Source organism: Streptomyces sp. NPDC039430 (genome assembly GCF_055639435.1).
Genome location: NZ_JBVKAK010000004.1, coordinates 1 through 111019, shown reverse-complemented (window position 1 = coordinate 111019; position 111019 = coordinate 1). Strand labels below are relative to the sequence as shown.

Below are 111019 nucleotides of genomic sequence, written 5' to 3'. Positions count from 1 at the left end.
CGGCCGGGTCCTGCTGGCGGGCGACGCCGCGCACCGGATGTGGCCCTCGGGCGGGCACGGAATGAACACCGGCCTCGGTGATGTGGCCAACCTCGGCTGGAAACTGGAGGCCGTCCTGCGGGGCTGGGCCCCCGACACCCTGCTCGACACCTACACCGCGGAACGCCGCCCGCACGCCGAGCGCCTGGTCCGCCGAGCCTGGCACAACTACCGTGCGGACAACGCGATCCTGCCCGACCCGGCACTGGACGACCCGGCGAACAAAGAAGCCCGGGTCGCGGCCGGCGAACGGATCACCGCCGCCCGCCGCACCGAGTGGCACTCCCTCGGCATCCAACTCGGCGTGCGCTACCCCCGCTCACCCCTGATCGTCCCGGACGGGACGCCCGAACCACCCGAGGACCCGGAGGAGTACGTACCCACGGCGCGCCCAGGACACCGTGCCCCGCACATCGCGCTGGCCGACGGGCGCTCCGTACTCGACCTCTTCCGCGGGCGATTCACCCTGCTGAACCTCGCGCCCGCCACCGACAGCGGACCCCTGGCCCAGGCATTCCGGAACCGCCGGATCCCCCTCGACGAGGCGTGGGCCGGTGCCCGCGGCGCCCGCGAGCTGTACGGCCGCGCCATCGCGCTGGTACGCCCCGACGGCATCGTCGCGTGGCGCGGTGACCACTGCCCCGCCGACCCCGACGCACTCGTGGCCCGCGTGACGGGCAACACGAGCGGTACCGGCGGAGCGGACAGTGCGAGCGCAGCGGACGGTACCGGCGGCGCGGGCAGTACAGGCGTGGCGGGCAGTGCGGGCGTCGCGCGAGAGAACTGACAGACGGCGACCGGGGACACGAAGCCCCCGCCGGAACGGAGAACATCATGCTGCTCGCACAGACCGACGAAGGTATCGCGCGGATCGGCCCCGACGGGCCGCGGCTTCTCGACCACTCCGGCCGACAGCTGGAGGACTTCATCGTCGAAGGGCGCCTGGCCGAGCTGGCCGGCCTGAGGACCCGCGCGGAGACCGGCTGGGAGCAGACCACGTTCGCACCGCCGGTCAGGCGGCCGGGCAAGATCGTCGTCATCGGCCTCAACTACCGTGACCACGCGGCCGAGACGGGCAGCCCGCTGCCCGCCCTCCCACGCTTCCAGCTGATCCCCGGCTCCGCCGTCACCGCTCCCGGCTCGCTCGTCCACCTGCCCGCGTCCGCACCCGACCGCGTCGACTACGAGGGCGAACTCGGCATCGTGATCGGCCGCACCGGCCGCGACATTCCCGAGGCTGCGGCGTGGGACTACGTCGCGGGCGGGACCGTCGCCAACGACCTCTCCGCGCGCGACGTCCAGGCAGGCGAGAACCCGGCGCTGCCAATGGCCAGCCCGGCGGTCGGCAAGGGATTCGACGGCTTCAAGCCGCTCGGCCCCGCCCTGCTCACCACCGACGAACTACGCCTGTACGACGCGCTGGACATCACCACCGAGGTCAACGGTGTCGTCCGCCAGCGCTCCTCGACCGCCGAACTCGTCTTCCCGGTTCCCCGGCTCATCGCCTACGTCAGTTCGTTCCTGACCCTGGAAGCCGGCGACATCATCCTCACCGGCACCCCAGGAGGAACCGGCGTCGCGGAAGGACGGTTCCTCGTCGCGGGTGATGTCGTCTCGGTGACGCTCGACAAGATCGGCACGCTCACCAACACGCTCGCCGCCCCGCACACCGGAGCACGGTGGACGGGGGCGGCATGACGAACGACGAGTGCCTTCTCTGCCTGCGGGCGGCGGCCCTCGACGCCGCCGATCCCGGCTGGCTGACGCGCACCGGGCACTGGGGAGTGTCGTCGCACCCGGCCATGGCGGCGCCCGGCTGGATCGCGGCCCAGACGCTGCGCCACACCGAAGGACTCGGCGCTCTGAACGACGCCGAGACCGCCGAACTCGGGCCGCTCCTGGCCCGGTTGAGCGCGGCGGTGACCCGGGTGACCGGCTCGGGACGCGTGTACACGTACTCCCTCGGCGAGGGCTGTCCCCACACCCACATCCTGCTGGGCCCGCCCCGGCGGGACGTGCGCGGCGCCGCCTTCGTCACCGGACTGCTGCGCCGCGACGAGTCCCTCGCCGACGTGGAGGGCGCACTTCGGATCGCCGGCGAACTGGCGGACGAACTGACCCGCTGACACGACCGTGACCCTTCGGCGACACCGTGAGGTGCGCCGGCCCATCAGAAAGTGGTGATAACCATGACGCAGTCGACCGAAGTGCCCATCCCGGAGTCCTTCGCGTACTTCCGTACGATCGACACCCCCACGGGGCGGTCGCTCAAGTGGAAGCTGGAGAAGTACGCCAAGACCCACCTCGACATCTCCGAGGACCTGGCGACGGCATTCGGCCGCGCCATGAACACCGGGGACCGGCTCGGTGACGCCTACATCGACGCCGCCTTCGCCTCGCCCAAGGGCAGGTCGCGCGCCAGAAAGGATGTCGAGCAGGCACTCCACGGCGGCATCGGGAGTGTCAAGGACCCCTCCCCGGAACTGGTGGCGCTGTTCGAACAGATCGACACCGACCCGGAGTGGGTGGACTGGGCGAAGGTCGAACACGGCGCGGAGGTCTTCCGGCGGTACGGCAAGGAGCTGTATCCGTACTTCGGGATGTCCACGTTCAACGCGTACGCGCTGGAAACCGTCGCCAAGCCGCTCGCGCTGACCGGCGCCTACACGGGCGGGTCGGCGTTCGGCCGGTTCCTGGAGACCTCCCGTCTCTGGACGGACACCACCGAGCCCGGAGCCCTGCGCCCCGGCGGTGTCGGACGACGCTCCGCGGTGTTCGTGCGCACCCTGCACTCGATGATCCGCCACACCCTGCTGCCGCATCCCGAGTGGGACCGGGCCAGGCTGGGCATGCCCATCAGCCAGTTCGCACAGACGGGGACGCTCCTGCTCAGTTCGTTCACCCCCGGGATGCAGCTCAAGCTTCTCGGATACCGGCCCACCGACGGTGACATCGAGGCGATGATGCACCACTGGCGCTACGTCGGACACCTCATGGGCGTCGAGTCGCCCTGGTACCCGGAGACCGTGACGGACGCGTTCAAGGTCCAGTTGTTGATGGGGCTTGCGGAGGAACCGAAGATCGACAGGGATTCCCAGGAACTGTGCCGGTCGTTCATGGACACCTACCTCCCGCCGGAGGACGCACGGGGACTGCGTCAGGTCTACGGCAGACTCCGCTACAAGGCGCAGCTCGGCCACGCGCGGTTCTATCTGGGCGAGGAAAGCTACAACGGCACGGGGCTGCCCGATCCCGGACTGTGGCGCCTGGCTCCGCTGGCCAGGGTGATCCCGAACGTGACGCGCGAGACTCTGCGCCGGAACGTCCCCGGCGTGGCCGGGTGGATCGACCAGACCCACCGGCGCGCGCGCCATGAGTTCCTCGACAAGAACCTGGAGGGCGGCGAAGCGAAGTTCAAGCCTGTCGACAAACTCACCAGGTAACGGAGTGGTGGGCGCCTGAACCGGCCCGCTCCGATCGAGGCATCAGCCATCCGTCCCCTCGATCGGAGCATGCCGGGCTGACCTGTCGTGCGGTGCTCACCTCCGTCACGGGTGGCCGTTTGCCGGAGCGATGGTTTGGCTGTCCTCCCGCCCGGTTAAGGCTGGGAGCGCAAGGGCACCCGTCGTTGAGCCACTCGGGGGAATGAGGGATGGACCGCCTCACCGCCCGATGGTCGTACGCGCGATGGGCCCCGCACCTCATCATGGTCCTCGCGGTCGTCGTCGATGTCAGCACCCCGGTCGACTACACGGGCGTACCGCTGATCTCAGCCGCGTGTGTACTGGCAGGCGCGATGATGAGTTTCAGCGGTGCCGCGTGGGCCGGGGTGTTCGCACTCGGCATCACGGTGCTGCTGGAGTGGCGCTCCGGGGTACTGCTGAGCGCCAAGGGCTGGTCGGCGATCACCAACGTCGTGCTCGCCGCACTCATCGGCCTCGACATGAACCGCATGTTCTATCGCCACAACAAGCGTCTGGCCAGCGTTCGCTCCATGGCCGAGACCATGCAGCGCGCGCTGCTGCCGAACCCGCCCACCCACATCGGGCACCTACAGGTGGCCGCCCACTACGAGGCCGCCGATGCCGAAGCGAGGATCGGAGGTGACGCCTACGCGATCCAGGACACCCCCTACGGCGTGCGCATCCTGATCGGGGACGTACGCGGCAAGGGAACCGGAGCCGTGTCCACCACCTCCACCCTCATCGGCGCCTTCCGCGAGGCGGCCCACTACGTGCCCGACATCGGTGAACTCGCCATCCGGCTGGAACAGTCCCTCGAACGAGAGAGCGCGGAGCACCAGGACGAGGAACGCCATGAGGAATTCGCCACGGCACTGATCGCCCAGATCGACCAACAGGAACGGAAGCTGCTGGTGATCAACCGAGGACACCCCGAGCCCTACCTCATCCGCGCCGGCAGCATCACAGCCCTCACCGCCACCACACCTGACGTCCCCCTCGGAATGGGAACCCTCACCGGAGAGCGCTCCGGCCCCGACCTCTTCCCGCTCGCACCTCGCGATGTCCTGCTGTTCGTCACCGACGGCGTCACGGAAGCCCGAGCCCCGGACGGCACCTTCTACGCGCCGGACACGGAGCTCCGCCTTTCTCGTACCCGCCCGACCACCCCGGCCGCCCTGCTCGATGAACTCGCCGACGCCATCCACCACTGGACCGGCGGCCCTCGCGACGACGACATGGCCACACTCGCCATCAAGCTCCCCTGATGTGAGCTTTCCGCCCCCCGAAGTGCGCGTCGCCGCCGCCTACTGCACATCCTGGCGGAGCCGGAGCCGGAGCCGGAGCGGAGTGGATGGTCCAGCCGGAGTCGCGCGCCCGGCGATGTGCCGCCGCCCTCATGACCTGGACCGAAGCTGTCCTGGTGCCGGTCACGCACTGGCGTGACTACCTCGACCCGCTGGCCGTCTTCGACGCGATCGGCGCGGCGGTGCCGGTGCGCCGCGCCGAAACCGGCTCCTGGCCCCCGCCGCGCACCAGCCTGACAGGTTCAGGCCGATTGACCAGCCGTGGCTGCGGTGGCCGGCGTCGACCGCCGGTTGAGCTTCTCCAGGACGCGGTCACGGAGAAGCTCGTACTCCTCGCGGAGTCTGCGCAACTCGGTCACCGGCGGGCGGGGAATGACGATGCCGCCGGTGACGATCTCCTCCGGCCCGAACTGTTCACGGGTGAGGTCGATCTCGATGCCCATGCCCAGGCGGTTCCACCAGTGGTAGTCCACGCGCTCCGCGTTGACGTGGACCTCGCCCCGGATCAGCTCGCCTCCCAGCAGGTCATGGAGCACCAGGGCGGTCACCCCGCACTGATCCCGGGCCGGGTTGTCGTTCTTCCAGCGCGACCGGAACTCGGGCGTGCATGTCTCGGCACTCCAACTGCTGCGGACGGCTTGTTCGATGTCGGTGAGAAGCAACGGTGTCATGCCGGTGATCCTGCCAGGAGGCACTGACAACGGCCGATGGTGCGCCCGCGGCACCCTGCGGGTACCCGGACAGCGCTCCGTACCCGGGCAGCGCTCCGTACCCGGACAACGCCCTGGGCCCCGGTGAGGACGCCCAGGGCGTGTTCCTCGTTATCCGAACTGGCCGGGCTGGTAGTCGCCGGCGGGCTGCTGGACGATGACGTTCATCCGGTTGAAGGTGTTGATGACCGCGATCGCCAGCACCAGGGCGGCGAGCTGGTCCTCGTCGTAGTGCTTGGCGGCGTTCGCCCAGGCCTCGTCCGTGACGCCCCCGGCCGCGTCGGCGATGCGGGTGCCCTGCTCCGTCAGCTCCAGGGCGGCGCGTTCGGCATCGGTGAACACCGTGGCCTCACGCCAGGCCGCGACCAGGTTGAGGCGCACCGAGGTCTCCCCGGCGTGCGCGGCGTCCTTGGTGTGCATGTCGGTGCAGAAGCCGCAGCCGTTGATCTGGCTGGCGCGGAGCTTCACCAGCTCCTGCGTCGTGGCCGGCAGCGTCGACTCCGAGAGCACCTTGCCCGCCGCGACGAAGTGTTTGAGGGCCTTGGCCGCGAGCGGGTTGCCGAAGAGGTTCAAGCGAGCATCCATGGTGGACTCCTTGCCGCGTTTGGTGATGACACCTCACTGACGGAAGCGCCCGGGAAGATGTGACGGGACCGGGTGTGACGCGCGTCTCCCTTACCGCACCGGGGCACGTCTCGCGCGCGGGAAGCCGACGAGGGGCGGGTTCGGTTCATCCGTCTTACCTTGGATTTGTCCGCATTACCGCCGCAGAGGAGCCGCCGTGAACGACAGTGCGATGGACAAAGCCAAAGGCAAAGCCAAGGAGATGACCGGGAAGGTCACCGGTGACCGCCGCAAGGAAGCCGAGGGCAGGACCGACCAGGCCAAAGGCAAGGCGAAGGGCGCCATGGAGGATGCCCGCGACCGTGCCAAGGGCGTGAAGGACTCGATGAGCGACGACGACTGAGGCCGCCCCTTCTTTGTGGGCCCCGCCGAGCCCGGCGGGGCCCACGTCCGTCGCCCCGGGCGGGAGACAGGGCCGCCGGCGGCGGACACGCCGGCAGCGCCGAGAGCGTGAGGCGCCGCTCCGGCGTCTCGCCCCCCTCGTACCGCGTACGCCCCGGAACGCGATCCGCGCTCCGGGGCGTACGGTCACTCCCGCCAGGGGTTCCGTGCCGGGTGTCAGTCCACGATCATGACGTTGAGCGGCACCGCTCCGGCCGTCCGGGAGAACGCACCGCCGAAGTTGCCCTCGACCTCCGCCTTCTCAGCCGCGTTCGGGTAGGCGTTCGTGCAGGTGGTGCCCGCGGTGGAGCCGGACATCAGGCTCGAACAGGGGCCGGGCTTGCGGTCCGGCAGGCCCAGGATGTGGCCCAGTTCGTGGGACGAGATGCGGATCGTGTTGTGGCCCTCGTTCACCGCCTGCCGTCCGATGTAGACGGTCCCGTTGCCGAGCGAGGTGGTGATGGCGCGGGGCCAGCCGTTGTCCGCCAGGACCCGTATGTTGGCGCGTTGCCCGGCCGCGGCCGGCCGTAGTTCGACGGCGTCGACACTCTCGTTCCAGATCGCCGCTCCCCGGTCGACCGCGGACCTGAATTCCGCGGAACCGCTGGCGTCGTAGGTGACGACGCGCGCGGCCAGGGCGCTGTCGGCGTCCGCGGTGGGAGCGGCCACGGCCTGGCCGCCCACCAGGGAAAAGGTCAGGGCGAGGGCGGCAGCGAACCCGGTGGTCAACTTACGGACGTGCATGGTCGGCCTCCTTGGAGGAGAGAGATGGTCGTGCACATGACATGACTTCCTGCTCACTGCCCACAGAGGACTGGCACCAATCCGTCAATCCGGCTGCCGTCTCGAAGACCACGGGCCTCGGACTCAACCAGCGGTCGCCGGGCGGGAGTTCGTGGCCTCGGCTACGCGGCCGACGACCGTACCCGACGACGCCATCCCTAGTCAGGTGGCCTCCGGTTCGGCATTCTTCAGCCAGACCGGCCCACCGCTGACGGGCGCCGGCCGACACGAGGCCCGGAGCCCCGGCGCAGCCACACCGGCGGCGATGCTCTGCTTCTCGTAGCACCGCGGCAGTGCCCGGCCCGTTGCCCCGGACGGCGCCCAGGGCAGTGGGGGGTTCGGCTGTATGTGGGCAGACTGCAGCGGCAGTTACTGGCTCGACCGAGAGGCGTTGCTCCGATGGCGATCTACACCTACGGCGGCACCCCGTCCGATGTCCTCACCACCACGACCGGAGACGTGCTGCCCGACTACCCCGTCAACGTCCGTGTCGCCGGCACCGGAGAGCTGATCACGGCCCTGTACGAGGCCGATGGCAGCACCCCGATCGGCGCTCTGCGCTCCAACCCGGCGAGCCACCCCGCCCCGGGGGCGGTCCGCACCTTCAAGGTCGACGGCATCACGGCGATCGAGTACGAGTACCTCGACGCGGCGGGGCGGCCGGTGCGCCGGCACCAGGCCGCGCGTGAGGCCGCGACAAGGGCCCTCGAACACATCCAAGGCACGTTCGACACGACGACCACCCCCGGCACGCTCGCCGCGGCCCGGTCCGATTCCTCCGGGCAGGGCGTGTTCGATGTGACGGCGTTCGGGGCGAAGGGCGACGGCATCGCCGACGACACCACACCCATCCAGGCCGCGCTGGACGCCGCGTACAACGCCGGCGGCGGCAGCGTGTTCTTCCCGGGCGGCCGTACGTACAACGTCAACACGTTCATGGTGGTCCGGGCGAACACCACGATCTGGGCGTACGGCGCGTCCATCCGCTCCACACACGCGACCACCGGCGTCCTGCGCAACTTCTACGGCACCGACGTCTTCAACGGGTACGGCGGGCACTCCCACATCAAGATCCTGGGCGGCACCTGGGACTGCAACGCCTACTCCGCGGCCTTGGGCACAGGCGTCGTCACCGCCACGACGAACACCATGTGCTTCATCCACTGCGCGGACATCACCGTGCGGGACTGCCGTCTCCTGGACTCGTCGAGCGCTCACGCGCTGGAATTCAACGCGGTCAAGGGCGCTGTGGTGGAGGCATGCCGCTTCGAGGGTTTCACCGACAACAGCGGCGACGGCTCACGCAGGTCGTCCGAGGCCGTCCAGATCGACATCGCCAAGGCGGGCAGCAGCAGCATCGGCGCGTTCGACGGAACACCGGCGGTCGACATCCGTGTCTCCGGCTGCTGGTTCGGCCCGAGCGCCCGCCTCGGCACCTTCGGCCGGGCGATCGGCTCGCACGCCCAGGTCGCCGGCAGGTACTTCGACGACATCGTCATCGAGAACTGCGTGATCGAGGGAGCGCTGGAGAGCGGAATCCGCGGCTGGAACTGGCGCCGCGCGAAGATCCGCGGCAACACCATCCGCGACACCGCGGCGTCCGGCGTCTACGTATCGGTTCCTGACCCGGCAGCGGGCACCGTCTACACCTCGTACGGCATCACCATCACCGACAACATCATCGAGGGCACGGTGACCGGGTCCGGGATCCGGGTCCTCGGGTACGACACGGCACCGGTCACCGACGTGGTGATCAACAACAACACGGTCAGGGGCGCGGCCGCCACCACCGCGAACGGCGTCCAGCCGCAGTGCACGCCGGGCGCGGTCGTGTCCGGCAACCTCGTGGACGGTGTGCGGTCGACGGGCATCTTCCCGCAGTACTCGGACGGCGTGAACCTCACCGGCAACACACTCAGGAACACCTTCTCGAACGCCGTCAACGTCGCCGGGTGCACGGCCGCCTCCGTCACGGACAACGTCGTCGACACCACCGGCTCCAACCACGGCATCGTCATCGGAGGAGGCACCGACGGCCGCGCCGGGGCCGGGGCCCTCGTCGCCGGAAACCGGATCCGCGCGGCCGCCGTCGCCGGAATCCGGTTATCGCAGCCCGGCTGTCACATCACCGGCAACAAGGTCATGAAGGGCTCGGGCACGACCGTCAACGGGATCTCGCTCACCCCGGCCGCGACCGGCTGTGTGATCACCGGCAACGACCTCGCCGGCAACGGCTGGACCGTCGCCGCGGCGCTCCTCACCTCGACGGCGGTCCCGGTGGTGACCGCCCAGGGCGGAACCGTCCTGCCGGGATCGAATGTCGTCCACGTTCTCGCTTCCCACGGGACGCTCGCCACCGTCGCCGACACTGCCACCGAGACCCCCATCGCCACGGTCACCATCCCCGGCGGCGACCCCCAGCCGGGCTCCGCCTACCGGATCAGGGTGTACGGCACGGCGAGCACCACGGCGACGCCGACGCTCGGCTTCGGCCTGAGGATCGGCGGCACGGTGGTCGCCGCACCGGCGACCGTGACGGCCCGGTCCGGGGTGTCGGGGAAGGGCTGGATGGCCGAGGCGGTCCTGCACTGCGTCGGCGACGGCGTCTCCGGCACCTGGGCCGGCGGACTGACACTCATGCAGCAGTACGGCACCGCCTCCGTCGTCACGTCCATGTCCGACGGCGCCGTCACGCACGACACCACAACGAACATGGCCGTCGCCGTCACCGCGAAATGGTCCGTGGCGAGCGCGAGCAACACGGCGACGGCGACAGCGGCGGTCGTCGAGCGGATCGGCTGACCCCACCGGGCGCCGACGACGCCGACGCTCCACCGCCGCCGCGACGCGACAGGCGGCCGGACCGGTCAGGAATCGAGAAGCGCGCGTCACGAGCCGCGCCTAGCATGATCGTCATGGACATCACCATTCACACCAGCTTCCTCCCGCATGTCGACCCGGACGCGTCCATGGCCTTCTACCGCGACGTCCTCGGCTTCGAGGTGCGCAGCGACGTCGGACAGGGCACGATGCGCTGGATCACGGTCGGCCCCGTCGACCAGCCCAGCACCTGCATTCTCCTGGCGCCGCCGACCGCCGACCCCGGGGTCACCGAGGACGAGCGACGCGTCATCGCCGAGATGATGGCCAAGGGCACGTACGGCTGGATCCTGCTGGCGACCCGAGACCTCGACGCCACTTTCGAGCAGGTGCAGGCGGCCGACGCCGAGGTCGTCCAGGAGCCGACCGAGCAGCCGTACGGCATCCGCGACTGCGCCTTCCGTGATCCCGCCGGCAACATGGTCCGCATCCAGGAGCTTCGCTGAGCCGTGCGGCGCGATCGCGTCGTGGCGACCTCGGCGTCACCGAGGTCCGTCATCGGGTCGGCTACGCCGGCCTGGTGATGAGCTCGTCGGCGACCCACCGTGCGACATCGGCGGGGTAGGGCGCCGGCAGTCCGAGGACGATGTGCCGGAAGCCGGCGACGATCGCCTCGTCGATCGCGTTCCGCGTGGCGCCCGGCCGGTCGTAGGAGACGGGCAGGTGGATCGAGCGGGTGACCGAGGCGGGGTCGCGGCCGATCTCGGCGCAGTAGCGGTCCAGCAGCGCACCGCGGCGGACGACGTCGTCGATGTCGCCGCCCGGGATGTTCCACAGGTCGGCGTGCTCGGCGACCACGCGCAGCGTCGGGGACGAGCGTCCGCCGATGAGGATCGGCGGGTGGGGACGCTGGACGGGTCTGGGGTTGCCGAACGCTTCCGTGAGGTGGTGGTACGTGCCGTGGAAGTCGAACGGTTTCTCCTCGGTCCACAACCGCCGGATCACCACGCAGGCTTCGGCGAGACTCCCCACCGCGTGCGCGGAGTCGTGGTACGGCAGACCGTGTGCGTCGTATTCACGCCGGGCCAGGGGATGCCCGGGGCGTGATCCGGCGCCGATGCCGAAGTCGAGCCGGCCGCCGGAGACGATGTCGACGGTCGTGGCGATCTTGGCCAGCATCGCGGGTGGCCGGAACCGGTTGCTGGTCACCAGCACACCGATCCGCAGTCGTCGGGTGTGGGCGGCGAGTGCCGAGAGCAGTGTCCAGCCTTCGTAGGCCGGTCCGTCCGGGTCACCGCCGATCGGCATGAGGTGATCGAACAACCACGCGTGCTCGATCTCCGGGATCGTGTCCGCCTCGCGCCAGACCCGCAGGACGTCGTGATAGTCGACCTGCGAGGGCGCGGTCATGATCCCGAAACGAGGCCGGGGTATGTGGGACATGGAGCTGTTGGTCCTTTCGGCACCGGCGGCGCCGCCCGGGGCGCGCTGCCGAGGTTCAGGCGGAAGACTCTTCCGGTACGGCGCGGTACGCGGTCCGCCCGGTCAGCGGCGCCGCAGTGACGGGTCGAGCAGCGCCGGCGGAGTGTCGTGCTTCTCGTGCGCGGCCAGGTCGACACCGGGGGCCACGATCGCGTCGATCGCGTCGAGTACGTCGGCGGAGAGCACCGTGTCCGCGGCGGCGAGTTGCGCGTGCAGATGGTCCAGCGTGCGGGGGCCGATGATCGCGCCGGTCACGGCCGGGTGCGCGGTCACGAATCCCAGCGCGAGCTGGATCATGGTCAGGCCCGCCTCGTCCGCGACGTCGGCCAGCTGCTCGACGGCATCGAGCCTGGCCCGGTTGGAGGGGATGGTGGTGTCGAAGCGCTGCGGCATCAACGTCGAGCGGCTGGTGGTGATGGCCCGGCCCGCGCGGATCGCGCCCGACAGCCAGCCCGAGGCCAGCGGGCTCCACGCCAGCACGCCGAGCCCGTATTCCTCGGTCACGGGCAGTACGTGGGTCTCGATCCCGCGCTGCAGGACCGAGTAGCTGGGCTGTTCGGTGACATACCGGCCGAGGTGGTGGTCCCGGGCGGCCCACTGGGCTTGCACGAGGCGGTACGCGGGGAACGTCGAGGAGCCGAAGTACCGGATCTTTCCGGCGCGCTGCAGGTCGGTCAGCGCCGACAGCGTCTCCTCGTCGCCGGTGCGCGGGTCCCATCGGTGGATCTGGTAGAGATCGACGTGGTCGACGCCGAGACGGCGCAGGCTGTTGTCCAGCTCGGTGACCAGCCAGCGGCGCGAACCGCCCTGATGGTTGCGCTCGCCGCCCATCGGCATGCCCGCCTTCGTGGCCAGCACGATGTCGTCACGGCGGCCGGCGATGGCCTTGCCGACGATCTCTTCCGACTCACCGTCGCTGTACATGTCGGCGGTGTCGATGAGGTTGATCCCGCCCTCAAGAGCGGCATCGACGATGGCGGTGGCCTCGTCCTGGGTGGTGCGCCCGATCTTGCCGAAGTTCATCGCGCCGAGTGCGAGTGAGCTGACCTGCACGCCGGTGCGGCCCAAGGTGCGGTACTGCATGACCGTGTTCCTCCATTGCGGATGAAGCGTGGTGGCATCACGTGGTGACAGGGCGTGGCGACAACGGTGTGATGTGGTCGCCGGACCCGTGCTCCGGCATGATGAGTAAACGGAACATCGTTCCGTTACGAACAATACGGAACACTGTTCCGTTTTGCAAGCGCGGTGGCGGAGGGGTGACGCGGCGCGGTGGAGGGGGCGGTGGCGACGTCATGTGCCGGCCGGCAGCAGCGCGGTGATCGCCGCGACGGCGGCTCGCGGTTCGTCGGCGTGACAGCGGATCGTATGAACCTCGGTGCGCCGTCCCCACAGGCCCACGGCGGTGACCGGGCGGGCCAGCTCGACAGTGATCGAGGTCTGCGATGCGACGGCCACGACCAGCACCGCGTCCTCGGACTTGTTCGCGTCGGGGAACCGGAGGTCATGGCGGGCGGACACGATCAGGTGGAGCGGAATCCGAAGGTCGAGCCGTGCTCCGCGGCGTATCCGCAGCCCGCCAGGGCCCACGGTGTGCGGGCGGGTGACGGCGGCGGCGTGCAGCCCCAGCGCGAGAAACACCGTGTAGAGGTCGACCAGCAGCATGATCAAGTGGGCGACCGGAAAGGGGGCGAGGAGGAACCACATCCCGATCGCCTCGATCACCAGCACGAACACCAGCCCGTACATCGTGGGTGCTTGAGCACGCGCGTACCCGACAGAGCTGTCGGCGCCCCCGACCCCGTGCGTGCGCCGGACCGCCCACAGTCCGAGGCTCACCATCCAACGCGCCTCGTGTGCTGCCAGCCGTCGAGTCCGTGCGACGAGTTCCCCGGTCCTCGTGCGCCTCAGTGAATCAGAGGAAGATCGCCGAATTCCTCCGAATCCTTCGATAAACCGAAGAGGAGAGCCTGATGGTGCGCATTGACATTCTGATCGATCGCGCAGAGACTCCCTCCCATGTATGAGGTCCCGCTGCTCACCCGCGAGCTGTGCGTCGACCTCCTTCGTGTGTCCAGCGCACGCTGTTGACCCTCCAGCCCGCCCCCGTATGGCGTCCGCGACGATGGACGGGAAGCCGCTCGTCCTGAGGCCGGGCGGGCGTGCGCGCGGCCGCCCGGTGACGTCCTGACCGGTGCCGGACCCGGCGATATGCGTCGCCCCCGACCGCGTGCGGGTGCGATACAACCCGGTTCGCCGCCATCGCCGCCATCGCCGCCGCGCCGGCCGAGCAGAGATCGGAATCATGATGAGTCTGGAATTCCTCTGGTACATCCCCAACACCATCGAACCGGGCCACCGCGGCGACGACACGACGACCGGCTGGGGCTCCATCGAGTACTCCACCGAGCTCGCCCGCACGGCGGAGGCGCACGGCTGGGGCGGCGCGCTCCTGGGTACCGGCTGGGGGCGCCCGGACACCTTCACCCTCGCCACCGCGCTGGCCGCCCGGACCAGCACCTTCAAGCCCTTGATCGCGATCCGCCCCGGCTACTGGCAGCCGGCCCACTTCGCCGCCGCGGCGGCGACACTCGACCAGCTCAGCCGCGGCCGGGTCCTGGTCAACATCGTCAGCGGACTCGACAATCCGGCCGCCTACGGCGACCTGCGCAGCGACCCCGCGCAGCGGTACGCCCGCACCCAGGAGTTCCTGCACCTCGTACGGCGTCTGTGGACCGAGGAGGGCGTGACGTTCGACGGCGAGTACTTCCAGGTCAGCGGATCCACGGTCGCACCAGGCCCGTACGTCACCGATACGAGGGCGCATCCGACGCTCTACTTCGGCGGCGCCTCCGAGGCCGCGGAACGGGTGTCGGCGGCGGAGGCGGACGTCCAGCTCTTCTGGGGCGAACCACTCGACGGCCTCGCCGAACGCATCGACCGGCTCAAGGCGTTGAGCGAGCAGGTGGGACGCCGGCACCAGCCCCTCCAGTTCGGACTGCGGATCACCACGCTGGTGCGCGACACCACGGAGGAGGCATGGCGGGCGGCCGAGGAGAAGGTCGCGAAGATGACGGAGGACTCGGGGGAGTCCACCTGGACGGGGAACCGCTGGACCGCCACCGGACAGCAGCGGCTCTTCGACCTCGCCGCGCGCGGCGAGGTCCTCGACACCTGCCTGTACACCACTCCCGGCAAGGTCGGCGGCGGGGGAGCGGCGACCACCTGGCTGGTCGGCTCGGCCGCCGACGTGGCCACGGCACTGGGCAACTACCGCGCGCTGGGCATCACCCACTTCGTCCTCTCCGACACCCCGTACAAGCAGGAGACCGTCCGTATCGGGGACCAGCTGCTGCCCAGGCTGCGCTGACCTCCGCGACCGGCGGCGCGACGCCGGTCACCCTCGCCGTCGTGCCCGGGGCTCAGGCCGCGTCGGGTACCGCCTCGATCCCGCTCCGGAAGGCCGGGTGGTCGCCGAGGCGGCTCACGTAGGCCCGGAGCCGGGGGTACGAGCGGAGGGTGCCGGCCGGGCCGAGATGGACGAGCGCCACCCACAGGTCCACGTCCGCGGCCGTCAGATCCTCGCCCAACGCGTGTGGCTGTGCGGCGAGTTGACGGTCCAGCCGGCTCAGTGCCGCCGAGCGTCCCGGGGACTGGGCGGCCGGGGTGATCTCCCGGTCCAGCAGGTCGCGGAGGGCGTCGATGTCCGGGGCGAGTGCCGGCGGGTTGAGGGGGGAGGGGCGCGCTTCGTCATGGCCGGAGAACAGGCTCGCGAGGTCGCGGAGGATCCCGTCGGTATCGTTGCTGACGATGCGTCCGCTCCAGCGGTCGCGCAGCGCGGGCGCGGTGAACGGCCCGTCGTAGTGGTGCACCGTCGCCTCGTACGCGCCGCGCAGCGAGGCGAAGGCGTCGGGCGTTCCGGCGGGGTGTGTCAGGAGCGTGGTGCCGACCGAGTCCTTCAGGCCGAGCAGGTCGAGGGTGACCGAGATGCGCAGTGAGCGGGGACAACACGCCGACAGGTAAAGGTCGTAACGGTGCGGTGCCGGGTAGAAGCCGCCGGCGAGGCCGACGCCGATCCGGCTGTGGAAGTGGTGCGGGCGGGGCGGCGCGGTGGCTCCCCTGGGACGAAGCCTCGAAGCGGACGGATTCTCATGACAGCCACCGGAGGTGGCCGTGCTGGAACTGCGCGAAGCTGTCTCGGGCATGACTCTCCCTTGGGGAACGAGGAAGCCACTGCCGCCTTGTGGGCACCAGCGGCCGGATGCGGAGCGACTGCGCTTTTCGCACGGGTCCGGATCGCGCGGACCGTCGGCGGATCAGTAAGCGCTGGAGACACGCAGGAGATCGATGTGCAGGCGCCTCGTCAAGCCGTTCCTGGGCATTGCCACCCGTTCCAACCTCCGGGGCTCGCGAGACGCGAGACCGCGCTTGCCCCGCCGCGCCGGCGGGACCCGGTCGTCACCCGGAGCACCCCGTCGCGGTGGAAGGGTTGCCTGTCGGCGGGCCGGGGCCGATGACCACATGCGCGGGCGAACCCACGCCGTGGCGCTGACAATCGTGACCGTCCACATCAGTCTCGGTGCGCTCCGTGACGCCGTCAAGGAAGCCGGGCGCTCGGTCTCACCTGATGGTCACTCGCGTACACGCGCGGTGGGTCCGGCGAAAGAAATCCCGACCGCCGGAAGAAAGGGAATAGCCGGGCTGTTGTCGCTGCTGACGTTTGTGTGGTGTGCCCTTGGGGGAGCCACGAGCGCGAGGCCGACAAGGCCCCGGGGCCCAGGAGGCCGCCGGGCCGGAAGGGCGGAGGTGAGGTACATGCGTCCCGTGTCCCGCAGCCGTGCCGTGGCACCCGCCCCGCCCCGCCCTCTGCACCTGTACTCCCGGACGCACATCGACCTGCTGCGCGTGGCCGGCGCGCTCTGTCGCGCGTGACCGCTTGCCCTCACGCGTGACCTGCTGTCCTCCAGCCGCACCCCGAGTGCGGGTGTCGGCTCCCCTCGTACGGCTGATCAGGAAGGCGTCACTCCCTTGTCCTCGTCACCCTCCCCGCTGCACCTCGCCGTCGCCCTCGACGGTGCCGGCTGGCACCCGGCCGCCTGGCGCGAGCCCGTCGCGCGCCCCGGTGAACTGCTCACCGCCGCCTACTGGACCGACCTCGTGACCGAGGCCGAGCGCGGTCTGCTCGACTTCGTGACCATCGAGGACGCGCTCGGTCTCCAGTCCTCGTCGTTCACCGGACCCGACGGCCGCACCGACCAGGTCCGCGGCCGTCTGGACGCCGTTCTCATCGCCGCGCGGGTCGCCCCGCTGACCCACCACATCGGCGTGGTGCCGACGGTCGTGGCCACCCACACGGAGCCGTTCCACCTCTCCAAGGCGATCGCCACCCTCGACTATGTGAGCACCGGCCGCGCCGGCCTGCGCGTACAGATCACGGCACGCCAGAACGAGGCCGCGCACTTCGGACGCCGTACGTTCCCGCCGTTCCGCCGGGAGGACTACGACACGCCCGCTGTACGGGAGATCGTGGCCGATGCCTTCGACGAGGCCGCGGACTACGTCGAGGTCGTGCGCCGGCTCTGGGACAGCTGGGAGGACGACGCGGAGATCCGGGACGTCGCCACCGGCCGTTTCATCGACCGCGACAAGCTCCACTACATCGACTTCGAGGGCAGGCACTTCAGCGTCAAGGGCCCCTCCATCACGCCCCGCCCACCCCAGGGCCAGCCACTCGTCAGCGCCCTCGCCCACTCCACCAGCGGCTACCGGCTGGTGGCACGGGCCGCCGACATCGGTTACGTCACCCCGTCCGGCGCGGGCCAGGCCCGCGCCGTCGTCGAGGAGATCCGCGCCGAGCAGACCGCGGCAGGCCGCGCCCACGAGACCCTGCACGTCTTCGGCGACCTGGTGGTCTTCCTCGACGACGATCCCGCCGAGGCGGCGGCCCGCCGGGAGCGCCTGGACGGCCTCGCGGGATCCCCGTACACCAGCGACGCCCGGATCTTCACCGGCACCCCGGCCCAACTCGCCGATCTGCTGCAGGAACTGGCGTCGGCGGGGCTGTCCGGCTTCCGGCTGCGCCCCGCCGTCGCCGGTCACGACCTTCTGGCGATCACCCAGCGCCTGGTCCCCGAACTCCAGCGCCGGGGCGCCTTCCGCCGCGTGTACGAGGCCGGCACCCTGCGCGGGCTGCTCGGGCTCGCCCGCCCGGCCAACCGCTACGCCGCCGCCCCGACCGCCTGAGCCCGAAGGAGCCTCCTCCCATGAGCAAGCCGCTCAAGCAGATCCACCTCGCGGCCCATTTCCCCGGCGTCAACAACACCACCGTGTGGAGCGACCCCGAGGCCGGCAGCCATATCGAGTTCAGTTCCTTCGCGCACCTCGCGAAAACCGCCGAACGCGCCAAGTTCGACTTCCTGTTCCTCGCCGAGGGACTGCGACTGCGTGAACAGGGCGGCAAAATATATGACTTGGACGTCGTCGGCCGTCCCGACACCTTCACCGTCCTCGCCGCGCTGGCCGCCGTCACCGAACACCTCGGCCTCACCGGCACCATCAACTCCACCTTCAACGAGCCCTACGAGGTGGCCCGCCAGTTCGCCAGCCTCGACCACCTCTCGGGCGGACGGGCCGCCTGGAACGTGGTCACCTCCTGGGACGCCTTCACCGGCGAGAACTTCCGGCGCGGCGGCTTCCTCCCGCAGGAGGAGCGCTACTCGCGTGCCAAGGAGTTCCTCTCCACCGCGAACGAACTCTTCGACTCCTGGCGCGGGGACGAGATCGTCGCCGACCGGGAGACCGGTACCTTCCTGCGGGACGCGCAGGCCGGAGCCTTCGTCCACCAGGGCCCGCACTTCGACATCCGGGGGCAGTTCAACGTCCCGCGCAGCCCGCAGGGCCGTCCGGTGATCTTCCAGGCCGGGGACTCCGACGAGGGACGCGAGTTCGCCGCGTCGAGCGCCGACGCCATCTTCAGCCGGTACGCCACCCTCAAGGAGGGCCAGGCGTTCTACACCGACGTCAAGGGCCGTCTGGCCCGGTACGGCCGCGGCCACGACCAGCTGCTGATCCTGCCCGCCGCGAGCTTCGTGCTCGGCGACACCGACACCGAGGCGGAGGAACTGGCCCGTGTGGTGCGCCGCCAGCAGGTGAGCGGGGCCACGGCCATCAAGCACCTGGAGTTCGTCTGGAACCGGGACCTGTCCGCGTACGACCCGGACGGCCCGCTGCCCGAGATCGACCCCGACCTCGGCGAGCACACCATCGCCCGGGGGCGCGCCCAGGTACGGATGTACCGCGACCCGCTGGCCACGGCCCGCGAGTGGCGCGAGCTGGCCGCCGCCAACAAGTGGTCGATCCGTGACCTCGTCATCGAGACCGGCAGCCGGCAGAGCTTCGTCGGTTCCCCGGCCACCGTCGCCGAGTCCGTCAACGACCTGGTCCAGGCCGACGCCGGCGACGGTTTCATCCTCGTCCCGCACATCACCCCGGGCGGCCTCGACTCCTTCGCCGACCAGGTCGTCCCGCTGCTCCAGGAGCGCGGTGTGTACCGCACGGAGTACGAGGGCACCACTCTGCGCGAGCACCTCGGTCTGGCCCATCCGGACGACGCGCGCGACGAGCGGGCGGCGTCATGAGATTCCTCGCCATCACCCTGATCGTGCACGCCCCGCACCCGGTGACGGGCGTACAGAAGTCCACCCAGGAGCGCTTCCGCGAGGTCCTCGACAACGCGCTCCTCGCCGAGGAGCTGGGATTCGACGGCTTCGGCGTGGGGGAGCGGCACGAGCGGCCGTTCATCTCCTCCTCGCCGCCCGTCGTCCTCAGTCACATCGCCGCCCTCACCTCCCGGATCCGGCTGTTCACCGCGGTCACCACGCTCAGCCTGCTGGACCCGGTGCGGGCGTACGAGGACTACGCGACGCTGGACCACCTCTCCGGCGGACGCCTTGAGCTGATCATCGGCAAGGGCAACGGGGCCGCCCAGCGGGACCTGTTCCAGGTCACCCCCGAGGACCAGTGGGACCGCAACGCCGAGAGCTATGAGGTGTTCCGCACGATCTGGCGCCAGGACAAGGTGACCGCCGCGACCCGCTTCCGCCCGGGACTCACCGACGCGGAGGTGTGGCCCCGGCCGCTCCAGCGGCCGGTCCGGGTCTGGCACGGCAGCGCCACCAGCGAGGAGTCGGTCGATCTGGCCGCCCGCTACGGCGACCCGCTCTTCTCCGCCAACGTCACCAACCCCATAGAGCCCTATGCCGAGTTGATCCGCCACTACCGCGAGCGCTGGGAGCACTACGGCCACGATCCGGCCGCCCTCACGGTCGGTGCGGGGACGGCCGGCTTCTACGCGGCCCGTACCTCCCAGGAGGCGATCGCCGCCTACCGGCCCGTGTTCGAGGGAAACCTGGCGTTCCAGAAGCGGCTGGGTCTGGAGCCGGTGTTCCCGACCCTGGAGGACTTCGTGGAGCGCAGCTCGGCGCTGATCGGCAGCCCCCAGCAGATCATCGAGAAGGTGCGGCGCTACCACGAACGGTTCGGGCACACCGTGCTGCATCTGCACGCGGACGCGGGAGGGCTGACGGATCGCCAGCACCGTGACTCCCTCGCACTGTTCCAGTCGGACATCGCTCCGGTACTGCGCCGTGAGATCCCCGATCCCCCGTTCTCCTGGGGACCGGTCCTCGCGGAGCCCGCCCCGGTGTCCGCGCCCGCCGACCACTGAGGAGCCTCCGCACATGTCCGACATACCCCTCGGCGTCCTCGACCTGGTCCCGGTCTCGTCCGGTTCCACCGCCACCGAGGCGCTGCGCAACTCCATCGACCTGGCCCGGCGGACCGAGAGCTTCGGCTACACCCGCTACTGGTACGCCGAGCACCATCTCAACCCGGGCGTGGCCGGCACCTCGCCCGCGGTCGTCCTCGCCCTGACCGCCTCCGCGACCTCGACCATCCGGCTCGGCTCCGGCGCCGTGCAACTCGGCCACCGCACCGCCCTGTCCACGGTCGAGGAGTTCGGCCTGATCGACGCGCTGCACCCCGGGCGCCTCGACCTGGGCCTCGGCCGCTCCGGCGGCCGGCCGCCCGGCGGGCCCGTCGCTCCGCCGCCGACGGCGACCCCCGTGGTCGACGGCCGCACCCCGGGCGGCCTGCGCATCCCCGCCCGCTTCTCCTTCGAGCACCTGCTCGGCTCGCCGCGTATCGCGCTCCAGCGGAAACTGCTCCTCCTGCCGAACGCCGAGTCGCAGGCATACGGCGAGCAGATCGACGACATCCTGGCGCTGCTGGCGGGCACGTACCGCTCCGCTGACGGCATCGAGGCCCATGTCGTGCCGGGAGAGGGCGCCGACATCGAGATCTGGATCCTGGGCAGCAGCGGCGGCGAGAGCGCCGAGGTCGCGGGCCGGGGCGGTCTGCGGTTCGCGGCGAACTACCACGTCAGTCCGGCCACGGTGCTGGAGGCGGTGGAGGGCTACCGCGCCGCGTTCCAGCCTTCCGAGGTCCTCGACAAGCCGTACGTCAGTGTGTCCGCGGACGTCGTGGTCGCCGAGGACGACGAGACCGCCCGCGAACTCGCCACCGGCTACGGCCTCTGGGTCCGCAGCATCCGTACGGCCGAGGGCGCGATCCCGTTCCCCACGCCCGACGAGGCACGCGCCCACGCATGGTCCGACGCGGACCGGGCGCTGGTCCAGGACCGTCTGGACACCCAGTTCGTCGGCTCCCCCGGCCGGGTCGCCGATCAGCTGGCCCAGCTCCAGGAGGCCACCGGGGCCGATGAGTTGCTGATCACCACGATCACCCACGGCCACGCGGACCGGGTGCGGTCCTACGAGCTGCTGGCCGAGGAGTGGCGCACGAGGTAGCCGGACACCGGCGAAGTGTGACGGGCACCGCGTCACCGCGCGGTGCCCGTCAGCCGTTCACGGCCACACCAGCGGCCCATCATGTGGGACAGCCGGTCACCCGCCGCGCACACGCCGCTGCGCAGGGGTGTGGATTCGCGAGAGCGTACGGTCTCTCACGAATCTGCACACCGGTCACGCGGGCGGCACATCATCTTCCGGCGGGCTTCGCAGGCGGGTCCTGTAGTCCGCGTGTTGGCATGGAATGTCTCGTTCCGTCGCCGAGGGGGAGCCCAGTTCGCGGCACATCACGCCCGTGAAGACGTGGGGATACTGCCACCACTTCATGAACACGCCTGCACACCATGCCGTTTCGGCGCCGCGATACGTCGCGACCGGGAACGCTGTGATTGGCAACGCGGCGCGACCCCGTGCTTTCATCCTTCGCACCGCGGCAATCGCACAGACGGAAGGCCCCATTCCGGGGCCCTGCGGAGCGCGTGACCGCTGCGGGAATTCCGAGATATCAGCGCGAAGGGAAGCAACCAACATGTCCTTCACCCCGCAGGTCGAGACCCAGGAAATCTCCGACAGCGACCTGGACAACGTGTCCGGTGGCCTCGTCGACGGTCTGGTCGGCACCGTCGTCTCCACCGCTGACTCCGTCGCCCCCGTCTCGGAGATCGTCGGAACCGCCACCGGTGTGGTCGGCGGCCTCACGGCCGGCCTCCCGGTCGGCGTCGGCGTCAACCTCTGAGTCGGGTCAGGTGCCGCTGAGCGGCACGACCCCGCGTGGTGATCACTAGCCACGCGCGGTGACCACGGCGCGTCGGCGGCTTCCCCGGCCGACGGACCGCGCCATGTGCCCCGGTGCCGCTCCAGGTTCCGGGGCATACGGCCGCCCGAGGCCGGAGCAGGACCCGACGGCCGGAAAGAACGGCCCCGGAAAGAACGGCCCCGGAAGAACGGCCCGGAAGGGAGGAGTGTGTCGTGCAGTTCCGCCAGCAGGCGCTCGCCAAGCTGCGCTCGCCGGAGGAAATCGATCTGCCGGTGCGCTTCGCCCGGCCCCAGGGCTGTCTCGTCCTCGCCGTCACGGTCGTGGTCATGGCCGCCGCCACCGTCTGGGCGGTGACGGGCTCCTTGTCGTCCACCGTCGGCGCCGCCGGAATCCTCACCCACGGGCAGGGCGGTTATGTCCTGCAGAGCCCGGTCGCCGGCCAGGTCACCGAGGTGCTCGTCGAGGAGGGCAGGCGCGTTCCCGCGAACACACCGCTCCTGAAGGTCCGTACGGCGGGCGGGACAGCCGTCGTCCGTACGCTCGCCGCGGGCCGGCTGACAACACTCGTCGCGACGATCGGCTCCGTGGTCACCCCCGGCACGGACGTCGCGGCCGTGGAGCGGATCGACGGCCCGGACGATCCGCTCATGGCGATGCTGTACCTGCCGGCCGGCAACGGCTCCGAGATCCCGGTGGGAGCCTCGGTCGATCTCACCGTCCAGTCCGTGCCGGCCAAACGGTACGGGGTTCTGCGCGGTGAGGTGACGTCAGTGGGACGGACCGGGCTGACGGCCCAGCGGATCGCCGGCGCCCTCGGCAGCGACCAGCTGGGCGAACACTTCTCGAAGGGCGGACAGCCCGTTCCCGTCCTCGTACGACTGGACCGCTCCTCGTCCACCACATCCGGATTCACCTGGTCGACCTCGGACGGTCCGCCATACGCGGTCGACTCCATGACGCTCGCCGACGGCACCATCCACCTGGCCGAACAGCGTCCGATCGATTGGCTGCTGCCGTGACCGTACCGAACGCCTCGGCGACGCCGGACGAACGACCCGGATCGCGGGAACGGCCCGTGCCGGCCGGGCACGGCCGGCACCGCCCGGGGCCCGCCCGGCCCCCGCGGCCCGGACGGGCCGCCAAGTCCGGCAGGTCCGCCAAGCCCCCGAAGCGTTCCCGGGCCGCCGCGTCCGCCTCGGCCAAGCAGCCGAAGGCCGTACGGACGCCCACCATCCTCCAGATGGAGGCCGTGGAGTGCGGCGCCGCCTCGCTCGCCATGGTGCTCGCCCACTACGGGCGCCACGTCCCACTCGAAGAACTGCGCGTCGCGTGCGGCGTGTCCCGCGACGGCTCCCGCGCCGGCAACCTGCTGAAGGCGGCGCGGAGTTACGGTCTCCAGGCCAAGGGCATGCAGATGGAACCGGCGGCGCTCGCCGGGGTGCGGCCACCGGCCATCCTCTTCTGGGAGTTCAACCATTACGTCGTCTACGACGGCATGGGACGCAGACCGGGCCGTCGGGGCGTGTACGTCAACGATCCGGGCAAGGGCCGCCGCTTCGTCTCCCCCGAGGACTTCGACACGAGTTTCACCGGGGTCGCGCTCGTCTTCGAGCCGTCGGCCGACTTCCGCGAGGGCGGCCGCAAGGAGGGCGTGCTGGGCGCGGTACCGGCGCGGCTGCGCGGCACGACCGGCACGCTCCTGGCCGCCCTGCTCGCCAGCCTGCTCCTGGTCGGAGTCGGCGCGGTGGTGCCGGCGCTGAGCCGTACGTACATCGACATGTTCCTGATCGGCAAGCAGACCTCGCTGCTCGGGCCGCTGTTCGCCGCGATGGCGACGATGGTGGTGCTCACTGCCCTACTGACCGGCCTGCAGCAGGCCAATCTGCTGCGCGGCCGCATCATCTCGTCGACGCTGAGCAGCGCCCGGTTCCTGCGCCACCTGCTCCGGCTGCCGGTCACCTTCTTCGCCCAGCGCGGCCCCGCCGATCTGGTCCAGCGCCTCCAGTCGAACGACACGGTAGCCGAAACACTGGCACGGGATCTCGCGGCGGCCGGCGTGGACGGGGTGGTGGTGATCCTCTATGCCGTCCTGCTGTGGACGTACGATCCCCAGCTCACCGTCGTCGGAGTGCTGATCGCGCTGCTCAACGTGGTCGCGATGCGGATCGTCATCCGGCTGCGTGCCACCCACACCCGGAAACTGCGTGCGGACAGCGCCCGGCTCACCAACACCTCGTACAACGGCCTGCAGTTGATCGAGACCCTGAAGGCCACCGGCGGCGAGAACGGCTACTTCCGCCGCTGGGCGGGCCAGCACGCCACCACGCTGGAGGTGCAGCAGCGCCTCGGCGTACCGACCGCCGCGCTCGCCGTCGTCGCACCGGCCCTCGCGACACTCAACAGCGCGCTGATCCTCTGGATCGGCGGACTGCGCGCGGTCGAGGGCCATATCTCCATCGGCCTGCTCGTCGCGTTCCAGGCCCTCGTCACGCGCTTCACCGCGCCGATCACCCGGCTGAACGGCGTGGCGGGCCGGGTCCAGGACTTCGCCGCCGACGTGGCCAGGCTGAAGGACGTCGAGAGCTTCCCGGCCGACGAGCTGTACACGCGCCCGACGCGGGACGACGCGAACACCCGCAGGCTGACGGGCCATGTGCGGCTGGAGAACATCACCTTCGGCTACAGCCCGCTGGACGCGCCGCTGCTCAAGGACTTCTCCCTCACCGTCGGACCCGGACGGCAGGTGGCGCTCGTCGGCGGCTCCGGCAGTGGCAAATCCACTGTGTCCAGGCTGATTTCGGGACTCTACCGGCCCTGGGAGGGCACGGTCCGTATCGACGGACAGCGTCTGGAGGACATCTCACGCGGCGCGCTGGCCGCCTCGGTCTCCTTCGTCGACCAGGACGTCTTCCTCTTCGAAGGGACCGTCCGCGACAACATCGCCCTGTGGGATCCGTCCATACCGGACGACGCCGTCGTCGAGGCGCTCAAGGACGCCGCGCTGTACGACGTGGTCGCCCGGCGCCCCGGAGGCATCCACAGCCGGGTCGAGCAGGACGGACGCAACTTCTCCGGCGGGCAGCGGCAGCGCCTGGAGATCGCCAGGGCACTCGTCAGGCGACCGAGCATCCTCGTTCTCGACGAGGTCACCAGCGCCCTGGACGCGCTGACCGAGCGGCTCGTCATCGACAACCTGCGACGGCGCGGCTGCGCGTGCGTGGTGATCGCGCACCGGCTGAGCACGGTGCGGGACAGCGACGAGATCGTGGTGCTCGACCACGGGGCGATCGTCGAGCGGGGGCGGCACGAAGACCTGGTCGCGGCCGGCGGCCCGTACGCCGAACTCGTCAAGGAGCACTGAGATGTCGTCCGTATCCCCGCCCGCGGACGGGACCGGAGCGGTGATCCACGCACTCGGCGCACTCGGCGCGCCGTTCGACCACACCGGTCTCGGCAGCGTGCCACTGGAAGGGCCGCACGTCCTGTGGCTCGTCGTGGACGGGACACTGGACCTTTTCGCGGTCGACGCCGCCCAGCAGGGCCACTGGCACCATCTCGGCCGCCTCGAAGCGGGCGCGCTGCTGCTCGGACCGGTCGACGGCGCGCAGCACACCCTGGCGGGCAAGCCCTCGCAGGAGTGCCTGCTGCGCCGGATTCCGCTGCGGGAGCTGTACCGCGCGGAGTACGAGCAGCGGTACGACCCGTACGGGCAGTACGACCCCCGGTACGAGCGGCAGTACGACCGCTACGGACAGCAGGACCCGCATCAGGATCAGTCACAGCCCGGGCCGTACGCGCCGCCGGGCGCGGACGGGACCTGGCCAACGGCGCCGACTCCGCTGGAGCACGCGTTCGCGCTCGGTGTCGGGCGCGGTCTGGGCGTCCTGCTGGAAGCGCCGTTGGACGGCCGCGCCGGGGGAGACGACGCCCTGACCGACGATGACGACCTCCTGTGGATGCGGGTCCCCCCGGGCAGTGTGGCGTACGGCGCCGCGTACAGTGCCGAGGCGGCCGGTGACCTGCTGGTGGACGGCGAGCTGTGGCAGGGGATGGTCAACCAGCAGTACCGGCTGCTGTCCGCGGTCGACCGCTGGATCGAGCGGCTGGAGAACGCCCACGCCGACCGGACCGCGGCCGGTATCAAGGCCGGTGAGGCGGTACGCGCACAGGCGGACCAGGCACTGATCGCCTCCATCGACGGCCCCGCCAGAACCGGACGGAGCGCGGCGGGAAAGCACGGGACGGGTGGCGACGAGGCCGCCTTCGCCATCTGCCAGGTGGTCGCCGAAGCCGCCGGCATCACCCTCCCGGGACCGCCGGGAAGCGGTCCGGTCAACGATCGCGTCGGCCCCGTCGAACGTATCGCCGTCGCCGCCCGCATCCGTACCCGTGCGGTCCGGCTCGACAGGAAGTGGTGGCGTACGGACGCCGGCCCGCTGGTGGGCCACTGGGCCAAGTCGGGCGCGCCGGTCGCGCTGCTGTGGCGGCGCGGCCGGTACGAGGCGGTCAACCCGGCCTCGGGGCTGCGGATGCGGCTCGGCCCGCACAACGCCGGGGAACTGGAGCCGCGTGCCGTCATGTTCTACCGGCCGCTGCCCGACCGGCCCATGACGCCGGTGCGGCTGATGCGCTTCGGGCTGCGCGGCAGCGGCACCGACGCCCGGAATCTCGCCCTGAGCGGGCTGGTCACGGTCGGCCTCGGCGCGCTGGTACCGATCGCGACCGGGCAGGTGCTGGGGGTCTTCGTACCGAACGCCGAGACGAGCCTCATCGCCCAGGTCTCACTGGCCGTCATGATCACCAGCGTGGTCACCGCCGCGTTCGCGCTGCTGCAGAACCTGACCGTGCTGCGTCTGGAGGGCCGGATCGAGAGCGTGCTGCAGCCCGCCGTCTGGGACCGGCTGCTGCGGCTGCCGACGCGGTTCTTCACCGGCCGCTCCACGGGCGAACTGGCCAGTGCGGCCATGGGGATCAGCGGCATCCGCCGGGTGCTCTCCGGTGTCGGCCCGGTGGCCGTGCAGGCGGGCACGGTCGGCGCGATGAACCTCGTACTGCTGCTCTGGTTCAGTGTGCCGCTGGCGCTGGCGGCGATCGCCATGCTGACCGTCATCGCGGCCGTGTTCCTCGGGATGGGATTGTGGCAGGTGCGCTGGCAGCGACGGCTGGTCGAGCTGAGCAACAAGCTCAACAACCAGGCGTTCCAGACCCTGCGCGGGCTGCCCAAGCTGAGGGTCGCGGCGGCGGAGAGCTTCGCGTACGCGGCGTGGGCCGACGAGTTCGCCCGCTCCCGCGAGCTGCAGCAGCGCACGGGCCGGATACGCAACCTGACCACGGTCCTCGACGCCGTCTATCTGCCGCTCTGCTCCCTCACCATGTTCATGCTCCTGGCTGGCCCGGCGCGCGACAGCATGTCGGCGGCCGGATTCCTCACCTTCAACACCTCCGTGACGATGCTGCTGACCTCCGTCACCCAGCTGACCGGCGCGTTCGTCTCGACGGCAGCGGCACTGCCGATGTTCGAACAGCTCAAGCCGGTGCTGGACGAGCCGCCCGAGGTCCGCTCCGCCGGCACCCAGCCCGGCGTCCTGTCCGGCGCGATCGAGGCTCGGAAGCTCTCATTCCGCTATTCCGCCGGCGGTCCGCTGATCCTGGACGACGTGTCCTTGGAGATCCGGCCGGGCGAGTTCGTGGCGATCGTCGGCCCGAGCGGCTGCGGAAAGTCCACCCTGCTCCGGCTCCTCATCGGCTTCGACCAGCCGCTCTCGGGCAGTGTGCTGTACGACGGCCAGGATCTGGCCGCTCTCGACCAGGCGGCCGTGCGCCGGCAGTGCGGCGTCGTCCTGCAGAACGCGCAGCCGTTCACCGGGTCGATCCTGGACTGTGTCAGCGGCGCCGAGACGTTCTCCCAGGAGGAGGTGTGGGAAGCCGCCGAGATGGCCGGGCTCGCTGACGACATCAGACGCATGCCCATGGGCCTGCACACTCTGATCTCCGGTGGCGGCGCGATCTCGGGCGGGCAGCGCCAGCGCCTGATGATCGCCCAGGCTCTCATCCGCCGTCCCCGCATCCTGTTCTTCGACGAGGCCACCAGCGCCCTGGACAACGCGACGCAGCGCGTCGTGACCGAGAGCACCCGCGGACTCCGTGCCAGCCGCCTCGTGATCGCCCACCGGCTGTCCACCGTCATGGACGCCGACCGCGTCATCGTCATGGCGGACGGCCGCGTCGTGGAACAGGGGCCGCCGGCCGTCCTGCTCGCCGACGCGAACGGCCGGCTTCATGAGCTGGTACGGCGCCAGCTCACCCAGTGACCGCCACGTCGTGACCGCCATGCCGTGACCACGACGTCCTGACCGGGCCGTGCGGCGGCTTCGCCACGCCACGCGGCTTCCCGGGGCGTGGTCAGTCCCGCGCCTCGGCGTCGTGATTCACCGGCCGGAGGTGGCGAAGGAAGCCGTCGACCCGGTCGCCGAGGCGGACACCGTCGCGCGCTGTCCAGTGGCGGCGCAGTACGCGGACACCCACGCACGTATTGACCGTCGTCACCTCGGGTACGGCCCCGAGATCCGTGGTGATGAAGCGGGCCAGGTCCTCCTCGTCGCGGAAGACGCCGTAATGGATCACCGATGAGGAGCCGGCCACCATCGACACGTAGCGGGCGGAGGGATGGCCGCCCAGAGTGTCGAGCAGGCCCGGGATGGCCTGGGGGAGGACCGTCAACGACATCAGCGCGTTGAGCGGGAAGCCCAGCAGGGTGGGTTCGATCTCCACCCGGGGCCAGAGGGCTCCGCACTCCAGGAGTGACTGCGAGGTGCGGTACGCCGTCGAGCGGCTGACATCCAACGCGCGGGCGATGTCGGCGGCCGGGATCCGCCCGTTGTCCACCATCAGCTCCGCCGTGCGCCGCTCCAGCTCCGACAGCTGCTCCGGCGAGGTCCGCCGGTCCTGCGTGACCTGGACGGCGTGCTCGTGCAGCCGCTCGGTCTGCTCGCCCGTGAGCCGGTGGAGCCGCCAGGTCTGGCCCATGGTGTGGGCGCGCAGGACCAGCTGGGATTCCGTGGAGACGATGCCCGGTATACCGGGCAGACGGTTGGTCAGCAGATCGAAGATATCGGTCCCGAGCAGCGGGTAGACGCTGCAGTAGATGTCGGCGTTGCCGGTCGTCAGCAGCAGCGTCTGCACCTCGGCCAGCTCCAGGATGCGCCGCGCGACCTCCTGCGAGCGCCCCGGCTCGCACTTGATCCACACCTGCCGTGGGTTCTCCGTGGTGATCAGCGGCCAGTCCAGCCGGCCGACCACGCGCAGCAGCCGCTCCGTGCGCAGCCGCGACAGACGGCGGGCGACGGTGCTGGGCGAGCTGTCCAGCACCTCGGCGAGCGCGTTGACCGGGGTACGGGGCGCGATCTGGAGCGCCGCGATCAGATCGAGATCGACGTCATCGAGCAGCCGTTCCTCCGGGCGCGCGGATGACCGTCTCATGGTGACGGTGGGCGAGGGCATGCCTTGATCCTAATCTCTCCATTGTCAGAAAGTTACACGGTCGAAACAGCTGATAATCAAGGGTTCATTGACACATTCATCCATCATGAGATCCCATGGCGAATCAATCCGCCACGCAGGAAGGGGTCGATGTGGTGACCAGGACGACGGTGGAGCGCCCGGCGGGGTCCGTGGCCTTCACGCTGCGGACGCTCGGCGTCATAGAGCGCGTCGGCAACAGACTGCCGCATCCGTTCTGGCTGTTCGTGATACTCAGCGCGGCCCTGGTCGTCCTGAGCTGGGGGCTGAACGGCCTCGGCGTCTCCGCCGAATCGCCCACGGACGGCGCGACGGTCGTGGTGCGCAGCCTGGTCTCGGACGCCGGCGTGACGATGATGCTCGACGGCCTGATCGACAACTACGCGACGTTCCCGCCGCTCGGGGTCGTCCTCGTCGTCATGCTCGGCGTATCGGTCGCCGACCGGGCCGGGCTCCTCACCGCCATGCTGCGGGCCGCGCTGGCGAAGGTCCCGCTGAGAGCGGTCACCTTCATGATCGCGTTCACGGGAATGGTCGCCCACATCGCCTCCGACGCGGCGTTCGTCGTCATGATCCCGCTGGGTGCGATCGCCTACCGCTCCGTCGGGCGCGATCCCGTACTGGGCGCGGTGGTCGCCTTCGTCGCGGTCTCCGGAGGACACGCCGCCAGCCCGCTGGTCACACCGTCGGACGCCACACTGGCCGCGCTGACGACGGCGGCGGCGCACACCATAGATCCCTCGTACACGGTCACACCGGTGGCCAACTACTTCTTCTCGCTCGCCTCGTCCGTCATCCTGGCGCTGGTCATCACCCTGGTCGCCGAAACGCTGCTGACCCGCCGGCTGGCGATGATGACGGCCGACGACACCGCGGAGCCGGACAACGTGCCCGGCGGCGAGTCCGGGACACCGGCGGAGGCCGGGGAACTGCCCGACCTCTCACTGCCCGACCTCTCGCTGACGGACGACGAGCGCCGGGGACTGCGCGCCGCCGCGTTCACCGCCCTCGCGCTGCTGGTCGCCATCGCCGCGGCAGCACTGCCCGCCGGCTCACCCCTGCGCGGAGAGCACGGCGCCGTCATCGACTCGCCGCTCGTCCACAACATCGCCGTCTTCCTCTCCCTGCTCTTCTTCGCCACCGGCGTGGCATACGGCCGGGCGGTGGGGGCGGTGCGCGATGCCAAGGACATCCCCGACATGATGGCCAGGGGACTGCGCGAACTCACCCCCATCCTGGTGCTGTTCTTCGCGATCTCGCAGTTTCTCGCCTACTTCAAGTGGACCGCCATCGGTGAGGTCATGGCCATCACCGGGGCGGGGCTGCTGGATTCCTCCGGAGTGCCGCTCACGGTCATCTTCGTGGGGGTCATTCTCGTCGTCAGTGTGATGAACCTGCTCCTCACCAGTGGCTCCGCCATGTGGGCGCTGATCGGCCCGGTGTTCGTGCCGATGCTGATGCTGCTGAGGGTCGCTCCGGAAACCACCTGGGCGCTGTTCCGGATCGCCGACTCCTGCACCAACGCCATCACCCCCATGAGCCCGTACTTCGTGCTCTGCCTCGGCTTCGTCCGCCGATACCGCCCCGGCGCGGGCATCGGCACCCTGATGTCGCTGACGCTTCCGGTCGCGTTGGCGATGCTTGTCGTATGGACGCTGCTCTTCATCGCCTGGTACTCCGTCGGCCTTCCGTTCGGCATCGGAGCCCCGACGGGCTGACGCGTCGTACCCCCGAGATTCCTTCAGAGCCCCAGAGCCCCAGAGCCCCAGAGCCCCAGAGCCCCAGAGAAACAGGAGAAACACGGAGAACATGTCGGCACCCGCATCCGCACCCGCGCCCCTGCCCATTCCTGACGGCGACACGCTGTCCCGTATCGCGTCCTGGTGCCGCGAACAGGACCATCGAAACGGCTACCTCGCCGATCTGCGGCGGCTGGTCGAACAGGAGTCGCCGAGCGACGACAAGCCACTCCTCGACGCCACCGCCGACCTGCTTCAACAGCTGCTGTCCGAGCGGCTGGGCGACCCGAGCCGTACGCTACGCCACCGCGATTCCGGGCTCGGCGACGTCATCGAGGCCGAGTACGACGGCACCGCCGGCGGCGCCACGGTGACCGTCGTCGGCCACTACGACACGGTGTGGCCGGCCGGGACCTCCGCCGAGTGGCCGTTCACCGTCACCGACGGGACCGTCTCGGGCCCGGGGGCCTTCGACATGAAGGCCGGTCTGGCGCAAGGGATGTGGGCTCTGCGCGCCCTGCGTGAACTCGGTCTGCCGCGGCCCACCGTGCGTTTCGTGTTCAACGGCGACGAGGAAACCGGCAGCGTCGTGTCCCGGCCGCTCATCGAACGGGCCACCGACGGCGCCGTGGCCACGCTGGTGCTGGAACCGGGCGGCGAATGGGGGATCAAGGCGGGCCGCAAGGGCGTTGGCATCTTCACCCTGACCGCGACGGGCCTCGAAGCCCATGCCGGCCTCGACCCGGCGAAGGGCGCCAGCGCCATCCACGCACTGGCCGACGTCATCGGGAACCTGGTCGCCGCCGCCGCTCCGGCACGGGGGACGACCGTCAACATCGGCCGTATCAGCGGCGGTACGGCCCGCAACGTCATCGCGGGCGAGGCGACGTGCCTCGTGGACGTCCGCGTCAGCACGCAGGAGGAGATCGAGCGGGTGGACCGGGTGCTGGCCGGTCTCGTCGCCGCCGATCCCCGGGTCACCATCACCGTCGCCGGCGGCTGGAACCGTCCGCCGATGCAGCCCGGCGCCGGGGGCCGCCGTCTCTTCGCGCTGGCCGACGGCGTCGCGACACACATCCGGGCGCCCCTGGCAGAACTGTTCGTCGGTGGCGGCAGCGACGCCAACTTCGTCGCCGCCCTCGGCCGTCCGGTCCTGTGCGGCATGGGCGCCACCGGCGACGGGGCGCATGCCCGGCACGAACACGTCCTCGTCGCCGACCTCCCCGACCGAATCGCCCTCACCGCGGGCACACTGCTGGGCCTGGCGGGAGAACCGGTCGCGGCGCGCGGGTAGTCGTCGCGGCCGGCGCATACCGTTGCGGCGCCGGGTTCTGTCCGGTGGACCAGGCGACCGGCGGCAGGTGAGCCGTGGGGCATGATCCGCCGGACAGCCCGCGTCAGGCCATGGAGAACTTGGCAACGTACTCGTCGAAGGGCTCGATGCCGACTTCCGCGCGCAGCTCGTCCACGCGCTCCGGCTCCTGGCAGGGCCACGGAACCGGTGCCCCGTCCTTCACACCGGCGATCTGAGTGCCGTAGACCTGCTCGCGGCCCTCGTTGACCAACGTGCGGTCACGTAGAAAGGCCAGCTCGCGCGGGCCCGCCGAGCCCGCCGACACCGCCTCCCGCATCAGCTTCAAGGCACGTCGCTGAACGTCGAGTTGCCGGTCGGCGTGCTGGGCGATCAGCCAGGCCGCCCGGGCAGCCTCCTCGCCGAACAGTTCCGCCGTCGGCCAGCCGTACTCCTCCATGATCTCGCCCAGTCGGTCGCCGTGCCGTGCGGTCAGCCGGCGCCACGCCAACTGCTCAGCGGGGTCATCGCTGTTCGCGTGGACTGAGGACCGCTGATCGGCCGCGGCCATCGTGGTGAGTTCCTCCGCCAGTGCGGCAGTGTCCTGCGCCACTCTCAACTCCCAGGTGGGGTAGATACGTTGTGTGCTCATTGCCCCGTAACCTTATGGGCGCGTAACGGGCGTAAAGATCATTCCGGAGAACGGTGACAGGCGCCTGCTCGGACCGCGATAATGGATCTACCCCCGAAGCCGAAGCCGGATCGCCGCGACGGTCACGGTCTTCCGCCTGCCGAAGCGTCGGAACAGGTGGCTCATCGTCGCCGTGTCGGCCCGCCCGCCGGGCACGGGCGGGCCGACGGCGCCGCCGCTACTCCTGGAGCTTCTCCCGGATGGCCCTCAGCGCGGCGGACACGTGCTCCTCGGTACGCGCCTTGTCGAGGCCGACTCCGCTGAGGACACCCTCGCCGTCCTCCTGCTCCAGCAGTGCCAGCAACAGATGTTCCGTACCGATGTAGTTGTGGCCCAGCCGCAGCGCCTCCCGGAAGGTGAGCTCAAGGGCCTTCTTGGCCCGCGCGTCGAAAGGTACGAGGTCGGGCACGGGCTCACCGGAGGGCTCCGGCAGCGTCCCGGTCACGGCCTCCCGGACCGTCGCCGGCTGTACGCCCTGGGCGACGATCACTTGCGCGGCCAGCCCCTCCGGGTCGTCGAGCAGGCCGAGCACGAGATGCCCCGTGCCGATCTGTGTGTGACCACCATCGCGGGCCTGGTTCTGGGACACGACGACGACGCTCCTGGCCCGCGGCGTGAACCTGCCGAAGTCCTGGTTCGCGTCGGGCGCCCGCTCGTCCTTCGTCACGAACCGCTTCTGGACGGCCTGTCGTGTGACGCCCATGGACTTGCCGATCTCGGTCCAGGAGGCGCCGGAGCGGCGGGCCTGGTCGACGAAGTGGCCGATGAGGTGATCGGCCACCTCGCCGAGATGGTCAGCGGCGACGACGGCGCTCTGGAGCTGATCGAGAGCGTCGCCGTGCACTTTCTTGATCGCCTCGATGAGGTCGTCGAGGCGGACTGGATTGTTAATCTGCGTCGGTTCCACCATGAGGCAACCTTAGGTTGACAGCCACCGGAGCGTCAACCCGTGGTTGACATCTGGTGTGGGGCCCACGGCTCGCCGGCCGACGGAGGGGCGGGCAGGCCCAGAAGCGCCCACCGGCACCGGCCCACGGCCGGGATCATCGACGGACAGACCCTCAGCTCAGATGCTTGGCGATCTCCCAACTGACCGCCAGTTCGACCTCGCCGTTGATGCGCACGTCGACCAGGACAGGACCCTCCTCGACGGCCAGCGCCCTGTCGATCTCGCCGAGGTCATCCGGCGTACGCACCGTGAAGCCCTTTGCCCCGAAGCCGGCCGCCAGTTTCGCGAAGTCGGCCTGTGGCATGTCCGCGTAGGACGGGTTCAGCTTCTTGTGGATCAGATCGTGCTTCTCCTGGCCCACCGCGTTGTCGTTGAACACCACCACCGTGAGCGGCAGCTTGTGGCGCACGGCCGTCTGGAAATCGGCGACGTTCATCATGAACGAGGCGTCCGCGGTCACATGCGTGACGCGCTCGCCCGGGCGTGCGAAGCAGGCGCCGATCGCGAGGGCCAGTCCCTGGCCGACGGCGCCGAAATCCCAGCCGATGCTCCAGTTCTCCGCGCGCGGCACGGTGAGGACCTTCGTACAGACCATGGCCGCGTGGCCGCCGTCCAGCACCAGAATGCGGTCGTCCTTCGGCAGCGCGTCCTCCAGATAGAGGGCCGCCCGGCGCGGATCCGTCGCGTCCCCGTCGGTGAACCGCACGCTCCGCAGTTTCCTGTCCTGCTCCTGGATCCGCTGTACGAGTCCGGCGTCGGGCTGGTGTGCGGCCATGGTCTCGCCGAGCCGGTCCGCCAGGGCCGCCACGGCTGTTCTGGCATCCGCCGCCATGCCGATGGCGACCCGGGCGAACCAGCCGAAAGCATCGGGCCGGTCATCGATCTGGATGATCCTTTTCCCGTTCTCCAGGATTTTTCCGAAGTGGGTCGTCCATTCGTTCAAGCTGGCGCCGACGACCACCATCACATCGCACTCGGCGAGGGTTCTCACCGTCAGATCCGAACCCAGACCGCCACTGATTCCCAGATACTGCGGATAGTCCGCACAGAATCCGGAGGCGAGAACGGAGACGGCGACGGGCGCGCCGAGCTGCTCGGCCAGTCCGCGGACCTCGGACTCCGCCTGGGCGTTTCTCGCGCCGAGTCCGCAGAGAATGGTCGGGCGCTGGGCCGACGCGAGCAGCTTGGCGGCCTCCTCGACATCTTCCGTACGCGGTGGCTGGAGGGAATTGGAGCAGTACATGGGCCGGTATGACCAGCCGGGGTCCGGCATTTCCGTCTGCTGGACGTCCTGGGGCAGGTTCAGGATGAACGGCCCTTTCCGTACCTTGATCTGACGGAACGCCTCACCGAGGCAGTAGTCCACGTTGTGGACGGAATCCAGTCGGACGTTGGCTTCGGTGGTGAGCTTGGCCAGCGCCGACTGGTCCACCATGCCCTGCGGGTTGTACGGATCGCGCAGGGAGGCATGTCCGGCGACCACCATCAGGGGGGTGCGGTGGAGCCTCGCGGCCACCAGCGAGGTCGTGGCGTTGGTGTAGCCAGGTCCCTGGGTGACCGACGCGAGACCGGGCCTGCCACTGAACCGCGCGTAACCGTCGGCCATGCCGACCGCGCCGGATTCATGGTGTGTGTGCACGAAGGTCGCGCCATGCCGTTCGCCCAGGTCCACGATCACGTCCTGATTCGCGTCCCCCATCACGGCGAACAAGTGGTCGAGCCCCTCTGTGGCGATCGCTTCAGTGACGGCCTGGAATGCCTTCATGGGGATTTCTCTTTTCCGTTCGATTCATTCGAACCAACGGTCGCACCGCTTTCGAGCTGTTGGTCCGTCAGCGTCCCGGTCGGCCACGGTGTTCGCCGGCGGACCGCGGTACCAGAGGTACGTATTCGCCGAGTGATGCGCCGTACCGTCGCCGGAGAGCCAGAGGGTAATACGCACCCCGACCTCTCACCCGGACGACAGGGGCGGTGGCTTCACGCGGTCCCGACCTGGTACCGAATCGGCGTAACCGCGCGAGCCGCCCCGACGGTTCAGAGTTCCGCGCCGGCATCGCCGATCGCCTGGTCCAGAATCGTCAACCCGAGCGAGAGCTCGTCCTCGGTGGCGGTCAGCGGCGGCGCGATCCGCATCACCCCGCCCATACCGGGGAGCTGGACGATGTTCGTGTGCAGGCCGAGTTCGAGACACCGTCGGGTGACCCGTGTGCCCAGCTCGTCCGAAGTCCGCTTCGTCTCGCGGTCGACGACGAGTTCGAGCCCGGCCAGCATGCCCCGGCCGCGGACATCGCCGACGACCCTGTGGCGGTCGGCGATGTCCGCCAGGCCGTCGCGGAGAAACACGCCGAGCGACCGCGCGCGCTCGTCGAGCTTGTCGTCCATCAGAACGTCGAGAACGGTATTGCCGACCGCGGCCACCAGCGGATCGGCGACGTGCGTGGTGAAGAACAGAAACCCGCGCCTGTGCGCCTCCTGCTCGATCTCGGCGCTGGTCACCAGGGCCGCCAGGGGGAGTCCGGCGCCGAGCGTCTTGGACAGCGTGAGAATGTCGGGGACGACGCCGTCGCGCTCGAACGCGTACCAGGTGCCCGTGCGGCAGAGGCCCGTCTGGGCCTCGTCGAGGATCAACAGCATCTCGCGTTCCCGGCACTTGTCTCGCAACGCCGCGAAATACCCGGCCGGCGGCTCGATGATGCCGCCCGAGCTCAGAATCGGTTCGACGAGACACGCGGCCAGACTGCCGGTCGACTGGGCGTCGATCAGGTCGAAGGCGAAGTCGAGCTGACGGCTCCAGTCCAGTGATCCGTCGTCCGTGGTGAAGTCGGGCCGGTACGCGTTCGGCACGGGGATGGCGAAATTGCCGGGCGCGGCCGGGCCGTAGCCCTTGCGCCCCGTGCTGTAGGTGGCGGACGCGGCGGCCTGGGTCATGCCGTGCCAGGACCGCGCGAACGAGATGATCTCGTGTTTGCCGGTGACGAGCTTGGCCATCCGGATCGCGGCCTCGTTCGATTCGGCGCCGGTGGTGAGCAGCAGCGCCTTCTCCAGCGGAGCGGGCAGTGTCCCGGCGAGCCGTCGGGCGAGGTCGACCACCGGACGGCTGAGCATGCCGCTGTACAGGTGATCGAGGGTCGCCACCTGACGCTGGACGGTCGCGACGATCGACGGGTGCGAGTGGCCGAGGAGGGCGCTCATCTGGCCGGAGGTGAAGTCGAGGATTCTCCTGCCGTCCGCGGTGAACAGGAAACTGCCGGCGGCGCGGTCGATGATCTCGCGGGTGAACTCGCCGCCGTAGCGGACGAGGTGCCTCTCGGCATCGGCCCAGAAGGTTCCGGCGGACAGCGGAGCGGTCGAAGCAGCCATGCCCCCGACGGTAGGACGCGCCGAGCGACGCGTCCATCTCATGATTTCGGCCTTCCTGTTCGGTGAAACCGCACAACAATAGGAGCGTGATGAACCCGTGGAGGCTCCGGCTGCTGAGCCGGCTGGACACGCTGGGCACGATTCGGGCGGTCGCGAAAGCCGCCAGCCTCAGCCCGTCGAACGTCTCGCAACAGCTCGCCCTGCTTGAGGCCGAGACGCGCACACAACTCCTGGAACGAACGGGACGCCGGGTACGGCTGACCCCGGCCGGGCTGATCCTCGCGCGGCGGGCGCGGACGATCCTCGATCACATGGACGCCGTCGAGGCGGAGCTGCGCGGTTTCGACGAGGAGCCGGCCGGACTGGTGAGGGTGGGGGCGTTCCAGAGCGCGATTCACTCCATGACCGTGCCGGCGGTGACGCGCCTGGCGCGCGAGCATCCCGGCCTCACCGTCGAGTTGCTGCAAATGGAGCCGCACGAAAGCATGCCCGCCCTGCGCGGAGGCGACGCGGACATCATCATCACCACCACGAACTTCGACGAGCTCCCCCTGGGACCGGATCTCGACCTTGTGCCGCTGGCCACGGATCCGATCCTGCTGGTGGTACCGCCCGGACATCCCGCGACCGGCCGCGGCACCGTGGACATTGCGGCCTGCGCGGACGAGCCGTGGGCATTCGATATGCCTCAGTCGTACATGGCGAATCTCGCGCTTCGCCTGTGCCGTCAGTCGAGGTTCGAGCCACGGGTGGTGTGCCGGTTCGGCAATTACATGCTGACTCTGCAGCACGTCGAGGCGGGGCTGTCGATCGCGCTGCTGCCGGGCCTGGCGGTCGACCCCCGCTATCGCGTCGTCACCAGGGAACTCACGACCCCCGTGACGCGCACGATCACGGCGGTGATCCGTCGCGGCGCACCACCTCGCGCGGCGGTGCGCGTCGTCCTGGACGCCCTGCGACACCCTTCCCAGCCGCCGCTGCCGGGCAATGAAAGTGACTGACCGAGTCCGGATCCCGCCGTTGACCGCCGACCATCGACGGCCGCGCGCCTCCCCGTCAGGCGGATCGGGGGCAGTCGTCGGTGGTCTGGTGGTCGCGGACCGCCTCTTCCAGCGTCCGTATCCCGAGGTCGACAAGCGGGTTCCGCCGGCTGCCCCGGCGCACACAGGTGAGGATCCGACGCGTCGGCATGTTCTCGCTCGACACCGGCACCCGCACCACCGCCTGGCCCGCCGGGCCCTCCGCCAGCCGAGGGATCAGCGAGACGCCCAGCCCGTTCCCGACCAGCGACCAGATCGCCGGCCACTGGGCGGCGGAGTGCACGATCCGCGGCGAGAACCCGGCAGCCGCGCACAGCGCCCGCACCCGCTGGGCGTGGTCGCAGGCGCCCGGGTCGGCGACGATCCAGTCCTCGGCCGCCGCGTCCTCCAGCCGTACCGACACCGCCCGCGCCAGTGGGTGGCCGGCGGGCACCAGCAAGAAGTAGGGCTCCTCCAGCAGGGGGCTCTGCTCGAACCGCGCGTCATCCCGGTGCGGCCCGCCCTCGACGGGCTCCACGACCGCGAGATCCACCTCACCCGCCATCAGCAGGTCCATGCTCTCGGCGGTGTCGCACTCGCGCACCCGCACCAGAAGATCGGGGTGACTGTGCCGCAGCCGCCCGGCCGCGGGGGCGATGACGCCGCTGATCGCCGTGGTGAAGCCCGCGATGCGCAGCGGTCCTGTCATACCCGCCCGGAAGGACTCCAGCTCCGCCTGCGCCTCCTCCCACCGGGCCAGCAGAGCGTCGGCATGGCTGATGAGCAGGTGCCCGGCGGGGGTCAGCCGGACGCCGCGGCCCTGCGGCTCCAGGAGCGGGACCCTGAGCTCGCGCGCGAGCTCGCGCAGGTGATGAGAGACCGCCGACGGCGTGAGGTGCAGGGCCTCGGCGGCCGCGGTGACCGTGCCCTGCTGGTGCACCATGCGGAGTGTGTGGAGCCGGCGCAGGTCAATCATGAAATCATTTTGCACACACCACCCGCAAAACATGCAATGGACCGCAACGGTTGTCCGGAGTCATCCTGCTGACATGAACACCAACACGAGCATCAGCACCGTCGTTTCGCGGCACACCACCAGCGAGGGCGTCGTGGTCTGGACCCGCTGCGCCTGCGGACGGCTTCAGATGGTTCTGCGTCCGCACGGCATCGACCACAAGGGACTCGCCGCGGGGGGACACGACATCCGGTGTCCCCACCCGAGGCCGTGACTGCCGCTCGACGGCAGAACGCACGGCACACGGATCGCCCCTGACGTTCGAGGAACGATCCGTCGGCGTACCGGGACCGGAGCTCTCGGCGGCCCTGTCGAGCGGCGTCAGTACAGGCTGGGGTGGAGTTCGGGCGGTCCGCCCAGGGTGTACCGCAGGGACCGCGGGGCGCCGCCGTCGATGTCGGTGACACCGAGGTGCGCTCCCAGTTCCGCGCCGATCAGCGCTCTGCCGGAGAGTCGCATGAGATCGTCGGACGCGTAGAGGCCCGCGATCACCCGGCCGGTGAACTGCGGGGATTCGCGCCTGCTGGTCGGCCTGTCCTCGGCGGGCAGCGTCGCGAAGTGCGCGCGTACGCGCTCGGTGTCCAGCCCGCCCATCCAGATCGAGACGGCGGCGACGTTGTGCGGGCGCAGTTCCTTGGCCATGTCGGCGGCCATCTTGTCGGCGCCGGCTTTCTGGGCGCCGTAGGCGGGTCCTACGTGGTAGGCCACAGCACCGTAGTGACCCGTGTTGACGATCAGTCCTCGCCCGTTGGCGATCAGCAGGGGCGCGGCGTGGAAGCTCGCGACGTAGTGCGACCGCAGGCCGACCGTCAGGAGATCGGCGGCCTCCAGCGGCTGTTCCCAGAACCTCCCGGGGGGCGGGGCGTTGACCACCTGGGCCGCGTTGTTGACCAGGATGTCGAGCCGGCCGTGATCGCGCGCTACCCGGGCGAACAGTTCCGCCACGGCCTCATCGTCGGAATGGTCGACGGCCACCGCGACGCCTTTGCCGCCGGCTTCGTCGATGAGCGCGGCGGTCTCCGCGACCGTGCCGCCGTAGGGCGAGTCGGACGACCGCAGGCTGCGTCCCGTCACGTAGACGGTCGCGCCCGACTGTCCGAGTGCGAGGGCGATGCCCTTGCCGGCTCCCCGGCTGGCTCCGGTGACCACCGCCACACGCGGCCCGCTGATGATCGACGATGACATGGCACGCCTCACTGGATCGGATACAGATCGTTAGATGTGGTTCGAACACCCATCACTGTACGATGGCGGTCTAACATGTCAAGCGAGGAGGGATCCCGCCATGGCGGAGCCGGTCACGCGCCGTGCCAGAAACCTGGTCCACGCCGACCCGGCGGAGGTGACCCTGCAGGACGCGCTCGACGCCCTCGCCGATCCGGTACGGCGCTCCATCCTGCGGGAGTGCGCCGGTGAACCGGACTTCAGCCGGGCATGCGGAACATTCGATCTCCCGGTTTCGAAAGCGACCGCAAGCCACCACTTCGCGGTACTGCGCGCCGCCGGACTGCTGGAGCAGGTCGACAAGGGGTCACGCAGGCTCAACCGGCTTCGGCAGCCCGAGTTCGAGGCGCGGTTTCCCGGATTGCTGGCCCTGGTTCTCACAGAAGGCCCGCCGCCCCGCCCACCTCAAGCCTGAGGTTGCCGACGGCGGCCGGGGACGGGAACGGCCGACCCGGGACATCCCGCATGCCGCCGTCACACCGCGACACCGCCGCCGGCCTGCCGCCGTTCCTCAGGCCAGGTGGTTGGTGGTGTCGGTGTCGTCTTCAGCGGTGGGCAGCTCGCGGTGTCCCTCGGAGTGGTGGTTGACCCAGCCGCACACCCCGCAGCTGTAGCGGCCGTCCAGTCCGGCGATGTGCGTACCGCACTTCCGGCACTCGGCATGGGTGATCTGCGGACCGTCACTGGACGTGGGCGCAGGCGCGGGCCCGCCTTCCTCCGGGGGCCAGTCGCTCCGTACGCTCATTCGCCAAGGCTACCGCTGACGGGGAAGAGGGAATTCGGGCAACCCGGCTCTCGCGCGGCCCGCACGAGGCGGCCGGGCCGCGCCGGGCGTTCGGCGTCCGCCGGCTCGTAGCCGGCCGGCCAACCGCCCCGAGCCACTGGGTCTGATACGCGACGCCCGCATGGCGGTTTCTGCCAGAGTGTGGTGATGACCACGACACCGGATGGACGCCCTGTCCCGCCCGCGCATGCCGATGAACGGGCCATGCTGGAAGCGTGGCTCGACTTCCACCGGGCGACTCTCGCCCTCAAGTGCTCGGGTCTCAACGATGATCAAGTACGGCTGGCCTCGGCGGCGCCGTCCGCGATAACGCTGCTGGGACTTGTCCAGCACATGGCAGAGGTCGAGCGCAACTGGTTCCAGCGCGTGTTCGCGGGCAAGGATGTTCCCTTGGTCTTCGGGGAGAACAACAGAGACGGTTTCGTCCTTCGTCCGGAGCAAGGACTCGATGAGGCAATGGCCCTCTGGCAGGCGGAAGTCGCACAAGGCCGTGAGCTCATCGCGGCCGCCTCACTGGACGACTCGGGTCGCCTGTCAGAGCGGGACGCCGGCCAAGTAGGCGATCACGGAGTGTCCCTTCGCTGGATCATGGTTCACATGATCGAGGAATACGCACGTCACAACGGACATGCCGATCTGGTCCGAGAACGCATCGATGGAGTCGCCGGGGCTTGAGACGGGTCGGCACGGTCGGAGCACCGACCGGAGCCGTCCTGGGGCGCCCTCGCCGAGCTGATCCGGGAGGAAGGAACGGCGGGGGCACGAGCTCCGCCCGGAGCGGTGTGTGGGGGACAGGCGGCACTGGGTCCCGGGTGAGACCGGTTGTGCGACGGGACCTTGCCGAGTCGTACGACAGCCTCCGCGGGCCGCTCCCTCGGCCGGCCCGCCCTCGCCCTTGCGCGCGACGACTGAGCCGGAACAGGTCTGCATTCCCCATACGGGGGCACACGCATACCAACCGCCGAAGGGGTCGGTCACGTGGCCGGTCGCCACCGACGGCGACGTGACCGCCACTTCGACCGGACGGACATCCGCACCCTTCGCACGGTGAGGGCGGACGCACGCGACGACCGCGATTCCGTCTGGGGACAACCATGTTGAAGGAGACACCACGATGACCTCGCACATGACGACCGCTGCCGCCGACGCCTCCGCCGCCCCCGCGTGGTTACACGTGCTGGTGATGGCGGCGGCTGTGCTGATCCTCGTCTACAGCCTCGCACGACGCAGTAGCTGACCCGCACCCGCGGCGGCTGGCGCGCCTCCCGGCGCATCGGGGCTACCCCCGGTGGCTCCGGCGGTCGCTCAAGCCTCGGAAGAACGTTCTCACGTCGCCGACCAGCACGTCCGGCTGCTCCATGGCCGCGAAGTGCCCGCCCCGGTCATAACTCGTCCATCGCACGATGTTGTCCGTCCGCTCCGCGACGTGGCGCAGTGGAATGAAGTTGTCCCGTGGGAAATCGGCCAGCGCGGTCGGTGTCGTCGAGGGCTCGGGCGGCGTGCCCCAGTAGTCGGCGTGCGCGCGTTCGTAGTAGATGCGGGCGGACGAGCCTGCCGTGCCGGTCAGCCAGTACAGCATCACGTTGGTGAGCATCTGGTCGCGGTCGACGGCGTCTTCCGGACGGTCGCGGGAATCCGTCCACTCCTTGAACTTCTCCACGATCCAGGCCAGTTGGCCCACGGGCGAGTCGGTGAGACCGTAGGCCAGGGTCTGCGGCCGAGTGGACTGGATGTCGGCGTAGCCCTGGCGGTCACGACTCCATTCGCGCATACGTTCCCACGAGGCCAGCGTGCGTTCGCGCTCGGCGGGGTCCAGAGCGTCCAGCTCTTCCGCGCCGGGGGCCTGTGCCGCCGCCGAGTTCGGCAGCAGGTTCAGGTGTACGCCGATGACCTGCCCGGGCCGTGTCCGGCCCAGTTCCCGGGAGATGGCCGCTCCCCAGTCGCCTCCCTGCACCCCGTACCGCTCGTAGCCGAGGCGCTCCATCAGCTCGGCGAACGCGGCGGCCACCCGCTTGAACTCCCAGCCCTTCTCCGTCGTGGGCCCGGACAGCCCGAACCCGGGAATGCCCGGCAGCACCAGGTGGAACGCGTCGGCGGGGTCGCCGCCGTGGGCTCGCGGGTCGGTGAGCGGACCGGCGACCCCGGCGAACTCGACGATCGATCCCGGCCAGCCGTGCGTCATGAGCAGCGGGGTCGCGTCAGGCTCGGGCGAACGGATGTGGGCGAAGTGGATGTTCGCTCCGTCGATCACGGTGGTGAACTGCGGCCACAGGTTCAACCGGGCCTCCGCGGCACGCCAGTCGTACTCGTGCCGCCAGTACCTCACGAGGTCCTTGAGGTAGTCCCGCGGAACACCGTATGCCCAGCCCACTCCGGGCAGTTCGTCCGGCCAGCGGGTGCGGTCAAGGCGCTCGTGGAGATCATCCACCTCGTCCTGAGGGATGTCGATACGGAACGGGTGGATGCTCTCGTCAGCCAAGATCGTCATACCTGCCCATGCTACGGACGTATGCCCCGCGCGACGCTGCCGGCCGATCCGGTCGGAGGAGCACGGCCGCCGCCGTTACGCGGACCAGCCCCCCCGTGCGTACCGCCCTCCGAGCCGCCTTCGAACCGGCGCGGACGGCGCACGGCGGGGTGAACACGGCCTGACCCACGCCCCGTTCGGACTCCGCACGCCCTACCGACGGCCACGGGCCGCCGCAATGATGAGCGGACCGCAAGTGATCCAGACGCCTCCGCGCACCCGCCCCCGGCAGGTGGACACGCGGTGGAAGGAGCCCACGTTGTTGCTTCTCATCTCGCCTGACAGCGTCGAGGAGGCCCTCGACTGCGCGAAGGCGGCGGAGTACCTCGACATCGTCGATGTCAAGAAGCCCGACGAGGGCTCGCTCGGAGCGAACTACCCGTGGGTCATCAGAGAGATCCGCGAAGCCGTCCCGGCGGACAAGCCGGTGTCCGCCACCGTGGGAGACGTACCGTACAAGCCCGGCACAGTCGCCCAGGCGGCCCTCGGCGCGGCTGTCTCCGGAGCCACGTACATCAAGGTCGGCCTCTACGGATGCACGACGCCCGCCCAGGCCATCGACGTCATGCGAGGGGTTGTCCGGGCGGTGAAGGACTACCGGCCTGACGCTTTCGTCGTCGCCTCCGGCTACGCCGACGCCCACCGGATCGGCTGCGTCAACCCGCTCGCACTGCCCGACATCGCGCTGCGCTCCGGCTCCGACGCGGCCATGCTCGACACCGCGATCAAGGACGGGACGCGGCTGTTCGACCACGTTCCGCCGGACGCCTGCGCGGAGTTCGTCCGGCTGGCCCACGAGGCGGGTCTGCTCGCCGCTCTCGCGGGCAGCGTCAAGGGGGGAGACCTCCGCGAGCTGACCCGTATGGGCACGGACATCGTGGGGGTGCGCGGGGCGGTCTGTGAGGGGGGCGACCGCACCGCAGGAAGGATTCAGCCGCGGCTGGTGGCCGCCTTCCGGGCGGAGATGGACCAGCATGCCCGGGAGTACGCGGCTGCCGCGGCCGCGGGCTGACCGCAGGTATGCCGACACGTCAGCCCGTTCACGGGCCCGGGGCCCACGGCCGGCGCTTCGCCGTCCTCGATCCGGCGACAGGCGAGGCCTTCGACGACGCTCCCGACCAGCGGCCGGACGAGCTGGACGCCGCCGTCGACCGGGCCCACGAGGCCTGGCGCGGCTGGCGGGCCGACCGCGCCGCCCGCGCCGGCGCGATACTCGCGGCGGCCGACGCCGTGGAGGCGGCCGGGGCCGAGCTCGCTCCGCTGCTCACCCGTGAACAGGGCAAGCCCCTGGCCGAGTCGTACGCGGAGATCGCCCGCACGGCGGCCCGCCTGCGCTACTTCGCGGAGCTGGACCCCGGGTCCCGGCCGATCACGGACGGACGCCCGGTACGCAGCGAGATCCGCTGGCGGTCACTCGGGCCCGTCGCCGCGATCGTCCCGTGGAACTTTCCCCTCCAGCTCGCGTCGGCGAAGTTCGCGCCCGCGCTCGCCGCGGGCAACACGGTGGTGCTCAAGCCCTCCCCGCTCACACCCCTCGCCACACGGTTGCTGGGGTCGGTCCTCGCCACCGCCCTTCCCGAGGGCGTACTGACGATCGTCACCGGCCGTGAACCTCTCGGCGCCCGTCTCGCGTCCCACCCGGGGATACGCCACGTGACCTTCACCGGTTCGATCCCCACCGGACGGGCCGTCGCGGAGGGCGCGGCGGCCTCGCTCTCCCGGGTCACCCTGGAGCTGGGCGGCAACGACGCCGCCGTCCTGCTGGACGACGTGGATGTGGAGGGGATCGCGGACCGGCTGTTCTGGGCGGCCTTCCGCAACTGCGGGCAGGTCTGCATGGCGGTCAAGCGCGTCTACGCCCCGGCCCGGCTCTATCCCCAGGTGGTCGAGGCCCTCGCGCAGCGTGCGAAGAGCGTCGTCGTCGGAGCCGGGCTCGACCCGGACTCGCGGCTGGGGCCGGTCAACAACGCGCCCCAATTGGCCCGGGTCGAGCGTTACACGTCGCAGGCCCTGGCAGACGGCGCCCGAGCCGTGACCGGTGGCCACCGGCTGGACCGGCCCGGCTACTTCTTCGCCCCGACGATCCTGGCCCATGTCCCACCGGGCAGTCCGGTGGTGACGGAGGAGCAATTCGGTCCGGTCCTGCCGGTACTGCCGTACGGAAGCCTCGACGAGGCGATCGAGGCGGCCAACGGTACCGGCTTCGGGCTGGGCGCCTCCGTATGGGGGACCGACCTGGACCGGGCCGAGGCGGTGGCCGACCGGCTGGAGTGCGGGACGGCATGGATCAACCACCATGCCGAACTGTCCCTCGCCCAGCCCTTCGCGGGCATCAAGGAGAGCGGTGTCGGCGTCGCGGGCGGACCGTGGGGGCTCTACGGAAACCTCAGACCGTTCGTCGTGCACCGTCCGGAGGAGGCACGTCCATGAGGTTCGGCGCGGCGGTACTGCGCTCGTACGAGAGCCGATTCGCCGTCGAGGAGGTGATCCTGGCCTCGGGGCCGGCCCACGGCGAGATCCTGGTCAGGATCGCGGGCTGCGGGATGTGCAGAACGGATCTCGCGGTCCGGTGTTCGGCGGGCCGCTCACCGCTGCCGGCGGTGCTCGGCCACGAGGGGGCCGGGGTCGTGGTGGAGACGGGCGGCCCGGACACCGGCCTGAGCGTCGGTGACCATGTCGTACTGAGCTTCGACTCCTGCGGACACTGCCGTAACTGCAGGGGCGCGGCTCCCGCCTACTGCGACTCCTTCGCCTCGCTCAACCTGTTCGGAGGGCGCGGCGAGAACGCGGCACGGTTCACCGACGCGGCCGGGGGAGAACTGGCACCCCGGTGGTTCGGCCAGTCCTCGTTCGCCGAGTACGCGATGGTCCTGGCCCGTAACGCCGTCCGGGTCGATCCCGCATTGCCCGTCGAACTGCTCGGACCGCTCGGCTGTGGCTTCCTCACCGGAGCCGGTGCGGTGCTGAACTCCTTCGGTGCCGGCCCCGGTGACACCGTCGCCGTGTTCGGCGCGGGAGCGGTGGGCCTGGCCGCGGTGATGGCTGCCACCGCCGCCGGGGCGGTGACCGTGGCCGTCGACCGGTACCCCGAACGCCTGGCCCTCGCCGAGCGGTTCGGCGCCATCCCGTTGCACGCCGCCTCGGCCGGCCTGCCCGACCGCATCCGACGGCTGACCGACGGCGGCGCGCGATACGCGCTGGACACCACGGGCTCCGCCCAGCTGATCAACGACGCACTGCGGGCGCTGCGCCCGACCGGCCACCTCGGCCTGGTGGCACGGCTCCACGCGGCGCTGGCGCTCGAACCGGGAACACTGGACCGTGGCCGGCGGATCTCCCACATCTGCGAGGGGGACGCGGTGCCGGGACTGCTGATTCCGCGGCTGACCGCGCTGTGGCAGGCCGGACTGTTCCCGTTCGACCAGCTGATCCGTACGTACCCGCTCGCGGACATCAACGAGGCCGAACGGGACTGCGACGCGGGCCGCGTGGTCAAACCCGTCCTGGTCCCGGAGGGGATGAGCGGATGAGCGAGGCTCTCCGCGCCGCTGCCCGTCGGATGGACCAGTCGACCGCTATCTGACGACCGGCCACGGACACACCCGCGGCCGTGGCGTTACGGTCGGGACTTGTTCGCGAACACCCACCGGTTGCCCGCCAGCGCGTCGTTCTCCTCGGGCAGCGGGCCGCGCCCGTGCCGATGGGTGAAGTCGAAGGGGGTGTGGACCGACGTGGACCAGCCCTTGCCCGTCAGATCACCCGCGGAGTCGGGCCGCGGCTCCTTGGCGAACAGGTTGAGCAGGTCGATACCGATCTGCTGTTTCGTCGAGGTGTAGAGCGGGCTGTCGCGGTATTCCAGCAAGTCCGCCTCCAGCTTGACCTCGAACGCCAGAGCGCTTCCCGCTGTGCTCAACCGGTCCACCGCGTCGATCAGGGATGTCTCGGCGGCGTTGGGCAGGTAGAACAACAACCCTTCGGCGAGCCAGACGCTCGGTGCGGCCGTGTCGAAACCGGCGTCGGTCAGCGCTCCGACCCACTCGTCGCGCAGATCGACCGGGATCGGTACGCGCGCCGCTCTCGGCGTGGCCGACAGCCCGTCGAGCACCTCGTGCTTGAACGCCAGCACGCTTTCCCTGTCGATCTCGAAGATCACGCAGCCGGGAGGCCAGTCGAGCCGGAACGCCCGCGAGTCCAACCCCGCCCCGAGCAGGACCACTTGGCGGGCGCCCGCGCGCACCGACCGGAGGAGGAAGTCGTCGAGGACCCTCGTCCGCAGACCGAAGTAGCGCGCGAACCTGCCCCACAGCGGGTTCGCGTCCCCGCCCGGAGCCTGTTGCACACGGACCGGCCAGCCCGCGGACGCCGGTGCGGCGAGCACGAAGTGTTCCGCGTAGATGTCCCGTGCCAGGCTGTCGTGGCGGTGAGTCTCGATCGCCCGCGCCGCGGCGACCAGAAGAGCGGTCAGACCGACACCTCCTTCCACGCCTTCCACACCGGTGTTCCGATGTGCTGTGCCGACCATGTGTCCTCCCTTGGGGCGAGTTGAGACCTCGAAGCAGTGAGGAAAGTAAGCAGCGAGGAAAGTGAGGAGTACGAGAGACGGATCCGCGGTGAACGTACGAGCCGGTTCCGGCCAGGGCACGTACGGTCCATGTACGGTCCACATGCGGTTTCGTGCCGACGGTTCAGGATGGCGCAAGGCAATTCGGGAATGATCGGCCACCGCGTTCCCGGCCTGGACCCGAACCCGGACACCGTGCGGCGTCCTCACTATCCAGCCGACGAACGTCCCCCGCGCGAGAACCCCCATACCGTTCACCTGAACGGGTGAATATCGCTCACATGGACAGTCCTCAAGCAGGCAGCCGCGCAGCACTTGCACGACCGGAAATGATCCGCTCGGTCATGTTCTGACAGCCGGCGAAGCCCGGGTGGCGGCTCGGATGTTCGGCTCTGTCCGGCGAAGGCCGCGGCCCCGGGAGACGGGCCGGTCAGCGCGGCGGGCCCACGATGACGTTGCCGTACTTGTCGGCGAGGGCGGGATCGGGCTTCACCTGGAAGTCCGGCGGGCGTGGTGTGGACTTGTCGCGGCCCGTCTCCCGGAACATCCCCTCTATGCCGGCCGGCGTGTTGATCATCAGGAGGTCCGCCTTCTTGGAAGTGATGCGGTAGCCGTGCGGGATCTGCTTCGGCAGGAACACCACGCCGCCTTCGGCGAGTTCGTACTCCTCATCGTCGCACCACACCAGGGCGGTGCCCTTGAGCAGCAGGAAGACCTCGTCCTCAAGGGTGTGCTTGTGATACGGCGGAGCCTCGCCCTCCGCGACGTCGAAGCGCCCGATCATCAGCTGACCGTCGGTGGCCTTGCCGTCGAGCAGCATCGCCAGCGTGCCGCCGTCGAGCCATTCGAGTTGCTGCTGCTGTTCGGGCTGTGCGAGATAGACCATGCTCATGGCAGGCTCCGTTCGGGGCAGGGACGCTCGTGCGGGCGAAGCGTCGAGGGGACGGACGGTCGCGGTGGCCGGCGCCGATGCCGGCCTTGGTCCCGTAGAAGTGCGCCATCGGGCGTCGGTGAACTCGCGCCCCAGGTCCATCGGCGGGGAGGATTCGCGACGCGTTCCACCGGCTCCAGCAGCAGGCCGGCACCGGACGTGTCACACGTACTAAACGGACGTTATCGTCCGGTTCTTGGGGTGTCAACGGCACCGGCCAGGCGCCGGACGGGGGCCGCGTAGGTCATCATCGAGCGTGTGACGAAGGCACAGTCGAACGAAGGCGTCCGGCGGCGGGAGCTGCGGCGCGACGCGGCCGACAACAGGGAGCGGGTGCTGGCGGCGGCCGCCGCCGCGGTCAGACGGGAGGGCGCCGCCGTACCGATGGCGACCGTGGCGGCGGACGCGGGAGTCGGCGTGGGTACCGTCTACCGCCACTTCCCCTCCCGCGAGGCCCTGCTCGGGGCCCTGACGCACCGCTCGTTCCAGCTCGTTCTCGCCGCGGCGGACAGCGCCGCCGAGACCGATCGGTCGGCAATCGAAGCCGTGCGCGGCTTCCTCGACCGGACTGTTGAGCACGGACCTGACCTGGTGCTGCCCCTGCACGGAGGTCCGCCGCTGATCGACCAGGACACCGTCGCGATCCAGGCCGAGGTGCACCGGAAGCTCGGCTCGCTGCTGTCCAGAGGCCGGCAGGACGGCACGATCCGGGACGACGTGCGCACGGCCGACCTCGTGATCTTCGGCGCGCTGATGGCGCAGCGGCTCCCGCACGTCGCCGACTGGAACCACATCGCGCAACGCCTCGTGGACATCTACGTCGCCGGCATGGCGCCGGCGGCGGCGCCGCTCACGGACCTCGGCTGAGTACCGGAGGTACGGGAAATCCTTCGCCTGAGAGCCTGAGAGCCTGAGAGCCTGGGAGCCTGGGAGCCGGCCCGGATGGCGGACCCGGCGGCACGGTCCGACGCGGACCTTCGGCCCAGCTCCGGCGTGAGTCCGGTCGTGTTTCGGACGCCGGTCGTGTTCAGCCGTCGGGGCGGCCGTGACCCGTGGACGGGCCGCCCCGCGCTCCGGCCGGGGCGGGGCTGTCCTGTTCCACCGCCTCCGCGAGCCGTCCGAGCATGCCGCGGTGCCGGACCTGCAAGAACGCGTCCAGGACGAGGTTGTGGACCGCACCGGCGAAGCCCCGCAGCGGATGCTCGTCGACGATCACCAGCGTCTCGTCGCCCCAGGGCCGGATGTCGAAGGCGATCCGCGCCGTGCCGAGCGGCCCGCTGTGTGCCTCCAACTCCAGCCACCGCGGGGGATCGTTCCGCCGGACGACGGTATAGCCCCGCAACTCCTTGGAACCCAGTTGCACCGTGTAGGTGAGGGAGGAACCGACCTCGGGCCAGCGGCCCTCTTCGGGGAAGGATCGTGACGTGCCGACCACCCAGTCGGCGTAGCGCGCCGGGTCCGAGAGGACCCGCCAGACAGCGGCCGGCTCGCGGGCGATGAGGTGGTGCCGTACGGCCATGTGCCCTCCCTGACGAATCGCTGTGAGCCGCGGTGAGCGCGAGTTCGAGTCCCCGAGGGCGCATGGCCCTCGGGGGGTGCCGCCGTACTGGGCGCCGGCCGATCGGTCACCAGTAGTGGCGCCTGCCGCCTACGCCATGCCCAACAGCGCCCAGCACCCAGAGGATGGCGCCGATGACGGCGAGGACGATCCCGATGGTCCACAGAATCGTGATGCCGGTAACGAAACCGACCACAAGCAAGATGACGCCGATAAGGAGCATCGCATGCCTCAATTCGTCCGCATTTTTCTTCAGTCTGCGCCCTCTTGGTTCCCTTCGCGACACGCACGCCCGGCGGCGGGTGACCGTGGCCCTCGCCGCTGGGGCGTGTGCCTCCGGAGCGCTGTGGTCCAGGGCGCTGCCCGGCGTATCGCCGGCCTCGACGCCATGGTGTTCGACGCGACTCATGTCGACCTCCAGCCCAATGCCGGTTTCGACATGGCGCGGTACGTTCCGCGGACGTATCGCAGCTGGAAGGACGCCGGCTGGCGGTCCCTGCTCGTTCAACGGTTCGAGCGCGTTCCCGTTGCCGAGCACACGGTGACGGCTGCGGGGTGGCCTGGAGGCGGGTTTCTACTCGGGCTGCGTCACCGTCAGGGCCCACCGGATGCTGTCCTGCGAGGCATCGATCCCCACGGTGAAGGATCCCGGCCGCACGACACCCGCGTCCATGGTCACCGAGCCCACGCCCGCACTGCCGGCAGGGCAGTCCACCGCGAACTCTGCCACCCGCAGCTGCTGTGACTCCATCGTCACCACCACGCTGCCGCCGCCCTCGCAGGCCACCGTGAGCACGGTCGGCAATCCGTCCCACGCGCCCCCCGACGCGACTCCACCGTCCCCCGTCATCTCCTCCACCCACACCAGCCCCTCCGGCCCGGGGTGAGGAAGAAGACCTCCGGCCGCCGCCGCGGGCATGACTCCCGCTCCTGTCAGGCCGAGCGCGGCCACCATCGCCGCGGTCGCCATGTTTCTCGCACGCGTCACGCCTGCCCCTCCCGATGGATTGTCATGTAACAGACAGTATGAGGAGGGGGGGCCGCGTGCATGAGTACGGGCACTCATGACATCCGCGTGCGCATGACGTTCGCGCGTCGCGGCCCGGGACGAGGGACGGCGGGGGTGGCGCGGGACGAGGGACGGCCCAGGACCGGTCCGGGGCGGGCGGGGCCGCTCCACACCCGGCCTGAGGTGTCCTGGGCGCTGCGGTCCGTTTACGCCGCTTCCGCACCTCGGCCGTGCAGTCGGACCAGCTCCGGCGTCCATTCCACGTACTCGACCTCGGCACCGTCGGCATGGCGGGCATAGAGGAACCGCCCCGTCGGGCCGCTCGTCGTGGGAGTGGTGATGGTCGCGCCGGCGGCCTCCAGAGTCGCCTTTACGGCGTCGAGGTCCTCGACGACCACGGTGGCGGAGGCGTGCGCGTACGCCGCGCGCTCTTCGGCCGGGCCCGCGATGACGAGGAAGTCGCCGATGGCGGCCAGTTCGACGCTGTGGAACGCCATCCGCAGGTGGGGCGCGGCGCCGGTGAGGTCCTTGAGCAGCGGCAGCGCGTGGTCGAGATCGTCGGTCCACAGCCGGGCGTATGTCCTCAGGATGGTCACGAGTGGCTCCTCACCAGGTCGGCGGCGGCAGGCACGCCGACGCCGCGTTCGGTTTCTTCCGGATACTCGGAAAACGTAGGTGAGTATGCTCTGACGTGGAAGAACGCACTTTCCGGTGAGAGGGGAACCTCGTGGTGACCGAGCAGGTCAGCCGTATGCCCGAGGACGCCGATGTGATGCGCGCCGACTCCCTGGCCCGCGAGATCTACGCCGGTGTGGCCAACAAATGGGCGCTTCTGGTCATCAACGCCCTGGAGGACCGGACCCTGCGCTTCAACGAGTTGCGGACCGCGGTGGACGGCATCAGCCACAAGATGCTCACCCAGACCCTGCGCGGGCTCGAACGGGACGGTGTGGTGGACAGGACGGTGTACGCCACCGTGCCGCCGCGCGTCGAGTACCGCCTCACCGAAGCGGGCCTGGCGCTGCGCGATACGGTCAACGGCATGTGCGCCTGGACCCGCCGGTACCTCAGCGAGATCGAGGCGGCCCGCCACCGCTACGACACACACGGCGACACCGCGCGGTAACCCGCGGCCCTGATCTCGTCGGGGGGTTCCGCACCGGGGGTCAGCCGTCGGCGCGCATCGTGGCGTAGAGGGTCGGGTCGTGGGCGCAGATGATGGCCAGGCCGGGGTCCGCGCGCTGCCGCAGTTCCGCGAGGCGGGCGTGGTTGTCCCGGACCCTTTTCCGGTCGAACGCGACCAGGTTTTCCATGCCGCGCAGGGCCGCGGGTACGCGGGAGCGGCCGTCGATGGTGCCGGGGTGGTAAAAGGCGTCGCCCGCGTGGAGGATCCAGCGGGTGCCGGTGTCGACCGCGAAGCAGGCGTGTCCGCGGGTGTGGCCGGGGAGGGATATCAGGACGATGCCGGGGGCGATGTCCACGAGTTCCTCGGCCGCGGCGAAGCCTTGCCACTGTTCGCCGCGGGGCTCGTGCTCGACGATCTTCGGGCTGTGTGCCCATTGGGCCGAGCGGTAGCGGAGCCTCTCGCGCCACGACGGGGAGATCATCGACCCGAGCCTTTCGGCCGCCGTGACGTGGACGGTGGCGTGCGGGAAGTCCGACAGGCCGCCGATGTGGTCCGCGTCGACGTGCGTGATGAGGATGTCGCGTACGTCGTCCCGGTGGAAGCCGAGTTTCTCGACCTGGCGGGCGGCGGTCTCCTCCGCGGCGAACGAGGGCCTGACGATGTGGCGGGCCGGGCCCACGCGCCGCGCGGGTTCGGAGATGTCGCCGAGTCCATAGCCGGTGTCCACGAGTACGAGGCCGGTGCCGGTCTCGATGAGCAGGACGTGGCAGACCAGGTGCGTGGTGAGGTACCGCATGGTTCCGCAGTTGAGGTGGTGGACCTTCACAGTCGGGTTTCCTTGGGGGGCGCGGGGCCGCGGGGCCGGCTCAGTCGGCGAGGGCGGGCGGTGCCGTGTTGACGAGGGTGGGGTGGGGCTCGTCGCCGGACATCCTCAGGAGGCCCTTGAGACAGCGCGCGGCCAGGATCCAGTTCTTGGGGTTCCTCATGTTCAGGCCGCCGATGAGCTGCCGGAGCATCGTGAGGGTGTCGAAGTAGACGCGCTCGCAGACCAGTTGTTCGTGTTCGTCGAAGATGAAGTACGCCGTCATGCGCACCCGGAAGCGGCTGCCCGTGGGCGGGATGGAGCCGAGGGGGCCGCGGTGGGTGCCGAGCAGCCAGAACTCGACGATCACGGCGTCGTCGCTGTGGCGCAGGGCGATGATCTCGTGATCCTGGTCGGGAAAGGCGACGCGGGTGTTGTGGTAGTAGCCGCGGACGGCACGGTCGCCGTCATGGACGGTCATGGTGGAGATCAGCTCGTAGTGGGGGTGCGGGAACGTCGACAGGACGTCGTCCCACTCCTGACGGACCTCGTCGTGAAAGTGATCGAGGACGAGCTTCTGACGCGCCGCGCGCACTGCTTCGCTGATCATGATCGTTCCGGCTTCTGCTCGGCCATGCTGTGGGGGCGGGGGAGGGAACGTACGGTCGGTCCGAGACCGGTCGCTCAGGCTTGCGCCGATCTCAACTGACGTGCGGTGCAAGTCTTTTCGTTCGGGGTCGTGACGCTAGACTTGCGCCGCAAGTGATGTCAAGTGCATGCCGAGATCCTCGTGGCCGGAAGCCGCCGCGACGAGGGAGGACGACGGATGACGGTTCGAGGCACCGGCCGGGGCAGGCGAGTCGGTCTGACGCGGGACAAGGTGGTCGCCGCGGCCCTTACGATGATCGACCGTGACGGACCCGGTGCCTTCTCCCTGAGGAAGCTGGCCGCCGAACTCGACATCGAGAACATGTCGCTCTACAGCCATGTGCCCAACAAGGACGCCCTGCTGGACGGTGTGGCCGAGGTACTGCTCGCCCGGATCGAATTCCCCCGCACCGGCAGCGACGCCGACGGCGACAGCGGCACGGACACAGGCGGCGGCAGCGGCAGCTGGCAGGACCGTATCCGGGCACATGCCGCCGCGTTCCGTGCCGCCGCCAAGCGCCACCCCAAGGCATTCCCCCTGGTGCTCACCAGGCCGACCCGGTCGCCCGCGGCCCTCGAAGCCATCGGCTCAACACTGGCCACCATCACCGAACTCAACCTCGCCCCCGAGGAGATGGTGCACGTACTGCGCAGCTACACCGCTTTCATCGTCGGCACGCTCATGCGTGAGCTGGGTTACGCCCTCCATCTGGGCACCACAGATCCCGAGCGGATCCAGCAGCGCGTCGACGAGATCACGAGCACGGGCGCCCCGCTCCTCGCCGACGTCGCGCCGTACCTGGCCACGAGCGATCACGACGTCGAGTTCCACTACGGGCTGGAGCTTCTGATCGCCGGACTGGCGGCACGGACCGGCGTGCCCTACGACGGCGGCCCTTCAGAGCCCCGGCCGCCGACCGGTCTCGGCGGAGACTCCGCCGAGACCGCGTTCTGAACGGCCGTCCGCACTCCGCCGGACACGTCGTACACGGTGGAGTGCGGCAGGACGCCCGCGCGGGCTGATGAGGACCAAGCGCCTGTCACTCCGTCACCGGACCGGTCACCCCGGTGACGGACAGGGGCGGCCGGAGTCGGCACGCGGGGCGGAGAAATCCCCAAGGCCGCGAAGATACGTCAGGCCTGGGCGACCGGAGAGCAGGGTCTCGCCGGTGACGGTGAACCCCGCACGGGTCAGCACAGCTCGGGACGCCGCGTTGTCGAGGGTGGTGGCGGCCCGCAGGGCGGTCAACCCGTACCTGCCGGCGGCAAGGCCGCACACCGCCCGGACGGCGGAGGTGGCCAGCCCCCGGCCTGCGGCCCGCTCCGCGATCCGGTACCCGAGCTCGGCGGCACCATCCGCCACGTCCACCAGGTTGACCCGCCCCAGCACCTCGCCGGCGGCGCCGATCAGCACATGGAAATAGCAGACCCCGGCCTCCTGTTCGGCCAGCAGCATACGGTGTCGTTCCTCGAACCGGGTGAAGTACTCCTCGCCTCGGTCGGGAATGGACGCCGCGAAGTAGGCCCGGTTCTCCCGCTCGAAGGCGAGGAGCGCCGGGGAGTGATCCGGACGAAGCAGCTGCGGCTCAGACACGGGGAGGACTGTACAAACCCGGCCGTCCGCATGCCACCTGATGGTGACGAAGGACGGGCGGCCCTGGTGCTGAACCATCAGGGCCGACGCGCACATGGATGATGTGCTGATCCTGCCTTCTGCCTTCTGCCCTTCTGCCTCCGGGCTGTGTTGTGCGGCAGCCGTCGTCGTAGCCGCGCTCAGGCGGCAACTTCGCCTGATTCGAGGACGGCTTCGATGTCCACCACGACGTCGACCATCGCGCTGACGACCACGCCGCCCCGGTCCACCACGTCGTTCCAGTTCACATTGAAGTCATGGCGATTGATACGGGTCGTGGCGAGGAAACCGGCGCGGCGCTTCGGTCCGAGGTCGCGGCCGGCCTCCCACCAAGGGGTGTCCCACTGTCCCAAATAGGTGACGTCGAAGGGTACGGCACGCGTGACCCCCCGTACGGTGAGATCTCCGGTGATCTCGAACTCGGTCGCGCTCACCTGGCGCATGCTCGACCCGACGAACGTCCACGTCGGGTGGTGCTCGACATCGAAGAAGTCGGCACTGCGCAGGTGGGCGTCGCGCTCGGGCTGACCGGTGTAGACCTGGGTCGCGTCGATCGTCGCCTCGACGCGGGCCTTCTCCGGCTCGTCGGGATCGACCTCCAGCAAGCCGTGCACGTTCTTGAGCTGCCCGCGCACGTAGGTGATCATCATGTGCCTGGCACGGAACTCCGCACCGGTATGGCTCGGCTCGAAGAACCATCTGGTCGTGGCCATGGCGGCTCCCTGGCACTGTTGGCCCCCCTCCGGCCAGGATAGGACGTCAGAGGGCCACCGGCCCCCGCAGCGGGTCAGTGCCCCCTCGCAGCGCGTGGCCCGTGCCCGTCACACGGGACCCACGGCTTTCGTCCCATGTCCTGCTGCCTGCCGCTCACGGAAACGCAGCGTTTTCCGCCGTGGCGCCGCCACGGACACTGTGTGCTTGTCGTGGGCACGAGCCCAGGGCCCGTGCCCACCCGTTGCGAGTTCTAACTCAGGCGGGCGTCGGCGTATGCGGCCATGGCGTCGCGCTGGTACTCGGCCAGGCCCGGTGAGATCCGTTCGTAGGTGGCCGTGAACCGCTCGTCGTCGACATACATCTGGCCGAGGTTGCGGTAGGCCGCCGCGTCGGGGGTCCAGAAGTCGCAGAGCCGGCGGTACTGCTGGTCCACCTCGTCGAGAACGGCCGGGTCGTCCGCCGGTACGCCGGCGACCATGAACTCGGCCATCCGGATCATCGCCGCCGTCGTCTCCTTCTGTATCCGCTCGGTGTCCTCCGGTGTGAGCGTCGCGGCGAACTCCTGGGCCTTGTCGTAGTTCCGCGGCCAGCGTTCGCGCGCCTCGGCGTCGTACTGGGTGGCGTCGAAACCCTCGAACAGGTTCTCGGCGCGGTTGATGGCGGCCATGGGGGGCCCTCCTTGCGTCGCTTCGAGCTCGGAAACGGTGCGCGTGACCGTCGCGATGACCGCGCCGAGCCGGTCCTGCTCGACGAGCAGCCGCTTGAGGTGACCACGCAACGCCTCGACCGGGTCGGTCTGCCGGTCGAGGACCTCGGTGATCTGCGGCAGCCCGAGGTCGAGCCGGCGCAGGATCAGGATCTGCTGCAGCCGCAGCAGTTGGTCCACCTCGTAATAGCGGTAGCCGTTCGCCCCGACGTGGTCGGGGGCGAGCAGGCCGATCTCGTCGTAGTGCCGCAATGTCCGGGAGGTGACCCCGGACATCCGGGCGACTTCCGCGATCGACCAGGCCATGGCGCGTTCCCTCTCGCTCTCGCGGGCCGGTCTCTCCGGCCCGCGTCTTCGACGGTAGAAGTTGACGCTACGGAAAGGTCAAGCCCGAAGCTCCCAGGTCTTCCGGCAGGCGGGAACGCCGGTGGGCGGTCCGGTCCGGCCGGGTCCGGTGTCACCTCACAGGTCAAGAAGCACATCGGTGGTGGGGACGCTGCAGCACGGCAGCACTTCACCCGGGTCGGGATCCTCCAGGGGGTGCGTCGTGTACTGGACCTGGCCGGTGAGCAGGGGAGTGGTGCACGTGTGGCACACCCCGGTGCGGCAGGACCAGCGCGTGGGGATGTCGCATCCCTCCGCCAGCTCCAGCAGCGTCGCGTACTGGTCCGACCAGTGGGTGGACAGTCCGCTGCGGGCGAAGGTGACGGACGGCCCTGTGCCTTGGGGGCCGGGCGGCTGGTGGGGACGTCCGGTGCCCGGAGAGGTGACGCCGGGGTTGATGGCTGCCAGCGCTCCGAAGACTTCGGTGTGGATGTTCGAGCCGCTCAGTCCCGCCGACTGGAGAGCGGAGGTCACGTCCGACATGAAGCCCGTGGGACCGCACAGGTAGGCGTGCGCGTCGGCGGGTACGCCCAGCTCCCGGACGGCTCCGCTGGTCATGCGTCCGTGAATGACGCACGGCCCCCCGGTGGCCCCGGGATCCGGGACGGTGTATTCCGGAGCGGTGTAGTAGACGAAGGAACGGGCGTGAGGCAGCCGCCCGACCAGTTGCCGGGCTTCCTCCGCGAAGGCGTGCCGCCCCGGGTCACGCGTGGTGTGCACCCACCACACGGCGCGTGAGCTGTGCTCGCGCGCCAGTTGGTGCAGCATCGCCAGTACGGGGGTGACGCCGATGCCCGCCGAGAACAGCGCCACGGGCGTGCGTGCGTCCGCCAGCACGAACGCCCCGCGTGGGGCGGCCGCTTCGATGACATCGCCTCTGTTCACACGCGCGTGGAGGTACGTGCTCGCCGCGCCGCGTTCCTCGCGCTTGACACTGATCCGGTACTCGGTGGCATCGGGAGCGGAGGACAGCGAATACGAACGCACCAGAGCGGGTTGGCCCTCTCTAGGGATCCGCACACTCAGATACTGGCCGGGCATGGCCGTGGGCAGCGGCTGGGAGTCCGCGGAGCGCAGGTAGAACGAGGAGACCGCCGGGGTCTCGTGGACGACCTGGCTCACGCGCAGCCGCTTGAAGCCCTTCCACCCCGGTGCGGCGGGCGCGGGGCCGGGCGGCAGGTCGAGCCGGCGGCTCATCTCCCGGAAGGACTGCTGCCATCCGGGACTGAGCGCCTCGATGTCCAGGGCGGCACGCAGCTTCGCCGGATCCGCCCCCGGGAGGTAGAGAAGGGCGTCGGTGTCGGCGACGGTGAGCGCTCCCTCGCCGGTGCGGGTCCGGGTGATGGGGTCTCCCGCCCGGACCTGGCCCTCGGTGATGACACGGAGGTAGAAGCCGGGGCGGTGGTGGGCGACCAGCAGGGAGGCCATACGCGGTTCGTTCAGCCGCATGCCGACCCGGTAACAGGTCACACGTGGCTGGGTGACCTCGAATTCGGCTCCGCCGATGAGGTACCGGTCGCCGATGCACACCTCGTCGTCCGCGAGCCCGTCGACGGTGAAGTTCTCCCCGAACTGACCGAAGTCGAGATCATCACGCTCCAGAACCTTGCGCCAGTACGCGTAGGACTGCGTCTGGTAGACGAGGACGGCCCGCTGCTCCCCGCCGTGGCCCTGAAGGTCGCCCTGGCCGTCTCCGTCGATGTTGAGGCGGCGCACCATACGAGGACCACCGACGGGATACTTCCACGCTCCCGTGTGGACCGTCCTGCCCTGCCAGGGCACATCCTTCGGCAGTCCCACGTTGACTGACAGCAGGGTCGCCATCTCATCCTCCCAGCGCGGTGCCGCCGCACGGTGAAGCTGGTCGCCTGATGTTGGTCGAATCGATCGGGCGTCTTGGCCCGACTTGTTCGGACGTCCCGGCCGAGACCCGGCCGCCGCCTACCTGATCACCAAGTTTAGTGCTCCGGCTGATCAGCGCCCGGCTTCGAATGCGAACCTTGTATTCCCGGGAACCTTGTATCCCCTGGAACGTATCCCCTGGAACCGTGGTGCCCTGGGCTCGACGCATCGCGCCGCCCGGGGCCGCTCCCCGCCACAAGAGGCAGAGGAACCCACCGAAAGGTACAAAGGTTATGTGAGCAAGAATCCCGAGACCCCTCGCAGCATGGAGGAATGGGCCGACCGGATCCGGAAGGTCTCGTCGGCGGACGACCCCCAGGCCGCCCGTAAGCTGGCCGGCGACATCTACCGTGCCGCGCAACAGGAGCTCGATACCGAGCGTGCCAGGGCTGAGCTCGAACGCGAGGAGTAGGGTCTGGTGGGCTTCGCAGTCCGGAAGCCTGCCGCCCGCGCCCGCCCCCCGTTCCCGACGCCGCGGCCACACGCAGGCTGCGCACCGCGATCCGCGACCTCCTGGACGCACAAGCGGGGCAAGTGGTGCACCAGCAACATCTGCGGCAACCGCGCACGGGTCGCCCGCCACTACGAACGCACACACGCCGACCGCACGCGTAGACAAGCTTTGCGCCACCGGCGGGGCACCACCGTGATGGCCCGGTTCGCGAGCACCGGGCCATCACGCGCACCGGGCATGGGTACGTGCTGTGCGGCGACGGGTTCAGTCCGTCCGGTCACCCGGATGCCCGGCTCGTGCTCGTGCTCGTGCTCGTGCTCGGCGAGCTGTGCTGGTCCTGGGTCCAGCCGCCGACAACGGTCCCTCGTCACCAGGCGGTGAGGTCAACTGCCCGGACACAGTGGGGATCGGTCGTGTCCGCCACCCAGCGCTCCTTCTCGCACACGAGCGCCGGGAGCGCTGCCAGCAGGGCCGTCAGCGCACCGGTGAGCCGTACGTCGGCCGCGATCAGACCGTCGGCTTCCTCGACGGCGAGATAGAGCCGCATGCTGTCCGGGCCGGTGAAGAGGAATCCGCACAGCGCCGGGCTCGGCGGGGTCTCGACGAACGGCCAGGCCAGTGTGCGCAGGACGCGCAGCGCGCGGTCCGTGCGAGCCGGCGGGGCGGGGTCAACGGCGGCGGTGTCCACGCGGACCAGAGCCATGCCCATCACGGACGTGTCCGAACGGGGGAGGTCGCCGGACGCGAGCGCTCGTGTCCAGCCCAGTACCAGTGGGGGGGTGACCGGCTCGTCATCGTCGTCCGACAGCGGGATCTCGTACGTGACCAGCTCCTGCGCCGCTACGGCGTCGGCGGCGCCGGTCACGATCCGGACCGCCTCACACGTCGGCAGGACGCCGCGCAGGAAGGTCCGGCCGGCAAGGGGCACCATCGTGTAGTCGAGAAGGAAGCGCGTGATGTGCGCCTGCTGCTCGACCGTCTCCCCGCACAGGCCGCTCATTCGTTGATCCAGTTCGGGCACTTGTTGACGCCTTTGCAGTACGCCGTGATGACACCGATCTTCTTGCCCTTGCCCGCGTCGTATTCACCATCGGCTGTCCGGCGGGCGTACTGCACGATGACCACGATGTCGACCCGCCTTCCGTTGTTGAGGGCGACACCGTGGTATTCGAGGCGCCCCCCGTTCTTCTTGTCCACTTTCCCGGCCAGGGCCGCGTCAACGATCCGGCACTTCTTGATGTTGTGCTTGCCGGAGAAGTGGTTCCAGCCGAGGTCGCCGTTGCCGTGGCGGGTGGGGATCACCCGCCCGTCGGGATCGGTCTCCTCGCACTTCACCTTCTTGTTCCAGTACCGCTCCGCTGACGCGTCGGCCACCGGCACGGCAACGAGTACGGCGGCTACGACTGTTGTGGCCACGAAGCTCATCATCCTCATGACCGGACCGTGCCACACCCGGGGCGGCCCCATGTCTTCCGCGTCGGCAGATTCGTTTCTCTGTTCCCCGTACGGATGATTCAGGAGCGACCCTCGGACGAGACAGGGGACGGTCGGGGAAGCCTGGCCTCCTGGGGCATCGCGCCCACGCGAAAGGACTGCGCGCTGACGCGAAAGACGGCTTCGCCATGGTGCTGGAAAAGTCATCGACACATCGAGGCCGCCACTTCTCGCGGCGCCGGTTCGGCGGCATCGCCCAAGCGGTGACGGTCCGATGTTCCGGCCCCGGCGTATCCGTCGGCCATCCGCCCGTCTCAGGTTCAGTTTCAGTTTCAATCGCAGTGAGGAACGATCGTGAGCACCCAGCCGGTGAAGAACATCGTCCTGGTCCACGGGGGGTTCGTGGACGGCTCCGGGGGCGGCGAGTGCACCGCCTGCTGACGGACGACGGCTTCCGGGTCAGCGTCGTGCAGTACCCGGCCCACTCGCGCGAGCGGCACCATCACCGAGCCGGCGTGGCGGCGGAAGCCGAGTGGGTACCTGCTGGCGACCGACGACCGGATGATTCCGCCTCCCGCAACGGGCCATGGCGGAGCGTGCAGGCCGCACGGTCACCGAAACCGCTGGCAGCCATGCGGTCCACGTCTCCCAGCCGGAAGCCGCCGGCGACGTGATCAAGCGGGCCGCTTCCGGCGTCGCCGACTCGTGAAACCCATCCGCGCGGGTGTCCCACAGGGGGCACCGAGTCGCGAAAACACATCGCACACCACTCACCGGCCGCCCGATCGACAGGCGAATCCCGGGCGTACACAAAGGATCCGCATGACATCGACCCCGCAGGTACAGACCGTCCGCGGCGCTGTGGCGGCAAGCGACCTCGGCACCGTACTGATGCACGAGCACGTCTTCGTTCTCAACGAGGAACTCCGGCAGAGCCTTCCGGAGACCTGGGACGAGCAGGAGCGCGTCAGCGACGCCGTGACCCGGCTGAAGGCCCTTGCCGCGACCGGTGTCACCACCATCGTCGACCCCACCGTCATCGGGCTCGGCCGCAATGTCGCGCGCGTCGCCCGGGTGAATGAACAGGTCGACCTCAACATCGTCGCGGCCACCGGCCTGTACACGCTGGCCGATATCCCCGACTTCTTCCGGTTCCATGGGCCGGGCACGATGCTCGGCGGCCCCGAGGCCATGACCGAGTTGTTCGTCCGTGAACTCACCGAGGGCATCGCGGACACCGGCGTCAGGGCCGCGTTCCTGAAATGCGCGGTCGAGGACGAACTCACCCCGGGTGTGGAGCGGGTGATGCGAGCGGTGGCCCAGGCGCATCTGCGCACCGGCGCCCCGATCACAGTCCACACCAACGCGAACGCCCGTACGGGGCTCGTGGCGCAGGACGTCCTGCGCGACGAGGGCGTGGACCTCGGCGCGGTCGTCATCGGCCACAGCGGCGACACCGCCGACCTGGACTATCTGCACCGGCTCATCGACAACGGCTCGTACGTCGGAATGGACCGCTTCGGCCTCGACATCCTCCTGCCGGGCGATCAGCGGGTGGCGACCGTCGCGACGCTCGCGCGCGAGGGGTTCGCCGAACGGATGGTCCTGTCGCACGACGCGTCATGCCACATCGACTGGTTCCCGCCCGGCGTTCGAGAGCGGATCGCGCCGAACTGGCACTTCACCCATCTGCACAACGAGGTGCTCCCGGCGCTGCGCCGGGCCGGCGTCACCGAAGCGCAGCTCACCACCATGCTGGTCGACAATCCACGCCGGTACTTCAGCCCCTCCGACAGCTAGAGCGGGTCTTCAAAGTCCCTTCTGCGCCAAGGGCGTTCGGCGCTGCTTTCCCAACACGCCCTGGCCGGCCAGGGCGTGTTGGGGGCTCGGCTCAGCCCCGGCCGCTGTTCCTTGCGTCGCGAGGTGTCATGCCGAACTCCTCCCGGAACGCGGTGGCGAACGAGGCATGACTGCCGAAGCCGCAGGAGTGGGCGATCTCCGCGATGGAGTACGTCGCCCAGCTCGCGCCGACCAGGCGGCTCCGGGCGACGTGCAGCCGCTCGCGGCGGATGAGATCGCGTGATGTGGCGTCGGCCGCCTGCAACACCTGCTGGATGTAGCGCGCGGACCAGCCGAGAGCCCGCGCGGTACCGGCGACGTCCAGGTCCCTGTCGCAGGCGTGCCGGCGTATGTGGCGTCGGATCGCGGCCTCGACCGTCGCTCGTTGCCCTGTGGGCGCCGTGTCGTCGCCGCCCTCCGCGGCCAGGCACACCAGGTCCAGCAGCCGGTCGCAGGCGATGTCGAAGGTGGTCTCGGAGAGTTGCTCACGCTCCTCGTGCAGGGTGGTGGCCAACTGCCGGACGACCCGGCCCAGTCCACGGGCGCCGCTGAGCATGTGCGACCCCCGGGCCGCGATCGGGCTGCGTACGGCTACGTCCTGGCCGGACATGATGAAGGCGATCGACAGGAAGCCGTCGTCGTGAGCGAATGTCATCGGGCGGTCGATGTCGCACAGCACCATGCTGCCGGGCCGGATCTCGGCGGACGAGGTCCCCTGCTCCACCCAGGCCGTGCCGGCGAGCGGTACGAGGAGTTCGTACGTGCCCCGGGGATCGGACCGGATGTGCCGGGTGTCCCTCCGCACCACTTCCTGGCCTCCGGAGCAGAGGGCGAGGCCGTAGCCCTTCGACTGCTGCCACTCCAGGCGTCCGGTCCACGGGGCGTCGTGGTCCGACACGCTGATCCGGCTCGCGCCGTGGAGGCCGGTGAAGACCTCGTCCCAGGCGCTCGCCGAGGAGAGAGTGAGAGCTTGGCTCCAGGAATGCACACCTCATCCTAAATCCGCCCGGGAGCGAGGCCCTGGCGTTCTCCTCCCTCCTCCCTTCCCTCCCTTCCGGCCGCCCGCACGCCACCACCGCGATCGAGGAGGATCCGTCGGGAGGCGCGTGCGGGGGGTCGGCGGTTCGGACGGTCTCGGTCGCCCGTATCCGGAACAGGAAGATCGGCCGGACAGAGCCTAGTTGGCGGTCACGATCGCGACGTAATCCGGATTGTCGAATGCCTGCGCGGTGCGGTCGTACGTCGCCTCGTCGAAGTCCCGGGCGGCGTCGAATACGACCAGGCCGGCGCCGCGCAAGCGCGGCGCGGCAGCATTGCCCACGACGAAAGTCCGCCACTCAGTCCGCCTGGCGAAGGGCCGACCGTTCCTGCCGCCACTCGCGCAGCAGGTGTGCGCCGAGCCGGTCTTCGAGCAGTCCGGTGGCCTCGATGCCGAACACCACGTCCGGTTCCAGATGCGGTTCGTCCTCCAGCAGTGGGGTGATGATCTCGTGCCGGACGACCTGTTCGTGGACGGCGTCGGCTTCCACGTGTTCGTCGTAGAAGCGCTGCGCGGCCGGTCCGGCTCCCGTGCGGCGCAGAGCGTCGGCCAGTCGGCGCGAGCCCGGTGAGGAGGTCACCTCGACGGCCGCGAAGTGGCCGATCAGAGCGCCTCGCAACGCTCGGTGCAGCCCGAGCAGGGACATCACCGTCACCGGGGCCAGCGCCTCGTCCGGAGCCTCGTCGACGTAGCGGCCGTAACCGTGCTCCAGGCCGAGGTCGTCCATCAGGTCGGCGAACAGGCGCGCGTGGATGTCCTCGGCGCGCCCGGCGCCGAACTCGTCGAATTCCACCGCCACCATGGCCGCCTTGGCCCGCCCGTGGAGTCGCGGGATCACCCAGGCATGCGGGTCCGCCTCCTTGAGGTGGTACAGGGACCGCAGCGCCGCGTACTCCCGCAGGTGTTCCGGTCGGCCCTCGCGCTGGAGATAGTGGCTGACGCCCGTGCCGTCGTCGAGGGGCTCCACCAGGATCCGCTCCAGGGCCGTCTCGGCGCTCGCGACGCCCGGGGCGTCCGCGCGCAGCGCGTCCAGGTACCGTCGCTCCAACCCGGCGCGCAGCCGCAGCAGGTCAGGGTCCCATTCGCGGTCGTCTCCGACGCCCTCGAACCCCTGATAGTGCAGTTCATACAGTACGTACAGGGCAAGTTGGACGTCCCCGCCGTAGGGATCGGTCGCGGAGCCCACCGCCTCCGGTACGGGCGGCGGGCGCTCCCGGTCGCGCAGCGACGCCAGAAGGGCCGCGGACAGGTCGCCCCGTGGTGTCGGCAGTCCGGGGCGGGTGAGTCGTGACTCGGTGTACGCCGTCGCGGTCATTCCGGGTCTCCGCTCGTGTCATCGCGGGTGGGGCTGGAGGGATCGTCTGTGGGGTGGGGCTCGTCGCCCCGAGGGGCGGTGTCAGCGGTGGCTCGGGGGCCGGACGCCTCGGAAACTCTGCGGCGGTGGCTGGTGTCGCACCACGGGTAGGCGCGGCTGCGGCGGCACGTGCACACCGCCACCATGAAGCGTTCCGAGGTGACGGATACACCGTCATCCCCTATGACGGTGACGGGTCCTTCCACCAGCATCGGGCCGTTGCGTTCGAGGCGTACCCGGCGGGGACGTTCAGGGTTGTTCAGCACGGATGACCACCAGTTCCTCTTTGTCCTGTCCGTCGTCTACCAGGCCGCGTCCGCGCAGCCATGACAGCCGGGAACGCATGACCGGTCCGAACGGGACCAGCGCGCGGTCACACACCTCCGCGCGCAGGCCTGCCGCCGTCAGCCGGTCGACCGTGAGCTCGGATCCGCACAGCGCGGAGTGGACCATGAGCAGCACACCCCCGGGACGCAGCGCGTTCGCGGCGCAGACGCAGACCTGGTCGACGAGGGCCCGCCCGTTGTGCCCGCCTTCCCAGGCACGGGCCGCTCCGCCGCGCGGGAGTCCGGCCGGCGGTGTGGGTACGTAGGGCGGGTTGCTGATGACCACGTCGTACCGCCTGCCGTCCGGCCGTGCGATCGCGGACACGTCTCCACGGCGTACCGTGACGCGCTGGCGCGACAGCACGGCGTTCATCCGCGTGCACAGCACCGCGCGCCGCGATATGTCGATGGCTGTCACCCGGGCGCCGCGCCGGGCGGCGCAGAGGGCCAGCACTCCGGTCCCCGTGCCGAGGTCGAGAACATCCATGCCCGGCCCGACCTCCTCTCTGCGAATGGCCCGCATCAGGAGCTGGGAATCGTGCTGTGGCGCGTAGACGCCGGGGATCGTCAGCGTGCGCCGCGCCCTGTCGTCGGTCCGTGGTACGGCCATGGAACCACCTCGTCGTCGTCGGAATCGTGCCCGACCTTCTTCCAGGGTCGGCGTGACGAGGACGCGGGACCACTCGGGGCGGTCACGGAACGTGCGTACCGCTGCCCCGGGGGATCTCGTCGGGTTCGATGCTCACTGTCCGGCGTATGCCCGTGCGCCGTCGGTCCACGCCTGTTCGGTTCGATCTCCGGAACGGCGCTTCCCGGCCCGCCAAACGGGCACAGATACCGATTGGCCGGGCCCCCTGGCGTAGACGCGCCCCTGGTCATCCTGGCCGAGTACACGTCATCAGTAGCTCTCGACCTGCGAGAACACACGACGCCGCCGCGGTGGGACCAGGCTTCTCGCGAGCCGTTCCTGGCCCGGCCGGCGATGCCCTGGTGCCGCCGGTCGCGCTGTCCGAACCCTTCACCGCATACGTGCACATCCCTCCTCGGCCTGCCACACGGTTCCGCCGATATCGTCACGGTCCGTGATGAACCAGGCTGGTCGACCGCTGATACGGTCCGCCACGGCCCACTCGCCGAACGACTGCGAAGCCATGTGACGCGGTATCCGGGCGGCGGCTACCGCCCATCGCGCCGGGCGCTCCGACGCGTGCACTGGCCGGCGCGATCGGGCGGCAGGTTCTCCGCTGGGCCGGATCGGCCGGGCGATGTATAGCGAAGCCCTGGCAGCGGAGGCGGGCTTTGGAACTCCTGACGAAATGCCTCAGGTGACAGTGGCAGTCGAGCAGCGGTTCGCCCAGGGAGTCGCGATGGCGGCCAGGCCCCCGGCGCCTCACCTGAACGAGGCGATCCTTGCCGTCAGCCTTGTCAGCCTTGTGGTCGCCGTGGTGGCGAAGGCGGCCCTTCGAGACGACACGGATGTGGTTGTTCCGTACGTCGGCGAGTTCCATGCGCCAGTGGAGGTTGTCGCAGGCCAGCGCGAGTGAGGCCACCCACCGGGTCATGCTGCCCCACGTACCGGCCATACACCGGTGATCGGCCCGACCCCGGAGTCGGGAGAAGTCTGCGGACCCCCGGCAGCGGTGCGCCTTTCGTGGTCGCGGGGAAGTCGGCGTGACCGGCCGGCGTGACCGGCCGGCCCGGGGCGTGTCAGCGACGCCGCTGATCGGCGCGGAGTTCGAAGTCGCCGTAGTTGTTGTCGACCGGGTTGACCGTGACACCGGGGGCGACGATCTCGTCGATGGCGTCGAGCACGTCGGACGACAGCGTGACGTCGGCGGAGGGCAGAAACGCCTCCAGCTGGTCCATGGTGCGCGGTCCGATGATCGCCGAGGTGACACCAGGGTGGTTGATGACGAAGGCGACAGCCAGCTCGATCAGGGTGAGACCCGCTTTCTCCGCCAGGAGCGCGAGCTGTTCGACGGCGTCGAGCTTGCGCTGGTTGGCGGAGGTGCTCATGTCGAAGCGGGCCTGGGGGCGGGCCGCGGAGGCGGGGCCCTCGGTGGCGTTCTTGCGGTAGCGGCCTGACAGCCAGCCGCCGGAGAGCGGGCTGTAGGTCAGGGTGCCCATGCCGTGGCGGCGCACGGTGGGCAGCACGTCCTCCTCGATGCCGCGGACCAGGATCGAGTACGGGGGCTGCTCGGTCACGAACCGTTCCAGGTTCCGCTCGCGCGAGGCCCACTGGGCCTCGACGATCTGGGACCCGGAGTAGGACGAGGAACCGATGTAACGGATCTTGCCCTGGTGGACGAGGTCGGAGAGGGCGCCCAGGGTTTCCGAAACGTCGGTGTCGGGGCTGGGCCGGTGGACCTGGTAGAGGTCGATGTGGTCGGTGTCGAGCCGCCGCAGCGAGTTCTCGACCTCGCGGATGATCCAGCGCCGTGAGCCGCCCCGCTGGTTGGGGTCGTTCTGGTCCATCGGCATGAAGAACTTGGTCGCCAGGAACACGTTCTCGCGCTTGCCCTTGAGGGCCTTGCCGACGATCTCCTCCGAGACACCGGCGGAGTAGACGTCCGCGGTGTCGACGAAGTTGACGCCCGCGTCGAGGGCGCGATGGATGATCCGGATCGAATCGGCCTCGTCCTCGTTGCCCCAGGGGCCGAACATCATCGCTCCCAGGCACAGCGGGCTGACCTGGACGCCGGTGCGGCCGAGCGGTCGGTACTGCATGAAGGGGTTCTCCTCGGGTGTGCTCAGTCGTAGTCAGTCGTTCGCGGTCGGGACGACGGTCCCGGTGCTTGCCCAGCTGGCGAGGAGGCTCAGGGCCTCCCGCGCCGGGGAGTCCGGTTCGGGCGTATAGAAGGTGAGGCGAAGGCCGGGGTCGGCGGGCAGTTCCATCGCCTCGTAGGGCAGGGCGAGATCGCCGACCAGCGGGTGGTGGAGGTTCTTCACTCCGGAACGGTGGAACTTCACGTCGTGGCGGGCCCACCGGCGGGCGAAGTCGCCGCTCTTGGTCGTCAGCTCCCCGATCAGGTCGGTCAGCGCCTTGTCGTGGGGTGTCCGGCCCGTCTCGATGCGCAGGAACGCGACCGCGTCGTCAGCGCCCTTTTCCCAGTCGACCCAGAAGTCCTTGCTCGCGGGGTCCAGGAACAGGAAGCGGGCGCTGTTGACAGGGCCACGCTGGGCGAACAGCGGCGAGTCGAAGAGAGGTGCGTACAGCGCCCGCCCCAGCGTGTTCGCGGCCAGGATGTCGAAGCGCGCGTTGCGCACATACGCCGGCACATCGGCCATCGAGTCCAGCAGGCGCAAGATCGTGGGCCGCACCCGGGACGCGGTCACGGTGGGGCGCCGGCCCGACGGTGTCGCCTCGCGGGCGAGGTCGTAGAGGTGAGTGCGCTCGGCCTCGTCCAGCCGCAGCGCGTGCGCGAGGGATTCCAGTACCGAGTCCGAGGCGCCGGAGAGGCTTCCGCGTTCGAGGCGGACGTAGTAGTCGACGCTCATGCCCGCGAGCAGCGCGACCTCCTCCCGGCGCAGGCCCGCGACCCGCCGGTTGCCGCCGTACACCGGCAGTCCGGCCTGCTCAGGGGTGATCCGGGCACGCCGGGTGCTCAGGAACTCGCGGACCTCGGCGGCCACGCTCTTCTCGCTGTCTGTGTCTGCCATCGTCCAGATCCCTGAAATCGCTCCGTCGCCGTCTGATCGCGCCCCGGTGGGACGGTCCGGCCTCGACCTACGACGGTCGTGCGTTGACCTTCACCGTAGATCCATCCGCGAGGACCTGCGAGGTACTGCCAGTACCTGGAAGACCAGTGACTCCCACCCCTGTGCCCGCGCGGGTTGTCCTGAGAGAACAGAGGACCAGGAGTCCGGCACCGGCCTCCCGCAGCTCCGCTCCGACATGGAGTCCTCCGAGACCGGCCTGTCCTGGATCACCAACGCCTACGTCCTGGTCTTCCCCGGTCTCCACCGGTCACGGAGCCGCCGACATCGCGGCCCGCTCGGGTGCCGCGCTGACCGGGGTCCGCTGTCCTGCTTGTCCTGGCCCTCGCGGCCACCCTCACCCACCCTCATCGTCCCCGCGCGTACCCGCCCGCACGAAAGGTCCCTGTGATGCAGACCCTCACCCTCAACAACGGCGTCGAGATGCCCGCCCTCGGACTCGGGGTCTTCCAGACCCCGCCGGACGAGACCCGGGCCGCCGTCACGGCCGCGCTCGAACTCGGCTACCGCCACATCGACACCGCCGCCGCGTACGGCAACGAACGCGAGGTCGGTCAGGCCATCCACGCCTCCGCCGTGCCCCGCGACGACATCTTCATCGAGACGAAGATCTGGATCAGCGACTACGGCTACGACGAGACCCTGCACGGCTTCGACAAGAGCGCCGCCAAGCTCGGCCTGGACCAGATCGACCTGCTGATCCTGCACCAGGCGCTGCCGTCGGACTTCGACAAGACCCTCGCCGCCTACCGCGCCCTGGAGCGGCTTCTGGCAGACGGCAAGGTTCGGGCGATCGGCGTCAGCAACTTCATGGTCGACCACCTGACCACGCTGCTCGCCACCACCTCCGTCGTCCCGGCCGTCAACCAGCTGGAGATCCACCCGTACTTCCAGCAGCGCCCCGTACTCGACTTCGACGACGAGCACGGCATCCTCAACCAGGCGTGGTCTCCCATCGGCGGCATCACCTTCTACCCCGGATATGGCGAGGAGCGCAGGAGCGTCCTCGCAGACCCGGCCGTCACTGCGATCGCCGAGGTGCGCGGCAAGAGCCCGGCCCAGGTGCTGCTGCGCTGGGGCATCCAGCAGGGCCGCTCGGTGATCCCCAAGTCGACCAAGCGCCACCGCATCGCGGAGAACATCGATGTCTTCGACTTCGCCCTGACCGCGGATGAGTTGAAGTCCCTCGACGCCCTGGAGACCGGCCGGCGCGGCGGCCCCGAGCCTTCGGACGTCACCCTCGCGGCCTACGGCCGCGCCATCCAAGAAGCCTGACATCACCTCGTACCCGCGCGGAGGAATCACCGTGCCCACCACCGTCAACGCGTTCGGCGCCCACGAAGCCGGAAAGCCGCTCGTTCCCGTCACCATCGAGCGCCGCGACATCGGCGCGCACGATGTCAAGCTCGACATCCTGTACTGCGGGATCTGCCATTCCGACATGAACTACGTCGACGGGACGTTCGGCCCGCTGGTGGTCAGCCCGCGCGCGCGATCGCGACGCCCGAGTGGGACTGACGGCATGGGCGCTCATCCCATCCATGCCCTGGCGAGGAGGGAACGAACGCGGCAGCACAGCCCCTGGCCGTGCTGGTGATCGGCGCCACCGGCAGCACCGGACGGCTCGTGGTGGCCGAGGCGATCGCCCGCGGACACACCGTCCGGGCCCTGGCGCGTGACCGCGCGAGGGCGCCCAACTGCTCCCCGCCGACGCCGAGCTTGTCGTCGGTGGTGTCACCCGGCCCGAGACCCTGCCCGAGGCGGTGACCGGCGCCGACGCCATCATGCTCACCCTTGGCTCCTTCGGCACCGGCGCTTCCTCGCCGGAGACGCTGGACTACGCAGGCGTACGCAACATCCTGACCGCCCTGACCGCCCTGACCGCCCTGGACGGCGCGCGGCCTCGCGCGGCGCTGATGACCTCCATCGGGGCCACCACTCGCAGCAACAGCTACGGCCATGCGCTGGAGTGGAAGCGCCGCTCGGAGCGTCTGGTACGGGCCAGTGGCCGCACGTACACCATCGTGCGGCCGGGCTGGTTCGGCATGAACGGACCCACGCAACGCCCACCACGCATCAAGGAGTCAGCATGCCACCGCCCCCAGCCGGACGGACCGGGAGGCTATCTTCCAGGCCCACCACGCCTACTTGGACGCCATGGTCGAAGGAGACACACCGTCACTCGACGACCTGCTCGACGAGGGTCTCACCCTCACCCACATGACGGGATACGTGCAGCCCACAGCCGAGTGGCTGGCCGAGATGAAGGCCGGGCAGTTCGTCTACCACTCCATCGGCGAGGTGGATACGACGCTCGACCTCGACGGCGGCACCGCGCGTCTGACCGTTCGGACCATGACCGACGCGAAGGTGTACGGAAGCCGGGCCGACTGGCGGTTGCTCCCGACCACCGACCCACTGGCCGTCATTCGACGGCCCGCGGCCGTCAACTCGACCGCCTCGGGGCGAACTCCCGTCGTGGCACTGCCTCTTGGGGAGCGTCCGGTGGCAAACCATGCAGCACCCTCAGGATGTGGACTTCCCCCAACGGGACTGCTCAGCGGCCTTCTTGGGAAACTCTGCGGCGACACTCATCACGGCGGGTTCGAAGTCCATGAGCACGAGATGTCCCGCTCCAGCCACGACGCGAAGCCGACGTGCCGTCCGCTGGTCCGGTCGTCGCCGACCAGTATCAGCCCGGGAAATGACGCGAACCCCTCGACCACCGAAACGGCCGTACCGGAACCACGGCCTCGAACCTGACCGTCGCGCAGTCCAGCAGGGGATGCCGCCGGCCGGTGGCCTGCTGCGTCCACGGACGACTGAACGCTTGGTACGGCCAGGCGGCGGGGTCCCACTCACTCGACATCGGGACCGACCGGCCGTGCAACCGAGGCTGGCATGGATCGGTCCGGCCGAGCGGTCATCGGGATCGAGTTCGCAGAGCACGTTCTGGCAGGCGGTCACCCGCGTCGACACGGCTGCGCCGGACGCCGCTGTGGGTCGCGGATGGCCGCCCTTCAAGCGTGGTGCGAGCGCCTCGTCGGTTTCGGCGCCGCCCTCGTGCGCCGCGACGACCCGGCGCCTCCTGCCGGTGCGGGTTACCTCGTGGTGGCCGATTCGGAGGGAATCGCGTTCTGCTTGGACCGAGCGATGGGGAACGTCACCCCGGTGAGGTCTTCGGAGACGGCCCACAGCCGCTGCTGGACGGTGGCCTCGTACGACTCCGGGCTTGAGGTGACCAGCCGGGGATGGCCCATGATCTCGTTGCGTCCGCCGGGACCGTAGTACTGGCCGCCGAGTGCGGCGGGGTCGGTGGCGGCGCGCAGGGTCGGCAGCGCGCCCATCGCCGGTGTCTGGGTGATGAGCGGCGCGAGCCAGGTGAGCGGAAGCCGGAGGGCCGCGGGGGTGTTGCGGGCGAGTTCGGTGCTGGACATGCCGGGGTGCGCGGCCACCGCGACGGTGGTGCCGTGCGTGGCGAGCCGGCGCTGCAGCTCGTACGTGAACATCAGGTTGGCCAGCTTGGACTGACCATAGGCGCCGGCCCGGCTGTACGACCGCTCCCACTGCAGGTCGTCGAAGTGGATCGCGGACCGGATGCGGTGGCCGGTGCTGCTGACCGTCACCACGCGCGAGCCGGGCACCGGCAGCATCAGGTCCAGCAGCAGCCCGGTGAGCGCGAAGTGGCCGAGGTGGTTGGTGCCGAACTGCGTCTCGAAGCCGTCCCGGGTGGTCTGCTTCGGGGTGTACATCACGCCGGCGTTGTTGATCAGCAGGTCGATCCGGCCGAGCCGGGACCGCAGCGCCGCCGCCGCGGTCCTGACGGAGTCGAGCGAGGTCAGGTCCAGCGCCTGCACGGTCACGTCGCCGGTCATGCGGGCCGCGGCCTGCTCGCCCTTCTCGACGTTGCGCACGGCGAGCACCACGGACGCCCCGCGCTCGGCGAGCGCCTTGGCGGTCTCGTACCCCAGTCCGGTGTTGGCCCCGGTCACCACGGCCACCCGCCCGCGCTGGTCCGGAATGTTCGCCGTCGTCCACTTCTCGCCCATGTCAGGCTCCTGATCAATTAACGTACCGAAGGTATCTTGCGTCCATGACGTTAAAGTACTTTCGGTACGTTGTCAACGTACCGCAGGTACCTAAGTTAGGCTGGTGATCGTGACTTTCCAGCGGGCGCGAACCGAAGAGCAGCGGGAGTTCCGCCGGCGGGCGATCCTCGACACGGCGTCGGCGATGCTCGACGAGATGCCTGTGGCCGCGGTCACCCTGAACGAGCTCAGCCGCCGGGTAGGCCTGGCGAAGCCGAACGTGCTGCGCTACTTCGAGTCTCGCGAGGCGGTGCTGCTGGAACTGCTGGACCGCTTCCTGCGGGAGTGGCTGACGGAACTGGCAGGCGAGTTGGCCGCCGGCGTCGACGAAGATCTGCCCATGGCCGAGCGAGCGACAGCGGTGGCCGAGATCCTCAGCCGCTCACTCTCCGGCCGAGCGGTGCTGTGCGACCTCTTCGGCGCACAGGGCGGCGTCCTGGAGCACAACGTCTCCGTCGAGGTCGTAGCACGCTACAAGCGCGCCTCCCTGGACCGCCTGACAACCATGACCGCCCTGATCCAGAAGTACCTGCCGGAGCTGGGCGAGAACGCGACACTGTTCAGCCTGCAGACCATGGTCATGGCCGGCGCGCTGTCGGCGTACAGCACACCCCCACCCAGCCTGCAGGCGGCCTACCGGGCCGAGCCCGACCTGGCCCGCTTCCACCTGGAACTGAAGGACTACTTGAAGCTGGCTCTGACGGCAACCCTCCTGGGCGTGCTGCCCCGCCGCTGACCTGCGGTGCACCGGACAGGCCGGAATCTCTGTCCTTCTCGCGCCCGGACGGCGGAGGGGCCGGGGCGCCCAAGCTCGGGCCGCCGGCCCCGACCGGGCCAGACATACCGGGTGGGTCCGGAACGGCCGTGCCCATCCACCGTGCCGCTGGGGAATCCGGGCCCGGACCGTCAGGTGCGCCGGCGGTCGTTGAGCCGGGCGGCTTGGCGCGTCAGGTGGTCGCGTTCGGCGAGGTTGGGTGCCTTGTGGGCCGCCTCGGCGAACAGCCGTGCCGCCGTCGCCAGGTCGCCGTCGCGCTCGTGGAGGTACGCCGCCACCGCGGTGTGGCGGGGCAGTGAGCCGTCCAGCTCCGCGAGCGCCGCCAGCCCGGTTCGCGGTCCGTCGGCCTCGCCGACGGCCACCGCGCGGTTGAGCCGGACAACCGGGCTGTCGGTCAGGCGCGCGAGCTCGTCGTACCACTCGACGATCTGCACCCAGTCGGTCTCCTCGGCGGTGGGGGCGTCGGCGTGAAGTGCCGCGATGGCGGCCTGGGCCTGGAACTCGCCCAGCCGGTCACGGGAGAGGGCCGCCTGCAGGATGCCGATGCCCTCGGCGATCGACTCCGTGTCCCACCGGCGGCGGTCCTGCTCGGCGAGCGGCACCAGGCTGCCGTCCGGCGCGGTCCGGGCGGCCCGCCGCGCGTGGTGGAGCAGCATGAGGGCGAGCAGCCCCGCCACCTCGGGGTGGTCGATGGCGGCCGCGAGCCGCCGCGTGAGCCGGATGCCCTCGGTGGCGAGGTCGACATCGCCGGAGTAGCCCTCGTTGAAGACCAGATAGAGGACGCGCAGCACGGTGGCGACGTCGCCGGGCCGGTCGAAGCGCACGCCGGAGACGGTGCGCTTCGCCCGGCTGATGCGCTGCGCCATGGTCGCCTCTGGCACCAGGTAGGCCTGGGCGATCTGGCGGGTGGTCAGCCCGCCGACGGCGCGGAGCGTGAGCGCGACCGCGGACGACGGAGTCAGCGAGGGATGGGCGCACAGGAAGTAGAGCTGGAGCGTGTCGTCCACCGCGGATGCGGGGCCCGGCGCCGGCTCCTCGTCGATGAGGTCCTCACGCCGCCGGCGAGCGGCGTCCGCCCGGGTCGCGTCGAGGAACCGGCGCCAGGCCACGGTGACCAGCCAGCCCTTCGGGTCCCGCGGCGGGTCGGCGGGCCAGACGCGGACCGCCTCGACCAGCGCGTCCTGCACGGCGTCCTCGGCCGCCGCGAAGTCGGCTCCGCGGCGGACGAGGATCCCGAGCACGCTCGGCGTGAGGCTCCGGAGCAGGACCTCGTTCACTGCAGGGGTCACTCCGTGATGGTGGGCGGCTCGGTCAGGAACGGGCGCAGTTCCAGCCACTCGTGGATCGGCTCCCCGCCGGCCCCGGGGGCGGCCGACAGGACCCCGGCCAGCTCGACGGCGCGCTCGTAGCTGTCGACGTCGATCACCATCCAGCCGGCGATCACGTCCTTGGTCTCGGCGAATGGGCCGTCGGTGACCGGCGGGCGACCCTCGCCGTCGTAGCGGACGAACGTTCCTCCGGGGGCGAGCGCCTGGCTGTCGACGAACTCGCCGCTCTCTTCGAGCCGGGCCGCGAAATCGTTCATGTACCGCACGTGGGCCGAGATCTCCTCCGGCGTCCACCGGTCCATGGGTACGTCGTTCACCGGGGCCGGCGCGCCGCGGTAGTGCTTGAGCAGCAAGTACTTGGCCATCGTGCTTCTCCTCGGTACTGGTGCGGCCCATTGTGGCCGCGTTCACCGCTGGGACGGAGCCGGCCACCGATTCTCGACATCGCAGGCCGATTTTTTTTGGCTCTCGTGGATGAGCCTGGTCGATGAGTCGGGAACGCCTGGGACCAGAACCGCTTATCGTCCTGGAACCTCAACTGCCGCATCTCGGCCCAGCGGTACATCTCATCTCAGCAGCTCATCCCAGCATCTGGTCTCAGGACCCGGTCTCCCTTTCAAGAAGGGCGCGGAAGGTGCGTGCGGGCCGGCCGGTGAGGCGCTGGACGGTGTCGGTGACGCGGTTCTCGGCCCCCTCGGCAATGGCACGGTCCATGTCGGCCAGCATCGTGGCGAACTCCACGGGTATCCGCGCCGTGAGGTGGTCGCGCATGTGCTCGTGTGACAGACGCCGGTGGACCACGGGCCGGCCGGTGACCTCGGTGGTGATCGCGGCGATGTCGTCGTAGCTGAGCGCCTCCGGCCCGGTGAGGACGAGATCGGTGTTGGGGGCGTGCTCGTCGGTGAGGGCGTGGACGGCGACGGCCGCGATGTCCCCGGCGTCGACGAAACCGACCCGGCCGCTCCCGGTCGCGGTCCGGATGACGCCTTCTTCACGGATGCTCACGGCGTGCGTGTGCGTTCCGGTGAAGTTCTGCATGAACCACGAGGGCCGCAGTACCGCCCACTGTTCGAACAGATCGGGCAGGGCGTCGTGCACCGCTCCCACCGCCGGGCCGCCCTGGGGAATGGCCGAGGAACTGAGAAGCACGGCGCGGTGTACGCCGGCGGTGCGGGCCTGCCGGAGGAACGGCAGCATGACCGGCGCCGGGTCGGAGTCGCCCAGGGGCGGTATGAGGTAGACACGGTCGGCTCCGTCGAGGGCGGCGGCATGGGTGGCGGGGGCGTACCAGTCGAAGAGGACCGGCTCTGTGCCGGAGACCGGGGTGGCATGGCGGCTGGCGGCTTTGACGCGGTGGCCGGCGGCTGTCAGCCGCGCGGCGGTGCGGCTGCCGGTGGTGCCGGTCGCGCCGATGACCAGAGAGGTGCCGGTGGTCGTCATCGGCTGCGCCCGGTGAAGTCGGTGCCGGCTTCGAGCGCGAGGGGGTTCCAGTAGTCGCGGTAGGACGTGAAGCGCCCGTCCTGAACGGTGACGACGGCGATGTAGGTCATGTCGAAGGGGCTGTCGGTCTGTATCACGCGGCCGACGCCGCGCATCTCGACCACGATGGTCTCCGGATCGGTGGTCTGGTGGATCCGCGGGGCCGGGAAGTCGTGCAGATCGATGTGGTCGGGGTAGTGGCGCATGTAGGCGGCGATGGCCTCCTTGCCCTCCAGCCGCTTGGGCGGGCCGTCGGGGGCGAAGGGGAACTCCATGAGGCTGTCCTCGGCCCACAGGCCGACCCAGCCGGGAATGTTCTTGTCCAGTAGCAGCCGCAGGCTGTGGCGGTAAAGATCCGCCGGAGAAGTCGGTGCGGACATGCGTATCCTCCATACATAGAATCCGGACTGCGGGTCCGTTTTGACGATACGGACCCAGGGTCCGCTTTGTAAATGGAGGAGCAGCATGACCGAGCGCAAGCCCCGCAAGGACGCCGCCCGTAACCGGCAAGCCGTCCTCGCGGCAGCTGACGCCCTCTTCGCCCGCTGCGAGAGCCCCGAAGACGTCACCATGGCCGACATCGCGGCAGCGGCCGGCGTCGGCAAGGGCACGCTCTTCCGGGCCTTCGGAGACCGGCCCGGGTTGCTCCGCGCGCTGTACGAGGCGCGGCTCCAGCCGGTCAGAGAGGCCGTCGAGAGCGGCCCGCCGCCTCTGGGCCCCGCCACCCCACCGCAACAGCGCGTACCCGCCCTGCTCGACGCTGTCCTGTGCTTCAAACTCGACAACCGCGGCCTCATGCTGGCCCTGGAGGAGGGCGGGGGCAGCAGCCCGTACCAGGCGGCGCATTACGAGCGATGGCACGGCCTGCTCCACGCCGTACTGGAGCGGATCCCCGGCCTGGCCGACGGCGACTTCACCGCCCACGCCCTGCTCGCCGCCACCCGAGCCGACCTCGTCGAGCATCTGGCCGGAAAGGAGCGCGTGCCGCGCGAAAGAATGCGCGCGCAATTGGCGGACTTCACTGCCAGGGTGCTGGGCTCCGGCCCCCTTCGGGGATGACCGCGGAGGAGTGATCGAGGATCGCGCGGTCCCCTGGGCTGGTAGTACGAGCCGAGGTCGGACCGTTCTCCGGATGCCCGGATGCCCGGATGCCCGGATGCCCGGATGCCCGGATGTCGGGGTGCCCGGATGTCGGGGTGCCGGGGTGCCGGGGTGCCGGGGTGTTGGGATGCCTGGGTGTGTTCCATGCCGTTATTCCGTTGCCTCACACGAACGCACCTGTGATGATCGGCGGATGCTTTCGACTGTTCCCGACGGGCGCGCAGGAATCGACGCGGCGCTGGTGAAGCGGCTCATTGCCACGCAGTTTCCGCGATGGGCGCGTCTGCCGGTCGTCCCGGTGGCGGTGGACGGCTGGGACAACCGTACGTACCGCCTCGGTGAGGACATGACGGTCCGTCTGCCCACCGCCGCCGGCTACGCCTCCGCTGTCGACAAGGAATGTGACTGGCTGCCCCGCCTGGCCCCGTCCCTTCCGGTGGCGGTGCCCACCGTCCTTGCCAAGGGGGCCCCGGGCGAGGGATATCCCCACTCCTGGTCGGTACGCCGCTGGCTGCCCGGCGAGACGGCCTCTCCCGAACGTGTCGGCGACATGTCCCAATTCGCCGCCGATGTGGCCGGTTTCATTCGCGCCCTGCAGCGTTGTGACGCCACCGATGGTCCGCTCGCGGGGGCACACAGCTTCTACCGCGGCGCGTCACCCGCCCACTACGACGACGAGACGCACCGGTGCCTCGCCGCCCTGGGCAGCCGCGTCGACACCGTGCGGGCCACCGAGGTCTGGCAGGCGGCACTCGCCGCCGAGTGGCAGGGGAAGCCGGTCTGGTTCCACGGCGACGTCGGTGGCAACAACCTGCTCGTCGACGGTGGTGAACTGTCGGCCGTCATCGACTTCGGCACCTCGGGCGTCGGCGATCCGGCCTGTGACCTCACCATCGCCTGGACCCTGTTCCGTGACGACAGTCGCGAGGTGTTCCGCCAAGCGGTCGGACAGGACGACGGCACGTGGGCCAGGGCCAGGGGCTGGGCACTGTGGAAGGCCGCGCTGACGGTGGCCGAGTGCCCGGATCCCCGAGACGAACGGGCTGCCATCCATCTCCGTGTGATCGACGCGGTACTGGCCGACCACGAACGGTTCGCGTAGTCGAGCCCGGCAGCGCTGCCGTTCCTGTGGCAGGACGGCAAGGGCGCGCAGCACGCCTGCTCCTCGGCGCGGCATCCTGGCGGGGCAAGGCTGCGCGAACAGGCACTCATGCCCACCGCGTCATCAGGATTTCGGTGGCGTTGTGCGGTGGGGATCGGCGGGGATCGTGAGCAGGACTCGCGCGAGCCAGTCGGTACGGGTTCGGCGGGCCGTGGCCGAGATCCGCGCTCGCGGGTACAGGGCGTCGAATCCGTGGAAGCCGCCTGCCCAGACGTGGAGTTCGGCCTGGCCGCCGGCCGCCCAGAGGCGGCTCGCGTAGTCGGTGTCCTCGTCGCGGAAGACTTCGGCTGAGCCGGTGTCGATGTAGGTGGCCGGCAGGCCCGAGAGGTCGTCGGCCAGGGCGGGGGAGACGTATGCGGGTATCTCGTCGTCGGTGAGGTCGCCGAGGAGGCAGCTCCAGCCGAATTCGTTCATCTCGCGGGTCCAGACACCGGGCCCGTTCGCGTACTGGCCGCTGGACGTGGTGGTGTTGCGGTGGTCGAGCATGGGGCCGATCAGGATTTGGGCGGCGATCGCCGGGGTGCCGAGGTCACGGGCCAGCAGGGCGACCCCGGCCGCGAGGCCGCCGCCCGCGCTGGCGCCCGCGACGATGATCCGGGCGGGGTCGATGCCCAGTTCGGCGGCGTGGCCGGCGATCCAGAGCAGTCCCTGGTAGCAGTCATCGACCGGGACGGTGCCGGTGGCCTCAGGAGCGAGCCGGTAGTCGACGGAGACCACGACGGCGCCGAACTCGTCGAGCCACTCCAGCGGGATGTCGATCTGCGAGAAGCGGTCGCCCATGATCATCCCCCCGCCGTGCATCCAGTAGACACAGGGTGCGGCGGAGGTGCGATCGGCGTGCGCGGGGCTGAAGACCGACAACGGGATCGGGACGCCGTCCGGACTCGGAACGGTGACCTCGCGCCGGTCGATCGCGCGCCCTTCGAGGAGCGGTTCGACGGGCATCGAGGAGAAGGGGCGCACCTGCGCCAGCGTTTCGCGGCTGAGCCGGGACATCAGCGGCATGTCGGCCATGAGTTCGCGCAGTTCGGGGTCGAGGGCGGGGCGTGCCGTGGTCATGGTCGTCGCCTTTCGTGGGTGGTGGCGGACGGTGGGGCGGGAAGAGGGCCGCCTCGGTGGGCACCGAGGCCGCGTGAGCCGGGGTGTGGGGTCTTCGGCGGGTCAGAAGGCGGCTTTGCCGCGGACCGGGACGTAGTCGGTATACGCGGAGTCCTTGGCGAGCAGCGGGCCGATCCGCGCCACGATGGCCTGGGCGGTCTCGCCGGCGAAGACGCGGTGATGGTCCTCCTCGCTCGTCCAGCCTTCGGTGACGTGGACGATGTCGGGGTCCGACGCGGAGCGGGAGACGAGGTAGACGAGGCAGTGCTCGCTCGCGCCGGGGCTGCCCTCGTTCAGTCCGGTCAGCAGCAGGTCGACGAGCTGGTCTCCCATGGCCGGCCTGGCGGTCAGGGTGGCGTTGAAGCCGTAGTTGACGTTCATGGATGCCCTCTTCTTCGTTGATGGAGTGCGGTGATTCCATTCAACGTGCGTGACCTGCGGAAACGTTAGAACGATGCTCGTGTGTACGTGCACGATCCTCGCGGCTTCGGGAGCCACCGTGCGCAATGGTGCTGCAATGGACGCATGGACCTCGACGAACTCCGCACCCTGCTGGCCCGCCATGCGCGACCCGACTGGACCACCGCCGTCGACGGCGTCCTCATCTCGAAGGTCGACCGCCCCGACCCGCCGGCACCCTCGATGTCCGGTACGGTCCTGGCGGTCATCGCCCAGGGCGCCAAACGCCTCGCCCTGGGGGAGAGGGTGTTCGAGTACGGACCCGGGCAGTATCTGGTCGCGTCCGTCGATCTGCCTGTCACGGGGCAGTTCATCCAGGCCGAACGCGGGCGGCCGGCGCTGGGGTTCGGCCTCGTCCTGGAACCGTCCGCCGTCGCCGAACTGCTGCTTGGGGCCGGGCACGGAGACACCCCTCGCATGAGTGGTGGCGCGCCCTCGGGGATCGCCGTCAGTGACGCTCCGGCCGCGCTGCTCGACGCGGTGGTCCGGCTGTTGCGCCTGCTCGACGAGCCCCGCGACCGGGCCGTACTGGCCCCGCTCGTCAAGCGCGAGATCCTGTGGCGTCTGATCACCGGGGAGCAGGGTGCGACGGTTCGCCAGTTCGGCCTGGCCGACAGCAGTCTCAGCCACATCTCGCGGGCCGTGCGCTGGATCCGCGAGCACTACGCGCAGCCCTTCCGGGTCGAGGACGTGGCGCGCCGGTCCGGCATGGGCGTCTCCGCCTTCTACCGCAACTTCCAAGCGGTGACCGCGATGAGCCCCATCCAGTTCCAGAAGCAGATCCGGCTGCAGGAAGCCCGGCTGCTGCTCACCACCCACCCCGGAGACGTCACCGGGGTCGGCCGGCGCGTCGGCTACGACAACCCCTCCCAGTTCAGCCGGGAATACCGCCGCCAGTTCGGCGCACCCCCCAGCCAGGACGCCGCCCGCCTGCGGAACACCGTACGCACCCCGGCGCACCTCCTGCCTTGAGCCGGGGGCGAGCCCGCACAGGAGGATCGTGCAAGGACCAGCGACGATAGCTCTACTGTCTCCCCACGTCACAGCGATTCAATGGGATCACCGGGTTCTCCCGCGGAGCAGGAGAACGCCTGTGCATCCGGACGGATCCCATCACATCGCAAGGGGCACATCATGGAGACGGTTCTGATCACTGGTACTTCATCCGGGTACGGGCGGGAGACCGCCCGCCACTTCCACTCGCAGGGCTGGAACGTCATCGCCACGATGCGGACGCCGCGTCCTGACGTCCTTCCTGAGTCGGACCGGCTCCGCGTCGTCGAACTCGACGTGACCAGTCCCGAGAGCATCACCGCCGTGTTCGAGGCAGCGGGCCCCGTCGATGTCCTGGTCAACAACGCGGGCGTGCCCTCGATCAGCGTGTTCGAGGGCACCCCCATGGCCCGAGTGCGGGAGGTTTTCGAGACCAACACGTTCGGTGTGATGGCGATGACGCAGGCGGTGCTGCCCCAGTTCCGCGAGCGAGGCTCAGGCGTGGTGGTCAACGTGACCTCCAGCGTTGTGCTGGGGCACATGCCACTCTCGGCCGTCTACAAGGCGAGCAAGATGGCCATCGAGGGGTTCACCGCGTCCCTCGCGCTCGAACTCGCGCCGTTCGGTGTGCAGGCGAAGACGGTCGAACCGGGCGCCTGCCTGACGACGAACTTCGCGGCCAGGGCAACGAACGGCGGGTCGCTGGACGCGCTCGTCCCGGCGCCCTACGCGGCGTTCGCGAAGAAGGCCATGGACGACTTCACGGGCCAGGACGTGTTCACCAAGGAGAGCGACGTCGCCGAGACGGTGTGGCGGGCTGTGCACGACACGACCGGGCAGCTGCGGTTCCCCGCCGGTCCCGACGCGGTCCGGCTCGCCCAGGCGAAGTGACCAGCCAGCAGGCATGATGACGCCGCACTGAAACGTCAGCGGGACGAAGGCCACGAAGGTGTGCGGTGGTAGCAGCGTTGTCCCCGCGAGTAGTTGACAAGACCTGTCGTCAAGACCTGCTGTCAAGACCCGCTGTCAAGGCGTGTTGTCAGGACCTGTGAGTGGGAGGTGCGCCGACCCAGTGGTGGTAGGCGTCCACGTCGACGTTGCTGCCGCACACGATGGTGACCACATGCCGGCCGGCGAAGCGTTCACGGTCTTCGAGGATCGCCGCGATGCCGAGCGCGGACGACGGCTCGACGACGAGGCCGGCATGGTGGAGGAGCATCCGCATACCAGCGATGATCGATGCCTCCTGAACCAGGACGGCGTCGTCAGCGACCAGCAGGAGATCGTCCAGGACGGCCGGGATGGGAAACCGGCCGGCGACGCCGTCGGCGATGGTGTCGGTCGAGCCGGTGGTGACGACACACCGCCTGTGCCACGAATGTGTCATTGCCGGTGCGCCCAGCGGCTGGACGCAGATCACCTCGACGTCGGGCGCCAAGGTCTTCAGCACATGACCCACGCCGGTCGCCAGTGCCCCGCCGCCGAGAGCGATCAGGACGGTGTCGAACGACGGCACGGCGTCCACCAGTTCCAGACCGATGGTCGCCGCACCCTCGCAGGTCTCGATGTCCAAGCTGTCTTCGAGCAGCCGGACGCCGTCGTACCGAGCGATGGCCGCTGCCCGCTGGCGGGCCATCTCGTGGTCGCCGTCCACCAGCTCCAGCCCGGCGCCCAGCGCGCGGATGCGGTCGAGCTTGGCCACCGTCGCGAAGCGGGATGCCACGACGGTCACGTCGAGCCCCCGGCCGCGGCCGGACCAGGCGAGGGCTTGGCCGAGATTGCCCGCGCTGGCGCACACCACGGCTCGCGAGCCGCGGTCGGCGAGCCGGCTCGCGACGATCTCGGTGCCGCGGGCCTTGAAGCTGCGGACCGGATTCGCCGTTTCGAGCTTGATGCTCACGGTGCACCCGAGGCCGGGCTCCAGCGCCTCGCAGCGGTACAGCGGAGTGTCGAGGAAAGTCGGGTCGATCACCCGGCGAGCCGCCCGGATCCGAGCAGTGTCGAGACGCGTCTGCTGCACGACACGACAGCGTAGTGCCGCCGGCGCTGTTCCGACGAGTAATTCTCGATTACCGCAGGTCGGTTGAGGCTGGCAGACTGCGTACCTGGGGCGTTCGAGCTTGTCGTCAAGCTCCCGTGTCCTTGTCGTCAAGCCCTCGTGTCAGCGTGGGGATCAGCGTGGAGTGAGGACGCAGAACTCGTTGCCCTCCGGGTCGGCGAGGACCGTCCACGGTACGTCGCCCTGGCCGAGGTCGAGGTCGGTGGCGCCGAGAGCCCGCAGCCGGTCCGCCTCCGCCGCTTGATCGTCACCGGGGTACGGGCAGACGTCGAGATGGATGCGGTTCTTCACGGTCTTCGCGTCGGAGGTGCGGAGGAACTCCAGATACGGGCCGACACCCTTGGCGGACCGCAGCACCGCTTGATCGTCGGTCACTTCGTGAAGGGTCCAGTCCATCGCCTCGCCCCAGAACCGGGCCATGGCCCGCGGATCCGCGCAGTCGACCACCACCGCGGCCATCGGCCCGGTGTCCCGGTAGATCGATCGCGGTTCCAGCACGCAGAACTCGTTGCCCTCCGGGTCGGCCAGGACCGTCCACGGTACGTCGCCCTGCCCCACGTCGGCGGGTGTCGCGCCGAGAACCTGGAGGCGCGCGACCAGCTCCGACTGGTGGGCAGCGGAGGTGGTGGCAAGGTCGATGTGCACACGATTCTTTACCGTTTTGGGTTCCGGGACGCGAAGAACGTCGACGCAGACGGCGACGGGGTCGGGGTAGACAAGGCCCACGGGTTCGAGGTTCGTCACGCCGGGTTCCTCGCTGTCAACGCTCCAGCCGAGCACCTCCGCCCAGAACCGGCCGAGCGCGGAATCGTCCTGAGCGTTCATCGCAATTTGCACAAGCCGTGTTGCCATGCCGCCGACCCTATGCACACCGCCCCGCAACGACAAACGCATATACCGTCACTACGCGGAGCTCAACGCGCTCGTCAACCGCACTGCTCAGCTCGCCGGCTGAAGTACTCAGTCACTCACACTGGACGGACCGGCTCAACGCCCCTGTCGCATGGCTCCTCGCCACAATGGCTCCTTGCCACAACCGGCGGTTTGGACACTCGAAGCACAACGGCCACGCAGGAGCGATCACACAACCAATCCTGGGCGAGCCACAACGATTGGTTGGGCAGCCCTACGATGGACCAGTGGACACCGAGGCATTGCGATCGTTCGTCCGGGCAGCCGAGCTCGGACGGTTCCAACATGCGGCCGATGAGCTGGGCGTGACACAGCAGGCGGTCTCCAAGCGGATCGCCGCGCTGGAGCGCGCGCTGGAAGTGCGCCTGTTCACACGTACCGCGCGAGGGGTTGAGATGACGCTCGACGGTCAGGCGTTTCTTCCCCACGCACGGAGCATCGTCGCCGGTGTCGAGCGCGCCATCACTGCGGTCAGGCCCGGCTCCCGGGCCCTTCGCATCGACGTTCTCGGCTTGCGAAGTGCGCAGTCCGTTGTTCTGCACGATTACTGGCAGTCGCATCCCGAAACCGATCTCGATGTGGTGACCCTCAGAGTCAACGACCCACGGGTGGCGGTCGCCGCCGTCGAAGCGGGCGATATCGACGCCTCGTTCCGTACCGTCACCGACCCGGGCGCACTGCCGCCCGACGTGCACATGATCCACGCGTTCGACTCCCCGCTGGAGCTTCTCGTCGGTCCGGGACATCCGCTCGCCTCCGCACGAAGACTGACGCCAGCGCAGCTGCGTAAGCACCGGATCTGGGTGCCGGGTATCGCACCCGGAAGCGAATGGTCCGAGTTCTACGATCAGCTCGCCACCGACTTCGACCTGCGTATCGACGCGGCAGGCCCGCACTTCGGGGACGAAGTACTCCTGGACACCCTCGCGGACTCCGCGGACGTGGCCACCCTCGTCGGGGCACGCGACCGGTACATCTGGCCGACGAACCACGACCTGCGCCGCGTCCCCATCGTGAGTCCGACCCTCGCGTACCCGCTCTCGCTCATCCTCTCCAGGACGAATCCACATCCAGGGCTTTGTGGAATCATCACCCACCTGGGAAGCCTGCCAAGGCTCCCCGAGACGGTCTGGCGCCCGTCCTGGGCAACTGCGCCATGACACGGCGATAGCGACATCGTGCATGGTCGCAGGTCCCCGGCAGCTCCTCGTCCCAACACACGTGACTCGACCGGCTGCTGACAGCAGCCTCCGTCGGCGTCCGGCGGGTCTTATCCAGAATCGGTACACCAGAAGGGCTTGTGGCATGTCCAGCGACCGTCTCATGCGTATTCACAGCGAGGAGTTCCGGGCCATGGCCGAGAGGGTCCTGCGAGTCACCGGGCTCACCTCCCGCCTGAACACCCTGCCTTTCGAGGACGAAGCGGGTAAAGCCGACTTGTTCGAACAGATCCTCGGCAAACCACTGCCGCCGAGAGTCACGATCTATCCGCCCTTCTACACGGACCACGGCCTCCATCTCGACCTCGCCGAGCGTGTGTTCATCAACCAGAACTGCACGTTCCTGGACTATGCCGGCATCCGGCTCGGTGAGCGCGTGATGGTCGGCCCGAAGGTCACGTTCATCACCAGTGGCCACCCGGTCGATCCCGGGGAGCGGCGGCTGTACCTCACCGGCGCACCCATCGACGTGGCGGAGAACGTGTGGATCGGTGCCGGTGCCACGATCCTGCCCGGTGTCACTATCGGTCGTGATGCCGTGGTCGCCGCCGGCGCGGTGGTGGCCGACGACGTCCCGCCGGCAAGCCTGGTGACCGGCGCCAAAGCCGCTGTGTACCGACGGTGGTGACAACCTCTCCGGGGCCACCCGCGACATCCCAGAGGCACCATGGACGGAACAGATTGGCGGCAGCGAGGGCAGCGGCGATGCACGCCCGCCGGCGTGGGAGGAACTACGAACGCCTCTTGCCGCCTTTGGAATCGCGGCTCACCTGGGCCGCGATCATTCTGGCCGTGCGAGCCGCGGCCGACGGTCTCGACGGTCTGACGAACTGGGAGTCGATCGCGCTCACGACGGCACCGGCCCGGGGCGCCCTGCCCGTCTCGTGACGGATCCGTCTGCGGGACTGGTCGCGGATCTGCCCGACTACGCTGCCGGCGGCGGCCCGGCGGCCCGGCGGCCCGGCGGCCCGGCGTCCACGGTGATGCTGCCGGCCGTATCGGCTATCGCGATCTCTTCGGGGCGCCGTTTCCGCGCGTTCGCGCCGCGGTCGCCGTGACCGTGCGCCGAGCGGTACAACGTCCGCAGATGGAAGGGAATGTGAGTACGTTCCAAAGTGCCTGGGTGAACAATCGCCTCTCGCCGTTGAACATTCATTGACCAGGGCTTCGCGCAGGGACAGCCGGTCCCGATCATGGGGAGTCGTCACTCCGACTTCCCTACAGAAGGACTGCCGTGCCCCGTTGGAGATCCGCCCTGGCCACCCTGTCCGCCGCGTTCGTGGGCGCCACCACGCTGTTCCTCGCCCCGCCCGCACAGGCCGCCCCCCAGCGACGCCGACCTCGCCTACCGCTGGGCGCCCCTGCATTACCAGGACACCTCATCGAAGTACTACTCCGCCGACTACCTGGCGCCGGTGAACTACGACGGCGACTGGAACACCCTGAACAACTGGGAGAACCTCGACGCCAACACCTCACGGCTGACCGGCACCGCGTACTACTCGGTGGTCGAGACCGAGACGCACTGGTACATCACCTACGCCTTCTATCACCCCCGGGACTGGAAGGACTACCCGCTGAACCTGTTCTCGCACGAGAACGACATGGAGGGTCAGTTGGAGGTTGTCCGTAAGGACGGGAGCGAGTACGGCGCCCTTCAGGCGGTTGTGACGCTCGCACACGACAACTTCTACTCGTACACTCCGCCCGGCAGCCCCTTCACCGGCGGCCGCGAAAGCATCGACGGCACTGTGATCATGCAGGCCTACGACGGTGCGGCGCACCCGACGAGCTTCCAGGAAGCGCGCGGTCACGGTGCCTACGCTTGGAACGGTGCCGACTTCCCCGGCGGCGACGGAATCGTCTTCAAGCCGAGTCGCGGTGCGGGTTCGGTCCCGACCGGCGGCAACGACCGCGACGCACGGTACGGACTCACCGACCTCACCGCCTCCGACAGCCTCTGGGGCCGTCGCGACAACAGTGAGACGTACGCCAAGTGGGGCACGCTCCGCGGTGACAACGGCAAGGCCAACGCGGCGCACACTCCCTGGACCTGGGACGACATGAACGACGGCAGCGACCTCCAGGCAGGCGTGATCGCGACGGATCCCGCGTACCTGGTCTCCCGGTACTTCGGCAACACGGGCGATCTGAGCCTGACCTATCTGCGCAACCCTTACCGCGTCTGAAAGTTCTGCAAGCGGCCGTTCCGGGTGGCTTTGTGTGGTGGGGCTGTTGCGTGTTGTGGTTGTGTGTTGGGTTAGTGGTGTGGGGTGGTGGTGAGTTGGGTGTGGATGGTGTGGCCTCGGGTGGGGGTGAGGTCGAGGGAGGTGAGGATGGAGGGGAGGGTGATGTTGGGGAGGAGGTGGCGGAGGAGGGAGGGGACGCGGTGGTTGAGGTCGTGGTAGTCGGTGAGTGCTTGGGACATGGCTTGGATGCCGGCGAAGCTTCCTACGAGGACGTCTGAGCTTTCGGTGGGGTGGACGTGGGGGAGGAGTTCGCCTTGGGTTTGTGCTTTTTCGAGGAGTTCTTGCATGACGGTGGCCCAGTTGCGGAAGGGGCCGGTGCGGTCGAGGTCGTGTGCTTGTTGGTCGAGGGAGAGGCGGACGCCGGCGCGGACCATGGGGTCGGTCTGGAGGCGGTGGGCGTGGAGCATGATGACGTCGACGACTTCCTGGATTTTGCAGGGGCGGTGGGGGACGGTGAGGTGTTGGTCCTGTTCGCTGAGTACGCCTTGGGCGAGGTCTTCTTTGGACTGGAAGTGGAAGTAGAGGGCGCCTTTGGTGACGCCTGCGGTGGTGAGGATTTGGGTGATGGTGGCTGCCTGGTATCCGTGTTCTTCGAATACGCGGGCTGCTGCCCCCAGGATCGTCTGACGTGTACGGATCGCTCTGTCCTGTTTCGCCACTTTCGCCTCCTTCACCTGCGGGTCCGTTGTCTCCCGGTCCACAAAAAAACCGGCGAGTTCGTATCTTACAGAGGTCGGGGTCCGCGGGGGGACGGCCCTGCCCGCTCGGACCCGCCCGCCACGCCCGTGGTGTCTGCCGTGCCTGCCGTGCCCGTGGTGTCTGCCGCGCCCGCCGTGCCTGCCGTGCCTGCCGTGCCTGCCGTGCCCGGGGTGTCTGTGCTGTCTGTCGTGCGGGCCGTGCCCGGGGTGCCTGTGATGCGCGCCGAGCTCGCCGCGCCTGCGGTGTCTGCCGCGCTTGCGGTGTCTGCGGTGGGCGGGGGGCGGCCCTGCCGCCCGGACCCGGCCGCCCGTACCCGCCCGCCGTGCCCGGGGTGTCTGTCGTGCGCGCCGTGTCTGTGGTGTCTGTGGTGTTTGGTCCTGCTGGTCTGTTTGCGGCGGCAGTTCCTGAATCCTGGTGCTTGCGGTGCGCGTCAGGACCTTGGTGTCTTGGCGTGTTGGTGTTCTGGTTGTGGGTGGGTGTTGTGTTTCTGTGTCGGTGAATTGCTGTTGTGGTTGTTGGGGGTTGTGGTGTGCTGGGCGTTCAGTGTTCGGCGTGTTTGTGTTGGGTGGCTGTGTGCGGCCGCTGGGGTGAGAGTCCCGTGATCCGTCTTTCCGGTTGGTTTTCCTGGGTGTGCTGATCGCGAAGTATCGGGTTTCGTGTCGTGTCGTGTCGGGTTGGGTCGTGTTGGGTGGGGTGGGGTGGGGTTGGTTGTGGAGTTCTGGTGGATGGAACTTTTTCGCTGGTCCTGTTTCTTCTTTTTCTCTGGGGTTTGTTTTCGGGGCGGTTGGTGTGTGTTGAGTTCACTGTTCGGGTGGTTTTTGTGTTGTTGGGTCTGTTTTTGGGTGAGGGGGTGGGTGTTCTGGATCTGGGTTCGTCGCCGGGGGTGGTGTGGGTTCTGGCGGAGGTGGTTTTGGTCTGGGTGTTTTTCGCTGATGCTGTGGGGTTGTCTTTTCGGGCTGTGTGGCCGGAGTTTGGTTTGTATGTGTGGCTTTTGTTGTTCGGGTTGCGTTGTGTGTCGGTTTCGGTGTTCTGGTGGCGGTGGGGTTGTTGCCGGGGGTGTCGGGGTGGGCTGCGTTGTGTGTTGCTGTGGTGTTTGGTCCGACGGATGCTGTGCTTGGTGCTGCGGTGATGGCGGGTCCGGTTGTGCCCGCGAGGGTTCGCCGGCTGATCAGTGTCGAGGGTGGTCTGGGTGACGGGATTGCCGCTCGGTTTGTGGTGGTTGCCCTGGCCGGGGTGGCTGCGGCCGGGGGTATGTCGCAGGTGCGTGCTTCTGGTGGTGTTCTTGTGGAGCTTGCTGTTGGTCTGGGTTATGGCATGGTGCTGGGGCTGGTTGCCGGGTGGGGGTTGTGTTGTGCCCTGCGCAGGGGCTGGGCGGCCGGGGGATGTTGCAGGAGTGGGTGTTCTGGCGCTGGCTTTCCTCAGTTTCACCTTGGCTGTTGCGGTCGGCGGGAACGGTTTCGTCGCCGGTTTCGTCGCCGGTTTCGTCGCCGGTTTTGTCGCCGGTCTGGCTTTCGGTTCGGTGGAAGGTGCTGTACGGCGTGTGCTGTTGCTCGTGGAGCAGGCTGCCTCGGTGTTCTCCGTGCTGGTGTGGCTGCTGTTCGGTGCCGTGCTGGTGCCGGCTGTCTTTGGTCACCTCACCTGGCAGGCAGTGCTTTAGGCGGTACTGAGCCTGACGGTGCTGCGCATGGTGCCCGTGGCCCTCTGCCTGGTGGGAAGCGGACTGGACGGAAGGGCCGTGCTGTTCGTGGGCTGGTTCGGGCCGCGGGGGCCGGCGTCTGTCATTTTCGGCCTGCTGGCGGTCGAGGAGCTCGCGCCGCCGGCCTGGCGGCCGGTCCTTCCGGTGATCGCGTGCACCGTGCTGCTCGGTGTGGTCGCGCACGGTGTCACCTCCGCTCCTCTCGCCCGGCGCTGCGGAAAAGCGTCAGCGGCCCCCGGCACGCCCCCGGAAGGCCCGGCAGGTCCGGCGGGTCCGGCGGGTCTGGCGGGGGACGATCTGCCTGTTCGGGGGCTGGGTGCAGGCGTGATCGGTCGTCGGCGCGGGGGAGGGGAGGGGGGATGTGTGAGCGGCTGGCTTCGTTCGTCCTGGGTGACAGTTTTGCCGGTCGGTTTGAGCAGCGGTGAGTGTCCGGTCTCGTGCTGGTTGTTCATGAGGATTGGGCTGGGGTACGGATTTTGGGGACGTCACCGGGGTGTCATCCGGGTGTTTCGACGGTGGGAGGCGGTATCGGGTGGGGCCGTTGTCGTGCTCTTTCGCGATGTCCGGGCTTTCGCTTCTCGTGTGATCTTGTCGGGTTCGCGGCGGGTCTCAGGCGGGATTGCCGCTGCCGGGCCGGGGTGTGTGGGCTTTCGTGCTGCCTTGTGCGCGGGAGGGGGTCATCCGGATCGCCGTGTGGCCGGCCCCGGAGCCGGTGGGCGGGGTCGGCGGCGGTGGGGCGGGGTCGGCTGTTTCCCGGTGTCTCGTGCCGGGCGTTCCGGTCGGCTCCGGTGGTTCTCCCGCTGTGTGTGGTCGTCTGGTGCGGTGTTGTTGTCGCCCTTCACGTGTCCGGTGTTCTTGTCGAGGGGGTTTCGCAGGGTGCCGGCGTGGCCGGTGTGCCGTTGGGTACCGCCTGCTGACCGGTGCACTGTGAAGGGGGTTTGCGCATGGTGATGCTGCGGGCTCTGGGCCGGGGTGACGCGGCAGCCCGTACCCGGGTCTGCGGCGGGGCTTCCGTCCGGCACACCACCGGCGTGCCCCTCACTGTCGGCCGGGCCCGCGAGGAGATCCGCACCGCCCCCGCACGCGGGCGCCCCAGCTCCCCCGCGTGCGGGGGAGCTGGGGCATCTTCGGCGAAGCCGGCCTGATGAGACTGATCGTCCTGCGGCGGGGAACTCCGTCCGTGGGCATCATCAGCTGCGTCCTCAGGCAGGACAGCTGGGGCCGCGGCTGTGCCATCCACGCCGCCGGCCAGGGCGTCTCCGTCGTTTTCACCACCGCCGGCCCCGGCCGGCTGGAGGTCATGCGCCATCCCGGCAACCCGGTCTCCGGCCGCGTCCTGTCAGAGCCGGATTCACCCGCGCCGGCACGTCCGGCCGCCATGGCGAGGGCGGAGACGCCATCCCCTGCGAGCTGTATGCCGTGGAGCAGGACAGCACCTTCTGAAGAAAGCAGGCGGGACCCCCGTCCCCGGTCCCCGTCCCCGGTCCCCGTCCCCGGTCCCCGTCCCCGGTCCCCGTCCCCGGTCCTCTTGGTCCCCGGTCCTCTTGGTCCCCGGTCCCCGCCCCCGGCCCTCTCGGTCCCCGGTCCCCGGCCCCGGTCCTCTTGGTCTCCGGTCTCCGGTCCTGGGCTGCGGGCTGCCCGTTCCCGGTCCTGGGCTGCCGGCTGCCCCTGGCTTCTCGGCTCGGCCCCCCCCGGCTCGTTGGTTCCGGGCGTCCGGCCTTCCTCGGCCTCTGCCTCTTGGTCCCCTGGCCCCTGCCGAGGAGGCCGGGGCGGGGTGTCCTGGCGTGTGTGTGGTGGTGTGTCAGGTGGTGGTGTGTCAGGTGGTGGGGTGGGGTGTGGTGAGGGTGGTGGTGAAGACGGGGGTGTTGTTCTGGTGGCCGGTGATGTGGAGGGTGGTGTGGCCGGGGGTGGTGGGGGGGAGGGTGGTGGTGTGGATGGTGCAGGGGGTGTCGAGTTCGGCGTAGCGGTTGAAGTGGCTGGTGAGGGTGGTGGGGAGGAGGGTGGGGTTGCTGAGGGTGGCTGTGGCTGCTTGGCGGGCGGCTTCGAGGAGGACCATGCCGGGGATGTGGTCGACGGGGTGGTCGAAGAGTACGTGGTGGCGGGTGTCGGCTCTGAGCTGCCATTGGTGTGTGGTGCCTGTGGGGGAGAGGACGACGTCGGTGGGGGACATGCGGCCGACGCTCTGGGGTGAGACGGGGGCGGTGAGGGGGAGGCGGGTGGTGGTGTGGGGGGTGGCGCGGCCTGCGCGCAGTCGTTGGTATACGGCTGGTGTGGTGCAGGTGTATGAGGCGCTTCCGTGTGCGGCGGGCTGTCCGTCGCGGTGGATGACGGCTTCGTAGCGGAGTCCTGTGAGTGTGCTGCCGCGTCGTTTGATCTCGGTGCAGGTGACGTCGATGTCGAGTGCGGCGGGTGTGTCGCCGATGAGGATCCGGCCGGGTTCGACGGTGTACTGGAGGTCCCACATCAGGAAGTGGTGGCCGAAGGGGACCCCGAACTCGGCGTGTGCGAGGAGTGATCCTGTCTGGCGGATGGTCTCGGCCACGAGCATCGGGTCGTGGTGGGGGCCGATGGGGCTGAAGAAGCTGTGTCCGCGTGGCCACTGGGCCGTCACCTTGAAGTGGGTGTCGTCCTCGCGCTTCCAGTCGGTGAGCATGACCTCGGCGACGGCCGCCCGGTGGACGAATTCTTTGGGCACCGTGGTGGTGAGTGAGGGAAAGCGGAACAGTGGTGGTGCGGCCTGTGCGGGCTGTCTGTTCTGCGCGGGTGCCTCATGTGTGAGCGGGCGGGCGGGCCGGAAGGTTATCGCAGTCATCTTTCCCCCAAAATGACGGTGACGAGAAGTGGTGTGGTGTCTCGCGGACCACCAAAGATACATACCACCCGGTTTATTTTCCACTGTTTCTTCATGCGCCCAGGAAGGGAAACCGGCAGATCCGGTTCCGTTCGTGATGCCCCCTGTGACGCCTCCCGCTCACCGGCTGGCGCCGGGCCGTTCCCGGTCCCCGGAAGGCCCCGGCGGGCAGCCCCGGCCGCGCGCGGGCGGAGTTGTACGGGCGGTTCCGCCGTGGCGCGGCCGGGGCTGATGCCGGCCGGGCCGTGGTGGCGCACCGGGGCCGTGCGGGAGGGTTCCGTGGTGGTGCGGCCGGGGGTGTGCGGGCGTGGGCCGTGGTGGTGCGGGCTGTATGCGGCGGGGCGGTCGGTGGGCGGGGCGGGGCGGGCGGCGTGTGTGTGGCGTGGCGGGTGGGGTGTGCCACGGCGGCGGTCCGCCGCTCCGCGCCCCGCTGCCCGCCGCCCCGCGGGGGTGCGGGGTGCGCGTCACGCGGTCCGGCGGCCCGGTCCGCGGGGATGCGGGGTGCCGGGCCGCGCGTTCCCCGTCCGGGGTCGCGGGGGAGGGGCCGCCGCGCCGCGCGTTCCGGCATCCGGTCTGCGGGGGTGCGGGGTGCCGCGCCGTGCGTTCCGGCGTCCGGGTTCGTGGGCGGGGGTGCCGGGTTCGCTGGGGAGGGCGGGGGCGGGGTGGTGTGTTTCTCCGGCCTGTCGGGGGTGTTTCCGGGGCGTGGGCCCCGGTGCGGGTGGGGCCGGCCGGTCCTCTGGGGGTTTGCCGGGCGGGCGCGGGAAGGAAGGGGCCACAAGAAGGCAGAAAACCGCATGGGCGGTTTGTTGTTCTGGTGGGGTGCCGGGAGGTGGTGCCGGGGGTGTGGGGAGGCCTGCTGCGGTCCGGGTGGCCGGGTGGCCGGGTGGCCGGGTGGCGGCGGGGGTGGGCGGGTGTGCGGGTGGGGCCGGCCGTCCGGTGCCGGTTGCGGTGCCTGTCCGGGCGTTCGCCGGTCTGTGGCGCCGTGGAACGGGCACGCCGATCCGTCCGTCCCGGTCTGCGGGGCGGTCCGCCCTCCGTGGGTCATGAACGCCGGGCCCCGGTGCGGGGGTGCCCCGTATCCGGGGTGCCGCCGCCCGGCCGGGGTCCGGCAGCCGGGAGATGTGTGATGGTCAAGCAGGACCGTGCGGCCCGTACGCGCCAGTCGTTGATCCGTGCCGGCGCGGAGGTGTATGCGCGGGAGGGGTTCGCGCCCGCTTCGCTGTCGGTGATCAGCCGGCGGGCGGGGGTCGGCAATGGCGCGCTGCACTTCCACTTCCACTTCCACTTCGCGAGCAAGAGGGCGCTCGCCCGGGCTGTCGGGGACGAGGCGGCGCGGACCGTGCGCCGTAGCACCGCCCCCCGCACCGGACGCGTCCGGTGCGGGGGGCGGTGCCCTGCAGGCGCTGGTGGACGCGACGCACGAGCTGATGGGCCGGCTCGCCGACGGCATCGTGGTGCGGGCCGGTTTCGGGCTGGGCGGTGACCTGGCCCGGGAGGAGAGCCCCGGCCTCGGGCGGGAGGTGGGGGCGGTGGATCGAGGACACCCTGTGGCGGGCGGAGCGGGAGGGCGCGCTGGCCGAAGGGGTGTCGCCGGACGGCGCCGCGCCCGCCATCCTGGCGGCGACCGTGGGCTTCGAGGTCCTCGGCGCCGAGGACGCGGCGTGGTTGTCGGCACAGAGGGTCACGGGCTTCTGGGGCCTGGTGCTGCCGGGACTGGTGGGCCGGTCGCACCAGGAACCGGTCCGCCCCTCACCGGCCCCCGCCCGCGGCGACGGCACCCAGGCGCTGCCCGTCCCCCCGGCGGGCAGCGCCTTACCGCCCGCCCTCCCGGCGGACAGTGCCGTCCCGGCCGCTCTTCCGGCGGGCGGCGCCGTCCGGCCTGTTCTCCCGGCGGAGGCCGCCGTGCCGGCCGCCCCCCCCGGCGGACGGTGCTGTCCCGCCCGTTTTCCCGGCGGACGGTGCCGTCCCGCCGCCCGTCCGCCGGGCAGAAGCCGCCGTACCGCCTGTCCACCCGGCGGACGGTGCCGTACCGCCCGTTCTCCCGGCGGAGGCCGCCGTACCGCCCTGTCCTCCCGGCGGACGGCGCCTCACCGCCCGTCCGCCAAGCGGAGGCCGCCGTACCGCCCTGTCCTCCCGGTGGACGGCGCCTCACCGCCCGTCCGCCGGGTGGGGGCCGCTGTGCCGCCCGTTCTCCCGGCGGAGGGTGCCGTCCGGCCTGTTCTTCCGGCGGGCGGTGCTGTGCCGCCGCCTGTTCCTCCGGCGTGGTGAGTGTGCTGGTGCGGGGGCGCGCCGTGGGGTGAGGGTCCCGGGGCCGGGGCCCCACAATAAAAAACAGCGCGGACGGTTTGATATTGACAAACCGTCCGTCCTGTTTTTTACTCGGGGGTACTCCGGAGTGCTGACGGTGTATACGCGGACAACAGGGGAGACAGCGTGGATATCGATGTACTGGGTGCGTTGGCGGCCCGTGAGAACGGGCTCTCGGTGACGCCGACGGCGCCGAAGCCGCGTCAGGTCCTGGCCCTGCTGGCCCTGCACGCCGACCAGGCCGTGCCGGTGGCGCTGCTGATCGAGGAACTCTGGGGCGGCAGGCCGCCGCGCAGTGCGCGTACCACCCTGCAGACCTACGTACTGCAGCTGCGTGAACTCATCTCGACGGCCCTGCACCGCGATCCGGGGAACGCCGCCGCGGGGCGCACCGCCAAGGACGTCCTGGCCACCTCGCCCGGCGGCTACATACTGCACACCTCCGGCGGTGTCTGTGACGCCCGCGAGTTCGAGCACCTGGCCGGCAGCGGATACCGCGCCATGGACGCCGGTGACTTCCCCGGCGCCGCCCGCCAGCTCCGCGAGGCCCTGGGCCTGTGGCGCGGCGGCGCCCTGGCCGACGTCCAGGCCGGAGTGCAGGTGCAGATGGAGGTCCGCCGCCTGGAGGAGTCCCGCCTGTGCGCCCTGGACCAGCGCATCGAGGCCGACCTGCGCCTCGGGCGGCACCGTGAACTCCTCGGTGAACTCACCGTGCTCGTACAGCGCCACCGCACCCACGAGACCCTGCACGGCCAGCTCATGGTCGCCCTGCACCGCTCCGGCCGCCGCAGCGAGGCACTCGGCGTCTACCAGCGGCTGCGTAGCGCCCTCGTCCGCGAGCTGGGCCTGGAACCCTCCGCGGGACTGCGCCGGCTGCAGCGCTCGGTCCTGACGTCCGGGCCGGAACTCGCGCCCGAACCCGCGCGGGCCGCGGGAGAACGCCTCAGCCGCGTCGGCTGACCAGGCGTCACATCGCCCCCGGGAACCAGAGGGAGAGGGAGAGTACCCGCTATGCAGGCCAGGTCGGAACGGACCCGCCGCGGCCTCGTCCGCGCGGGCGCGGACATGTTCGACCGCAAGGGATACGCCGAAGCGACGCTGGGACAGATCGCCGCCTCGGCCGGGGTGACCAAGGGAGCGCTGTACTTCCACTTCGCCTCCAAGGACGGTCTCGTCGACGCCGTCGAGGAATGCGCCCGGACACTGCTGCGCGACTTCGTCGGCGCCCAGCGGCAGCAGAACGCCCCACCGGTGCAGTCCCTCATCGACCTCACCCATCTGCTGGCCCGCGCGCTGCGGCAGGACCCGGTGCTGCGCGCCAGCTTCCGGATCGCCCACGAATGCGCCGGAGGCCGCCCCTCCGCCGGGGACTTCCACCAGCCGTGGACCACCGAGGCACGGGACCTGCTCGTCCGGGCCCGCGCCCAGGGCCTGCTGCGCGAACGGCAGCCGTGGGAGGGCCTGCAGACGCTGGTCTGCGCCGCGGTCTGCGGCATCGCGGTCCTCGCCGCGACCGGATCACCGCACCTCGACGCCGGCTGCGGCACCACGGGAGTGTGGGACCAGCTGCTGCCGGCCCTCGTGCCCGCCACCGACCTCGCCCGGTACCGCACCGGCCCGCCCGAGGACACCCCCGCCGCCCATGACCCGGACCACGCCCCCACCCGTTCAACGGAACGCGCCGCCGCCCGTTGAACGGGACCGTGGTGCCGGTCGTTCGGCGGACCGTGCCGTCGCCCGTTGAACGGACCACGCCGCCGCTCGTCCAACGGACCTTGCTGCCCCCCGTTGAACGGGACCACGCCGCCACCCCGTGATGCGGACCGTGCCGCTCCCCTGTTGAACGGGACCTTGGCGCCGGTCGTCCAGCGGACCGTGCCGTCGCCCGTTGAACGGGACCGTGCCGGGGCCGGTGGTGATGTGCCCCCCCGCGGCCCGGGCACCGGGCCCGGTGCCCGGGCGGTGAGGTGGTCCAGGGCCGCCAGGAAACCGGCCCGGCCGGTGGCCTCACGGACATGGCGCGGCCGAAGAGCGAACGGCCCCGGCCCCGAGCGGCCTTTCCGCGTCCCGGGCCTGACCCGCTCCTGACGGCCGCGTACGCCGCCACCGCGGTGGTGGCCCATCAGGCCGGAGCGGAAAATAGCCGCCGGCCCCGTGCTCCCGGGCCCGGGTGACGGCCCGGTCCACGACGAGCGTGCGGCGTCATGGCGTTCGCGGGCGCCGTGCCGGCGCAGCAGGCGGAGGCGGCGACGGAACCGTCCGGCAACGGCCGCCGGTAGTGGCCGGGCACGACTTGCCGGGGACGGACAGGCCGGCCCGGCCGCTCACCACGGTGTGGTGGTGGACGATGCCCATGACCGTGCGCAGCCCGGTGCCGTTCAGCGACTGCACCATCCGCCGGAACCCGGCCGTACGGCGGCTCCCCACCGGGTGCCAGGCGCAGGAGCCCTCCGGCACGGTGTAATACCGCGGCACGCAGCCCCTGGCTGTACGCGTCCTTCGCGGCGCTCCGCGCCACACGCCCGCTGCCGGGCCGGGTCCGCCACGTACAGCTTCCCTCAAGGCGCAGCCGGGCATGGCCTGTCCGGTGGCGCGCCCCGGGGGTCGTGCCGGTGCCGAAGACCGGCAGGAGACGGACGCGGGAATGCCGGAGTCCGCCGGCCGCGCCGGCCGTGATCGCGAGGCCGTTGCGGCGCCGATGACCGTACCGGTACGCGGTGACCGTACCGGTACGCGGTGACCGTACCGGTACGCGGTGACGGTCTGGGCGCCGAGCGTGCAGAAGGCCGTCACCGACAAGGTGACCGATCCCTGCCCGGCCCGCGCCCACCACGGACTTGGCCCGCGGTCTCGTGGCGGACCCCGGCCCCTCACGGAGCGAACGCGGCCTGCCGGCCCCCCCGGTGCCGCCGGGCAGCACCCCCCTCCGCGACGGCATCCGGACCGCCCCCGTGTCACAGCCCCCGCCCGCCGCAACCCGGCCCCGGCCCCGAAATCGCCACCGAAACCGCCGCCGAAACCGTCACCGGAGTGCTGCTCCGGCCCGCCCGTGTCACCGAAGCGCCTCCGGATACGCCCGCCCTGCGCCCAGGCCGCCGGCGCCCCCGGACCCTCTCGCCTCCCGGTCCTTCACCTCACGGGCCTTCACCTTCCGGACTCTCTCGTCTCCCGGTCCGGGCCGGCTGTCCCGGGGGGCCGGGATGGGGGTTGACCGGCGGCTTATCAGGCGGCGGGGCGGGCCGGAAAGCGGCCTTGGACCGAGTGTTGAGTGCCTCTCCAGGGCCCTCGGTGATACTGGCCTGGCGAAGAAACATCAGCAGGGGGAGGCAAGCAAATTGGGAATCCAGTCGCTGTGCCAGGCCGCGGAGTGCCTCGGGGACCGCCGCTCCGGGCGTTTGCGGTCACGGCCCGCCGTCGCGGGGCTGAGGCTGTGCCGCGTGTGTCATGACCGGCTCCGTGACCAGTTGCTCGGCCTGCCCGGCCTCTACGACAGCTGCGAGGAGGAACTGACGCCCGCCCGGCCCGCCCTGACCGAACGTGTCAGTTCCGGAAGCCCGCGCCAGGGCGTCCGTCTCAACGAAGCGGCCCTCGTCGCCCGGAGCGAACTGCTGCCCGTGCTCGCCTCCTGGGCCGGACTCATCGTCACCCAGCGCAAGGTGGCCGGACCCCGCCGCCGCGCGGCCGGCCCGCTCGCCGCCTTCCTGCGGCTGCACCTCGACTGGCTGGCCGCCCACCCGGCCGCCGCGGAGTTCGCCGCGGAGATCCTGCGGGTCACCAACCTCGCCCGCTCCGTGCTCCGGCCCCAGCCGGTGGTCCGCCCGGAACTGGGAGCCTGCCCGATGGACGGCTGCACGGCGCAGGTACGGGCCGTGCAGCGCGGCGCGGACCGCAGCCACACCGTGGGGTGCGCCGACGGACACGTCGTCCCGCCGCACCAGTGGATGCTGCTCCGCAGCCGCACCGCCTGAACCCACCCACCCCGGCACCAGCAGCCACCCGCACCAGCCCCCCTAAGCCCGGCCCCCTAAGCCCGGCCCCGTACGACCGGCCCTGTACGAGCAGCTGTACGAGCGGTCCCGTACGAGCAGCCTCGTACCGGCCGCCTGTACCAGCAGCCCCCTACCAGCAGCCCCGTACGGGCCACCCGTACGAACAGTCCCGTACGACCGGCCTCGTACCGGCCACCCGTACACCCCCCGTAACACTCCCCGTACCAGCAGTGCCGTACGGGGAGTCAGCAGAGGAACCAGCACGAAGGAAGGTGCTCCCATGCCCGTCACCACCGGCTCTCGTCCCCGCACGGTGCCCACGCAGCTTGCCGCCATGGCCGCCGGGGTTCCCGAGGCCACCATCCGTAAGTGGGCCAGCCGGGGCAAGCTCACCCGCTACGGCCGGCCCGGCCGGGCCGAGTACTCGGTCCAGGAGCTGATCGAACTCGTCGCCCGGCGCGCCGCCGCCTGACCGTCCCGTCCCGGCGCCCCGCGCCCGGCCTTCCGGCGCCTGACCGCCCCCGCGCTGCCCTCGCGCCGCGCTGCCCTCGCGCCGCGCTGCCCTCGCGCCGCGCTGCCCTCGCGCCGCGCTGCCCTCGCGCCGCGCTGCCCTCGCGCCGCGCTGCCCCCGCCCCGCCCCGCCCCGCGCGGCGCTGCGCTGCGCCGTGCCCGGGTTTCCGGCGTCCGCCCAGGCCCCGCGGCCCCCCCCCCGCGCCCGCCCAGGTCTCCGGCAGCCCGCCGGGCCCCTTCTGGGGGCCTGGCGGGCGGGCGTGGTCTTACCAGGTGACCGGGAGCCGGTGCACGCCGTAGATGCTCATCCCGCTGCGCATCGGGATGTCCTCGGCGGGCACGGCCAGCCGCAGTTGCGGGAATTCCCGCAGCAGTTCCCGGAAGCCGATACGCATCTCGATCCGGGCGAGCTGCTGTCCCAGGCACTGGTGGATGCCGTGCCCGAACGCCAGATGCCCGTTCGCGGGCGCCGTGATGTCCAGCCGCTGCGGGGTGGGGAACTTCTTCGGGTCGTGGTTGGCGGCCGTCACGGACACCGTGACCACCTCGCCCGCTCTGACGGTGCGTCCGCCCAGTTCCACGTCCTCCAGCGCGGCCCGTACCAGACCGACGTGCATGATGCTCAGATGGCGCAGCAGTTCCTCGACGGCGTTGTCCGTCAGTTCCGGCCTGTCGCGCAGCAGCCGCAGCTGATCGGGGTGGCGCAGCAGCGCGAATGTGCCCAGGGCGAGCATGTTCGCGGTGGTCTCGTGGCCGGCCACCAGGAGCAGCAGCACGATGCCGATCAGTTCCTCGTCGTTCAGGTCGCTTCCCGACACCAGGCCGCTCAGCAGGTCGTCGGTGGGCCGGGCGCGTTTGCGGGCCAGCAGTTCGGAGAGGTAGCCGACCAGCGCCCCGAACGCCTGCTGGATCTCTTCCACGCTCTGTCCGAGATCGAAGATCGCCGATGAGTGCCGCTGGAAGAAGTCGTTGTCCTCGTAGGGGACGCCGAGCAGTTCGCAGATGACCAGGGAGGGAATGGGCAGCGCGAAGTCGGCCACCAGTTCGGCACTGTTGCCGCCCTGGCGCATGGCCGCCAGCCGCTGCGCGGTGATCTCCTCGATCCGGGCCTCCAGCAGTTTCATCCGGCGCACGGTGAACTGGCCGGTCAGCTGCTTGCGGTAGCGGGTGTGCTCCGGGGGGTCCATGAAGATGAACGCGCCCGGCCGGGCGGGCTCGGGCTCCGCCAGGCCGTAGGGCACCGGGGAGCGCTGCAGTTCGCCGCGGGCGCTGAACCGGTTGTCGGTGAGGACCGATTTGGCCAGCGCGTGGTCCGTGACGAGCCAGCCCACCGAACCGTCCGGGTAGGCCAGCGGGCTCACCGGGTCCTGCTCGCGCAGGCGTCCCAGCTCGGCGGGCGGGGTGAAGGGGCAGGTGCGCTCCAGCGGCAGCGGACGCGCCGCGGAGGGCGGAGTGGGGGAAACTTCGCTGAGGGCAGTCATTTTCTCTCCTGATCGGGTGGGGGGAGGCGCCGGGCCGCGCACAGGCGTGGCCCGGGGGAATCACAGTGAGCCGTACCGCTTCCGGCGGTCAGCCGGAAAGAGCCAGCGCCCCCGACGGGCAGGTGGCCACCGCGTCGCGGACGGCCTCCTCGTGCTCCGCGGGGATCGCCCCCGCGATGAGCAACCGCACTTCACCGGTCGTTTCGTTCTGGTCGAACACGGCCTCCGAGGCAAGCACACACTGCCCCGCACCCATGCAGCGCCCCGAGTCGATCTCGATCCGCATTGCTCTCCTTCTCCACTGGTTGTGTGGTGCGGCCCTGGGCCGCCACCGGTTCTCGGACGCCACTGGCACGTGACGGCCACGGGTTCTCGGACGGCCACGGGTTCTCGGACGGTCACCGGCACTCGGCTGTCACTGGCACGTGACGGCCACGGGTTCTGGACCGCTGCTGGTCCCGTCCGGCACCGGCACGTGTCCGGCACTGGCACGTGCCAGTGCCGGCACGCGGCCGCTACTGGTTCTGGAATACGCGCCGGCCCAGGGCAACCGCCCCGGCCACCTCCGCGTGACTGGGCGCCGCAGGCGCGGCGGGCCGCCAGCCCGAGGCCCATACCGCCTGCAGCCGCTGCCTGATCTCCGGGACATCCAGGCTCTCCAGCGGCTCCAGCAGGTTGACGCAGCGCTGCGCGGCCTGCCACAGCACCGGGTCCCGCTCGCCCGCCTCCACGAGCAGGAACGGGTTCACCGACGGCACACCCGGGGCCGCCGGCACCGGCGCCCCCGACAGGGCTGCCTCCCACAGCCGGGTACGCGCGATGTCCGCCTGTACCGAGTCGTCGAACAGGGGCCTGACCCAGCTCAGGGCCTGCGCGGTGACCTCGGGCGCGAGCCCCGGCAGGTCGTCCGGCGCCTGCGCGAACGCGTCGGCGAGCCGCGCCGCACCGTGCAGGGCCACCGACGCGCCGCGCCCGAACGCCGGGTCCGTCGTGCACAGGGCATCACCCAGGACGAAATACCCGGCCGGGGCCTGCTCGGTGAGCGAGCGCAGGCAGTTGCGCAGCCCCGCCATCGGCACCACCTCGGTCACCGGCTCGCTCACCTCCCCGGCCAGCCACGGCGCGAACTCGGGGAACAGCCCGGCCGCCCGGTCGAAACTCTCCGTGTCCCGCAGCGCCTTGAGCGAGTCGTCGTCCGGCAGCCGGGCCAGGCCGATCGCGAAGGTCCGGTTGTCGTGGTAGAACAGCCCCGCCCCGAAACCCACCCCGGCCACCATGGAGGTCACCCCGCGCTGCAGCGCGGGCCGGGCCACCCCCTCACGCAGCCGGAAGAACCGGGTGTTGTAGACGACCCCGCACTCCACCTCCTGTTCCAGCCGCGTGAAGTCCTCCCGCAGCGGGGAACGGCGCCCGGCCGCGTCGATCAGCACGTCCGCCTCCAGGAGCCCGCCCCGCACATGGACCCCGCGGATCCGCCCGCCCGCGACATCGGCCCGGCGCACCGACGTGCCGTACCGCAGCTCGACACCCGCCTCCCTGACCAGCGCACGATGCAGCGCCCACTCCACCACCGGCCGCCGGGCGGCGAGGACCGCCAGGTCCGGGTCACCGCCGCCGGTGCCCGACGGCGTCGCGACACTGATGTCCTCCACACCGTGGGCGAGGAGATCCTCGTACACGTCGGACAGCCGCGCCCGCAGCTCCTTGCGGAACAGGCCCAGGAACGTGTGCAGCTGACGCATCTGCGGGGCACCGGGCCGATTCCAGTGCCACATGTCGGCGAGATCCCGGGGCGGGGCCTGGTCACGTTCGAGGAGCGTGACCCGCAGCCCCCCGCGGGCCAGCAGCAGCGCCGCGGACAGCCCGGCGATCCCACCGCCCATCACCACGACCCGGCGGCCGTTTGTCGCACTCATCTTCTCCCTGCCTTTCCTGGGCGGTACCCGCTCATACGGCGAGGTCGCCGAACACGGCGTCCAGCGCCTTGTCGATCTCGGACTCGGTCAGTTCAGCGGCTGCGCGCAGCGCCTGCCCGGCGCCGTTCTCCGGCGCTGTGCGGCCCTGCTGGGCCAGGACGACGAGCTGGGCCAGCAGCCCGCTCTCGCGCAGCAGCGCCGGGTCGACCCTGGCGAGTGCCCACCGCGCGGCCGCCGCCGGCTCCTCGGGCGGGCCCTCCGGCGCCGCCTCGCCGAACGCCAGCCTGCGGTGCAGGTATTCGGCGATCGCCTTGGGTGTCGGATAGTCGAACGCCAGCGTGCTGGGCATGTCGCTGCCGGTACGGCGCGCGATGCGGTTCTTCAGCTCCACCGACATCAGCGAGTCGAGCCCCAGCTCCTTGAGCGGCTTGTCCGCCCCCACGGACTGCAGGCCGGGCAGCCCGGCCGCGGCGGCGGCCTCCGTCCGCACGAACTCCACCAGTGCCGCCAGGCGTTCGCCGGCCTCCAGCGCCGCGAGCCGGCCCATGAGACCCGAACCCGAATCCCCCGCCCCCGCCCCCGTCTCCGCCTGCCGCAGCTGCGGCAGGACGAGAGCCCGGAACAGCGGCGGGATCCCGGCCCCGGCCTCCCCCTGCAGCGCCCCGAGATCGAACTTCACCGCAACCAGCTGGCTCTCGGGCCGCTTCAACGCCGCGTCCAGCAGCGAGAACCCCTCACCCGCACCCAGCGCCCCGGCCCCACCGCGCTGCATACGGGCGAGGTCGGCATGGGTGAGATGCGCGGTCATACCGGTGCCATCCTGCTGCCACAGGCCCCAGGCGAGGCTGGTGGCGGGCAGGCCCTGGGTCTGCCGGTGCGCGGCGAGCGCGTCGAGACAGGCGTTGGCGGCGGCGTAGGTGCTCTGTCCGGGGGAGCCGAGGGTGCCGGCGGCGGAGGAGAACAGCACGAACGCGGCAAGATCATGGGCCTGGGTGAGACGGTGCAGATGCAGCGCCCCGTCGGCCTTCGGAGCGAAGACCCGGGCCAGACGTTCGGGACTCTGCCCCGTGACGAGGCCGTCGTCGAGGACACCGGCGAGGTGATAGACCGCCGTCAGCGGCCGGTCCAGACCGCCGATCAGAGCGGCGGCCTGCCGCTCGTCACCGATGTCGCACGCGCGGATCTCGACCGACACCGCCCCCGACTCCCGCAGCTCACCCACGAGATCGTCCGCGCCGGGGGCGTCGGGTCCCCGGCGTGAGGTGAGGACGAGGTGGCGTGCGTCGTGGTGGCGTACGAGGTGGTGGGCGAGCTGGCGGCCCAGCCCTCCGGTGCCGCCGGTGATGAGGACGGTCCCCTCCCGATCGGGGGCCTGGGGGGTGGTGAGGACGATCTTGCCGGTGTGACGGCCCTGCGCCATATGACGGAAGGCGTCGGGAGCATGACGCACGTCGTAGGCGTGGAACGGCAACGGCGTGAGCACACCGGCCGTGAACAGCGCCGCCAGCTCCCGCAGAATCTCCTGGATACGCTCCGCACCCGCCTCCATCAGATCGAACGCCTGGTACGACACACCCGCGTGAGCGGCCGAGACCTCCTCCGCGTCACGGATATCGGTCTTGCCCATTTCGAGGAAGCGGCCGCCGCCGGCCAGGAGCCCCAGGGAGGCGTCGACGTACTCATGAGCCAGCGAGTTGAGGACCACATCGATGGACCGGCCGGCCCAGGCAGCCGCGAAACCGGTGTCACGGGACGAGGCGATACGGTCCTCACCGAGACCCATCCGGCGCAGGGTGTCCCACTTGCCGGTGCTGGCGGTGCCGTAGACCTCGGCGCCCAGGTGCCGGGCGAGCTGGACCGCGGCCATGCCGACACCGCCGGCGGCCGCGTGCACCAGCACCTTCTCCCCGGCCCGCAGCCCGCCCAGATCCACCAGACCCCGATACGCCGTCAGGAACGTCAGCGGCACCGTCGCGGCCTCGGCGTAACTCAGCGCATCCGGGATACGGGTCATCACCCGCGCATCAGCACGGACCTCGGTGCCGAACGTGCCCACGGCCAGCCCCATCACCCGGTCACCCACCACCAGATGCGTCACACCGGAACCGGTCTCGACGACCTCGCCGGCGCACTCCAGGCCCAGCTTCGGCGCGTGCACCATGTCCAGGGCGTTGAGCACGTCACGGAAGTTCAGGCCACTGGCCCGCACCCGTACCCGCACCTCCAGCGGACCCAGCGGCCGCGCCGTCTCCACCGCGACGAACTCGAACGCGTCCAGCCGCCCCTTCTCCCGCACATCCAGGGCCCACGGACCCTCCAGCGCCTCCGGCGCGAGCAGCGCACCGCGCGACGCCCGCACCAGCCGGGACGCGAACGCCGCGTCCCCGCGCAACACCAGCTCCGGCTCACCCCCCGCGCCCACACCGGCCGCGACGAGCCCCGGCTGCCGGGCATCGGCACCGACATCGACCAGCCGCAGCACCCGCCCCGGCTGCTCCGCCCGCACCGCGCGGACCAGCCCCCACACCGCGGCCAGCTCCGGCGCCGTCACCGCATCGTCCGGACGGGCACTCACAGCACCCGACGTCACCCACACAATCTCGGTGTCCACCAGACCCGGGTCGGCCAACAGCCGCTGAACCAGCTCCAGTTCCACCCCGGCGGCCAACTCGGCACGCCCCTGCCCCGCACAACCCCCGGCAGGCCCGGCAGGCCCGGCAGGCCCGGCGGGCCCGGCCGAACGGTCCACGACAACACGCCGCGGCGCGTCCTCGCCACCCGGCAGCTCCGCCAGATCCGCCACGGCCACCGCACCCAGCGCATCCGACAGCCACCCCGCCGCACCCAGCAGCACCGTCCCCGCCGTCCCCGGCACGGACGCCGCCGTCCCCGGCACGGACGCCGCCGTCCCCGGCACGGACGCCGCCGGCTCCGTCAGCTCCACCTGCTGGAACTCCACGCGGTATAGATGGTCCGCGGACCCCCCGCGCACCCCCCGCAGCTGCTCGGCCGACGCACGCTGCAGATCCAGCCCGCCCGCCCGCGCCACCGGCCGGCCGGCCGGGTCGGCCAGCAGCACGCGGGCCCGGCCCGGCGCACCGTCCACGCCCTCCTCCAGCTCGACCCGGACCAGGAACTCCGTACCACCAGTCGCGTACAGCTCCACATCAGTCCACGCGAACGGCAGCAGCACACCGTCCCCGTCCCCGTCCCGCGCACCCTCCCCGTCCCCCTGCGGCGCCACGCCCGCCAGCGCGTGCAGCGCGGCATCGAACAGCGCCGGATGCACACCAAAACCACTGACATCGAGACCGCCCGCCACCTCCCGCGGCAGCACAACACGCCCGTACGCGACCCGGCCACGCCGCGACAGCTCACTCAGCCCACGGAACTCGGGACCGTAGCGGACCCCCCGCTGCGCCATCCGCTCGTAGAAGCCGCCCAGGTCGACCGGCTCGGCCCCCCGCACCGGCCACCGGCCCAGCTCGGCGAACACCTCACCGGCCCGCGCCGGAGCATCATCCAGCTCACCCTCCGCGTGCAGCGTCCACACCTGCTCGTCGGCCGCGTCCTCGGGCTGGCTGTAGACGGAGAGAGCACGCAGCCCCTGCGCGCCCCGGCCGCCGACACGCACCTGCAGCCGGACGGCGCCACCCTCCTCCAGCACCAGCGGCCTGGCCAGCGTCAGCCCCGCGACCCGGGCCGCACCGACCGCACGGGCCGCGGCCCACGCCAGGTCGAGCAGCCCCGTGCCGGGCAGCAGCACCGTGCCGAACACCGCGTGCCCGGCCAGCCACGGATGATCCGCCGCGGACAGCCGCCCGGACAGCACATGCCCGTCACCGCCCGCCAGCACCGACGCCGCGCTCAGCCACGCGTGCCCGCCGGGCCGCAGACCCGAACCCCGCACATCACCCGAGGACGCCGCCGCCTCCAGCCAGTACCGCTCATGCTGGAACACATACGTCGGCAGACCCAGGCCCAGACCCGGACTCAGGCCCGGGCCCGGGCCGTGTGCCGGGGAACCGCCCGGCACAGCACCCCAGTCGACCCGCTGGCCGGACACGTGCAGAAGCGCCAGCGCGGCCCGCAGCGACCGCGGCTCGTCGCCGTCCTTGCGCCGCGACGCCACGAAGACCGCATCGCCCGCGCACGCGGCACCCATCGCGGACAGCACACCCGCGGGACCGCACTCCAGGAACCGGCCCAGACCCCGCTCCCGCAGCGTGGCGATCACATCGGTGAACCGCACCGCCTCACGCGCCTGGCGCACCCAGTGCCCGGGGGCACGCACACCCGCACCGGCCTGCGTGTCCGTACCGGACCAGAGCCCGGACACCGCATCCACCAGGGGAATACGCGGCGCCTTGAACCGGCACTCGGCCACGACCGCGGCGAACTCCTCCAGCATGCCGTCCATATGACCGCTGTGGAACGCGTGCGAGACGGACAGCCGCCGCACCCGGCGGCCCTGCCGCGCGAAGACGTCGGCGACAGCCTCGACCGCGCCCTCGTCACCACTGAGCACCGTCTGCGAAGGCGAGTTGAGAGCCGCGACACACACCTGGCCGCCGGCCTCGGCCAGCACCGCCAGCACCTCGCCCTCGGCCGCCTCCACGGACACCATCGCGCCCCCGGCCGGGCAGGCCTGCATCAGCCGGCCGCGCGCCACCACCAGCCGCGCCGCATCCGCCAGCGACAGCACACCGGCCACATGCGCGGCCGCGTACTCACCGATGGAATGACCCGACACCACCGCGGCGGTGACCCCCCACGACTCGAACAGCCGGTAGAGCGCCACCTCGTAGGCGAACAGCGCGGGCTGGGTGAACTCCGTCCGGTCGACGGCCTCACCGCCGGCGAACACCACCTCGGCCAACGACCGCCCCAGGTACGGATCGACGGCCGCGCACACCGCGTCGAACGCCGCCCGGAACACATCGAACCGCGCATACAACTCGCGCCCCATGCCCGCGTGCTGGCTCCCCTGACCGGTGAACAGCACCGCCAGCCCGCCCTCCACGGCCTCACCTTCGACCAGGCAGCGATGGGAATTGCCGGCCGCGAGCGCGCGGAGCGCCTCGGCGGCCTCGTCCACCGAGCCGGCCGCGACGGCGGCCCGGGCAGCGAAGTGCGTACGGTGCACAGCCGCGCCGGCCGCGATCGCGGGCAGCCCGGCCGGATCCTGCTCCACCAGCCAGGTGGCCCACCGTCCCGCCTGGACCCGCAGAGCCTCAGGAGTACGGGCCGACACGAGCAGGGGCAGCGCCTCCACCGGCTCCTCAACGACCGTGACCGGGGCCGTGACCGGGGCCGGGGGCGTGGTCGTGGTGGGGGTGGGTTCGGGTGCTTCTTCGAGGATGAGGTGGGCGTTGGTGCCGCTCAGCCCGAACGACGAGATCCCGGCCCGGCGCACCCGCTCCCCCCGCTCCCACGGCCGGGCGTCCTGCAGCAGTTCCAGGCCGCTGCTGTCCCATTCGATGTGGCTGCTCGGGCTGTCGGCGTGCAGCGTTTTGGGAAGGGTCTGGTGCTGGAGTGCGAGGACCATTTTGATGACGCCGGCGACACCGGCCGCTGCCTGGGCGTGGCCGATGTTCGACTTCGAGGAGCCCAGATACAGGGGCCGTGCGCTTTCGCGTCCGGGGCCGAAGATCTCGGCCAGTGCTCCGGCTTCGATGGGGTCGCCGAGGGGGGTGCCGGTGCCGTGGGCTTCGATGGCGTCGATGTCGGCGGGCGTGAGCCGCGCGGTGGCCAGGGCGTCCTGGATGACGCGTTGCTGGGCGGGCCCGTTGGGGGCGGTCAGGCCCTGGCTGCGGCCGTCCTGGTTGACGGCGGATCCCTTGATGACGGCGAGGATGTCGTCCCCGTCGCGCTGGGCTGCCGACAGACGTTTCAGGACCAGGACGCCCACACCTTCGGACCAGCCCGCGCCGTCCGCCTCGTCGGAGAAGCTCTTGCAGCGTCCGTCGGTGGCCATGCCTTTGAGGCGGGAGAATTCTACGAAGAGTGAGGGGGTGGACATGATGGTGACGCCGCCGGTGAGGGCGAGTTCGCATTCGTTGTTGTGCAGGGCGTTGATGGCGAGGTGGGTGGCGACGAGGGAGGAGGAGCAGGCGGTGTCGATGGTGAGTGCGGGGCCTTGGAGGCCGAGGGTGTAGGAGAT

108 protein-coding genes, 1 pseudogene and 1 riboswitch (1 of these 110 cut by a window edge) are annotated in these 111019 nt (G+C 70.3%); of the genes and pseudogenes, 57 read left to right on the top strand and 52 right to left on the bottom strand.

Annotation, left to right across the window (positions count from 1 at the left end; all coding sequences use genetic code 11):
- From ACZ7LS_RS12405 to ACZ7LS_RS12385, 5 genes are all read left to right on the top strand, one after another.
- Positions 1–826, top strand: the 3' end of a protein-coding gene (locus ACZ7LS_RS12405) for an FAD-dependent monooxygenase (protein WP_385129570.1). Its footprint begins 920 nt before the window's first position; only the last 826 of its 1746 coding nucleotides appear in the window; its start codon lies off the left edge, out of view; the stop codon is at positions 824–826.
- 47 nt (positions 827–873) lie between these two features.
- A complete protein-coding gene (locus ACZ7LS_RS12400) occupies positions 874–1737 on the top strand; it encodes a fumarylacetoacetate hydrolase family protein (RefSeq protein ID WP_382665348.1) in 864 nt (287 codons plus the stop codon).
- Complete coding sequence (locus ACZ7LS_RS12395; protein WP_382665346.1) at positions 1734–2165, top strand: hypothetical protein; 432 nt, start codon at positions 1734–1736, stop codon at positions 2163–2165. The genes ACZ7LS_RS12400 and ACZ7LS_RS12395 overlap by 4 nt, the downstream gene beginning before the upstream one ends.
- A gap of 63 nt (positions 2166–2228) precedes the next feature.
- Entirely contained in the window at positions 2229–3482 is a 1254-nt protein-coding gene (locus ACZ7LS_RS12390; protein ID WP_382519247.1) for an oxygenase MpaB family protein, read from the top strand.
- 209 nt (positions 3483–3691) lie between these two features.
- The gene (locus ACZ7LS_RS12385; RefSeq protein WP_382519249.1) at positions 3692–4768 is read left to right on the top strand and encodes a PP2C family protein-serine/threonine phosphatase; all 1077 of its coding nucleotides are present in this window, start codon (positions 3692–3694) and stop codon (positions 4766–4768) included.
- A gap of 281 nt (positions 4769–5049) precedes the next feature.
- Here ACZ7LS_RS12385 and ACZ7LS_RS12380 read toward each other — a convergent pair whose 3' ends face one another.
- Both ACZ7LS_RS12380 and ACZ7LS_RS12375 read right to left on the bottom strand, forming a co-directional pair.
- Entirely contained in the window at positions 5050–5478 is a 429-nt protein-coding gene (locus ACZ7LS_RS12380; protein ID WP_382881609.1) for a YunG family protein, read from the bottom strand.
- 150 nt (positions 5479–5628) lie between these two features.
- A complete protein-coding gene (locus ACZ7LS_RS12375; protein ID WP_385129568.1) occupies positions 5629–6102 on the bottom strand; it encodes a carboxymuconolactone decarboxylase family protein in 474 nt (157 codons plus the stop codon).
- Between the two features lie 196 nt (positions 6103–6298).
- On the opposite strand from ACZ7LS_RS12375, the gene ACZ7LS_RS12370 reads away from it, so the two are divergent.
- On the top strand, positions 6299–6484 hold the full coding sequence (locus ACZ7LS_RS12370; RefSeq protein WP_382519255.1) for a CsbD family protein: 186 nt from the start codon (positions 6299–6301) through the stop codon (positions 6482–6484).
- A gap of 215 nt (positions 6485–6699) precedes the next feature.
- On the opposite strand, the gene ACZ7LS_RS12365 is transcribed toward ACZ7LS_RS12370, so the two are convergent.
- On the bottom strand, positions 6700–7266 hold the full coding sequence (locus ACZ7LS_RS12365; protein WP_382519257.1) for a snapalysin family zinc-dependent metalloprotease: 567 nt from the start codon (positions 7264–7266) through the stop codon (positions 6700–6702).
- Between the two features lie 438 nt (positions 7267–7704).
- Here ACZ7LS_RS12365 and ACZ7LS_RS12360 point away from each other — a divergent pair, with 438 nt between their 5' ends.
- Positions 7705–10107, top strand: a complete 2403-nt coding sequence (locus ACZ7LS_RS12360; protein ID WP_385129565.1) for a right-handed parallel beta-helix repeat-containing protein — start codon at positions 7705–7707, stop codon at positions 10105–10107.
- Between the two features lie 113 nt (positions 10108–10220).
- Positions 10221–10631 (top strand): VOC family protein, encoded by a 411-nt coding sequence (locus ACZ7LS_RS12355; RefSeq protein WP_385129563.1) that lies wholly within the window; start codon positions 10221–10223, stop codon positions 10629–10631.
- A 61-nt stretch (positions 10632–10692) separates the two neighbouring features.
- On the opposite strand, the gene ACZ7LS_RS12350 is transcribed toward ACZ7LS_RS12355, so the two are convergent.
- The 3 genes from ACZ7LS_RS12350 to ACZ7LS_RS12340 all read right to left on the bottom strand — a co-directional run bounded on the left by ACZ7LS_RS12350 (position 10693) and on the right by ACZ7LS_RS12340 (position 13449).
- Positions 10693–11568 carry an LLM class flavin-dependent oxidoreductase gene (locus tag ACZ7LS_RS12350; protein ID WP_385129561.1) on the bottom strand — a complete coding sequence of 292 codons (876 nt, stop codon included), beginning with the start codon at positions 11566–11568 and terminating at the stop codon, positions 10693–10695.
- A 102-nt stretch (positions 11569–11670) separates the two neighbouring features.
- Complete coding sequence (locus ACZ7LS_RS12345) at positions 11671–12690, bottom strand: aldo/keto reductase (RefSeq protein WP_385129559.1); 1020 nt, start codon at positions 12688–12690, stop codon at positions 11671–11673.
- Between the two features lie 210 nt (positions 12691–12900).
- Entirely contained in the window at positions 12901–13449 is a 549-nt protein-coding gene (locus tag ACZ7LS_RS12340) for a hypothetical protein (protein ID WP_382968234.1), read from the bottom strand.
- Positions 13450–13912: 463 nt separating this feature from the next.
- Between ACZ7LS_RS12340 and ACZ7LS_RS12335 the strand changes: the two genes are divergently transcribed.
- Positions 13913–14977, top strand: coding sequence for an LLM class flavin-dependent oxidoreductase (locus ACZ7LS_RS12335; protein WP_385129557.1), 1065 nt, complete (start codon positions 13913–13915; stop codon positions 14975–14977).
- Positions 14978–15029: 52 nt separating this feature from the next.
- On the opposite strand, the gene ACZ7LS_RS12330 is transcribed toward ACZ7LS_RS12335, so the two are convergent.
- Positions 15030–15812, bottom strand: a complete 783-nt coding sequence (locus ACZ7LS_RS12330) for a glutathione S-transferase family protein (RefSeq protein WP_385129555.1) — start codon at positions 15810–15812, stop codon at positions 15030–15032.
- Between the two features lie 214 nt (positions 15813–16026).
- A riboswitch (SAM riboswitch) is annotated at positions 16027–16170 on the bottom strand.
- Between ACZ7LS_RS12330 and ACZ7LS_RS12325 the strand changes: the two genes are divergently transcribed.
- From ACZ7LS_RS12325 to ACZ7LS_RS12285, 9 genes are all read left to right on the top strand, one after another.
- The gene (locus tag ACZ7LS_RS12325) at positions 16129–16539 is read left to right on the top strand and encodes a putative leader peptide (RefSeq protein ID WP_385129553.1); all 411 of its coding nucleotides are present in this window, start codon (positions 16129–16131) and stop codon (positions 16537–16539) included. It overlaps the preceding riboswitch by 42 nt.
- A gap of 96 nt (positions 16540–16635) precedes the next feature.
- The gene (locus ACZ7LS_RS12320; RefSeq protein ID WP_385129551.1) at positions 16636–17850 is read left to right on the top strand and encodes an LLM class flavin-dependent oxidoreductase; all 1215 of its coding nucleotides are present in this window, start codon (positions 16636–16638) and stop codon (positions 17848–17850) included.
- A gap of 20 nt (positions 17851–17870) precedes the next feature.
- Positions 17871–19244, top strand: coding sequence for an NtaA/DmoA family FMN-dependent monooxygenase (locus ACZ7LS_RS12315; protein WP_382519276.1), 1374 nt, complete (start codon positions 17871–17873; stop codon positions 19242–19244).
- Positions 19241–20332 (top strand): LLM class flavin-dependent oxidoreductase, encoded by a 1092-nt coding sequence (locus ACZ7LS_RS12310; protein WP_382519278.1) that lies wholly within the window; start codon positions 19241–19243, stop codon positions 20330–20332. The genes ACZ7LS_RS12315 and ACZ7LS_RS12310 overlap by 4 nt, the downstream gene beginning before the upstream one ends.
- A gap of 13 nt (positions 20333–20345) precedes the next feature.
- Positions 20346–21473, top strand: coding sequence for an LLM class flavin-dependent oxidoreductase (locus tag ACZ7LS_RS12305; protein ID WP_382881001.1), 1128 nt, complete (start codon positions 20346–20348; stop codon positions 21471–21473).
- Between the two features lie 529 nt (positions 21474–22002).
- Positions 22003–22209: a type A2 lantipeptide gene (locus ACZ7LS_RS12300; protein ID WP_382519282.1), complete on the top strand. Its 207-nt coding sequence runs from the start codon at positions 22003–22005 to the stop codon at positions 22207–22209.
- A 233-nt stretch (positions 22210–22442) separates the two neighbouring features.
- On the top strand, positions 22443–23249 hold the full coding sequence (locus ACZ7LS_RS12295) for an HlyD family efflux transporter periplasmic adaptor subunit (protein ID WP_385129548.1): 807 nt from the start codon (positions 22443–22445) through the stop codon (positions 23247–23249).
- On the top strand, positions 23246–25591 hold the full coding sequence (locus ACZ7LS_RS12290; RefSeq protein ID WP_385129546.1) for an NHLP family bacteriocin export ABC transporter peptidase/permease/ATPase subunit: 2346 nt from the start codon (positions 23246–23248) through the stop codon (positions 25589–25591). The genes ACZ7LS_RS12295 and ACZ7LS_RS12290 overlap by 4 nt, the downstream gene beginning before the upstream one ends.
- A gap of 1 nt (position 25592) precedes the next feature.
- Positions 25593–28541 carry an NHLP bacteriocin export ABC transporter permease/ATPase subunit gene (locus ACZ7LS_RS12285; RefSeq protein ID WP_385129544.1) on the top strand — a complete coding sequence of 983 codons (2949 nt, stop codon included), beginning with the start codon at positions 25593–25595 and terminating at the stop codon, positions 28539–28541.
- A 91-nt stretch (positions 28542–28632) separates the two neighbouring features.
- Here ACZ7LS_RS12285 and ACZ7LS_RS12280 read toward each other — a convergent pair whose 3' ends face one another.
- Positions 28633–29730, bottom strand: a complete 1098-nt coding sequence (locus ACZ7LS_RS12280; RefSeq protein ID WP_382665323.1) for an Lrp/AsnC family transcriptional regulator — start codon at positions 29728–29730, stop codon at positions 28633–28635.
- 95 nt (positions 29731–29825) lie between these two features.
- Between ACZ7LS_RS12280 and ACZ7LS_RS12275 the strand changes: the two genes are divergently transcribed.
- Both ACZ7LS_RS12275 and ACZ7LS_RS12270 read left to right on the top strand, forming a co-directional pair.
- Positions 29826–31466 (top strand): AbgT family transporter, encoded by a 1641-nt coding sequence (locus tag ACZ7LS_RS12275; RefSeq protein WP_382665322.1) that lies wholly within the window; start codon positions 29826–29828, stop codon positions 31464–31466.
- 91 nt (positions 31467–31557) lie between these two features.
- Positions 31558–32781 (top strand): M20 family metallopeptidase, encoded by a 1224-nt coding sequence (locus ACZ7LS_RS12270; RefSeq protein WP_382519293.1) that lies wholly within the window; start codon positions 31558–31560, stop codon positions 32779–32781.
- A gap of 103 nt (positions 32782–32884) precedes the next feature.
- On the opposite strand, the gene ACZ7LS_RS12265 is transcribed toward ACZ7LS_RS12270, so the two are convergent.
- From ACZ7LS_RS12265 to ACZ7LS_RS12250, 4 genes are all read right to left on the bottom strand, one after another.
- Positions 32885–33430 carry a DUF6624 domain-containing protein gene (locus ACZ7LS_RS12265; protein WP_385129541.1) on the bottom strand — a complete coding sequence of 182 codons (546 nt, stop codon included), beginning with the start codon at positions 33428–33430 and terminating at the stop codon, positions 32885–32887.
- Positions 33431–33647: 217 nt separating this feature from the next.
- Positions 33648–34379 carry a Clp protease N-terminal domain-containing protein gene (locus ACZ7LS_RS12260; RefSeq protein ID WP_385129539.1) on the bottom strand — a complete coding sequence of 244 codons (732 nt, stop codon included), beginning with the start codon at positions 34377–34379 and terminating at the stop codon, positions 33648–33650.
- A 151-nt stretch (positions 34380–34530) separates the two neighbouring features.
- Positions 34531–36183: a thiamine pyrophosphate-binding protein gene (locus ACZ7LS_RS12255; protein ID WP_385129537.1), complete on the bottom strand. Its 1653-nt coding sequence runs from the start codon at positions 36181–36183 to the stop codon at positions 34531–34533.
- A 269-nt stretch (positions 36184–36452) separates the two neighbouring features.
- Positions 36453–37778: an aspartate aminotransferase family protein gene (locus ACZ7LS_RS12250; RefSeq protein WP_385129535.1), complete on the bottom strand. Its 1326-nt coding sequence runs from the start codon at positions 37776–37778 to the stop codon at positions 36453–36455.
- 89 nt (positions 37779–37867) lie between these two features.
- Between ACZ7LS_RS12250 and ACZ7LS_RS12245 the strand changes: the two genes are divergently transcribed.
- Positions 37868–38779, top strand: coding sequence for a LysR family transcriptional regulator (locus ACZ7LS_RS12245; RefSeq protein WP_385129849.1), 912 nt, complete (start codon positions 37868–37870; stop codon positions 38777–38779).
- A gap of 55 nt (positions 38780–38834) precedes the next feature.
- Here the strand turns inward: ACZ7LS_RS12245 and ACZ7LS_RS12240 are convergent, their stop codons facing one another.
- Positions 38835–39773 carry a LysR family transcriptional regulator gene (locus tag ACZ7LS_RS12240; RefSeq protein ID WP_382665319.1) on the bottom strand — a complete coding sequence of 313 codons (939 nt, stop codon included), beginning with the start codon at positions 39771–39773 and terminating at the stop codon, positions 38835–38837.
- A gap of 73 nt (positions 39774–39846) precedes the next feature.
- Here ACZ7LS_RS12240 and ACZ7LS_RS12235 point away from each other — a divergent pair, with 73 nt between their 5' ends.
- Entirely contained in the window at positions 39847–40026 is a 180-nt protein-coding gene (locus tag ACZ7LS_RS12235) for a hypothetical protein (protein ID WP_385129532.1), read from the top strand.
- Positions 40027–40133: 107 nt separating this feature from the next.
- On the opposite strand, the gene ACZ7LS_RS12230 is transcribed toward ACZ7LS_RS12235, so the two are convergent.
- Positions 40134–40997 carry an SDR family NAD(P)-dependent oxidoreductase gene (locus ACZ7LS_RS12230; RefSeq protein WP_382875911.1) on the bottom strand — a complete coding sequence of 288 codons (864 nt, stop codon included), beginning with the start codon at positions 40995–40997 and terminating at the stop codon, positions 40134–40136.
- 100 nt (positions 40998–41097) lie between these two features.
- Here ACZ7LS_RS12230 and ACZ7LS_RS12225 point away from each other — a divergent pair, with 100 nt between their 5' ends.
- Positions 41098–41451 (top strand): ArsR/SmtB family transcription factor, encoded by a 354-nt coding sequence (locus ACZ7LS_RS12225; protein WP_382519309.1) that lies wholly within the window; start codon positions 41098–41100, stop codon positions 41449–41451.
- A gap of 96 nt (positions 41452–41547) precedes the next feature.
- Here the strand turns inward: ACZ7LS_RS12225 and ACZ7LS_RS12220 are convergent, their stop codons facing one another.
- A complete protein-coding gene (locus ACZ7LS_RS12220) occupies positions 41548–41781 on the bottom strand; it encodes a hypothetical protein (RefSeq protein WP_382519311.1) in 234 nt (77 codons plus the stop codon).
- Positions 41782–41967: 186 nt separating this feature from the next.
- Between ACZ7LS_RS12220 and ACZ7LS_RS12215 the strand changes: the two genes are divergently transcribed.
- Positions 41968–42495 carry a DinB family protein gene (locus ACZ7LS_RS12215; protein ID WP_382875915.1) on the top strand — a complete coding sequence of 176 codons (528 nt, stop codon included), beginning with the start codon at positions 41968–41970 and terminating at the stop codon, positions 42493–42495.
- 439 nt (positions 42496–42934) lie between these two features.
- Entirely contained in the window at positions 42935–43057 is a 123-nt protein-coding gene (locus tag ACZ7LS_RS12210) for a hypothetical protein (RefSeq protein ID WP_385129529.1), read from the top strand.
- A gap of 42 nt (positions 43058–43099) precedes the next feature.
- Here the strand turns inward: ACZ7LS_RS12210 and ACZ7LS_RS12205 are convergent, their stop codons facing one another.
- Positions 43100–44308, bottom strand: a complete 1209-nt coding sequence (locus ACZ7LS_RS12205) for an epoxide hydrolase family protein (RefSeq protein ID WP_385129527.1) — start codon at positions 44306–44308, stop codon at positions 43100–43102.
- A 298-nt stretch (positions 44309–44606) separates the two neighbouring features.
- On the opposite strand from ACZ7LS_RS12205, the gene ACZ7LS_RS12200 reads away from it, so the two are divergent.
- From ACZ7LS_RS12200 to ACZ7LS_RS12190, 3 genes are read left to right on the top strand one after another with little or no spacing between them, the layout of a single operon-like run.
- Entirely contained in the window at positions 44607–45359 is a 753-nt protein-coding gene (locus ACZ7LS_RS12200) for a (5-formylfuran-3-yl)methyl phosphate synthase (protein WP_382519319.1), read from the top strand.
- 8 nt (positions 45360–45367) lie between these two features.
- The gene (locus tag ACZ7LS_RS12195; protein WP_385129525.1) at positions 45368–46777 is read left to right on the top strand and encodes an aldehyde dehydrogenase family protein; all 1410 of its coding nucleotides are present in this window, start codon (positions 45368–45370) and stop codon (positions 46775–46777) included.
- Positions 46774–47877, top strand: a complete 1104-nt coding sequence (locus tag ACZ7LS_RS12190) for an NAD(P)-dependent alcohol dehydrogenase (protein WP_385129523.1) — start codon at positions 46774–46776, stop codon at positions 47875–47877. Before ACZ7LS_RS12195 ends, ACZ7LS_RS12190 begins: the two co-directional genes overlap by 4 nt.
- Positions 47878–47963: 86 nt before the next feature.
- On the opposite strand, the gene ACZ7LS_RS12185 is transcribed toward ACZ7LS_RS12190, so the two are convergent.
- Together ACZ7LS_RS12185 and ACZ7LS_RS12180 are read right to left on the bottom strand one after the other, a co-directional pair.
- The gene (locus tag ACZ7LS_RS12185; RefSeq protein WP_385129521.1) at positions 47964–48869 is read right to left on the bottom strand and encodes a class I SAM-dependent methyltransferase; all 906 of its coding nucleotides are present in this window, start codon (positions 48867–48869) and stop codon (positions 47964–47966) included.
- 469 nt (positions 48870–49338) lie between these two features.
- On the bottom strand, positions 49339–49800 hold the full coding sequence (locus ACZ7LS_RS12180) for a cupin domain-containing protein (protein ID WP_382519326.1): 462 nt from the start codon (positions 49798–49800) through the stop codon (positions 49339–49341).
- A gap of 297 nt (positions 49801–50097) precedes the next feature.
- Between ACZ7LS_RS12180 and ACZ7LS_RS12175 the strand changes: the two genes are divergently transcribed.
- Positions 50098–50706 (top strand): TetR/AcrR family transcriptional regulator, encoded by a 609-nt coding sequence (locus ACZ7LS_RS12175; RefSeq protein WP_385129519.1) that lies wholly within the window; start codon positions 50098–50100, stop codon positions 50704–50706.
- A gap of 160 nt (positions 50707–50866) precedes the next feature.
- Here the strand turns inward: ACZ7LS_RS12175 and ACZ7LS_RS12170 are convergent, their stop codons facing one another.
- From ACZ7LS_RS12170 to ACZ7LS_RS12155, 4 genes are all read right to left on the bottom strand, one after another.
- The gene (locus tag ACZ7LS_RS12170; RefSeq protein ID WP_382665312.1) at positions 50867–51358 is read right to left on the bottom strand and encodes an SRPBCC family protein; all 492 of its coding nucleotides are present in this window, start codon (positions 51356–51358) and stop codon (positions 50867–50869) included.
- Positions 51359–51464: 106 nt separating this feature from the next.
- Positions 51465–51620: a hypothetical protein gene (locus ACZ7LS_RS12165; protein WP_382519453.1), complete on the bottom strand. Its 156-nt coding sequence runs from the start codon at positions 51618–51620 to the stop codon at positions 51465–51467.
- A gap of 351 nt (positions 51621–51971) precedes the next feature.
- A complete protein-coding gene (locus ACZ7LS_RS12160) occupies positions 51972–52385 on the bottom strand; it encodes a hypothetical protein (RefSeq protein ID WP_382519332.1) in 414 nt (137 codons plus the stop codon).
- Positions 52386–52612: 227 nt separating this feature from the next.
- Complete coding sequence (locus tag ACZ7LS_RS12155) at positions 52613–53002, bottom strand: VOC family protein (RefSeq protein WP_382519334.1); 390 nt, start codon at positions 53000–53002, stop codon at positions 52613–52615.
- Between the two features lie 131 nt (positions 53003–53133).
- Between ACZ7LS_RS12155 and ACZ7LS_RS12150 the strand changes: the two genes are divergently transcribed.
- A complete protein-coding gene (locus ACZ7LS_RS12150) occupies positions 53134–53532 on the top strand; it encodes a winged helix-turn-helix transcriptional regulator (RefSeq protein ID WP_382665310.1) in 399 nt (132 codons plus the stop codon).
- 40 nt (positions 53533–53572) lie between these two features.
- On the opposite strand, the gene ACZ7LS_RS12145 is transcribed toward ACZ7LS_RS12150, so the two are convergent.
- Positions 53573–54358, bottom strand: coding sequence for an MBL fold metallo-hydrolase (locus tag ACZ7LS_RS12145; RefSeq protein ID WP_385129516.1), 786 nt, complete (start codon positions 54356–54358; stop codon positions 53573–53575).
- 40 nt (positions 54359–54398) lie between these two features.
- Complete coding sequence (locus tag ACZ7LS_RS12140; protein WP_385129514.1) at positions 54399–54944, bottom strand: ester cyclase; 546 nt, start codon at positions 54942–54944, stop codon at positions 54399–54401.
- Positions 54945–55160: 216 nt separating this feature from the next.
- Here ACZ7LS_RS12140 and ACZ7LS_RS12135 point away from each other — a divergent pair, with 216 nt between their 5' ends.
- The gene (locus ACZ7LS_RS12135; protein WP_385129512.1) at positions 55161–55937 is read left to right on the top strand and encodes a TetR/AcrR family transcriptional regulator C-terminal domain-containing protein; all 777 of its coding nucleotides are present in this window, start codon (positions 55161–55163) and stop codon (positions 55935–55937) included.
- A gap of 105 nt (positions 55938–56042) precedes the next feature.
- Here the strand turns inward: ACZ7LS_RS12135 and ACZ7LS_RS12130 are convergent, their stop codons facing one another.
- From ACZ7LS_RS12130 to ACZ7LS_RS12115, 4 genes are all read right to left on the bottom strand, one after another.
- Positions 56043–56576 carry a GNAT family N-acetyltransferase gene (locus ACZ7LS_RS12130; RefSeq protein ID WP_385129510.1) on the bottom strand — a complete coding sequence of 178 codons (534 nt, stop codon included), beginning with the start codon at positions 56574–56576 and terminating at the stop codon, positions 56043–56045.
- Positions 56577–56755: 179 nt separating this feature from the next.
- A complete protein-coding gene (locus ACZ7LS_RS12125; RefSeq protein WP_382873260.1) occupies positions 56756–57328 on the bottom strand; it encodes a YceI family protein in 573 nt (190 codons plus the stop codon).
- A gap of 251 nt (positions 57329–57579) precedes the next feature.
- A complete protein-coding gene (locus tag ACZ7LS_RS12120; protein WP_382665304.1) occupies positions 57580–58341 on the bottom strand; it encodes a MerR family transcriptional regulator in 762 nt (253 codons plus the stop codon).
- 156 nt (positions 58342–58497) lie between these two features.
- A complete protein-coding gene (locus ACZ7LS_RS12115; protein ID WP_385129508.1) occupies positions 58498–60243 on the bottom strand; it encodes an MOSC domain-containing protein in 1746 nt (581 codons plus the stop codon).
- Positions 60244–60556: 313 nt separating this feature from the next.
- Here ACZ7LS_RS12115 and ACZ7LS_RS12110 point away from each other — a divergent pair, with 313 nt between their 5' ends.
- Both ACZ7LS_RS12110 and ACZ7LS_RS12105 read left to right on the top strand, forming a co-directional pair.
- Positions 60557–60733 (top strand): hypothetical protein, encoded by a 177-nt coding sequence (locus ACZ7LS_RS12110; RefSeq protein WP_385129506.1) that lies wholly within the window; start codon positions 60557–60559, stop codon positions 60731–60733.
- Between the two features lie 6 nt (positions 60734–60739).
- Entirely contained in the window at positions 60740–61156 is a 417-nt protein-coding gene (locus ACZ7LS_RS12105) for a CGNR zinc finger domain-containing protein (RefSeq protein WP_385129504.1), read from the top strand.
- On the opposite strand, the gene ACZ7LS_RS12100 is transcribed toward ACZ7LS_RS12105, so the two are convergent.
- Positions 61143–61775, bottom strand: coding sequence for a hypothetical protein (locus ACZ7LS_RS12100; protein WP_385129502.1), 633 nt, complete (start codon positions 61773–61775; stop codon positions 61143–61145). The two genes, ACZ7LS_RS12105 and ACZ7LS_RS12100, sit on opposite strands and share 14 nt — an antisense overlap.
- Positions 61772–62191, bottom strand: a complete 420-nt coding sequence (locus ACZ7LS_RS12095) for a hypothetical protein (RefSeq protein WP_385129500.1) — start codon at positions 62189–62191, stop codon at positions 61772–61774. Before ACZ7LS_RS12095 ends, ACZ7LS_RS12100 begins: the two co-directional genes overlap by 4 nt.
- Positions 62192–62795: 604 nt before the next feature.
- Between ACZ7LS_RS12095 and ACZ7LS_RS12090 the strand changes: the two genes are divergently transcribed.
- Positions 62796–62918 (top strand): hypothetical protein, encoded by a 123-nt coding sequence (locus tag ACZ7LS_RS12090; protein WP_382519358.1) that lies wholly within the window; start codon positions 62796–62798, stop codon positions 62916–62918.
- Positions 62919–63031: 113 nt separating this feature from the next.
- Positions 63032–64009 carry a phosphotriesterase family protein gene (locus tag ACZ7LS_RS12085; RefSeq protein WP_385129497.1) on the top strand — a complete coding sequence of 326 codons (978 nt, stop codon included), beginning with the start codon at positions 63032–63034 and terminating at the stop codon, positions 64007–64009.
- 91 nt (positions 64010–64100) lie between these two features.
- On the opposite strand, the gene ACZ7LS_RS12080 is transcribed toward ACZ7LS_RS12085, so the two are convergent.
- The 5 genes from ACZ7LS_RS12080 to ACZ7LS_RS12060 form a co-directional block, all read right to left on the bottom strand.
- On the bottom strand, positions 64101–65036 hold the full coding sequence (locus ACZ7LS_RS12080) for an AraC family transcriptional regulator (RefSeq protein ID WP_385129495.1): 936 nt from the start codon (positions 65034–65036) through the stop codon (positions 64101–64103).
- A 189-nt stretch (positions 65037–65225) separates the two neighbouring features.
- Positions 65226–65369 carry a hypothetical protein gene (locus ACZ7LS_RS12075; RefSeq protein ID WP_382665298.1) on the bottom strand — a complete coding sequence of 48 codons (144 nt, stop codon included), beginning with the start codon at positions 65367–65369 and terminating at the stop codon, positions 65226–65228.
- 16 nt (positions 65370–65385) lie between these two features.
- Positions 65386–66402, bottom strand: a complete 1017-nt coding sequence (locus ACZ7LS_RS12070) for an iron-containing redox enzyme family protein (protein WP_385129493.1) — start codon at positions 66400–66402, stop codon at positions 65386–65388.
- Positions 66399–66653 (bottom strand): CDGSH iron-sulfur domain-containing protein, encoded by a 255-nt coding sequence (locus tag ACZ7LS_RS12065; RefSeq protein WP_385129846.1) that lies wholly within the window; start codon positions 66651–66653, stop codon positions 66399–66401. The genes ACZ7LS_RS12070 and ACZ7LS_RS12065 overlap by 4 nt, the downstream gene beginning before the upstream one ends.
- 37 nt (positions 66654–66690) lie before the next feature.
- Positions 66691–67377: a HemK2/MTQ2 family protein methyltransferase gene (locus ACZ7LS_RS12060; RefSeq protein ID WP_382519366.1), complete on the bottom strand. Its 687-nt coding sequence runs from the start codon at positions 67375–67377 to the stop codon at positions 66691–66693.
- Positions 67378–68032: 655 nt separating this feature from the next.
- Here ACZ7LS_RS12060 and ACZ7LS_RS12055 point away from each other — a divergent pair.
- Positions 68033–68311 (top strand): hypothetical protein, encoded by a 279-nt coding sequence (locus ACZ7LS_RS12055; protein ID WP_385129490.1) that lies wholly within the window; start codon positions 68033–68035, stop codon positions 68309–68311.
- A 163-nt stretch (positions 68312–68474) separates the two neighbouring features.
- On the opposite strand, the gene ACZ7LS_RS12050 is transcribed toward ACZ7LS_RS12055, so the two are convergent.
- A complete protein-coding gene (locus tag ACZ7LS_RS12050) occupies positions 68475–69494 on the bottom strand; it encodes an aldo/keto reductase (RefSeq protein WP_385129488.1) in 1020 nt (339 codons plus the stop codon).
- A 33-nt stretch (positions 69495–69527) separates the two neighbouring features.
- The gene (locus ACZ7LS_RS12045; RefSeq protein WP_382877254.1) at positions 69528–70427 is read right to left on the bottom strand and encodes a helix-turn-helix transcriptional regulator; all 900 of its coding nucleotides are present in this window, start codon (positions 70425–70427) and stop codon (positions 69528–69530) included.
- 447 nt (positions 70428–70874) lie between these two features.
- Here ACZ7LS_RS12045 and ACZ7LS_RS12040 point away from each other — a divergent pair, with 447 nt between their 5' ends.
- The 5 genes and pseudogenes from ACZ7LS_RS12040 (at position 70875) to ACZ7LS_RS12020 (ending at position 73247) form a co-directional block, all read left to right on the top strand.
- Positions 70875–71759: an aldo/keto reductase gene (locus ACZ7LS_RS12040; RefSeq protein ID WP_385129486.1), complete on the top strand. Its 885-nt coding sequence runs from the start codon at positions 70875–70877 to the stop codon at positions 71757–71759.
- Positions 71760–71790: 31 nt separating this feature from the next.
- Complete coding sequence (locus ACZ7LS_RS12035; protein WP_385129484.1) at positions 71791–72081, top strand: hypothetical protein; 291 nt, start codon at positions 71791–71793, stop codon at positions 72079–72081.
- Positions 72072–72251, top strand: coding sequence for an NAD(P)H-binding protein (locus ACZ7LS_RS12030; RefSeq protein ID WP_385129482.1), 180 nt, complete (start codon positions 72072–72074; stop codon positions 72249–72251). Before ACZ7LS_RS12035 ends, ACZ7LS_RS12030 begins: the two co-directional genes overlap by 10 nt.
- Positions 72182–72535 (top strand): annotated as a pseudogene (locus tag ACZ7LS_RS12025) (NAD(P)H-binding protein); the annotation flags it as partial. The gene ACZ7LS_RS12030 and the pseudogene ACZ7LS_RS12025, both read left to right, overlap by 70 nt.
- A 73-nt stretch (positions 72536–72608) precedes the next feature.
- Positions 72609–73247 (top strand): nuclear transport factor 2 family protein, encoded by a 639-nt coding sequence (locus ACZ7LS_RS12020; protein ID WP_385129844.1) that lies wholly within the window; start codon positions 72609–72611, stop codon positions 73245–73247.
- A gap of 338 nt (positions 73248–73585) precedes the next feature.
- Here the strand turns inward: ACZ7LS_RS12020 and ACZ7LS_RS12015 are convergent, their stop codons facing one another.
- On the bottom strand, positions 73586–74533 hold the full coding sequence (locus ACZ7LS_RS12015; protein WP_385129479.1) for an SDR family NAD(P)-dependent oxidoreductase: 948 nt from the start codon (positions 74531–74533) through the stop codon (positions 73586–73588).
- Between the two features lie 109 nt (positions 74534–74642).
- Here ACZ7LS_RS12015 and ACZ7LS_RS12010 point away from each other — a divergent pair, with 109 nt between their 5' ends.
- A complete protein-coding gene (locus ACZ7LS_RS12010; protein WP_382519459.1) occupies positions 74643–75308 on the top strand; it encodes a TetR/AcrR family transcriptional regulator in 666 nt (221 codons plus the stop codon).
- Between the two features lie 170 nt (positions 75309–75478).
- On the opposite strand, the gene ACZ7LS_RS12005 is transcribed toward ACZ7LS_RS12010, so the two are convergent.
- From ACZ7LS_RS12005 to ACZ7LS_RS11990, 4 genes are all read right to left on the bottom strand, one after another.
- Complete coding sequence (locus tag ACZ7LS_RS12005; RefSeq protein ID WP_385129842.1) at positions 75479–76624, bottom strand: RNA polymerase sigma factor; 1146 nt, start codon at positions 76622–76624, stop codon at positions 75479–75481.
- An 8-nt stretch (positions 76625–76632) separates the two neighbouring features.
- The gene (locus ACZ7LS_RS12000; RefSeq protein WP_382519378.1) at positions 76633–77040 is read right to left on the bottom strand and encodes a YciI family protein; all 408 of its coding nucleotides are present in this window, start codon (positions 77038–77040) and stop codon (positions 76633–76635) included.
- Between the two features lie 232 nt (positions 77041–77272).
- Positions 77273–78115 (bottom strand): NmrA family NAD(P)-binding protein, encoded by an 843-nt coding sequence (locus ACZ7LS_RS11995; RefSeq protein ID WP_385129477.1) that lies wholly within the window; start codon positions 78113–78115, stop codon positions 77273–77275.
- Complete coding sequence (locus tag ACZ7LS_RS11990; protein WP_385129475.1) at positions 78112–78534, bottom strand: nuclear transport factor 2 family protein; 423 nt, start codon at positions 78532–78534, stop codon at positions 78112–78114. Before ACZ7LS_RS11990 ends, ACZ7LS_RS11995 begins: the two co-directional genes overlap by 4 nt.
- 85 nt (positions 78535–78619) lie before the next feature.
- On the opposite strand from ACZ7LS_RS11990, the gene ACZ7LS_RS11985 reads away from it, so the two are divergent.
- Both ACZ7LS_RS11985 and ACZ7LS_RS11980 read left to right on the top strand, forming a co-directional pair.
- Positions 78620–79213, top strand: a complete 594-nt coding sequence (locus tag ACZ7LS_RS11985; protein ID WP_382880251.1) for a TetR/AcrR family transcriptional regulator — start codon at positions 78620–78622, stop codon at positions 79211–79213.
- Positions 79214–79448: 235 nt separating this feature from the next.
- Entirely contained in the window at positions 79449–80357 is a 909-nt protein-coding gene (locus ACZ7LS_RS11980) for an aminoglycoside phosphotransferase family protein (RefSeq protein ID WP_385129472.1), read from the top strand.
- A gap of 123 nt (positions 80358–80480) precedes the next feature.
- On the opposite strand, the gene ACZ7LS_RS11975 is transcribed toward ACZ7LS_RS11980, so the two are convergent.
- Entirely contained in the window at positions 80481–81476 is a 996-nt protein-coding gene (locus ACZ7LS_RS11975) for an alpha/beta hydrolase (RefSeq protein ID WP_385129470.1), read from the bottom strand.
- A gap of 102 nt (positions 81477–81578) precedes the next feature.
- The gene (locus ACZ7LS_RS11970) at positions 81579–81896 is read right to left on the bottom strand and encodes a putative quinol monooxygenase (RefSeq protein ID WP_382878583.1); all 318 of its coding nucleotides are present in this window, start codon (positions 81894–81896) and stop codon (positions 81579–81581) included.
- A 144-nt stretch (positions 81897–82040) separates the two neighbouring features.
- Between ACZ7LS_RS11970 and ACZ7LS_RS11965 the strand changes: the two genes are divergently transcribed.
- Both ACZ7LS_RS11965 and ACZ7LS_RS11960 read left to right on the top strand, forming a co-directional pair.
- Entirely contained in the window at positions 82041–82946 is a 906-nt protein-coding gene (locus tag ACZ7LS_RS11965; RefSeq protein ID WP_385129468.1) for an AraC family transcriptional regulator, read from the top strand.
- 162 nt (positions 82947–83108) lie between these two features.
- Positions 83109–83858 carry an SDR family oxidoreductase gene (locus tag ACZ7LS_RS11960; protein ID WP_385129466.1) on the top strand — a complete coding sequence of 250 codons (750 nt, stop codon included), beginning with the start codon at positions 83109–83111 and terminating at the stop codon, positions 83856–83858.
- Between the two features lie 148 nt (positions 83859–84006).
- Here ACZ7LS_RS11960 and ACZ7LS_RS11955 read toward each other — a convergent pair whose 3' ends face one another.
- Positions 84007–84987, bottom strand: a complete 981-nt coding sequence (locus tag ACZ7LS_RS11955; protein WP_385129464.1) for a threonine ammonia-lyase — start codon at positions 84985–84987, stop codon at positions 84007–84009.
- 153 nt (positions 84988–85140) lie between these two features.
- A complete protein-coding gene (locus ACZ7LS_RS11950) occupies positions 85141–85878 on the bottom strand; it encodes a VOC family protein (protein WP_385129462.1) in 738 nt (245 codons plus the stop codon).
- 287 nt (positions 85879–86165) lie between these two features.
- On the opposite strand from ACZ7LS_RS11950, the gene ACZ7LS_RS11945 reads away from it, so the two are divergent.
- From ACZ7LS_RS11945 to ACZ7LS_RS11930, 4 genes are all read left to right on the top strand, one after another.
- Positions 86166–87098, top strand: a complete 933-nt coding sequence (locus ACZ7LS_RS11945) for a LysR family transcriptional regulator (protein WP_382519400.1) — start codon at positions 86166–86168, stop codon at positions 87096–87098.
- Positions 87099–87243: 145 nt separating this feature from the next.
- A complete protein-coding gene (locus ACZ7LS_RS11940) occupies positions 87244–87786 on the top strand; it encodes a DapH/DapD/GlmU-related protein (protein ID WP_385129459.1) in 543 nt (180 codons plus the stop codon).
- A 116-nt stretch (positions 87787–87902) separates the two neighbouring features.
- The gene (locus ACZ7LS_RS11935; RefSeq protein ID WP_382519404.1) at positions 87903–88046 is read left to right on the top strand and encodes a hypothetical protein; all 144 of its coding nucleotides are present in this window, start codon (positions 87903–87905) and stop codon (positions 88044–88046) included.
- Between the two features lie 527 nt (positions 88047–88573).
- Positions 88574–89347 carry a hypothetical protein gene (locus ACZ7LS_RS11930; protein WP_385129457.1) on the top strand — a complete coding sequence of 258 codons (774 nt, stop codon included), beginning with the start codon at positions 88574–88576 and terminating at the stop codon, positions 89345–89347.
- A gap of 71 nt (positions 89348–89418) precedes the next feature.
- On the opposite strand, the gene ACZ7LS_RS11925 is transcribed toward ACZ7LS_RS11930, so the two are convergent.
- Positions 89419–90066 carry a ScbR family autoregulator-binding transcription factor gene (locus ACZ7LS_RS11925; protein ID WP_382519462.1) on the bottom strand — a complete coding sequence of 216 codons (648 nt, stop codon included), beginning with the start codon at positions 90064–90066 and terminating at the stop codon, positions 89419–89421.
- Positions 90067–90827: 761 nt separating this feature from the next.
- On the opposite strand from ACZ7LS_RS11925, the gene ACZ7LS_RS11920 reads away from it, so the two are divergent.
- Positions 90828–91235 (top strand): hypothetical protein, encoded by a 408-nt coding sequence (locus ACZ7LS_RS11920; RefSeq protein WP_385137020.1) that lies wholly within the window; start codon positions 90828–90830, stop codon positions 91233–91235.
- Between the two features lie 264 nt (positions 91236–91499).
- Positions 91500–91763: a hypothetical protein gene (locus ACZ7LS_RS11915; protein ID WP_385137021.1), complete on the top strand. Its 264-nt coding sequence runs from the start codon at positions 91500–91502 to the stop codon at positions 91761–91763.
- 1855 nt (positions 91764–93618) lie between these two features.
- On the opposite strand, the gene ACZ7LS_RS11910 is transcribed toward ACZ7LS_RS11915, so the two are convergent.
- On the bottom strand, positions 93619–94614 hold the full coding sequence (locus ACZ7LS_RS11910; RefSeq protein ID WP_382676318.1) for a ScbA/BarX family gamma-butyrolactone biosynthesis protein: 996 nt from the start codon (positions 94612–94614) through the stop codon (positions 93619–93621).
- Between the two features lie 370 nt (positions 94615–94984).
- On the opposite strand from ACZ7LS_RS11910, the gene ACZ7LS_RS11905 reads away from it, so the two are divergent.
- From ACZ7LS_RS11905 to ACZ7LS_RS11885, 5 genes are all read left to right on the top strand, one after another.
- On the top strand, positions 94985–96136 hold the full coding sequence (locus ACZ7LS_RS11905) for a TetR family transcriptional regulator (protein ID WP_469448317.1): 1152 nt from the start codon (positions 94985–94987) through the stop codon (positions 96134–96136).
- Positions 96137–97086: 950 nt separating this feature from the next.
- Positions 97087–97920 carry an AfsR/SARP family transcriptional regulator gene (locus ACZ7LS_RS11900; RefSeq protein WP_382519414.1) on the top strand — a complete coding sequence of 278 codons (834 nt, stop codon included), beginning with the start codon at positions 97087–97089 and terminating at the stop codon, positions 97918–97920.
- A gap of 51 nt (positions 97921–97971) precedes the next feature.
- The gene (locus ACZ7LS_RS11895; protein WP_385137025.1) at positions 97972–98655 is read left to right on the top strand and encodes a ScbR family autoregulator-binding transcription factor; all 684 of its coding nucleotides are present in this window, start codon (positions 97972–97974) and stop codon (positions 98653–98655) included.
- Between the two features lie 1742 nt (positions 98656–100397).
- Complete coding sequence (locus tag ACZ7LS_RS11890) at positions 100398–100928, top strand: OvmZ protein (RefSeq protein ID WP_382519418.1); 531 nt, start codon at positions 100398–100400, stop codon at positions 100926–100928.
- 301 nt (positions 100929–101229) lie between these two features.
- On the top strand, positions 101230–101421 hold the full coding sequence (locus ACZ7LS_RS11885) for a hypothetical protein (protein WP_382519422.1): 192 nt from the start codon (positions 101230–101232) through the stop codon (positions 101419–101421).
- A 304-nt stretch (positions 101422–101725) separates the two neighbouring features.
- Here ACZ7LS_RS11885 and ACZ7LS_RS11880 read toward each other — a convergent pair whose 3' ends face one another.
- The 4 genes from ACZ7LS_RS11880 to ACZ7LS_RS11865 form a co-directional block, all read right to left on the bottom strand.
- A complete protein-coding gene (locus tag ACZ7LS_RS11880) occupies positions 101726–102940 on the bottom strand; it encodes a cytochrome P450 (RefSeq protein WP_382519424.1) in 1215 nt (404 codons plus the stop codon).
- An 88-nt stretch (positions 102941–103028) separates the two neighbouring features.
- Positions 103029–103226 (bottom strand): ferredoxin, encoded by a 198-nt coding sequence (locus ACZ7LS_RS11875; protein WP_382519426.1) that lies wholly within the window; start codon positions 103224–103226, stop codon positions 103029–103031.
- A gap of 229 nt (positions 103227–103455) precedes the next feature.
- Positions 103456–104856 (bottom strand): NAD(P)/FAD-dependent oxidoreductase, encoded by a 1401-nt coding sequence (locus ACZ7LS_RS11870; RefSeq protein ID WP_382519427.1) that lies wholly within the window; start codon positions 104854–104856, stop codon positions 103456–103458.
- 31 nt (positions 104857–104887) lie between these two features.
- Positions 104888–111019, bottom strand: a complete 6132-nt coding sequence (locus ACZ7LS_RS11865; protein ID WP_385371547.1) for a type I polyketide synthase — start codon at positions 111017–111019, stop codon at positions 104888–104890.

Bases quoted from the DNA above. Each gene is read 5' to 3' on its own strand.
- ACZ7LS_RS12400 (WP_382665348.1), top strand. From the start codon at position 874: ATGCTGCTCGCACAGACCGACGAAGGTATCGCGCGGATCGGCCCCGAC.
- ACZ7LS_RS12395 (WP_382665346.1), top strand. From the start codon at position 1,734: ATGACGAACGACGAGTGCCTTCTCTGCCTGCGGGCGGCGGCCCTCGAC.
- ACZ7LS_RS12390 (WP_382519247.1), top strand. From the start codon at position 2,229: ATGACGCAGTCGACCGAAGTGCCCATCCCGGAGTCCTTCGCGTACTTC.
- ACZ7LS_RS12385 (WP_382519249.1), top strand. From the start codon at position 3,692: ATGGACCGCCTCACCGCCCGATGGTCGTACGCGCGATGGGCCCCGCAC.
- ACZ7LS_RS12380 (WP_382881609.1), bottom strand. From the start codon at position 5,478: ATGACACCGTTGCTTCTCACCGACATCGAACAAGCCGTCCGCAGCAGT.
- ACZ7LS_RS12375 (WP_385129568.1), bottom strand. From the start codon at position 6,102: ATGGATGCTCGCTTGAACCTCTTCGGCAACCCGCTCGCGGCCAAGGCC.
- ACZ7LS_RS12365 (WP_382519257.1), bottom strand. From the start codon at position 7,266: ATGCACGTCCGTAAGTTGACCACCGGGTTCGCTGCCGCCCTCGCCCTG.
- ACZ7LS_RS12360 (WP_385129565.1), top strand. From the start codon at position 7,705: ATGGCGATCTACACCTACGGCGGCACCCCGTCCGATGTCCTCACCACC.
- ACZ7LS_RS12355 (WP_385129563.1), top strand. From the start codon at position 10,221: ATGGACATCACCATTCACACCAGCTTCCTCCCGCATGTCGACCCGGAC.
- ACZ7LS_RS12350 (WP_385129561.1), bottom strand. From the start codon at position 11,568: ATGTCCCACATACCCCGGCCTCGTTTCGGGATCATGACCGCGCCCTCG.
- ACZ7LS_RS12345 (WP_385129559.1), bottom strand. From the start codon at position 12,690: ATGCAGTACCGCACCTTGGGCCGCACCGGCGTGCAGGTCAGCTCACTC.
- ACZ7LS_RS12340 (WP_382968234.1), bottom strand. From the start codon at position 13,449: ATGGTGAGCCTCGGACTGTGGGCGGTCCGGCGCACGCACGGGGTCGGG.
- ACZ7LS_RS12335 (WP_385129557.1), top strand. From the start codon at position 13,913: ATGATGAGTCTGGAATTCCTCTGGTACATCCCCAACACCATCGAACCG.
- ACZ7LS_RS12330 (WP_385129555.1), bottom strand. From the start codon at position 15,812: ATGCCCGAGACAGCTTCGCGCAGTTCCAGCACGGCCACCTCCGGTGGC.
- ACZ7LS_RS12325 (WP_385129553.1), top strand. From the start codon at position 16,129: ATGCGCGGGCGAACCCACGCCGTGGCGCTGACAATCGTGACCGTCCAC.
- ACZ7LS_RS12315 (WP_382519276.1), top strand. From the start codon at position 17,871: ATGAGCAAGCCGCTCAAGCAGATCCACCTCGCGGCCCATTTCCCCGGC.
- ACZ7LS_RS12310 (WP_382519278.1), top strand. From the start codon at position 19,241: ATGAGATTCCTCGCCATCACCCTGATCGTGCACGCCCCGCACCCGGTG.
- ACZ7LS_RS12305 (WP_382881001.1), top strand. From the start codon at position 20,346: ATGTCCGACATACCCCTCGGCGTCCTCGACCTGGTCCCGGTCTCGTCC.
- ACZ7LS_RS12300 (WP_382519282.1), top strand. From the start codon at position 22,003: ATGTCCTTCACCCCGCAGGTCGAGACCCAGGAAATCTCCGACAGCGAC.
- ACZ7LS_RS12285 (WP_385129544.1), top strand. From the start codon at position 25,593: ATGTCGTCCGTATCCCCGCCCGCGGACGGGACCGGAGCGGTGATCCAC.
- ACZ7LS_RS12280 (WP_382665323.1), bottom strand. From the start codon at position 29,730: ATGCCCTCGCCCACCGTCACCATGAGACGGTCATCCGCGCGCCCGGAG.
- ACZ7LS_RS12275 (WP_382665322.1), top strand. From the start codon at position 29,826: ATGGCGAATCAATCCGCCACGCAGGAAGGGGTCGATGTGGTGACCAGG.
- ACZ7LS_RS12270 (WP_382519293.1), top strand. From the start codon at position 31,558: ATGTCGGCACCCGCATCCGCACCCGCGCCCCTGCCCATTCCTGACGGC.
- ACZ7LS_RS12265 (WP_385129541.1), bottom strand. From the start codon at position 33,430: ATGAGCACACAACGTATCTACCCCACCTGGGAGTTGAGAGTGGCGCAG.
- ACZ7LS_RS12260 (WP_385129539.1), bottom strand. From the start codon at position 34,379: ATGGTGGAACCGACGCAGATTAACAATCCAGTCCGCCTCGACGACCTC.
- ACZ7LS_RS12255 (WP_385129537.1), bottom strand. From the start codon at position 36,183: ATGAAGGCATTCCAGGCCGTCACTGAAGCGATCGCCACAGAGGGGCTC.
- ACZ7LS_RS12250 (WP_385129535.1), bottom strand. From the start codon at position 37,778: ATGGCTGCTTCGACCGCTCCGCTGTCCGCCGGAACCTTCTGGGCCGAT.
- ACZ7LS_RS12245 (WP_385129849.1), top strand. From the start codon at position 37,868: ATGAACCCGTGGAGGCTCCGGCTGCTGAGCCGGCTGGACACGCTGGGC.
- ACZ7LS_RS12240 (WP_382665319.1), bottom strand. From the start codon at position 39,773: ATGATTGACCTGCGCCGGCTCCACACACTCCGCATGGTGCACCAGCAG.
- ACZ7LS_RS12235 (WP_385129532.1), top strand. From the start codon at position 39,847: ATGAACACCAACACGAGCATCAGCACCGTCGTTTCGCGGCACACCACC.
- ACZ7LS_RS12230 (WP_382875911.1), bottom strand. From the start codon at position 40,997: ATGTCATCGTCGATCATCAGCGGGCCGCGTGTGGCGGTGGTCACCGGA.
- ACZ7LS_RS12225 (WP_382519309.1), top strand. From the start codon at position 41,098: ATGGCGGAGCCGGTCACGCGCCGTGCCAGAAACCTGGTCCACGCCGAC.
- ACZ7LS_RS12220 (WP_382519311.1), bottom strand. From the start codon at position 41,781: ATGAGCGTACGGAGCGACTGGCCCCCGGAGGAAGGCGGGCCCGCGCCT.
- ACZ7LS_RS12215 (WP_382875915.1), top strand. From the start codon at position 41,968: ATGACCACGACACCGGATGGACGCCCTGTCCCGCCCGCGCATGCCGAT.
- ACZ7LS_RS12210 (WP_385129529.1), top strand. From the start codon at position 42,935: ATGACCTCGCACATGACGACCGCTGCCGCCGACGCCTCCGCCGCCCCC.
- ACZ7LS_RS12205 (WP_385129527.1), bottom strand. From the start codon at position 44,308: ATGACGATCTTGGCTGACGAGAGCATCCACCCGTTCCGTATCGACATC.
- ACZ7LS_RS12195 (WP_385129525.1), top strand. From the start codon at position 45,368: ATGCCGACACGTCAGCCCGTTCACGGGCCCGGGGCCCACGGCCGGCGC.
- ACZ7LS_RS12190 (WP_385129523.1), top strand. From the start codon at position 46,774: ATGAGGTTCGGCGCGGCGGTACTGCGCTCGTACGAGAGCCGATTCGCC.
- ACZ7LS_RS12185 (WP_385129521.1), bottom strand. From the start codon at position 48,869: ATGGTCGGCACAGCACATCGGAACACCGGTGTGGAAGGCGTGGAAGGA.
- ACZ7LS_RS12180 (WP_382519326.1), bottom strand. From the start codon at position 49,800: ATGAGCATGGTCTATCTCGCACAGCCCGAACAGCAGCAGCAACTCGAA.
- ACZ7LS_RS12170 (WP_382665312.1), bottom strand. From the start codon at position 51,358: ATGGCCGTACGGCACCACCTCATCGCCCGCGAGCCGGCCGCTGTCTGG.
- ACZ7LS_RS12165 (WP_382519453.1), bottom strand. From the start codon at position 51,620: ATGCTCCTTATCGGCGTCATCTTGCTTGTGGTCGGTTTCGTTACCGGC.
- ACZ7LS_RS12140 (WP_385129514.1), bottom strand. From the start codon at position 54,944: ATGATCAGCGAAGCAGTGCGCGCGGCGCGTCAGAAGCTCGTCCTCGAT.
- ACZ7LS_RS12135 (WP_385129512.1), top strand. From the start codon at position 55,161: ATGACGGTTCGAGGCACCGGCCGGGGCAGGCGAGTCGGTCTGACGCGG.
- ACZ7LS_RS12125 (WP_382873260.1), bottom strand. From the start codon at position 57,328: ATGGCCACGACCAGATGGTTCTTCGAGCCGAGCCATACCGGTGCGGAG.
- ACZ7LS_RS12120 (WP_382665304.1), bottom strand. From the start codon at position 58,341: ATGGCCTGGTCGATCGCGGAAGTCGCCCGGATGTCCGGGGTCACCTCC.
- ACZ7LS_RS12115 (WP_385129508.1), bottom strand. From the start codon at position 60,243: ATGGCGACCCTGCTGTCAGTCAACGTGGGACTGCCGAAGGATGTGCCC.
- ACZ7LS_RS12100 (WP_385129502.1), bottom strand. From the start codon at position 61,775: ATGAGCGGCCTGTGCGGGGAGACGGTCGAGCAGCAGGCGCACATCACG.
- ACZ7LS_RS12090 (WP_382519358.1), top strand. From the start codon at position 62,796: ATGGCGGAGCGTGCAGGCCGCACGGTCACCGAAACCGCTGGCAGCCAT.
- ACZ7LS_RS12085 (WP_385129497.1), top strand. From the start codon at position 63,032: ATGACATCGACCCCGCAGGTACAGACCGTCCGCGGCGCTGTGGCGGCA.
- ACZ7LS_RS12070 (WP_385129493.1), bottom strand. From the start codon at position 66,402: ATGACCGCGACGGCGTACACCGAGTCACGACTCACCCGCCCCGGACTG.
- ACZ7LS_RS12065 (WP_385129846.1), bottom strand. From the start codon at position 66,653: ATGCTGGTGGAAGGACCCGTCACCGTCATAGGGGATGACGGTGTATCC.
- ACZ7LS_RS12060 (WP_382519366.1), bottom strand. From the start codon at position 67,377: ATGGCCGTACCACGGACCGACGACAGGGCGCGGCGCACGCTGACGATC.
- ACZ7LS_RS12055 (WP_385129490.1), top strand. From the start codon at position 68,033: ATGTATAGCGAAGCCCTGGCAGCGGAGGCGGGCTTTGGAACTCCTGAC.
- ACZ7LS_RS12050 (WP_385129488.1), bottom strand. From the start codon at position 69,494: ATGCAGTACCGACCGCTCGGCCGCACCGGCGTCCAGGTCAGCCCGCTG.
- ACZ7LS_RS12045 (WP_382877254.1), bottom strand. From the start codon at position 70,427: ATGGCAGACACAGACAGCGAGAAGAGCGTGGCCGCCGAGGTCCGCGAG.
- ACZ7LS_RS12040 (WP_385129486.1), top strand. From the start codon at position 70,875: ATGCAGACCCTCACCCTCAACAACGGCGTCGAGATGCCCGCCCTCGGA.
- ACZ7LS_RS12015 (WP_385129479.1), bottom strand. From the start codon at position 74,533: ATGGGCGAGAAGTGGACGACGGCGAACATTCCGGACCAGCGCGGGCGG.
- ACZ7LS_RS12000 (WP_382519378.1), bottom strand. From the start codon at position 77,040: ATGGCCAAGTACTTGCTGCTCAAGCACTACCGCGGCGCGCCGGCCCCG.
- ACZ7LS_RS11995 (WP_385129477.1), bottom strand. From the start codon at position 78,115: ATGACGACCACCGGCACCTCTCTGGTCATCGGCGCGACCGGCACCACC.
- ACZ7LS_RS11990 (WP_385129475.1), bottom strand. From the start codon at position 78,534: ATGTCCGCACCGACTTCTCCGGCGGATCTTTACCGCCACAGCCTGCGG.
- ACZ7LS_RS11985 (WP_382880251.1), top strand. From the start codon at position 78,620: ATGACCGAGCGCAAGCCCCGCAAGGACGCCGCCCGTAACCGGCAAGCC.
- ACZ7LS_RS11980 (WP_385129472.1), top strand. From the start codon at position 79,449: ATGCTTTCGACTGTTCCCGACGGGCGCGCAGGAATCGACGCGGCGCTG.
- ACZ7LS_RS11975 (WP_385129470.1), bottom strand. From the start codon at position 81,476: ATGACCACGGCACGCCCCGCCCTCGACCCCGAACTGCGCGAACTCATG.
- ACZ7LS_RS11970 (WP_382878583.1), bottom strand. From the start codon at position 81,896: ATGAACGTCAACTACGGCTTCAACGCCACCCTGACCGCCAGGCCGGCC.
- ACZ7LS_RS11965 (WP_385129468.1), top strand. From the start codon at position 82,041: ATGGACCTCGACGAACTCCGCACCCTGCTGGCCCGCCATGCGCGACCC.
- ACZ7LS_RS11960 (WP_385129466.1), top strand. From the start codon at position 83,109: ATGGAGACGGTTCTGATCACTGGTACTTCATCCGGGTACGGGCGGGAG.
- ACZ7LS_RS11950 (WP_385129462.1), bottom strand. From the start codon at position 85,878: ATGGCAACACGGCTTGTGCAAATTGCGATGAACGCTCAGGACGATTCC.
- ACZ7LS_RS11940 (WP_385129459.1), top strand. From the start codon at position 87,244: ATGTCCAGCGACCGTCTCATGCGTATTCACAGCGAGGAGTTCCGGGCC.
- ACZ7LS_RS11910 (WP_382676318.1), bottom strand. From the start codon at position 94,614: ATGACTGCGATAACCTTCCGGCCCGCCCGCCCGCTCACACATGAGGCA.
- ACZ7LS_RS11905 (WP_469448317.1), top strand. From the start codon at position 94,985: ATGCGGCGGGGCGGTCGGTGGGCGGGGCGGGGCGGGCGGCGTGTGTGT.
- ACZ7LS_RS11895 (WP_385137025.1), top strand. From the start codon at position 97,972: ATGCAGGCCAGGTCGGAACGGACCCGCCGCGGCCTCGTCCGCGCGGGC.
- ACZ7LS_RS11885 (WP_382519422.1), top strand. From the start codon at position 101,230: ATGCCCGTCACCACCGGCTCTCGTCCCCGCACGGTGCCCACGCAGCTT.
- ACZ7LS_RS11880 (WP_382519424.1), bottom strand. From the start codon at position 102,940: ATGACTGCCCTCAGCGAAGTTTCCCCCACTCCGCCCTCCGCGGCGCGT.
- ACZ7LS_RS11875 (WP_382519426.1), bottom strand. From the start codon at position 103,226: ATGCGGATCGAGATCGACTCGGGGCGCTGCATGGGTGCGGGGCAGTGT.
- ACZ7LS_RS11870 (WP_382519427.1), bottom strand. From the start codon at position 104,856: ATGAGTGCGACAAACGGCCGCCGGGTCGTGGTGATGGGCGGTGGGATC.